This window comes from Streptomyces longhuiensis (assembly GCF_020616555.1).
Classification (GTDB): Bacteria; Actinomycetota; Actinomycetes; order Streptomycetales; family Streptomycetaceae; genus Streptomyces; species Streptomyces longhuiensis.
In genome coordinates this window covers 9,649,010-9,764,352 of the sequence record NZ_CP085173.1, presented here as the reverse complement: position 1 = coordinate 9,764,352, position 115,343 = coordinate 9,649,010, and the positions used below count along the sequence as shown (strand labels likewise).

91 protein-coding genes and 20 pseudogenes are annotated in these 115,343 nt (G+C 68.2%); 51 read left to right on the top strand and 60 right to left on the bottom strand.

The features are described 5' to 3' along the window. Window positions 1-87 precede the first annotated feature (87 nt). Window positions 88-270, top strand: a pseudogene (locus LGI35_RS44595) (ISL3 family transposase); the annotation flags it as partial. Between the two features lie 841 nt (window positions 271-1,111). On the opposite strand, the gene tpx reads toward LGI35_RS44595, so the two are convergent. Further along, complete coding sequence (tpx, locus tag LGI35_RS44590) at window positions 1,112-1,612, bottom strand: thiol peroxidase (RefSeq protein ID WP_227300108.1); 501 nt, start codon at window positions 1,610-1,612, stop codon at window positions 1,112-1,114. A 288-nt stretch (window positions 1,613-1,900) separates the two neighbouring features. Between tpx and LGI35_RS44585 the strand changes: the two are divergent. Both LGI35_RS44585 and LGI35_RS44580 read left to right on the top strand, forming a co-directional pair. Further along, a pseudogene (locus tag LGI35_RS44585) lies at window positions 1,901-2,095 on the top strand (ATP-binding protein); the annotation flags it as partial. 623 nt (window positions 2,096-2,718) lie between these two features. Then, window positions 2,719-2,805 (top strand): annotated as a pseudogene (locus tag LGI35_RS44580) (IS21-like element helper ATPase IstB); the annotation flags it as partial. 50 nt (window positions 2,806-2,855) lie between these two features. On the opposite strand, the gene LGI35_RS44575 reads toward LGI35_RS44580, so the two are convergent. After that, a complete protein-coding gene (locus LGI35_RS44575; RefSeq protein WP_227300107.1) occupies window positions 2,856-3,278 on the bottom strand; it encodes a hypothetical protein in 423 nt (140 codons plus the stop codon). A gap of 486 nt (window positions 3,279-3,764) precedes the next feature. Between LGI35_RS44575 and LGI35_RS44570 the strand changes: the two genes are divergently transcribed. Beyond that, window positions 3,765-3,971 carry a hypothetical protein gene (locus LGI35_RS44570; protein ID WP_227300106.1) on the top strand — a complete coding sequence of 69 codons (207 nt, stop codon included), beginning with the start codon at window positions 3,765-3,767 and terminating at the stop codon, window positions 3,969-3,971. A gap of 2 nt (window positions 3,972-3,973) precedes the next feature. Here the strand turns inward: LGI35_RS44570 and LGI35_RS44565 are convergent, their stop codons facing one another. Further along, the gene (locus tag LGI35_RS44565) at window positions 3,974-4,135 is read right to left on the bottom strand and encodes a hypothetical protein (RefSeq protein WP_227300105.1); all 162 of its coding nucleotides are present in this window, start codon (window positions 4,133-4,135) and stop codon (window positions 3,974-3,976) included. Between the two features lie 79 nt (window positions 4,136-4,214). Here LGI35_RS44565 and LGI35_RS44560 point away from each other — a divergent pair, with 79 nt between their 5' ends. Then, window positions 4,215-4,766, top strand: coding sequence for a hypothetical protein (locus LGI35_RS44560; RefSeq protein WP_227300104.1), 552 nt, complete (start codon window positions 4,215-4,217; stop codon window positions 4,764-4,766). 180 nt (window positions 4,767-4,946) lie between these two features. Here LGI35_RS44560 and LGI35_RS44555 read toward each other — a convergent pair whose 3' ends face one another. The 3 genes from LGI35_RS44555 to LGI35_RS44545 all read right to left on the bottom strand — a co-directional run bounded on the left by LGI35_RS44555 (window position 4,947) and on the right by LGI35_RS44545 (window position 9,281). Further along, window positions 4,947-6,122, bottom strand: a complete 1,176-nt coding sequence (locus tag LGI35_RS44555; RefSeq protein WP_227300103.1) for a YihY/virulence factor BrkB family protein — start codon at window positions 6,120-6,122, stop codon at window positions 4,947-4,949. A 425-nt stretch (window positions 6,123-6,547) separates the two neighbouring features. Beyond that, complete coding sequence (locus tag LGI35_RS44550) at window positions 6,548-6,721, bottom strand: hypothetical protein (RefSeq protein WP_227300102.1); 174 nt, start codon at window positions 6,719-6,721, stop codon at window positions 6,548-6,550. A gap of 163 nt (window positions 6,722-6,884) precedes the next feature. After that, window positions 6,885-9,281, bottom strand: coding sequence for a ricin-type beta-trefoil lectin domain protein (locus LGI35_RS44545; protein WP_227300101.1), 2,397 nt, complete (start codon window positions 9,279-9,281; stop codon window positions 6,885-6,887). A 480-nt stretch (window positions 9,282-9,761) separates the two neighbouring features. Here LGI35_RS44545 and LGI35_RS46450 point away from each other — a divergent pair, with 480 nt between their 5' ends. The 5 genes from LGI35_RS46450 (at window position 9,762) to LGI35_RS44520 (ending at window position 12,786) form a co-directional block, all read left to right on the top strand. Then, complete coding sequence (locus LGI35_RS46450; protein ID WP_341483489.1) at window positions 9,762-10,046, top strand: hypothetical protein; 285 nt, start codon at window positions 9,762-9,764, stop codon at window positions 10,044-10,046. Window positions 10,047-10,350: 304 nt separating this feature from the next. After that, the gene (locus LGI35_RS44535; protein WP_227300100.1) at window positions 10,351-10,929 is read left to right on the top strand and encodes a carboxymuconolactone decarboxylase family protein; all 579 of its coding nucleotides are present in this window, start codon (window positions 10,351-10,353) and stop codon (window positions 10,927-10,929) included. After that, the gene (locus LGI35_RS44530; RefSeq protein ID WP_227300099.1) at window positions 10,926-11,798 is read left to right on the top strand and encodes an RNA polymerase sigma-70 factor; all 873 of its coding nucleotides are present in this window, start codon (window positions 10,926-10,928) and stop codon (window positions 11,796-11,798) included. Before LGI35_RS44535 ends, LGI35_RS44530 begins: the two co-directional genes overlap by 4 nt. Before the next feature lie 243 nt (window positions 11,799-12,041). Further along, window positions 12,042-12,284: a hypothetical protein gene (locus LGI35_RS44525; protein WP_227300098.1), complete on the top strand. Its 243-nt coding sequence runs from the start codon at window positions 12,042-12,044 to the stop codon at window positions 12,282-12,284. A gap of 16 nt (window positions 12,285-12,300) precedes the next feature. Beyond that, complete coding sequence (locus LGI35_RS44520) at window positions 12,301-12,786, top strand: hypothetical protein (RefSeq protein WP_227300097.1); 486 nt, start codon at window positions 12,301-12,303, stop codon at window positions 12,784-12,786. Window positions 12,787-12,977: 191 nt separating this feature from the next. Here the strand turns inward: LGI35_RS44520 and LGI35_RS44515 are convergent, their stop codons facing one another. From LGI35_RS44515 to LGI35_RS44495, 5 genes are all read right to left on the bottom strand, one after another. Continuing rightward, a complete protein-coding gene (locus LGI35_RS44515; RefSeq protein ID WP_227300096.1) occupies window positions 12,978-13,598 on the bottom strand; it encodes a HEAT repeat domain-containing protein in 621 nt (206 codons plus the stop codon). A gap of 44 nt (window positions 13,599-13,642) precedes the next feature. Further along, window positions 13,643-14,335, bottom strand: a complete 693-nt coding sequence (locus LGI35_RS44510) for a site-specific integrase (protein ID WP_227300095.1) — start codon at window positions 14,333-14,335, stop codon at window positions 13,643-13,645. Further along, on the bottom strand, window positions 14,322-14,819 hold the full coding sequence (locus tag LGI35_RS44505; protein ID WP_227300094.1) for a hypothetical protein: 498 nt from the start codon (window positions 14,817-14,819) through the stop codon (window positions 14,322-14,324). Before LGI35_RS44505 ends, LGI35_RS44510 begins: the two co-directional genes overlap by 14 nt. 3 nt (window positions 14,820-14,822) lie before the next feature. After that, window positions 14,823-15,767, bottom strand: coding sequence for a hypothetical protein (locus tag LGI35_RS44500; RefSeq protein WP_227300093.1), 945 nt, complete (start codon window positions 15,765-15,767; stop codon window positions 14,823-14,825). A gap of 594 nt (window positions 15,768-16,361) precedes the next feature. Beyond that, window positions 16,362-17,888, bottom strand: coding sequence for a flavin monoamine oxidase family protein (locus LGI35_RS44495; RefSeq protein WP_227300766.1), 1,527 nt, complete (start codon window positions 17,886-17,888; stop codon window positions 16,362-16,364). A gap of 668 nt (window positions 17,889-18,556) precedes the next feature. Here LGI35_RS44495 and LGI35_RS44490 point away from each other — a divergent pair. Further along, the gene (locus LGI35_RS44490; protein WP_227300092.1) at window positions 18,557-19,681 is read left to right on the top strand and encodes a mechanosensitive ion channel family protein; all 1,125 of its coding nucleotides are present in this window, start codon (window positions 18,557-18,559) and stop codon (window positions 19,679-19,681) included. A 352-nt stretch (window positions 19,682-20,033) separates the two neighbouring features. Here the strand turns inward: LGI35_RS44490 and LGI35_RS44485 are convergent, their stop codons facing one another. Both LGI35_RS44485 and LGI35_RS44480 read right to left on the bottom strand, forming a co-directional pair. Further along, window positions 20,034-20,801, bottom strand: a complete 768-nt coding sequence (locus LGI35_RS44485) for a D-Ala-D-Ala carboxypeptidase family metallohydrolase (RefSeq protein ID WP_227300091.1) — start codon at window positions 20,799-20,801, stop codon at window positions 20,034-20,036. A gap of 648 nt (window positions 20,802-21,449) precedes the next feature. Then, a complete protein-coding gene (locus LGI35_RS44480; protein WP_227300090.1) occupies window positions 21,450-21,674 on the bottom strand; it encodes a hypothetical protein in 225 nt (74 codons plus the stop codon). Between the two features lie 38 nt (window positions 21,675-21,712). Here LGI35_RS44480 and LGI35_RS44475 point away from each other — a divergent pair. Next, window positions 21,713-21,832 (top strand): annotated as a pseudogene (locus LGI35_RS44475) (aldehyde dehydrogenase family protein); the annotation flags it as partial. 39 nt (window positions 21,833-21,871) lie between these two features. On the opposite strand, the gene LGI35_RS44470 reads toward LGI35_RS44475, so the two are convergent. Both LGI35_RS44470 and LGI35_RS44465 read right to left on the bottom strand, forming a co-directional pair. Next, window positions 21,872-22,636: a DUF2076 domain-containing protein gene (locus LGI35_RS44470; protein ID WP_227300089.1), complete on the bottom strand. Its 765-nt coding sequence runs from the start codon at window positions 22,634-22,636 to the stop codon at window positions 21,872-21,874. 317 nt (window positions 22,637-22,953) lie between these two features. Then, a pseudogene (locus LGI35_RS44465) lies at window positions 22,954-23,698 on the bottom strand (ADP-ribosylglycohydrolase family protein); the annotation flags it as partial. Between the two features lie 172 nt (window positions 23,699-23,870). On the opposite strand from LGI35_RS44465, the gene LGI35_RS44460 reads away from it, so the two are divergent. From LGI35_RS44460 to LGI35_RS44445, 4 genes and pseudogenes are all read left to right on the top strand, one after another. Next, window positions 23,871-24,542, top strand: a complete 672-nt coding sequence (locus LGI35_RS44460) for a DUF4097 family beta strand repeat-containing protein (RefSeq protein WP_227300088.1) — start codon at window positions 23,871-23,873, stop codon at window positions 24,540-24,542. Window positions 24,543-24,574: 32 nt separating this feature from the next. Beyond that, entirely contained in the window at window positions 24,575-25,540 is a 966-nt protein-coding gene (locus tag LGI35_RS44455; protein WP_227300087.1) for an ATP-binding cassette domain-containing protein, read from the top strand. Continuing rightward, window positions 25,537-26,328 carry an ABC transporter permease gene (locus LGI35_RS44450; protein WP_227299898.1) on the top strand — a complete coding sequence of 264 codons (792 nt, stop codon included), beginning with the start codon at window positions 25,537-25,539 and terminating at the stop codon, window positions 26,326-26,328. The genes LGI35_RS44455 and LGI35_RS44450 overlap by 4 nt, the downstream gene beginning before the upstream one ends. 134 nt (window positions 26,329-26,462) lie before the next feature. Continuing rightward, window positions 26,463-26,588 (top strand): annotated as a pseudogene (locus LGI35_RS44445) (transposase); the annotation flags it as partial. Between the two features lie 508 nt (window positions 26,589-27,096). Here LGI35_RS44445 and LGI35_RS44440 read toward each other — a convergent pair. From LGI35_RS44440 to LGI35_RS44420, 5 genes are all read right to left on the bottom strand, one after another. Further along, entirely contained in the window at window positions 27,097-28,329 is a 1,233-nt protein-coding gene (locus tag LGI35_RS44440) for a glycosyltransferase (RefSeq protein ID WP_227300086.1), read from the bottom strand. Between the two features lie 336 nt (window positions 28,330-28,665). Then, on the bottom strand, window positions 28,666-29,055 hold the full coding sequence (locus LGI35_RS44435; protein WP_227300085.1) for a recombinase family protein: 390 nt from the start codon (window positions 29,053-29,055) through the stop codon (window positions 28,666-28,668). A gap of 33 nt (window positions 29,056-29,088) precedes the next feature. Further along, window positions 29,089-32,532 carry a WD40 repeat domain-containing protein gene (locus LGI35_RS44430; protein ID WP_227300084.1) on the bottom strand — a complete coding sequence of 1,148 codons (3,444 nt, stop codon included), beginning with the start codon at window positions 32,530-32,532 and terminating at the stop codon, window positions 29,089-29,091. An 86-nt stretch (window positions 32,533-32,618) separates the two neighbouring features. Continuing rightward, window positions 32,619-32,972, bottom strand: a complete 354-nt coding sequence (locus LGI35_RS44425) for a hypothetical protein (RefSeq protein WP_227300083.1) — start codon at window positions 32,970-32,972, stop codon at window positions 32,619-32,621. Window positions 32,973-33,241: 269 nt separating this feature from the next. After that, entirely contained in the window at window positions 33,242-34,207 is a 966-nt protein-coding gene (locus LGI35_RS44420; protein WP_227300082.1) for a LysR family transcriptional regulator, read from the bottom strand. Window positions 34,208-34,334: 127 nt separating this feature from the next. Here LGI35_RS44420 and LGI35_RS44415 point away from each other — a divergent pair, with 127 nt between their 5' ends. Together LGI35_RS44415 and LGI35_RS44410 are read left to right on the top strand one after the other, a co-directional pair. Continuing rightward, window positions 34,335-35,477: a PrpF domain-containing protein gene (locus tag LGI35_RS44415; RefSeq protein ID WP_227300081.1), complete on the top strand. Its 1,143-nt coding sequence runs from the start codon at window positions 34,335-34,337 to the stop codon at window positions 35,475-35,477. A 155-nt stretch (window positions 35,478-35,632) separates the two neighbouring features. Continuing rightward, window positions 35,633-36,889 (top strand): SLC13 family permease, encoded by a 1,257-nt coding sequence (locus tag LGI35_RS44410; protein ID WP_227300080.1) that lies wholly within the window; start codon window positions 35,633-35,635, stop codon window positions 36,887-36,889. Window positions 36,890-37,000: 111 nt separating this feature from the next. On the opposite strand, the pseudogene LGI35_RS44405 reads toward LGI35_RS44410, so the two are convergent. After that, window positions 37,001-37,264 (bottom strand): annotated as a pseudogene (locus tag LGI35_RS44405) (IS110 family transposase); the annotation flags it as partial. 636 nt (window positions 37,265-37,900) lie between these two features. Between LGI35_RS44405 and LGI35_RS44400 the strand changes: the two are divergent. Next, a complete protein-coding gene (locus LGI35_RS44400) occupies window positions 37,901-38,902 on the top strand; it encodes a GNAT family N-acetyltransferase (protein WP_227300079.1) in 1,002 nt (333 codons plus the stop codon). Window positions 38,903-38,953: 51 nt separating this feature from the next. Here LGI35_RS44400 and LGI35_RS44395 read toward each other — a convergent pair. The 3 genes and pseudogenes from LGI35_RS44395 to LGI35_RS44385 form a co-directional block, all read right to left on the bottom strand. Continuing rightward, a pseudogene (locus tag LGI35_RS44395) lies at window positions 38,954-39,169 on the bottom strand (M4 family metallopeptidase); the annotation flags it as partial. A gap of 168 nt (window positions 39,170-39,337) precedes the next feature. After that, window positions 39,338-39,835 carry an Rv1733c family protein gene (locus LGI35_RS44390; protein WP_227300078.1) on the bottom strand — a complete coding sequence of 166 codons (498 nt, stop codon included), beginning with the start codon at window positions 39,833-39,835 and terminating at the stop codon, window positions 39,338-39,340. A 243-nt stretch (window positions 39,836-40,078) separates the two neighbouring features. Next, window positions 40,079-40,342: pseudogene (locus tag LGI35_RS44385) on the bottom strand (sigma-70 family RNA polymerase sigma factor); the annotation flags it as partial. Between LGI35_RS44385 and LGI35_RS44380 the strand changes: the two are divergent. Further along, window positions 40,262-40,849 carry a type III effector protein gene (locus tag LGI35_RS44380; RefSeq protein WP_227300077.1) on the top strand — a complete coding sequence of 196 codons (588 nt, stop codon included), beginning with the start codon at window positions 40,262-40,264 and terminating at the stop codon, window positions 40,847-40,849. The pseudogene LGI35_RS44385 and the gene LGI35_RS44380 overlap by 81 nt on opposite strands. A 445-nt stretch (window positions 40,850-41,294) precedes the next feature. Here the strand turns inward: LGI35_RS44380 and LGI35_RS44375 are convergent, their stop codons facing one another. Continuing rightward, a complete protein-coding gene (locus LGI35_RS44375; protein ID WP_227291612.1) occupies window positions 41,295-41,630 on the bottom strand; it encodes a MerR family transcriptional regulator in 336 nt (111 codons plus the stop codon). 986 nt (window positions 41,631-42,616) lie between these two features. Here LGI35_RS44375 and LGI35_RS44370 point away from each other — a divergent pair. Continuing rightward, window positions 42,617-42,841 (top strand): hypothetical protein, encoded by a 225-nt coding sequence (locus tag LGI35_RS44370; RefSeq protein ID WP_227300076.1) that lies wholly within the window; start codon window positions 42,617-42,619, stop codon window positions 42,839-42,841. Between the two features lie 73 nt (window positions 42,842-42,914). Here the strand turns inward: LGI35_RS44370 and LGI35_RS44365 are convergent, their stop codons facing one another. Then, window positions 42,915-43,826, bottom strand: a complete 912-nt coding sequence (locus LGI35_RS44365) for a LysR family transcriptional regulator (protein WP_227300075.1) — start codon at window positions 43,824-43,826, stop codon at window positions 42,915-42,917. A 70-nt stretch (window positions 43,827-43,896) separates the two neighbouring features. On the opposite strand from LGI35_RS44365, the gene LGI35_RS44360 reads away from it, so the two are divergent. The 3 genes from LGI35_RS44360 (at window position 43,897) to LGI35_RS44350 (ending at window position 47,305) form a co-directional block, all read left to right on the top strand. Beyond that, complete coding sequence (locus LGI35_RS44360; RefSeq protein ID WP_227300074.1) at window positions 43,897-44,835, top strand: NAD-dependent epimerase/dehydratase family protein; 939 nt, start codon at window positions 43,897-43,899, stop codon at window positions 44,833-44,835. A gap of 14 nt (window positions 44,836-44,849) precedes the next feature. After that, a complete protein-coding gene (locus LGI35_RS44355; protein WP_227300073.1) occupies window positions 44,850-45,734 on the top strand; it encodes an aldo/keto reductase in 885 nt (294 codons plus the stop codon). A 602-nt stretch (window positions 45,735-46,336) separates the two neighbouring features. After that, complete coding sequence (locus tag LGI35_RS44350; protein ID WP_227300072.1) at window positions 46,337-47,305, top strand: SAM-dependent methyltransferase; 969 nt, start codon at window positions 46,337-46,339, stop codon at window positions 47,303-47,305. Window positions 47,306-47,603: 298 nt separating this feature from the next. Here the strand turns inward: LGI35_RS44350 and LGI35_RS44345 are convergent, their stop codons facing one another. After that, window positions 47,604-47,783 (bottom strand): hypothetical protein, encoded by a 180-nt coding sequence (locus tag LGI35_RS44345; protein WP_227300071.1) that lies wholly within the window; start codon window positions 47,781-47,783, stop codon window positions 47,604-47,606. Between the two features lie 1,438 nt (window positions 47,784-49,221). Between LGI35_RS44345 and LGI35_RS44340 the strand changes: the two genes are divergently transcribed. Further along, on the top strand, window positions 49,222-49,971 hold the full coding sequence (locus tag LGI35_RS44340; RefSeq protein WP_227300070.1) for an SDR family NAD(P)-dependent oxidoreductase: 750 nt from the start codon (window positions 49,222-49,224) through the stop codon (window positions 49,969-49,971). On the opposite strand, the gene LGI35_RS44335 is transcribed toward LGI35_RS44340, so the two are convergent. The 4 genes and pseudogenes from LGI35_RS44335 to LGI35_RS44320 form a co-directional block, all read right to left on the bottom strand. After that, a complete protein-coding gene (locus tag LGI35_RS44335) occupies window positions 49,893-50,237 on the bottom strand; it encodes a hypothetical protein (RefSeq protein ID WP_227300069.1) in 345 nt (114 codons plus the stop codon). The genes LGI35_RS44340 and LGI35_RS44335 overlap by 79 nt on opposite strands. A 195-nt stretch (window positions 50,238-50,432) precedes the next feature. Continuing rightward, on the bottom strand, window positions 50,433-51,233 hold the full coding sequence (locus LGI35_RS44330; RefSeq protein WP_341483488.1) for a ThuA domain-containing protein: 801 nt from the start codon (window positions 51,231-51,233) through the stop codon (window positions 50,433-50,435). Window positions 51,234-51,277: 44 nt separating this feature from the next. Continuing rightward, window positions 51,278-51,585 (bottom strand): annotated as a pseudogene (locus LGI35_RS44325) (sugar ABC transporter substrate-binding protein); the annotation flags it as partial. Between the two features lie 198 nt (window positions 51,586-51,783). After that, window positions 51,784-52,773, bottom strand: coding sequence for a sugar phosphate isomerase/epimerase family protein (locus LGI35_RS44320; RefSeq protein WP_227300068.1), 990 nt, complete (start codon window positions 52,771-52,773; stop codon window positions 51,784-51,786). Window positions 52,774-53,480: 707 nt separating this feature from the next. Here LGI35_RS44320 and LGI35_RS44315 point away from each other — a divergent pair. The 7 genes and pseudogenes from LGI35_RS44315 (at window position 53,481) to LGI35_RS44285 (ending at window position 60,788) form a co-directional block, all read left to right on the top strand. Continuing rightward, window positions 53,481-55,904: a PQQ-dependent sugar dehydrogenase gene (locus LGI35_RS44315; protein ID WP_227300765.1), complete on the top strand. Its 2,424-nt coding sequence runs from the start codon at window positions 53,481-53,483 to the stop codon at window positions 55,902-55,904. Window positions 55,905-56,294: 390 nt separating this feature from the next. Then, window positions 56,295-56,511 (top strand): annotated as a pseudogene (locus tag LGI35_RS44310) (IS5/IS1182 family transposase); the annotation flags it as partial. Between the two features lie 100 nt (window positions 56,512-56,611). Continuing rightward, the gene (locus LGI35_RS44305; RefSeq protein WP_227300067.1) at window positions 56,612-56,782 is read left to right on the top strand and encodes a hypothetical protein; all 171 of its coding nucleotides are present in this window, start codon (window positions 56,612-56,614) and stop codon (window positions 56,780-56,782) included. A gap of 393 nt (window positions 56,783-57,175) precedes the next feature. Further along, complete coding sequence (locus tag LGI35_RS44300) at window positions 57,176-57,349, top strand: hypothetical protein (RefSeq protein WP_227300066.1); 174 nt, start codon at window positions 57,176-57,178, stop codon at window positions 57,347-57,349. 355 nt (window positions 57,350-57,704) lie between these two features. Continuing rightward, a complete protein-coding gene (locus tag LGI35_RS44295; RefSeq protein ID WP_227300065.1) occupies window positions 57,705-58,109 on the top strand; it encodes a cofilin family protein in 405 nt (134 codons plus the stop codon). 94 nt (window positions 58,110-58,203) lie between these two features. After that, window positions 58,204-58,469, top strand: a pseudogene (locus LGI35_RS46760) (IS5/IS1182 family transposase); the annotation flags it as partial. A gap of 702 nt (window positions 58,470-59,171) precedes the next feature. Beyond that, the gene (locus tag LGI35_RS44285; protein ID WP_227300064.1) at window positions 59,172-60,788 is read left to right on the top strand and encodes a helix-turn-helix domain-containing protein; all 1,617 of its coding nucleotides are present in this window, start codon (window positions 59,172-59,174) and stop codon (window positions 60,786-60,788) included. Here the strand turns inward: LGI35_RS44285 and LGI35_RS44280 are convergent. From LGI35_RS44280 to LGI35_RS44250, 7 genes are all read right to left on the bottom strand, one after another. Then, window positions 60,770-62,353, bottom strand: a complete 1,584-nt coding sequence (locus tag LGI35_RS44280) for a serine hydrolase domain-containing protein (RefSeq protein WP_227300063.1) — start codon at window positions 62,351-62,353, stop codon at window positions 60,770-60,772. The two genes, LGI35_RS44285 and LGI35_RS44280, sit on opposite strands and share 19 nt — an antisense overlap. Then, complete coding sequence (locus LGI35_RS44275) at window positions 62,353-63,846, bottom strand: APC family permease (RefSeq protein WP_227300062.1); 1,494 nt, start codon at window positions 63,844-63,846, stop codon at window positions 62,353-62,355. Before LGI35_RS44275 ends, LGI35_RS44280 begins: the two co-directional genes overlap by 1 nt. Window positions 63,847-64,512: 666 nt before the next feature. Next, on the bottom strand, window positions 64,513-68,376 hold the full coding sequence (locus tag LGI35_RS44270) for a S8 family peptidase (RefSeq protein WP_227300061.1): 3,864 nt from the start codon (window positions 68,374-68,376) through the stop codon (window positions 64,513-64,515). 211 nt (window positions 68,377-68,587) lie between these two features. Continuing rightward, the gene (locus LGI35_RS44265; protein ID WP_227300060.1) at window positions 68,588-69,601 is read right to left on the bottom strand and encodes a helix-turn-helix transcriptional regulator; all 1,014 of its coding nucleotides are present in this window, start codon (window positions 69,599-69,601) and stop codon (window positions 68,588-68,590) included. A 220-nt stretch (window positions 69,602-69,821) separates the two neighbouring features. Next, the gene (locus LGI35_RS44260) at window positions 69,822-70,175 is read right to left on the bottom strand and encodes an ATP-binding protein (RefSeq protein WP_227300059.1); all 354 of its coding nucleotides are present in this window, start codon (window positions 70,173-70,175) and stop codon (window positions 69,822-69,824) included. Between the two features lie 713 nt (window positions 70,176-70,888). Then, window positions 70,889-71,197: a type II toxin-antitoxin system PemK/MazF family toxin gene (locus LGI35_RS44255; RefSeq protein WP_227300058.1), complete on the bottom strand. Its 309-nt coding sequence runs from the start codon at window positions 71,195-71,197 to the stop codon at window positions 70,889-70,891. Beyond that, window positions 71,194-71,391, bottom strand: a complete 198-nt coding sequence (locus tag LGI35_RS44250; RefSeq protein WP_227300057.1) for a YlcI/YnfO family protein — start codon at window positions 71,389-71,391, stop codon at window positions 71,194-71,196. Before LGI35_RS44250 ends, LGI35_RS44255 begins: the two co-directional genes overlap by 4 nt. Before the next feature lie 281 nt (window positions 71,392-71,672). Between LGI35_RS44250 and LGI35_RS44245 the strand changes: the two are divergent. Then, window positions 71,673-71,845: pseudogene (locus LGI35_RS44245) on the top strand (tyrosine-type recombinase/integrase); the annotation flags it as partial. A 63-nt stretch (window positions 71,846-71,908) separates the two neighbouring features. Here LGI35_RS44245 and LGI35_RS44240 read toward each other — a convergent pair. After that, complete coding sequence (locus tag LGI35_RS44240; RefSeq protein ID WP_227300056.1) at window positions 71,909-73,027, bottom strand: PP2C family protein-serine/threonine phosphatase; 1,119 nt, start codon at window positions 73,025-73,027, stop codon at window positions 71,909-71,911. A 301-nt stretch (window positions 73,028-73,328) separates the two neighbouring features. Between LGI35_RS44240 and LGI35_RS44235 the strand changes: the two genes are divergently transcribed. Both LGI35_RS44235 and LGI35_RS44230 read left to right on the top strand, forming a co-directional pair. Next, on the top strand, window positions 73,329-74,078 hold the full coding sequence (locus LGI35_RS44235) for a hypothetical protein (RefSeq protein ID WP_227300055.1): 750 nt from the start codon (window positions 73,329-73,331) through the stop codon (window positions 74,076-74,078). A 117-nt stretch (window positions 74,079-74,195) separates the two neighbouring features. Beyond that, window positions 74,196-74,993, top strand: coding sequence for an NsdA family TPR-like regulatory protein (locus LGI35_RS44230; protein WP_227300054.1), 798 nt, complete (start codon window positions 74,196-74,198; stop codon window positions 74,991-74,993). Here LGI35_RS44230 and LGI35_RS44225 read toward each other — a convergent pair. Continuing rightward, a complete protein-coding gene (locus tag LGI35_RS44225; protein ID WP_227300053.1) occupies window positions 74,896-77,445 on the bottom strand; it encodes an amino acid permease in 2,550 nt (849 codons plus the stop codon). The genes LGI35_RS44230 and LGI35_RS44225 overlap by 98 nt on opposite strands. Before the next feature lie 507 nt (window positions 77,446-77,952). After that, window positions 77,953-78,648, bottom strand: coding sequence for a lamin tail domain-containing protein (locus LGI35_RS44220; RefSeq protein WP_423835766.1), 696 nt, complete (start codon window positions 78,646-78,648; stop codon window positions 77,953-77,955). A 399-nt stretch (window positions 78,649-79,047) separates the two neighbouring features. Between LGI35_RS44220 and LGI35_RS44215 the strand changes: the two genes are divergently transcribed. Both LGI35_RS44215 and LGI35_RS44210 read left to right on the top strand, forming a co-directional pair. Next, window positions 79,048-79,317, top strand: coding sequence for a hypothetical protein (locus LGI35_RS44215; RefSeq protein ID WP_227300052.1), 270 nt, complete (start codon window positions 79,048-79,050; stop codon window positions 79,315-79,317). Then, window positions 79,314-79,448, top strand: coding sequence for a helix-turn-helix domain-containing protein (locus LGI35_RS44210; protein ID WP_227300051.1), 135 nt, complete (start codon window positions 79,314-79,316; stop codon window positions 79,446-79,448). Before LGI35_RS44215 ends, LGI35_RS44210 begins: the two co-directional genes overlap by 4 nt. A gap of 620 nt (window positions 79,449-80,068) precedes the next feature. Here LGI35_RS44210 and LGI35_RS44205 read toward each other — a convergent pair. Further along, window positions 80,069-80,836 (bottom strand): ZIP family metal transporter, encoded by a 768-nt coding sequence (locus tag LGI35_RS44205; protein ID WP_227300050.1) that lies wholly within the window; start codon window positions 80,834-80,836, stop codon window positions 80,069-80,071. A 193-nt stretch (window positions 80,837-81,029) separates the two neighbouring features. Next, entirely contained in the window at window positions 81,030-82,463 is a 1,434-nt protein-coding gene (locus LGI35_RS44200; protein ID WP_227300049.1) for a selenium-binding family protein, read from the bottom strand. A 1,034-nt stretch (window positions 82,464-83,497) separates the two neighbouring features. Here LGI35_RS44200 and LGI35_RS44195 point away from each other — a divergent pair. After that, entirely contained in the window at window positions 83,498-83,836 is a 339-nt protein-coding gene (locus tag LGI35_RS44195; RefSeq protein WP_227300048.1) for an STAS domain-containing protein, read from the top strand. Between the two features lie 1,038 nt (window positions 83,837-84,874). On the opposite strand, the gene LGI35_RS44190 is transcribed toward LGI35_RS44195, so the two are convergent. Both LGI35_RS44190 and LGI35_RS44185 read right to left on the bottom strand, forming a co-directional pair. Further along, window positions 84,875-86,389: an FMN-binding glutamate synthase family protein gene (locus LGI35_RS44190; protein WP_227300047.1), complete on the bottom strand. Its 1,515-nt coding sequence runs from the start codon at window positions 86,387-86,389 to the stop codon at window positions 84,875-84,877. Between the two features lie 154 nt (window positions 86,390-86,543). Beyond that, window positions 86,544-88,229: an acetolactate synthase large subunit gene (locus tag LGI35_RS44185; protein WP_227300046.1), complete on the bottom strand. Its 1,686-nt coding sequence runs from the start codon at window positions 88,227-88,229 to the stop codon at window positions 86,544-86,546. Window positions 88,230-88,253: 24 nt separating this feature from the next. On the opposite strand from LGI35_RS44185, the gene LGI35_RS44180 reads away from it, so the two are divergent. The 3 genes from LGI35_RS44180 (at window position 88,254) to LGI35_RS44170 (ending at window position 93,879) form a co-directional block, all read left to right on the top strand. Further along, on the top strand, window positions 88,254-88,496 hold the full coding sequence (locus tag LGI35_RS44180) for a transposase family protein (protein ID WP_227300045.1): 243 nt from the start codon (window positions 88,254-88,256) through the stop codon (window positions 88,494-88,496). 188 nt (window positions 88,497-88,684) lie between these two features. Then, on the top strand, window positions 88,685-93,370 hold the full coding sequence (locus tag LGI35_RS44175; RefSeq protein ID WP_227300044.1) for an RHS repeat-associated core domain-containing protein: 4,686 nt from the start codon (window positions 88,685-88,687) through the stop codon (window positions 93,368-93,370). Window positions 93,371-93,417: 47 nt separating this feature from the next. Then, window positions 93,418-93,879: a hypothetical protein gene (locus LGI35_RS44170; RefSeq protein ID WP_227300043.1), complete on the top strand. Its 462-nt coding sequence runs from the start codon at window positions 93,418-93,420 to the stop codon at window positions 93,877-93,879. 253 nt (window positions 93,880-94,132) lie between these two features. Here LGI35_RS44170 and LGI35_RS44165 read toward each other — a convergent pair whose 3' ends face one another. Next, window positions 94,133-94,390, bottom strand: coding sequence for a DUF7660 family protein (locus LGI35_RS44165; RefSeq protein ID WP_227300042.1), 258 nt, complete (start codon window positions 94,388-94,390; stop codon window positions 94,133-94,135). Window positions 94,391-94,596: 206 nt separating this feature from the next. Here LGI35_RS44165 and LGI35_RS44160 point away from each other — a divergent pair, with 206 nt between their 5' ends. Next, window positions 94,597-94,914: an immunity 53 family protein gene (locus tag LGI35_RS44160; RefSeq protein WP_227300041.1), complete on the top strand. Its 318-nt coding sequence runs from the start codon at window positions 94,597-94,599 to the stop codon at window positions 94,912-94,914. A 10-nt stretch (window positions 94,915-94,924) separates the two neighbouring features. Here LGI35_RS44160 and LGI35_RS44155 read toward each other — a convergent pair. Together LGI35_RS44155 and LGI35_RS44150 are read right to left on the bottom strand one after the other, a co-directional pair. Continuing rightward, window positions 94,925-95,468: pseudogene (locus tag LGI35_RS44155) on the bottom strand (COG3415 family protein); the annotation flags it as partial. Between the two features lie 195 nt (window positions 95,469-95,663). Further along, window positions 95,664-96,515 carry a hypothetical protein gene (locus tag LGI35_RS44150; protein ID WP_227300040.1) on the bottom strand — a complete coding sequence of 284 codons (852 nt, stop codon included), beginning with the start codon at window positions 96,513-96,515 and terminating at the stop codon, window positions 95,664-95,666. 281 nt (window positions 96,516-96,796) lie between these two features. Here LGI35_RS44150 and LGI35_RS44145 point away from each other — a divergent pair. Further along, window positions 96,797-97,273, top strand: a pseudogene (locus tag LGI35_RS44145) (ISAzo13-like element transposase-related protein); the annotation flags it as partial. On the opposite strand, the gene LGI35_RS44140 reads toward LGI35_RS44145, so the two are convergent. Beyond that, complete coding sequence (locus LGI35_RS44140) at window positions 97,273-97,779, bottom strand: hypothetical protein (protein ID WP_227300039.1); 507 nt, start codon at window positions 97,777-97,779, stop codon at window positions 97,273-97,275. The pseudogene LGI35_RS44145 and the gene LGI35_RS44140 overlap by 1 nt on opposite strands. Window positions 97,780-97,818: 39 nt before the next feature. Further along, a complete protein-coding gene (locus LGI35_RS44135; RefSeq protein ID WP_227300038.1) occupies window positions 97,819-98,274 on the bottom strand; it encodes a MarR family winged helix-turn-helix transcriptional regulator in 456 nt (151 codons plus the stop codon). Window positions 98,275-98,335: 61 nt separating this feature from the next. On the opposite strand from LGI35_RS44135, the gene LGI35_RS44130 reads away from it, so the two are divergent. Both LGI35_RS44130 and LGI35_RS44125 read left to right on the top strand, forming a co-directional pair. Then, window positions 98,336-99,169, top strand: coding sequence for an alpha/beta fold hydrolase (locus LGI35_RS44130; protein WP_227300037.1), 834 nt, complete (start codon window positions 98,336-98,338; stop codon window positions 99,167-99,169). A 406-nt stretch (window positions 99,170-99,575) separates the two neighbouring features. Further along, a pseudogene (locus tag LGI35_RS44125) lies at window positions 99,576-100,168 on the top strand (IS5 family transposase); the annotation flags it as partial. Window positions 100,169-100,199: 31 nt separating this feature from the next. On the opposite strand, the gene LGI35_RS44120 reads toward LGI35_RS44125, so the two are convergent. The 6 genes and pseudogenes from LGI35_RS44120 to LGI35_RS44095 all read right to left on the bottom strand — a co-directional run bounded on the left by LGI35_RS44120 (window position 100,200) and on the right by LGI35_RS44095 (window position 106,370). Next, window positions 100,200-100,523: a hypothetical protein gene (locus LGI35_RS44120; protein ID WP_227300036.1), complete on the bottom strand. Its 324-nt coding sequence runs from the start codon at window positions 100,521-100,523 to the stop codon at window positions 100,200-100,202. Window positions 100,524-100,697: 174 nt separating this feature from the next. Continuing rightward, the gene (locus tag LGI35_RS44115) at window positions 100,698-101,513 is read right to left on the bottom strand and encodes a sulfite exporter TauE/SafE family protein (protein WP_227300035.1); all 816 of its coding nucleotides are present in this window, start codon (window positions 101,511-101,513) and stop codon (window positions 100,698-100,700) included. A 1,371-nt stretch (window positions 101,514-102,884) separates the two neighbouring features. Then, window positions 102,885-103,421 (bottom strand): SMI1/KNR4 family protein, encoded by a 537-nt coding sequence (locus LGI35_RS44110; protein WP_341483512.1) that lies wholly within the window; start codon window positions 103,419-103,421, stop codon window positions 102,885-102,887. 135 nt (window positions 103,422-103,556) lie between these two features. After that, window positions 103,557-104,397: pseudogene (locus tag LGI35_RS44105) on the bottom strand (IS5 family transposase). Window positions 104,398-104,492: 95 nt separating this feature from the next. Further along, window positions 104,493-104,825, bottom strand: a complete 333-nt coding sequence (locus tag LGI35_RS44100; protein WP_227300034.1) for a hypothetical protein — start codon at window positions 104,823-104,825, stop codon at window positions 104,493-104,495. A 1,005-nt stretch (window positions 104,826-105,830) separates the two neighbouring features. Further along, complete coding sequence (locus LGI35_RS44095; protein ID WP_227300033.1) at window positions 105,831-106,370, bottom strand: YrhB domain-containing protein; 540 nt, start codon at window positions 106,368-106,370, stop codon at window positions 105,831-105,833. A gap of 431 nt (window positions 106,371-106,801) precedes the next feature. On the opposite strand from LGI35_RS44095, the pseudogene LGI35_RS44090 reads away from it, so the two are divergent. Beyond that, window positions 106,802-107,722 (top strand): annotated as a pseudogene (locus LGI35_RS44090) (IS5 family transposase). 3 nt (window positions 107,723-107,725) lie between these two features. On the opposite strand, the gene LGI35_RS44085 reads toward LGI35_RS44090, so the two are convergent. After that, window positions 107,726-108,376, bottom strand: a complete 651-nt coding sequence (locus tag LGI35_RS44085) for a hypothetical protein (RefSeq protein ID WP_227300032.1) — start codon at window positions 108,374-108,376, stop codon at window positions 107,726-107,728. Window positions 108,377-108,527: 151 nt separating this feature from the next. Between LGI35_RS44085 and LGI35_RS44080 the strand changes: the two are divergent. Further along, window positions 108,528-108,700: pseudogene (locus LGI35_RS44080) on the top strand (IS110 family transposase); the annotation flags it as partial. A 28-nt stretch (window positions 108,701-108,728) separates the two neighbouring features. Here LGI35_RS44080 and LGI35_RS44075 read toward each other — a convergent pair. Continuing rightward, window positions 108,729-109,574 (bottom strand): annotated as a pseudogene (locus LGI35_RS44075) (IS5 family transposase). 36 nt (window positions 109,575-109,610) lie between these two features. Next, the gene (locus LGI35_RS44070; protein WP_227300031.1) at window positions 109,611-110,345 is read right to left on the bottom strand and encodes a YwqG family protein; all 735 of its coding nucleotides are present in this window, start codon (window positions 110,343-110,345) and stop codon (window positions 109,611-109,613) included. 299 nt (window positions 110,346-110,644) lie between these two features. Here LGI35_RS44070 and LGI35_RS44065 point away from each other — a divergent pair, with 299 nt between their 5' ends. The 4 genes from LGI35_RS44065 (at window position 110,645) to LGI35_RS44050 (ending at window position 113,780) form a co-directional block, all read left to right on the top strand. Further along, a complete protein-coding gene (locus LGI35_RS44065) occupies window positions 110,645-110,872 on the top strand; it encodes a hypothetical protein (RefSeq protein ID WP_227300030.1) in 228 nt (75 codons plus the stop codon). 457 nt (window positions 110,873-111,329) lie between these two features. Then, window positions 111,330-112,667, top strand: coding sequence for an FG-GAP and VCBS repeat-containing protein (locus LGI35_RS44060; protein WP_227300029.1), 1,338 nt, complete (start codon window positions 111,330-111,332; stop codon window positions 112,665-112,667). Window positions 112,668-113,152: 485 nt separating this feature from the next. Then, complete coding sequence (locus LGI35_RS44055; RefSeq protein WP_227300028.1) at window positions 113,153-113,392, top strand: hypothetical protein; 240 nt, start codon at window positions 113,153-113,155, stop codon at window positions 113,390-113,392. 172 nt (window positions 113,393-113,564) lie between these two features. Next, complete coding sequence (locus tag LGI35_RS44050) at window positions 113,565-113,780, top strand: hypothetical protein (RefSeq protein WP_227300027.1); 216 nt, start codon at window positions 113,565-113,567, stop codon at window positions 113,778-113,780. Window positions 113,781-114,335: 555 nt separating this feature from the next. Here LGI35_RS44050 and LGI35_RS44045 read toward each other — a convergent pair. Beyond that, window positions 114,336-114,902 (bottom strand): hypothetical protein, encoded by a 567-nt coding sequence (locus tag LGI35_RS44045; RefSeq protein WP_227300026.1) that lies wholly within the window; start codon window positions 114,900-114,902, stop codon window positions 114,336-114,338. Window positions 114,903-115,343 lie beyond the last annotated feature (441 nt).

Here is a 115,343-nt window from a genome sequence, read left to right as displayed (position 1 = left end):
CCGACATGCCGTTGGCTCGGATGCGACTCAACCGACGACATCGACGGGTAAGGGCTGCTGCATTCCCTCAGGGGCGCACTACGTGGGCCTGGCCTGACCGGCTTCGCACTCCACCTGCTCCGAGACCTCGACGCCGTAACAGCGGGGCTCACTCTCGACTGGAGTTCCGGCAGCATCGAGGGCGCCGTCAACCGCATCAAGAGGATCAAGCGGCAGCTCTACGGCCGCGCCGGATTCGGACTACTCCGCAAGATGATCCTTCTCCAATAACTCTTCGCGACGAGCCCCAAGAGCTGCGCGAGACCCGGATAGCAGCAACCCCTGCTGCGGCTTGCCGACATATAGCCAGTGCATGCAGGTGCCCAGCCGTGGCAGGATGGCCTCATGTTGATCCGAAAGGGCGATGCCGCGTAGGCGTCCCAAGGCCGTCCGCGCAGAGCGGTGGCGGCCACGATGGCAGGATCCGGTTCTGAGGGTCCCCGGCGTCTCCGCGCGGACTCGTGCAGCGATCCGCCGGATCGAGGACCAGCAGACGTGGCCCAACGCGGTCGCCAAGGCGCTCTCGTGTATCGAGTGGGCCTTTAAGCAGCCCGGACGCTACCTGGACGCCTCCCCGTTTGATTCGCCCGGGGTCGGAGATGCCCGTGATGACCTGGAGTGGGCGATGCTGCACCTTCCGCCCGGAGCCAAACGGGACTTGGGCCGATTGATCACGCGTATCGATGAGGAATTCGAGCGCCGCACCTTGCCGGAGCCCAACTACAACGAGTGGGCGACGACGTGCTGGTGGTGGACCAGAATGCGTGAACGCTGACGATCCCCCAGGTCGCCTCCCCTCCCTGCAATAGATCGAACCCCTCCCCCTCCGTGACCGCCCCCAAGATCTGTGCCAGAGCCGAGAACGGGAGTCAGTTGTCGATGAGTTCGGGAGGCACCCAGATACCGGGCAGGTCGGTGTTCACAAGTTCGGGAGGCACCGGCCGCCGACCCGATGGGTGGGCCGCCCAGCGGCAGGGGCGGCATTCTGTGCCGGCCCCGGCCCCGAGCGCGAGGGATCGCCGCTGGGGGCCGAGTGGGTGGTGCGCCGACGCTCCAGTGAGTACGGGGTGGGTTACTTAAGGAGCGCCGCGGCGGCGTCGTAGTCGGGCTCCTCGGCGATGTCGCCCACCAGCTCGGAGTGGATGACCTTGTTCTTGTCGTCCAGGACTACGACCGCGCGGGCCGCCAGACCGGCCAGCGGGCCGTCGGTGATCTCCACGCCGTACGCCTTCAGGAATTCCCTGCCGCGCAGCGTGGACAGGGTGACGACGTCAGACAGACCCTCCGCCCCGCAGAAGCGGCCCTGCGCGAACGGCAGGTCGGCCGAGATGCACAGCACCGCGGTGTTGTCGAGCCCCGAGGCCACCTCGTTGAACTTGCGCACGGACGCGGCGCAGACGCCCGTGTCGACGCTGGGGAAGATGTTCAGGACCTTGCGGCCGGTGAAGGACGACAGCGAGACGTCCGACAGGTCCTTGGCCACCAGAGAGAACTCGGGCGCGACGTCCCCTTGCTTGGGGAAGGTACCGGCGAGGCTCACCGGGTTGCCCTGGAACTTGACGGTCGTGCTCATGAAAACGCTCCTGAGAAAAAGAGGCCGGGCAGACGGTTCAGCGCGCACCCGGGGGCATGATCGTCCGATCGCGCTCGGAGCAAGCTAACCAGACCCGCGACGGCGAATCCTCGAAGGCCGCCTCCGCAGGCGCGCGTGGTGGCGGCACAGTCGGCCAAAACAGTCGATGACCAGCCGATCGAGGAGTTGGCGGGCCGGACTCAGGCTGAAAGCCTGCAACTGACCGGTGAGGGAGGTCTGCTGCAGCAACTCACGAAACGGCTTCTGGAGCCGGCTCTCAAGCGCGAGGTGACCGAGCTGGTCGAGGCGGCCGACGAGAACCAGTTGAACAAGACGATCGCCCGCTACGGCCGTGTCGACCTTCTCTGCATCGACGAGCTCGGCTACATGGAGCTCGACCGCCACGGCGCCGAATTGCTCTTCCAGGTGTTGACCGAGCGCGAGGAGAAGAACAGCGTCGCCATCGCCTCAAACGAGTCGTTCGCTAAAGCGCACATGGTCGGCGAACACGTGCCAGGCAGCGCCAACACATCACGGGTTCATCTTGCGGAAGTCCTGATACTCGTCACAGACGATGCCCTGGTTGACCCAGCGTTGGGGGTCTGCGGCGAGGTCACGCTCGGCCAGGTGCAAGGCGTCCTCGGGGGTGGACAGTACCGCGATCTCCCGTCCCCACGTCTCCTCCTCGGGGTCCAGGGGCGGGAACTCGGTGATGTCGAGGAAGTTGTCAGTGCCAACGTCTTCGACGTCACTCACATAGATCGTCACGCAGGAAGGGCCGGGGCTGAGTGCGATCCAGCGAAGCCCTTGTTGACCGTCGCGTTCGACCCTGCCGAGGAACTGCTCGATCTGCCGTCCGCGCTGGAGGGCAGAAAGAGCGAATGGGGGGATGAGGTACCGCATGCAGGTTCCTCTACTGGTGCTGGTCGGGCAGGCGTCCTGGGTCAATGTGATCAGCAAGGTAGATGAGGGTGGCTTGCGGGTCCATGCCGAATGCGGCGGCGACGAGCTTGGGGTCCATGGTGTTCACCAGGTCGACGAGACGGGTGCTGCTGATCATCCGGGGCGGGAATCCGCAGTCGTCAAGGACGTGGGAAATATAGGCCCGCCTCTGCGCGGCCATCGTCGACCGCCTGACCTTCAACGGCACCATCATCGAGACCGGCACCGACGCCTACCGCCTGGCCACCACCCGGGCGCGGGCCGAAGCCCCCTGCCAAGGCCGGCTGACTTCCCGCAGGACTCAGAGCGCGATCGGTCGGTACTTCAGAGCCTCGTCGACAATCTGCTCCGCAGACACGCCCCGAACGTTGTCTGAGAGGTGGAAGACCAGGTCACTCACCCGGGGGTGCGGCACGTTCGCTTCCAGGAGCCACAGGTAGTAGTCGCTCTCCGAGTCGGCCAGCAAGAGTCTGCGAACGATCTCACCCAGCTTGTCCCGGGTGCTGTCCGCAACCACGGGGCGAGCCGGCCGGGCCGCCTCCCGCGCGAACTCCTCCAGGCTCCTGCTTCCTTCGTACTCAGCGAAGTCGAGGGCCTCGTAGTCATGACCGGTCATCGCGTTGAAGGCCGTGATTGCCTCATCCGCTGCCTGCCGGCGGGCTTCCAGCAGGTCAGCGATCCGCTCTACCTCGGCGCACAGCTCGTCCAGCCGCTGCCGATTCACGGGCGGGGGCAACAACTCCGGTCACAGGTCCACAGCCGCATTATGTCCGTCCGCGCCGACACTCTCTCGAGCCAAGCCCTCTGGGCGCTGCCAGTCCTCATCAACATGCCTGGGCGCCTCAATCAAGAACCGCTGCCAGGCCCCGTCGACATTCACTCTCCGTTCTCACCTACGAAGCCAGTCGGAATGTTCACGAGTCTCCGACAGCCCCCGCGTGCCGTAGAGCGCCTGGACGCAGCACGGTCAGCGAAGGACCTGAACTGCGTAGAGCGAAACTCGTGGCCAGAGCCACAGGTCCCGTTGGCGGCAGGGGCGTTGTTCTTGAACGGCGACAGCAGTGACCGGCCGGGGCCTCTCGCATGCCCGCAGAGCCACGGCGGTCGGCCCCCGTCAGTGTCTGTGCTGGGAACTGCCGGGACTACATCGGGTCGATGCCTGTCGGACCACCGCGCGCACGGCCGGCTCATCAAGGGGTTGCAGGCCGTTGTGGGTGAGCGTGGCGAGGCGGCGGGTGATCAGCGGAGCGATGTCGCCGCGGCGGGCGCAGACGGCGATCAGGGCGCGCTGGGACAGGCCGAAGTCGAGCGCGACCGCGGCGGCGTGGCCGGTGTCTCGCGCGCGAGACAGATCGGTGCTCGCCGTGACCGCGTCGTGGACCGCGGCAGGGCGCGGGCGACGTCGGGCAGCCTGTAGGCCTACGCGCGGGAGATGCCGAATTCCGCCCCGCAGTAGGAGGCCCAGTTGCTGTGGCCGAGAGGGAGCCACACCCGCGCGGCGTGCGCGTCGCAGTCCCTGGCGGCCAGCGTTGCCACGCAGCGCAGGCCGTCGTCCATCGCCTCCCGCTGCCCGGCCGTCACCTGCCGGGCAGCGCCTAAGGCATGCCCACAGCTAGGCTGATCGGGGGCAGTCCGCAGTGAGCAAAAACCGGGGGAAACCGTGAACCGACCTCTGCTGTTCCTCGACGTGGACGGGCCGCTCAACCCCTATGCAGCCCAGCCGGAGAGGCGTCCCGACGGCTACACCACACTCCGAGTCCCCCGGAACAACGCCCATCAGGACGACAGGGGCCTATCATCCAGACGACGCCCCCTGCGAGTCTGGCTCAACCCGGAGCACGGACGAATCTTGCTCCGACTCGGCTTCGAGCTGTGCTGGGCCACCACATGGATGGACGACGCCAACCGGTGGATCGCACCGGTCCTCGGCCTTCCGGAACTTCCCTTCGTGGACTTCGGCGACGTCCTGCTCCAAGAACGCCCTGATGGAGTCCACTGGAAGACCGGACCGCTAGTGGGCTACGCAGGCGGCCGTCCTTTCGCCTGGGTGGACGACGAGCAAAGCGAGCTGGATCAGACCTACGTGACCGCCCACCACCAAGGGCCCGGGCTCCTCCACCACGTCAACCCGCGGATCGGCCTCCGGGAGAACGACTTCCACACGCTCGCCGACTTCGCCCGGTCCCCGGACACCTCACGAACCACCGGCTGAATACCTCGCCAGCTCTGCAGGCCGCTCCGCACTCGGAGCCAAGATCTTTGCGGACAGCCCTTAGGACAGGGATCGGCGAGGGTGTTCAAGGGCAGCGGCGCTTCAGGCTGGCTCACAGGCTCAGAGTGACGGCCGGGCGAAGTCTCTGCCGGGAGAGGGCGCGCTGACGTGCGGTCGTCATCAGAGCTTGCGGGTGTCGCGCGGCTCGGCGTACGGCTCGTCACCCGGTGGGAGGCCGCCTTCGATGGCACGTCCGCGTTCGAGTTCGGCGTTGAACTCCAGCCCGAGCAAGATCGCGATGTTCGTGAGCCACAGCCAGATCAGCGCGACGATGGGGGTGGCGAACGTGCCGTAGGTCTTGTTGTAGCTGCTGAGGTTGGCGACGTAGAGAGCGAACAGCGCGCAGGCGATGAGCCAGATGACTACCGCCAGGGCTGCGCCGGGCAGCACTCGCCGGACTCGGCGTTTGACGTTGGGTGCGGCCCAGTACAGCAGCATGACGATCAGCACGACCAGGATGAGCATGACGGGCCATTTGGCGATGTTCCACACGGTCACCGCCGTGTCGCCGAGCCCCAGGACCGACCCCATCTTCTTGGCCAGGCTGCCGGTGAAGACGACGCCGACCGCGGTCAGGGCCAGGAGGACCACCACCGCCGCGGTGATGGCGAAGCGGACCGGCAGGGTCTTCCATACCGGCCGGCCCTCACCGATGTCATAGACGATATTGGAAGCGCGCATGAAGGCGGCGACGTAGCCGGAGGCCGACCACAGCGCCAGGACGACACCGAAGATCAGCGCGATCAGGGCTTTGCCCTGGCCGCCCTTGAGCTGCTCCAGCATGGTGGTGAGGATGTTGCGCACGGACCCGGGTGCAATGCTGGAGAGATTCTTGATCAGCGAGTCGATGGTCGAAGGGCTCAGCAGGCCCAGAATGGATACAAGAGCCAGCAGGGCAGGGAAGATCGCCAAGACTCCGTAGTAGGTCAGGGCAGCTGCCCAGTCCGTGAGATTGTCCTCTTTGAACTCGCGCATCGTGCGCTTCACGGCGCCTGTGGACGAACTACCTTCTACGGCACCTTTCCGGGATGCACGGCCGGCATCGCCGCCGTGGCCCTCCTCGTCGCCGTGCGCAGGGCTATCTGCGCCACCACCGTTACCGCCCTTGTGTGCCTGGGGGCCATCCGAGGAGGGCGTTGCCACATTGACTCCTTCGTCGAGCACCGACACCCACCACAGCCGGCGCGCCCTGCATCGCCTGCACTCCAGCGGCAGATGCCGGCCGTCGAGGCGGTCGACAGACCGCACCCCCATCACACCCGCGGAGCTGGATATCTGCGACTGGACGGCACCCACATGGGCCAGCCGACCAGCGCCGGAGCCCGACACCAAGGCTTGCCCAGGGCCACGCAGGCCCGCGCCGACCAGCCCGCGGCCGTCGCTCCGGCCTATCCGCCAGCAGATACGGAGCCGGCTAGCGCCGACCCGCTCCCGGAGTCCGGCACCCGACCGCCGACGCCGAGGCCTCCCGACGGGGCGCTGTTAGCCGGCCTCGAGGACGTGGACGACTGGGCGGACGCGGTCGGCGTTACTGAAGACCCGCACCTTCTTCTCGGAGGCGGCGCTGTGGGCGCTGGCGACGAAGACCATCGGCCGCCGTGGTTCGTATTGTGTGCCGGTTACATGGACTTGAGCCAGCGGTAGCAGTACTTGGGGTAGCGGTCGATGTCGACGGCGCCGGACTTCTGGTAGACGTCGTTGGTTCCGTAGTCCTCGAAGACTCACAGGAAGTAGCCGCCGATGCGATGGTTGAAGTTCAGCAGCCGGCGCCCGCCCTGGCCGGCGCCGTCGGACACAAACGGCACCCCTGCGCCCGGTTCGGCGGCGGCCCTCCCCGCGGGTACGAGCGCGGCGCCCACACCGGCCAGGCTGGCGGCGAGCACGCCCCCCGGCATCTCACACCATTGATGTTGTCGATCACTGGTCTGCTCCTTCGACGCGTGGTCCGGCGAAAGTGAGGTGAGGTGAGGTGTGGTGCGACGACTGCCGGACCGTACGTACGTACCGCCGTCGCACCACACCGATCCGGTCAGGCGCAGACGTACATCCCAAGCCCCGCTACGGCAGGGTCCAGCGCTGGTTCGCCGCCGTGCCGTCGCAGTCCTGGATCACCAGCTGCTGCGTCGCGTCGGATCCGGGCACCGCGAGGCACCGCCCGGAAGCCTGTCCTTGGAGCGTGCCGTCGGCCTGAGGCACCCACTGCTGGTTGCCGCCGCCGTTGCACGCCCACAGTTCGGCCGGGGAGCCGTTGTCGGTGCCCGCTCCGGTGACGTCCAGGCACCTGCCGGTCGAACTGCCCAGCCGCAGCTGGCCGTTGCCCCACCACCACTGCTGTCCGGCGCTGCCGTCGCAGGTGCCTGCCAGGGCCCGGGTGCCGTCGGCGTCGGATCCGTTCTCCGCCGCCAGGCAGGTGCCGGTCAGGCCCGAGGTGACAGGGCCGAGGTGCTGGCGCGACGGTGCGCCCGGGGTGAGGGCGAAGTTGTCGAACTGCTGAGTCTGATAGCCCGTCACCCCGAGCCCGGCCCGGCCGCTGCTGAACGAGTAGTCGGTGACGCTGCCGAGCTCCTTGCCGTCGACCGAGGCGGTCAGTTTGGTGTCCTGCAGGGTGAAGGCGACGGTGTGCCACTTGTTCAGGCCGAGTGTGCTCGTGCGCCCTCCGGCGAGCCGGGTGAACTTCCACGTGGTGTCGCTCTTGTCGATCGACCAGGTGCCGTCGTTGCTCACGCGGAGGTGGTAGGCATTCAGGCCGTTGTTGTTACGGCCCTGCTGGCCGACCCGGCCGAGGAGCTCCACTGTGCCCTTCTCGCTGAACAGGGCGTCCGCGGTGACGGTGTAGTTGGTCCAGGACCCCTCGCCCATGAAGGTGTACGGGGCGTTGTAGGGCTCGTCGGTCCATCGGATCGGGCTGGTCGGCGCCATCTGGCGCAGACAGGTGCCGGAGCGGTGGCCGGCGCACGCCGTGGTCTCGAAGGCCCCGTTCATGTCGGTGAAGTAGCGAGGGCTCTTCGAGGCGGCTCGCTTGTCGAAGGTGTCGGAGTAGGGCAGTTTCAGCGCGGCCTCGGCCGGGGACGTCGCGGTGCCCTTGCTCTGGCCTCTGGTCGTCGTGAGGGTGTAGAGGTGCCCGGGCTTCAGGGTCAGCGAGTACGAACCGTCCACGGGCGTGATGTCCGCGCCCCGGACGAAGTCGTCATCTGTGGCGGACGACTTCACGTCGGTGGACCAGACGTGGACCCTTGCAGTCGCAAGCCCGCCCCGCACAGTGAGGTTGACGGTCTGCTCAGCGGTGGCGTCCATCGTCTCGATGACGGTGGAGTAGTCGTCACCGTCACGCGACTTCAGCGACACGTAACTGCCGTTGGAGCGGTCTGCGCCGAGATAGCCGCTCGCCGAGTCGATGTAGCGCCAGCCGGGCCGGGTGAACTGCGCGGTGTGCGCGGTCACCCAGGTCGTCGCTCCGATGTGGTAGGCGCCGGACCAGGGCTGGTTGGCGATCGACATGCCGTCCGTGGAGAAGGAGAGGTTCGGGTAGAGCGAGGCGATCACCGGCCAGTTGACGAACGCCGTCATCCTGCCGTCGATGTAGTCGCGGTTGATCCCGCGGGCCACGGCCTCGGCTCCGCCGTCGGTGTCGAGCGACCCGTTCTCACTGGCCCACAGCGGCTTGTCCAGGGACTGGGCCACGTCGCTGGAAGGGCATGAGGTGAAGGCGCTCTGATAGCCGCAGGGGTAGTGCGATCCGATGACGTCGACGGCGTCCTTGAGCTCTCTATCCTTGGCCATCGCGTCGGCGATGTCCCAGCCGAAGCTCTCGTCCGCGACGACCTTGGTGCGGTAACCCTTCGCCACGAGCGTCGACTTGAGCTTCTTGAACCAGTCGGCGTCCGAGCCCCGCTCGTTCCAGCCGCCCACGTAGTCGATGGTCAGGCCGTGCTTCTTCGCGCAGCCGAACCAGGACATCAGATAGTCGATCGTGTCCTGCGACCAAAAGTCGCCGTTGCCGATCCACCCCGGTGCTCCCCAGGACAGGGCCTGGAACTTGATGTGGGGGTTGCGCGCCTTTGCCTGTTCGGCGAGCCACCACTCGTAGCCCGCGTCGCAGTCCACCTTGTCGCGGGTGTGCATGTGGCTGGGCTCGGCGCCGTCGGTGGAGTTGGTGTCGCCGCCCACTTCCAGCTTGAGGAACTGCAGGGACGCGCCGTAGCCGGGCTTGAAGAGGTAGTCGAGGATCCGGCTGCGCTGCGGCTCGGGATAGTCGATCAGCAACCGCGAGTTCCCGCCGCCTCCGCTGATCGCGCCGATGCCGTCGAAGGTGCGGCCGGGCTGTGTGCCGTCGACAGTGATGGCCGTGCTGGTGGCCGCATGGGCGCGCGGTGCGCCCCAGCCCGTCACGGCACCGAGGAGCAGTGCCACAAGCGCGGCGAACAGCGCCGATCTCCACTTACTTGTCCAGGTCATGTCGACTCCGAGGTGGATGGGGAGTGCGTGATCGATTTATCAGACACCGACTGAACTGTTCGGTTGTGTTGGATTGCCGGAGGCGCAGACCACGCGATCCGCACCCGCGTCGGGCCGCGAATCATCGGGGCTCGACCCTGCCGATTTCTATCCCTGCGACTCAGGTGACGCCATGGAGGAATGTCGAACGGCCTTGGACTTTCATCCACCACTCGCGCCAACTAGCCTTAAAGCATGGCCATTTGGGGAAAGCGCTTACCCAAAAGGAAAGCGACCAGGCCGGACGGCCGGACTACGAAACGGGGCCGATCTATCCGATCTTCCGTGCCGCCCACCCGCCGAGAAAGGTGCACCAAAACCCTTGACGGTCGACCAGTCGAACGACTCTCATGAGCGCCGCCGTTCGACCGTGTTGTGTTCTGAGTGACTATGTGAACCGCGACGACGCAACCATCCTTCCCGCCGCCTTCAGGAGCCGTCATGAAACTCCCTCCCGCCGCCACCTCCGTCCACGGCCCCGGGCGCCGCACCGTCCTGCGCGGACTGGGCGGGACGGCGGCCCTGGGCGCCGGCATCCCGCTGCTCGGCGCATTCAGCGGCAGCGCCTCGGGGTCGTCCGACCCGAACACGGTCACCCTCGGCTCCGGCCCTTCCTGGAGGTCCCCCGCTGGCAGACGGGCGGCCACCCCGCTTCGGCGTCCGGTCCGCCAGCAACGGCTCGATGCGTGCGACGGGCCGTCAGCCACCAGCACACCAGACCAATGATCAGATGATCCAAAGGGGGAAAAGGCCTGGTGCAGAGAACAGGAGGAGCCTGTGCAGCGGCCCGCCGATGAGCATGGCGTATGTCCGGTGCGGGAGCGGGCCCGGGTTGCGGTCGTCATGGTCGTGGCAGTAGACCCGAATGCGCCGGCGAGGAGGAATGACCTTACGGTCACTGTCGTGTGAGAGCGGCCGAGACTCGGCCTGTGCGTGCTGACGGTCCCTGCACAGTGGCGAGGGCTGTTGTCACATTCGCGGGCCCGGCGGTGTCTTCATGCCGAACAGGCAAACATCGAAGGAGAACACCATGGCGCTACGCGTTCCGAAGGCCGAGCTCCCCGCCGAGCTCCGCGAGAACCTGATGAAGCAGCTCGGCTCCGTGCCCGAGCCCAACGAGGTGCTGTGGAACAACCCCAAGCTCGCCGAGGCCAACCAGGAGTTCGCGGCCCAAGTGGGCACCTGGGATGCGGCTGACGCGAGCCTGAAGACGTTCGCGCACATGGCTGTCGCGGCACAGGTCGGCTGCAGCTGGTGCCTCGACATCAACTACTTCGCGGCACAGAACCAGAACCTGGACCTGGCCAAGGCGAGCCAGGTACCGCGCTGGCGGGAGTCGGAGGTGTTCACGCCGTTGGAGCGGGAGGTGTTGGAGTACGCCGAGGCCATGACGAACACACCGACGACCGTCACCGATGAGTTGTCGGCAGCCCTGCTCGGCCGCCTCGGCCCGGCGGCGCTGGTCGAGCTCACCGTGTTCATCGGCTTCGCCAACCTGGCAGCCAGGTGCAACACGGCCCACGGGATCACCTCACAGGGCTACTCCGATACCTGCGAGATCCCGCTGGCTGCGCGTCCTGAGACGTCCGACGTAGCGTCGGCCACATGACCAAGGACCCGTTCATCGCCCATCGCAGCCTGCTGTTCACGGTCGCCTACGAGATGCTCGGCTCCGCGGCCGACGCGGAGGACGTACTGCAGGAGTCCTGGCTGCGATGGGCCGGGATCGACCAGTCGCGAGTGACCGACGCGCGGGCGTACCTCGTCAGGACCGTCACACGGCAGGCACTCAACCGGCTGCGGACGCTGGCACGCAGCCGCGAGGACTATGTCGGCGAGTGGCTGCCGGAACCATTGCTGACCAGCCCTGACGTCGCCGAGGACGTAGAGCTCGCGGAGAGCGTCTCGATCGCGATGCTGACCGTCCTTGAAACACTCGGGCCGACGGAGCGAGCCGTGTTCGTGCTCCGCGAGGTCTTCGAGCTGCCATACGGCGAGATTGCCGAGGCCATCGGGAAGTCCGCGGCCGCGGTGCGGCAGATCGCGCGGCGATCACGCGAGCATGTGGCGGCCCGGCGGCCGCGAGTGCAAGTGAGCAGGTCGGAGCAGCAGGCCGTGGTGGACCGGTTCCTGCTCGCGTTGCGCACCGGGCAGCTGCAGGAGCTGGTGGACGTCATGGCGCCGGACGTCGTCTTGATCGCCGATGGTGGCGGGCTTGCGGCCGCCGCTCTGACTCCGATCCACGGGGTCGAGCTCGTGGCGAAGGTCCTCGCGCGCACGAACCGGGCGGAAGCGGTCGCGTTCGCGACGACGGCCGTGTGGCTCAACGGCGCACCTGCAGGCCGGATCGAGATCGACGGCGAGCTGGCCACGGCGGTAAGCCTCGTGGTGGAGAACGGGCAGGTCACCCGGATCTACTTGGTGAGAAACCCGCGGAAGCTGACGAGACTAGACGAACCGGCTGAACTCGCCAGGTAAATCGGCGGCTGCTCTGGCGTCGCGAGTGGTCCGGGCGAAACCACCCGGACCACTCACCACCGCGCCGGGTCACAGCCCAACGGCGGCCAGAGCCCAGAAATCCAGAACGGACACAGACCCCAAGAAGGCCCGAGTATCACCTGAGACGCGTGAGACGCCCCGAGCCAAGTCAGAGCGGACACACCAGTCCGGACGGACCGAACCATCTGAAGCGCTGGGGTCGATCCCGAGCAGATGCCCCGCTTGGAGGAGATCCACGCGAACCTGCTCGACCGGCTCCGGGAGGGGGAGGCCAAGGAACAGGGCCGGCTCGGCGAGGTCGCCGCGATCGAGGCCGGCCTCGCCGCCGCCGGGCAGAAGCTTGCGGCCATGTGCGACCTCGCTACCCGGCGCACCACCGTCCACCCGAGCATGCCCGATTTCCGCAGTTTCGGCGCGCGCATCGACTGCGAGCAGCGAAACGAGGATGCGATGGGGCAGTCCTGAGCACTACAACAAGGGGATGACCGTCTTCCTGTGTTCCAAGTGCGGCACCGCGATCACGCCTGAGCTGGCCGAGCTTGCCGCCATCCCTGACGTCTTCGACGACGAGCGTGACCGGGACAAGGAGACACGCCGGGCACCTTCCACCGTTCCGCGGGGCCGCTACGTAATCGATCCCGAGCCCTGGGGACCTCCCTACGTCATGCAGCACGATCAGGAGAACCCGAAGCCCGCTCAGTCCCGTGGACCTCTGGTCTGCCGGGAAGAAGGCTTCGTCATCTCGGCGGGCAGCCAGCAGACAGTGCTGGTGCACCCCGACGATGCCGCCGGCCTTCAGCCACTGCCCAACTGGGAGAACAGCAACGGGTGCTGCGGACCGACAGGCGACGAAGGACTCAACCGGGCCTGCCCCTGCGGCACTCCCGTCGCGACCCTCGCAGCCGACTGCTTCGGGCCCTGCGAACTGCACCTCGACCCCGTCCGGACCTACGCGCTCTCCCAGTAGGGCCGCGGGACGATGCGGGCCTGCCCGAAGCCGTTGGACAGCCCATCGCCGCAGATGACAGGCTTCGCCTCATTGAGCTACTCGACGTCCTGGCGGAACTCGCCTGGTCGGGACACCTTGGGCCGGTTGAGAACGGCGCGGCCTGAGACCAGGTCACCGCGGCGCTCGGCGAGCCCGGAGTGCGGGATCGCTTACAAGGGTCGGTGGGTGCCGTAGTTCCCGGCAAGGGAGTTCGTGGCGGCTTCGGCGACATCGGATCGGGGGCTGGAGATGCATGAGGTGAGGAAGTCGTGCGCTCGCTGCCCCGTCCAGCCGGCCGCGGCAACAGCGGGCCAGAAGTAGATCCCATCCTGTGGGGACCTAGCTTCGATGAAGTCGAGGACGTCGGTCACTGTTTCCTGATCCAGGGCAAGCCGGAGCATGGCCACGGCCTGCAACGCTCCGTCCACAAGAGTCTCGTTGCCGGTACTCATGCACCAGCGAATCGCCTCAGTGTGGGAGTGCTCCATGTAGCTCAGCCGGACAATGGCGTCGCCCCCGGCCGTGTGAACCGCATGGAGAGTGTCGCGCTGAAGGACGAGATCTCGCAGGTAGGGAAGGTCGGACGGGGAGCCGCACGTACCGAGCGCCATCGTCATCTGGTACTGGGTTTCCCAGGTCCGCGAATCCCTCACCTCATTCTTCAGGGCTTCGAGCAGGGCAGCACCGGCATCTGAGTCGCCCAGTTTCCGAAGTCGCTTCGCGGCCGAGCGGCGCTTGGCGGAACTCCGGTCTTGAAGCTGGCGGATCGCTTCAACGGCGTCGAGAGCCACGGCCTCTCCTACTGGATACGAACGTCACTGGACTCTATTCGGCTTCACTGACAGTTCCGCCGGGAGGGCGCACGGGGCGAGGCCAGAAGCAGCTGACGGGCCGAGTCGGCGTAACGCATCGCGGTCTTCTGATCGAGTCCGAACACCTCGGCAAGGCGGAAGGGATCGGGCCCGTGGGTCAGGGCCTCTTCGCGCTGCCGGTCAACCCGGAGCCGCTCCCGTGTCGCGTCCTGCCCGCGCATCGCGGCACTGATCCAGTGGTTGCTGGCGCGGCTGGTCTTGGCAGCGGTCTGGTTGTTGATCAGTAGGCGAAGGTGCGCGGTGTTCGGCCACCGGCGGCGCCGGTGCTCCAGCCAGTCCAGCAGCAGTTTCCGGGTGAGATCGTCAAGTGGTCGAACACGCCCGGCGATGGTCAGCCGACGGTTGCCGAGGTCGACGTCGTCGAGCATGCGGCTGGCGATCTGGGCGACCCGGGCGGCGTGGACCGCCACGAAGGCGAGGATGAGCCTCGTCGCCGGGGTGGCGGCCGTCGCGACTAAGCGATCGACCTGCTCGGGGACGAGCGGTTGCAGCACGGCGTACTCGTATTGCCCGACCTTGATCCGGCTGGTGGGGTTGCGGAAGATCAGCCCGTTCCGCTTGGCGCAGGTGAACAGCGAGCGCAGGGCTACGAGTTGGTCGTGGCGCTGGTGGCCATGCAGTGTCCTGATGTAGGTGAGGACATCATTGCGGGTCACTTCCCGCAGGTGGTCGTAGAGGTTCGACCATTCCAGTAGGGCCGGGCGGACTCGGTTGAGGTAGAGCCAGACCGTGCCTTCCCGTCTCGGGAGGCTGCGGGGGCCGCCGTCCGCGAAGGACGCGGATCCAGCACTCGGCCTCCCAGCGGATGCCGGGTGCGAGCCCCTCCCGCCTCTCTGCGAGCCAGCGTTCGAAGGAGGGTTCGCTGTCGTCCTCGAAGATCCCCATCTCGTCCATGACCGTGACGGTGCAGCCGACCGGCAGCTCCAGGGCCCGCAGCAGGGCGAAGATCTCCGTGTGCCGGATGACGTCGCCCTCGACGTAGCCGGTGAGGACGAGGGCCAAGGCGCGGTTGACGGCGAAGCGGATGTTGCGTCCCCAGCCGCGGGTCTCGGCGAGCCGGTGGGCGAGGTGCTCTGCCCAGGCCAGCCACGGGCTGGCCAGGTCGGCGTCGGCCAGGCCAAGGCCGGCTGAGCGCTGCATGGTTCAGCTTGACGATTCTCCACCCCAAGGATCGTCAAGCACCGTTTCGTGGATGGTTGTCGTGAGCATTTCGTCGATGCAGCTGCGCAGCCCGGAGCCATGGTGGTCGACCCAGGTCAGCCATGGCACCGGCTGGAGCAGGTCGTCGTATGGACGGGTGCCGGGGTCGGTGAGCAGGGCGCGGAGCTCGTCGGGGGCGGGGTCGGTGGCCAGACCCAGCCAGGCCAGGCCGGCGCCGATGCGGACCTCGGGCGGTCGTCCGGGATCCGACCACAGATCCTGGGCCCATTGGGGAGCGTGTCCGTATTGGTGTTCGCGGGCGAGTTGGGCGATCGCCAGGATCAGGCTCACCCGGGCTGCCGCATCGTCTTCCTTCGCCAGCCTGGATCGCAGAGCACTGGAGACGTGTGAAAGCTCGCCGGTCGCCGCCGCCAGGACGTAGGCGGTCACGGAGCGGACCTCGGGGTCGGGGTCGGGGTCGGACAGAAGCGGGAGCACAAGGTGCAGGTCGTCCGTGACGGCTTGGCGGGCGGCCTGGATCGTCCAGTCCACCGGGCACATCGTGCTGCCCTCGATCATCAACGGCTCCTCGGCGACCTGGAGCAGGCCTTCCCGTGATCCGTCCCCCATGTGCTGACACCGGCCGATCTCGGCGATCAAGCGAAGAGTCTGGGCACGGAGCCCAGGGCGCCCGGCCACCGCGATCCGGAGCAGAAACGGCACCGCCAGTGCCCCCACCGCGATCGTGCCGCCCTGATGATGAAGATCCGTCCAAAGCTGCTGCAAGGCCCCGTCTGCAGCTTCGGCGTCCCCGGACGCGAGCGTGGCGAGCAGACCGGGGATGTCCTCGCCCGGACCGTAGAAGTGCCGGAACCGCTGCCAAGGGACCTCGTCATACCTGAACCCGTCCTTGACCTCACGCGAGATCGCGCCCACGGCCGTCCGCACGTCGCAGGTGCTCCCGGTCCATCGTTGCGGCCAGCCGGCCCAAAAGTCATCATCCACGGCTTGGCCTTCCAGTCCACCGACAGCGCCCGAACCCCGGGAGTCTAACGACCGGTGATCAAGGGACGGCCCTTGTGCCGCACTCCCGTGGCACCACACCACAGCGACGCCATTTCTCGCGAGCATCCGCAGCCCTCAACATCGCCAACCGCCGCCCAACCCGCTGATCAAACGCTGCTACTTCACCTGAACGAAGCCAGACCACCAACCCGGTACCTGGGCAGCAACGGCACGGCCTCGGCAAGAGCAACAGCGACGGTGGGCGAGGAGATCCCACACGGAGACCTACGGGTTCGCCGACCCCTGAAGTCATTGAGTGCGAACCCGCAGGTGCGTCCCGCGTGTCAAGGGAAGCATGCGACAGGTTCGGAGCATCACAACGCGAGGCGTACCCCATGCCGCCGTCCTGGCCGTCAGTCCTCTCCCCTCCAGGGGACTTCCACCCTAAGGAATCGCCCCTTGCCGGGCCTAGTGAACAGGGCGCGAGCACTCCCGCCCGCGCCCTTTCCCAGCAGCCTCCTACGCAGCCGGCGGCACTCAGGCGGCCATCACGCGCGCGTGCAGCTTGCTCACGGCCCGCCGCGCGGACGTGAACGCGCCGTGCTGCCACGCGTCCGTGTAGCTGAGCCAGTCACCGGCGAAGTAGACGCGCCCACCGGGCTCGTTGAGCACCTTGTAGCGCGGGTCGTCGGGGCCGCCCGGGGTGTCGTGCCAGGCGGCTTCCAGGTGCGGGGTCTGGCGCCAGTGGTGCGAGAACGACGACGCCAGCTCCGTGCGGTACTTCTCGCCGTAGATCTTCACGCCCTGGGCGAGGGCTCGTGCCTCGCGCGCGGCGGGACCGAGCTTCGCGTACGCGTCGGCGTCACCGTCGTAGTTGTAATAGCCGATCATGACGCCACGCTCGTCGTGGAATCCGTGCGAGGGGTGCCAGATGTGGCTGAGGTCCATGTCGGTCTCGGTGATGCCGCCGTAGATCCGGTGATCCAGCTCCCACCAACGGGACTTGTACTCCAGACCGATCTTCCCCGCGGACTGCGGGGCGATGGCCTCCAGTGCGCCCTGCACGCCGGGGCCGAGGTTGTGCGGGATCCTGGCGAGGATGTTGGGCGGCAGCGCGCCAACGCAGAAGTCCGCCTCGACGGCCCTGGTACGCCCGCCCTGCCAGTAGGTGACGACGACCCCGTCGCCCTTGTCCGTGATCTTGCTGACGACGGCGCCCGTCTGTACGCGGCGCGCCCCTATCGCCTTGGTCAGCGCCTTCGGTATCTGATCCATGCCGCCGACCGGCTGGAACATCAGCATGGCCTGGTCGAAGCCGAATTCGAAGGAGAAGTAGCGCCCGACACCGCTGGCGAACACCTCAGACGCGGACGGCACGTCACCGCGCAGCACACCCGGGGTGCCGGTGGCGGCCGGCACGGTGGTGTACCCGCGCCGCTCCCCGCCTGCGTATGTCAGCTTGTCACCCAGGTCGCCGAAGTCCTTCAGGAACTCGACGAGCCGGTCCTGGTCGGCGACGGTCAGCTCCTTGTCCAGCGCCCCCTTGTCGGAGGCCTTGGCGAGCAGCTCGGACACATACCCGTACACATCGGCCTTGGCGGTGCGGTACCGCACCGGCTTCGTCATGCCGGCCGACTCGTTGAAGAGGTAGGCGTCGGCGTTCGTGTTGGTGAACACCTCGATGGGGACACCGAGTTCACGGCAGTAGTCGAGCGTCACCATCCACTGCGCAAGCCGGGCCGGGCCCGCGTTCATGTACTGGCCGTCGCTGAAGCGCGCACTCTGCGCGTTGCCGTACAGGTCGACGGTCGAATCCCCGCCCCGCACCGTGAAGTTGCGGCCACCGGTGCGGTCTCTGGCCTCAAGGACCGTACAGTCGTAGCCCGCCTTGCCCAGCTCGTACGCGGTGGCAAGCCCCGCGATGCCACCGCCCACGATCACCACCCTCGCCGCGGCCCGCCCGCTGAGCGTAAAATCCCCCGACCGCGGTGCACGATAGGGAAGTTCACGCCGCGCGGCCTGCGCCGTGGGAGCGAGCCCGAGGGCACCCATGGTCGCGAACATCGCGCCCGCGCCACCGGTGAGCCCCACATTACGAAGGAAACCCCGCCGACTGGTCCCCGTACCTACCGTCTGCCGCTGTGCTGCCATGTCCCCGGCTCCCCTCAGATCACGCGCGATCTTGACTGACCCAGGGATGGTGACAACGCCGTGTTACGACACAGCAGCAACTGTTGTATCGGCCACGTTTCCACTCCCCAAGAGGCACAGGGAACAGCACGAGCAACCACAACGAAAAAGCGAGGAGGAGGGCCGGGTCGCCCTGCCCTCTTCCCACGCCACCGGGCATGCGAGCCACGCATCCGGCAGTTCATCCAGCCGATCTCAAAGGCTCCATCATTCTGACGAGGCCTGCTGCTGTCCAGGGCGTTCAGTCGTCGAACCGGTCTCGTGGCGACCAACGTGCCAGCAGCCGCTGGGCCATCTCATGGTCATAAAAGGTGGCCATCTCGAGTGGCGTATTCGTACCGGGCGTAGTCAACTCGGGGTCCGCTCCGTAGGCGAGCAAGATCGCCGTCAGTGCCGAGTTCACCGGTTCTCTTGACTGCGCCGCGGAGTCCCCTTCGAGCTCAATGGCATGCCGGCCTGGACCGACGACGCCGCGCGGGCCCACGTACGGACGGCTTCCGGCCCCAGGTTTGGACCGCGGCGGGCCGGTAACGGTCGGGGGCATGGAGAACGTACTGCGCCCGGTGATCGTCGTCGGCGGCTCGGTCATGCTCACGCTGCTCGTCGGGTGGGCCGTGGACCGGCTGCTGCGACGCGCGGACGGCCGGCACCACGAGACCCCGCTGTGGGGGCTGCTCCGTCGCGGCCGTGTCCCCTTCCAACTCGTTCTGTGCACCGCCATGCTCAGAGGGTCCTACGCGCAGGCCAAGCTGCTGGAGGAGCACTCCATCGGCATCGGCCGGATCCTGACGCTGACCCTCATCGGCTCCACGGCCTGGCTGGTGGTGCGCATCGCCGCCGCCGTCGTGGATACCTCGTACAGCCGCTACGCGACCGCGCACCGCGACCCCGCCCGGGTCCGCCGGGTCCGCACCCAAGTGTCGCTGATCCAGCGGGTGGTGTCCGCGATCGTCGGTGTGGTCGCGGTCGCCGCGATGCTGCTCACCTTCCCGGCGATGCGGGCGGCCGGCGCCTCGCTGCTCGCCTCGGCCGGCGTCCTCGGCATCGTCGCCGGTGTCGCCGCACAGTCCACGCTGTCGAACCTCTTCGCCGGGCTGCAGATCGCCTTCGGCGACATGGTGCGCCTCGGCGACACGGTCGTGGTGGACGGCGAGTGGGGCACCGTCGACGAGATCACCCTGACCTTTCTGACGGTACGGACCTGGGACGAGCGGCGGATCACGATGCCCGTCTCGTACTTCACCTCGAAGCCGTTCGAGAACTGGTCGCGTGGCAGCGCCCAGATGACCGGCATCGTCTTCTTCCACGTCGACCACTCGGCGCCGGTGGAGGCCATGCGCGAGAAGCTGCGCGACATCCTGCGCGAGTGCCCGGCCTGGGACGGACGCGACTACGCGCTCGCCGTCACGGACTCCACTCCGAACACCATGCAGGTGCGCGCCCTGGTCACGGCCAAGGACGCGGACGACATATGGACAGTGCGGGTCACGGTCCGTGAGCGGATGATGCGCTGGCTGACCGAGGACCACCCCTACGCGCTCCCCCGCGTCAACACCGCCGGCGCGGCACCGCCTCCGGGCAAGACCCTGCGGGGCCCACGCCGCGACCAGGACGGCGCCGCGAACCACTCCTTCGAGCCTCCACGCACAGGCACGGGCCGCGGCTAGCCCCATGCCGAGGCCGCCACTGTCCCGCCACATCGCCGACTGCGCACCCCACGGCAGAGTCCAGCCGCCCGGCGAGGGGCCACGGCTGCTGCACACCCACCACGGCCAGAGCCCACCCGAGACCGCCGACGGCGCGCACGCCAGCAGCCGCAGCCTGCGCAGCGCATCTCGCGGCAGCCGGTGCAGCAGCGTGGCGAGGAACGCTACCCTGCCCCAACAACGTGCCGGGTCCGGCCCGATACGAGATGGAGCCGCACAGTTGGCGGGACGGGACCCCAGGCGGCGGGGAGGGTCGACTCGGCTTGACTGTCGACCCCAGCAAGATCATTTTTTGGTGGGGTCGGCAGTAAGGCTAAACGGTGCCGTTCTCCCACCACCACGCCCTGCCTAGGTCCGCCCGACTGTCGACGTGCTGGTGGTCCGCGGTGTACGTCTCCAGGCCCGAGAAACCGCATGTCTCCGCTCTTTGGTAGACGGTCTTGTTGGACACCCCAGAGACGGCGAGGTCGGCTGCCGTGCCGTAGAGATGCATGCTGTCGCTGGCGCCGCCGACGTCGGCGTTGTGCGCGATGCTGCGGAAACCGGAATTGACCGTGATCGGAACGTTGCCGAGCTTCTTGCGCAGCGCCTCCAGCTTGTACATCGCACGGCGGACGTTCTCCTTGACGTCGGCCGCGCTCAGTTTGCCGCCCGCGAAGGTGCCGCTGATCCGGTCGGTGAACTCGCTGAAGTCGAAGTGCGTTGTCGAACTGTCCGACTGCTCAAGCGCGTTGAGCTGCGCCTGGGTCGTGGGGCCGGCGCTGCCGTCGACGGCGAGTCCGTAGGCGGCCTGGAAGCGGCGCACCGCCGCTGCGGTGCCGGAGCCGAAGTCGCCGTCCACGGCCACACGGCTCTGGCTCGCGCTGTCCGCGGCCCACCCGGCAACTCTGATCTGCAGCTCGGTCACGTCGGCGCCGGTGGCCCCCTGGCTGAGGGTTCGCGACCAGGAGTAGGCCTGCGCGGCACCCGTCACCAGAACAGGGCCCAGTACGACGCCGATGCCGGCGGCCAGCGTCCCGCGCAGTGCCGTACGGCGGTCGAACGGGCGCGGAGCGGAAGAAGAGGGGAACGCGGAAGCCATCGTCGTCCTTTCACGGACCTGTCGCAGCAGTGTTGATGTCACACGCCAGTGTCATGGACATGGAAATCAAAGGGAAGAGTGCAGAATCCGTCCCCGACCCCTCGGGTTCCCAGCACCCACCGGAGCGATGAGTGCGGGCATCGGACCGTCCAGGACAGCTGGGTCTGTCCTGGACCGGTTGGTCTTCGCCGATATCGCGATCAAGGAGCGGGTATTCCCAGGTCGTTGGCTTAGGCCCCCGCGTTCCACGCGCGACGCCCTCGGGCCCCGAGCCGTACGACTGGACGTGCACCTGCGGCGCGGCCCAGTCCTTCCCCACCGAGCAGGGCGTGTTCCCCACCGCCTCGCGCCACACCCACCCCACCCGCTTCGACCAGCTGCGGCATTGGGCCGCCCGCCGGTTCCCCACCCGCACCACCCGCTGAGAAGCCATCCGCTTTCCGAACGTGATCTTTTGAATCTGGCTGGTGGCGCGTGAACTTCCGTCTCTGGCGAGATGGTTCGGGTGGTTCGTCTGCTCGTGTCGTTCCCGGAGGTGGTTAGACCCTAGGTGCTCGGATTGCTGGGGGCCCGGGATAAGAACGTCCGGGAGGAGGTGGCCCGGCTGCGGGAGGAGGCCGAGCGGGTGCAGGCCGCGCTCGGGTCGACTCAGGCGGAGTTGTCGCGGTTGGCCGATGCCCGGGCGACGGTTGCGGAGGTGCTGTCTCGGGACGGCTCCGCGGGGGCCCTGCGCCCGGTGCGGTGGCCGGTTCCCTGGTGCCCGAGCGGATTGAGGGCATGGGGGTGCAGGTCCTCGCGGCGGAGTACCAGCAGATTCTGTCTGTGCTCGCCGAGCCGGCGGCCGCGCAGAAGGCGGCCCCGGAGTGGAACCATGCTCTACTCTCCGAGCCTGCGTGACGCGCAGGCCGGCGGTAGGCCGGAACGTGGAGGCTCCGTTCGGCGGGTTCAAGCAGAGCGGGGTGGGCCGGGACGTGGGCTCGTACGCGCTGCATGCCTACAGCGAGCTCCAGTCGATCGTCTGGCAGGGGTGACCGGCGCCGCAACTGCCTCTCTTCTTCCTCCTCCTACTACTACTGCGGCTGGCCGAACTGAGGCGGTTGCTGCTGCCCGTACTGCGGGGGCTGTTGCTGGTGGTGCGGTGCGCCGTACGGGGGCTGCTGGGGCTGGGCCTGGCCGCCGTACCCGGGTTCCTGCTGCCCGTATCCGGGTGCCTGCTGCCCGTACTGCTGCGGCGGCTGGCCGTACTGCGCAGGCTGCGGCTGCCCGTACTGCTGCTGAGAGCCCGGCGGGAGGTAGAAGACCTGGCCGGGGGACGGTTCGTGGCGCACGAACCCCGCTGTCTGGAGATACGCGCCGGCCCTTTTGTGGCGCAGGAAGTTGGCCCAGACGCCGACGCCGACCAGGACGACCATGCCGCACAAGTAGCCGAGGGCGAGCCCCATGGAGTCGTCCAGGAAGCTGAGCGAGCGCAGGAGCGCGATGAAGAGGACCACCCCCACGACCGGCAGCCGCTTCAGCAGCGCGGACTTTCCGGTCAGGTCGAACAGAACCCGCTTCTTGTTGAGTTCCAGCATCTGCGGCGGGATCCCGGGCACCTGCGGCGCGTACGGCCAGTATTGCGCGGCGCGTGCTTGCGCCTGGGTGCTGGGGTCGGGCATGAAGCGCAGCTTGATGGAGAAGACCTCCTGCCGGACTCCGGCGTACTGGTAGCCGAACAGCTCGGCGGTGGACACCAGCGTCGCGAGCCGCTTCATCATCGACATCTTGGTCGTGAACTCGAACGGCATGCCCCGGTGCATGTGGTCGAACAACTGGACCGTCTGGCGATCTGCCATGCGTCTTCCGTCCCCGTCGTGGCGCGCCCGGCACTGCCGCACGCCGCCGCTGTGGCAAACATTCAGGAGGGGCAGCCTAGCCAGCCATGCCGTCCAGGCCACCCCCTCCCCTCCTGGAAGGCCGCACTCCAGGCCTTCGACATCACCTTCGACGGCCGACTCACCGCCGACCGCGGCTAATCCAATCCGACCGAGTTCCACCGATCGCTACACAGACCCTCCAGATGGTGGACGCAGGAGAGCTGCCTGGGTATTGCTGGCCGGGTGCCCGTCCTGGCCCGTGCAGGTGCCCGCGAGGGGCAGCACCCGGTTCGGCTTCCGAGGCAGTACGCAAGGTGGAGCAGATCTGCCAGACCCAGCACCCGTCCGTCGAATCCTGGGAGGGGCACATGGAGCGGCTGGGGCCAGTGGGCGGGGATTGCATCCAGCCCATAGCGCGCCCCCGCAAGGCCTCCGGTCACTGCGGCGACGGTGTCCGTGTCGCCGCCGAGGTCGACCGCCGCGCGAATCGCGTCTTCGAAGCTGTTGGTGGTGCGCAGGGCCCAGACGGCGGAGCCCAGGCAGGGCCAGCCAGACGGCACCGTTGAACTCGGTTGCCTGATGAAGACGCCAGTCGGGAGCGAGGACTGTGGCATAGCGGCCCCGGTGGTCGGGATAGACAAAAGCCAGGATGTCCCGGAGCGCGGTGAGGAGGTCGACCTCCTCGAACATGTCACGGATGAGTTCGTGGAAGATCGCCGTGCCTTCCCAGGTCGTGCGGTCCCCGTGGGTGAGCGCAGCGATGCGGCGGGCCGCGTTCATGGTGGCTTCTTGGCCAGCGGCGGCGAAGTAGACCGCCGAGGTCGAGGCCCGCATCAAGGAGCCGTTTCCCGCTGCTCGTTGGTTGACCTGGAAATGGATCGCAGCAGCGAGGTCCCAGGGCATGCCGTTGGTCAGGACGTCTTCGGTCTGCAAGCCGATGTCCTTCGCAACCATGCGCCAGTTGCCGGCATACCTGTCTCGCGCCCGGTGTCCGACGTCCGCAACTGAGGGCCCCCGGCCGACTATAGCGTTCACTCCCATTTCATTGCAACGATAGACAGTGGGATCTGTTGCGTTAGAGCCCAGGCCATTGCAATGAAATCCCTGCAACTACCTGCAGTTATAGGGTTCTTGCATAGGAAGGCTGTTGCTCGATCCTTGAATGCAACGTAGCGTTTCGCCCATCAGAAACAAGGGATTCAAGGAGCACACCATGCAGAAGTTCGACACCCCCTCCCCCGTCACCGCCGTCCTGGACATCCCCGCCGGACGCATCCAGTTCATCGCCGCCGACCGCACCGACACATGCGTCGAGATCCTGCCCGCCGACAAGTCCAAGAGCCGCGACATCAAGGCCGCCGAACACGTCACGGTCGCCTACGCCGACGGCGTCCTGCGCATCGAGGCAGCCGCCGCGAAGAACCGGATCCTCGGCAACTCCGGATCCGTCGAAGTGACCGTCCAACTGCCCGCCGGCTCCCACGTCGAGGCGAAGACCGCCGCTGGCGAACTGCGGGGTGTGGGTCGCCTCGGCAACGTCACCTTCGAAGGCGCGCAGGCCGTGGTCAAGCTCGACGAGACCGAGAGCGCCCGCCTCACTCTCCAGGCCGGCGACATCCTCGTCGGCCGCCTGACCGGCCCCGCGCAGATCAGCACCCAGAAGGGCGACCTGAACATCGCCGAGGCCACGAGCGGGACGGTCGAACTGCGCACCGAGTCCGGTGACATCACCATCGGCGCCGCCAACGGCGCCTCCGCCACCCTCGACGCCGGCACCACCTACGGCCGCATCCACAACACCCTGAAGAACACCGACGGCGCCACCGCCGGCCTGAACATCCAGGCCACCACCGCCCACGGCGACATCACCGCCCGCAGCCTCTGACCCCACCCACAGGTCTCGAAGGAGCGCCTTTCATGAGTACTTTGGCCATCGCGGCGAACGGGCTGCGCAAGTCCTACGGCGACAAGACCGTCCTCGACGGCATCGACCTGGCCGTCCCCGAGGGAACCATCTTCGCCCTGCTCGGCCCGAACGGCGCCGGCAAGACCACCGCAGTCAAGATCCTGTCCACCCTCCTCTCCCCCGGCCCTGGCACCGGCGAGATCCACGTAGGCGGGCACAACCTCGCCTCCCAGCCGCAGGCCGTGCGGGCTGCGATCGGTGTCACCGGGCAGTTCTCCGCCGTCGACGGCCTGATCACCGGCGAGGAGAACATGCTCCTCATGGCCGACCTGCACCACCTGCCCAAGCGTGAAGGGCGGCGCGTCGCAGCCGAGTTGCTGGAGCGGTTCGACCTCACCGACGCCGCGAAGAAGCCCGCCTCCACCTACTCCGGCGGCATGAAACGCCGCCTCGACATCGCCATGACGCTGGTCGGCAACCCGCGGATCATCTTCCTCGACGAGCCGACCACCGGCCTCGACCCCCGCGCCCGGCACAACATGTGGGGCATCATCCGCGAACTGGTCTGCGACGGTGTCACCGTCTTCCTCACCACCCAGTACCTCGACGAGGCCGACGAACTCGCCGACCGCATCGCCGTCCTCAACAACGGCACGATCGCCGCCGAGGGCAGCGCCGCCGAACTCAAGAGGCTCATCCCCGGCGGACACATCCGACTCCGGTTCACCGACCCCGACGCCTACCAGTCCGCCGCCCTCGCACTGCACGAGGCCCACCGCGACGACGAGGCCCTCGCGCTGCAGATCCCCAGCGACGGCAGCCAGCGCGAACTGCGCTCCCTCCTCGACCACCTGGACTCCGCCGGCATCGAGGCCGACGAGCTGACCGTCCACACGCCCGACCTCGACGACGTGTTCTTCGCCCTCACCACCACCGTGCCGGCCCAGCCCAACCAGCCCAAGGAGAACGTCCGATGAGCTCTCTGTCCCTCGCCGTGCGCGACTCGTCCACCATGCTGCGCCGCAACCTGCTGCACGCCCGGCGCTACCCCTCGCTCACCCTCAACCTGCTGCTCACCCCGATCATGCTGCTCCTGCTCTTCGTCTACATCTTCGGCGACGTGATGAGCGCGGGCATCGGCGGCACCGGCGCCGACCGCTCCGTCTACATCGCCTACATCGTCCCCGGCCTGCTCCTGATGACGATCGGCTCCACCACCATCGGAACCGCCGTCTCCGTCTCCAACGACATGACCGAAGGGATCATCGCCCGCTTCCGCACCATGGCCATCCACCGCGGCTCCGTCCTCATCGGGCACGTCATCGGAAGCGTGCTGCAATGCATCGCGAGCGTGGTGCTGGTGAGTGCTGTCGCCGTGGCGATCGGGTTCCGCTCCACGGACGCCACCGCCCTTGAATGGATCGCCGCGTTCGGGCTACTCGTGCTGTTCGCGACGGCGCTCACCTGGATCGCGGTCGGTATGGGACTGATCAGCCCGAACGCCGAGGCTGCCAGCAACAACGCCATGCCCCTGATCCTGCTGCCCCTGCTGTCCAGCGCCTTCATCCCCACCGACACCATGCCCGGCTGGTTCCAGCCCATCGCCGAGTACCAGCCCTTCACCCCCGCCATCGAGACCCTCCGCGGTCTCCTCCTCGGCACCGAGATCGGCAACAACGGGTGGCTCACCATCGCCTGGAGCCTCGGCCTGACCATCCTCGGCTACTACTGGTCCAAGGCGAAGTTCAACGACGACCCGAAGTAGCACGTATGACCACGCGGACCCCACCCGCAAATCCCGCACCCGCACCACCCCGTGACGGCAACACAGCCCCTACCGCACCACCCCGTGGCGGCGCACCCCGACACCATGTCGGAGTACGCCGCCACACCCGTACGCGCAATGATCAGCGGGCGAAGGGTGACTGCCTATCTGCGGGGACTGATGCTGGTGGCGGCTCAAGTCGATCCAACCAATGGCAGAGCGACTGCCGGACGGCAACGAGCAGAACCTGCAGCAGGCGGCGCCCCGAACAGAAAGACCGCTGCCGCCGACCCACCCCGCGTGCGGGCCAAGAGAAGTACCTGCTCAGTACCCCGACGTAGAACCCGGAAGATCACGCAGACTTCACGACCCTGATTCGGGACCGCATTAGGGTCGAAATCCGATATGACTCTCTCTATGACGGTGAGGAGTTCCAGGCGGTCCTGACTCCAAGCAGTTAACGAACCCATGGCTGCAGCGCATGCCTACAGCCGCGGCGCGTAGGGGCTGCGTTGAACCGCAGGTATCAGCGTTTGTGGTCGCCGGGGCGTATCGGCTCCAGGTTCCTCCGGTATCTGTGACGCCGGACGACTGCGAGCTCGTCCTCGCGAGCTACCTGGGCACGCACGTGCGCTATGTGAGCCCCGAGGAGTTCACCAACGAGCTCATCAACTCCATCCGGGACGGCAAGTGCCAGGTCACCGAACTCACGCATCAAGAACGGCTGGCTCTCCCGGGACACGCGTTCCTGAAGCCTTTTGCCGGACCTCATCGTGGCACGGTGGCGGGCGATTGCGGGCTGACTGCGTCGAGGAGCAGTTTCGCGGCGACCGTGGCTCCGTCGGTGCGCATCGTGTCGGCCACGGCCCTGGCTCGGGTTCGGGTCTGGGGGTCCAGGGCGGTGGCGAGTGCGGCGGTCAGGGAGTCGAGGGTCGGTGTCGGGCCCTGGTGTGCCACGCCGATGCCCAGTTCGGCCACGCGGGCGGCCCATGACGGCTGGTCACCGATCTGGGGCACCACAACCTGGGACGTGCCGGATCGGGAGGCTGTCGTCGTGGTGCCCGCGCCGCCGTGGTGCACGACGGCGGCCACCCGAGGGAACAGTGCCTGCTGGTTGACCTCGCCGACCACGAAGCAGTCGTCGGCGTCGTCGATCGGGGCCAGTTCGGCCCAGCCGCGGGCGAGGATGATCCGGCGGCCCTGGGCGCGGCCGGCCTCGATGGCCACCCTGGCGGTCTCGTTGGGGGAGGACGTGGCCATACTGCCGAAGCCCACGTACACCGGCGGCTTGCCGGCGTCCAGGAACGCCTCAAGCTCTCGCGGTAGCGGACGGTCATCGGGCAGGGCCCATGCCCCGGTCTGCACGACGTCGACATCCGTCCTGTCCAGCGGCGCCGGACACAGACTCGCGTCCGCGGCCAGCCACGGCCGGGCGGTGTAGACGTAGTCGAGGAAGTCATCTACCGGCGGCAGACCGACCCCCGCCCGATGGCCGTTGAGCGCATCGGCGAACATCGCGGTCGCCTTCTGGCCCTGCTCCCAGTGAGCCTTGTCGGCCGCGTCCGGCCCGGACTGCCCGCTCGCCTCCGGGGGGATCTTCCGTGGCGGCAGTCCGCGCACGTGGTAGCACGCGTAGACGTAGGGGATGCCGAGTCGGTCGGCCGCTCCCCGTACGCCAGCGGCCGCCATCATGCCGTTCGCCAGCAGCACGTCACACCCCTGGCCCGCCGCTGGGAGCGTGTCGAAGCCCGCGGTGACCAGCTCGGAAGCGAGCCGGACCGCGTCTTCCGCCGTCGGCGGCTTCGCGCCCGCGGTCACCGAGCGCACGGTCGGGCCGATCGGCGCCAGCGGCACCCCGGCACGATCCAGCAGCGTCGCGAACTCCTCGTCCGGAGGCGCGCACACCAGCGCCTCCGCGCCGAGCCCCTGCAACGCCACCGCGAGCGCAACCAACGGCTCGACGTCCCCGCGCGATCCCCACGTCGTCAACAGCACACGCACTTTGAATCTCTCATTTCCGCAGGTCATGGCTTCAGGTCGGTCATTCTGCGGCACATCCGAGGCCTTGCCGCAAGCCCACCGGCCCGCTATAAGTTGAAGCTGTCAAGAAGCGGGGCCACTTCGCCTTCACCAATGTCTCCTTTACTCCAGACGTCCCCGCATCCCGGTGAAGCACCCGGGTGAGGCCGGGACGCGCCTGGCTGGTGACCGCGAGCGGTCGACGGGTCGCGATGAGGCCGACCAGCTGTCTCCTCCGCCCTGCTGGGCATACCCGCCTGGCTGGCGCGCTCAGGAGAAAGCAACCACGGGGTGAGCGCCCGAGATGGCGGGTGGAGGTCAACATGGTGCGGGCAGACTCTCGCGAGCTTTCGCTACAAGCCAGTCCCGCCCTGCTGCCAGCTCCGGCACGTACTTGTACAGCGTGGTGCGGGAGACGGCCAACAGCTTGACGATCGAGGTGATCGTGTTCTCCGGATCGGTCAGCAGACCGCGGGCGTGACGGACCTGTTCCTCCGTCATGGCGGGTGGCCGGCCGATCCGTTCGCCCCGAGCCCGCGCGGCCGCCAGGCCCTCGTGAGTGCCCTGCACGATCAGCTCGCGGATGAACTCCGCGAGCGCAGCGAACACGTGGAAGGCCAGGCGGCCGCCGGGCGTGGTGGTGTCGAGGGACTCGTGCAGCGACTGGAAGCCGATCCCGCGCGCTCGGTCCGCGACCCTTGACCCCACTCCTTATCAGTGGCAGGCGACGCAGGCCGGGCGTCAGTCCCTGTCAGGCAGCAGGAAAGAGCGGCGCTCCTCGGTGCTGAGTTCCCGGAAGACCCGCTGGCGGGCGCGGCGCAGAAGGCCGTCGATGTCGTGGTCGGCCATCGTCCAGACGCGTACGGTGCGGTCGCGGGAGGCGGTCGCCAGCCGCGAGCCGTCCGGGTGCCAGGCGAGGCCGCTCACCCGGTCTGCGTGGATGCCGAGTACCGCGGTCTGGGTGGCGCTGTCCGGGTCCCACAGCCGGACCGTGCGGTCCTGGGACACGGATGCGATGCAGGTGCCGTCGGGCGACCAGGCAACGTCCTGAACCCGCTCCTCGTGGCCGGCCATGACGGCGAGTTCGGTGCCTTCGAAGGGGTCCCACAGGCGGATCGTGCGGTCGCGGGATCCGGTGACGAGGCGGCGGCCGTCTGGTGACCAGTGGACCTTCCAGACGTAGTCCAGGTGACCGCGCAGGGTGGTGACGGCAGTGCCGTCGGTGGTGTCCCAGACGATGGCGGTGCGGTCCGTGCTGGACGTGGCGAGATAGCGGCTCTCCGGTGACCAGGCCGTACCGCCGATCCAGTCCTCGTGGCCCCGCAGGATGTGGACGGTCGCGCCGGTGGCGGCGTCCCAGACGCGGGCTGAGCCGTCGCGGGATGCGGTGGCGATGCGGGTGCCGTCAGGGGACCAGGAGACGTGGGACAGTGCCTCGGTGTGTCCGGCCAGGTGGATGTCATCATTGCTGCCGTCCTCCCGCCGCACGACGGCCGCTCCGTCGCGCAGCGCGATGACCAGACGGGTGCCGTCGGGGGACCAGGCCGCATCGCACACTTCGCCGCCGTGCCACCCGCCGGTCGTACGGCCGGAGGCGAAGTCCCGGATACTCAGGGAGCCGTCCTGGTAGACGGAGGCGATGGACGTCCCGTCGGGCGACCAGGCGACGCGCAGTACCGCGCCCTCGCGGCCGCTGAAGACGGTGGTGGTTTCGGTGACGTGCCACACGGCCGCGGTCCGATCGCGGGAAGCGGTTGCCAGCCGCTTCCCGTCGGGAGACCAGGCGATGCCGTAGATGGTATCGGCGTGCCCGGTGAGCCGGACCTCGCCTTCGGTCCCATCGAGGCTCCAGATCCAGGCCGTACGGTCCGCGTCACCACCAGCCAGGCGCATGCCGTCCGGTGACCAGGCAAGGGAGTTGATGACCTCCGGGCTCTGCAGCGTCCTCTGCACCTGCCAGCTGCCGGTGTCCCAGATCCGTATGGTCCGGTCACCGGAGGCCGAAGCGAGCCGGCGGCTGTCCGGCGACCAGCGGATCGACTCGATGTTGTGGTGGTGGTCGGTGAGCACGGTGGCGACGGCTGCGGTGGCCGCGGCCCAGACCCGTATCGTGCCGTCTTCTCCGCCACTGGCCACGTGTTTCCCGTCAGGTGACCACGTCACGCTCCAGACCATGCGCTGGTGCCCGCACAGCACTGCGGATTCGGCGTAGGTGTCGGTGTCCCAGATCCGCACGGCGCAGTCGCTGCCGACCGACGCGAGGCGGCTGCCGTCAGGCGACCAGGCGACACCGCCGACCCCCTCCTCCCGGCCGCCGGTCGCCTCCCGGTGGCGCAAGACGGCCAGTTCGGCCCAGGTGTCGCAGGACCAGACGCGAATGGTGGTGTCTCTGCAGCCGGCCGCAAGCCTGCGTCCGTCGGGGGACCAAGCCACCCCCTGTACCCAGGCGCCGTCCCCCGCGAGCACCACCGGTCGGTCGTCGCGGTCCGTACGCCACACCCGTACGGTGCCGTCGTCGCTGGACACGGCCAGCCGCAGCCCGTCCGGCGACCAGGCCACCCCGGACGCGCCGCGTTCGAAGCCGCGCAGCACGGCTCGCAGCCGTGAGGCGCCCAGGGCCGTGTGCAGCGCCTGGACCGCGCCGGGTGTGGCCGCGCATTCGACTGCCGCAAGGGCGGCGAGCACGGCGATCTCCGGCTCCGTGTCGACGCTTTCGAGGGCCCGGACGGCCGCCGTGTCCGCGGCACGTTCCATCGTCGTCCGGTCCGCCCGTAGCGACCAGTCCACAAACTCCTCGACCAGTGGCGGCGCGCCGACCGTCCGCGAGGACTGCGCCAGCCACCGCCGGGCGAAAGACAGCCGCTCCCCGGTGAGGAGGTAGGCGTTCTGGCGCTCCGCGTGGTCCCAGTCCTGCGCCCAGCGTTCCAGCTCGGTTCGGCGGCGCAGGTCCTCGGTACGGGCGACGACCGCTTGGCGCAGCGGTGCCCACTGGCGGAACAGCGCCTCGTGGGCCACGTCCAGGACTCCCCCGTCGCCGGTAAGCAGGCGTCCGGCGACAAAGGCGTCGGCGACCTCCTGTTCGCGCCGGGTGAGGTCGGCACGGCGGACCCGGCGGCGGGTGGCTTCGTTGCGGTCGATGGTGACGAACCGCAGCAGGGTGGGGATCACGGGTGCGTCCGCCAGCTCGCCGGTGATCTGGTCGGCCCGCTCGGAAAGGGCCCCGGCGACGCCGCCGAGGGCGCGGTACGCCTCCTCGGTCACCGTCCCGCCGGACCCTGCGGCGCGCAGGTACAGCTCTTGGAGGGTGTAGGCGAGCAGCGGCAGCGCGTCGCCTCCTCCGCATTCATCGACCATGCGGGCCACGACGCCAGGTGCGAAGGTCAGTCCGGCCTGCTCGGCGGGTTTTTCGATGACCTCGTGCAGCGCGTCCCGGGCGAGTGCGCCGACGACGGCCGGGTTACGCACCAGCTCGGCGGAACCGGACTCCAGGAAGTCGGTGAGGAAGTCCGAGCGCAGGGTGGCCACCAGCCACAGTCGCGAGTCACGCCGCAACGCGTCGCGTACGGCGGTGAAGAACGCGTCCCGCTCCTCGCGACCAGACAGGGTGAGTAGCTCCTCCAGCTGGTCGATCACCAGCAACGCCGGCCGTTTGTCGGGCAGTTGGGCCAGCCGCCGTTGCAAGGTGCCGACGGGGTCCTCACCGGGCGAGAACGGTACCGCGACCGCCCAGCGCCCCCGCCGCCGGGCCAGCGCCGGCAGCAGCCCGGCCCGCACCAACGACGACTTTCCGCTCCCCGACGGCCCGACCACGGTCACAAACCGCTGTGCCCGCCCTGGCACCGCAGGGTGCAGCCGCCCGACCAGCTCGGTGATCTCCCGGTCCCGCCCGAAGAAGACGGCCGCGTCGTCTTGCGTAAAGGCTTCAAGCCCCGGGTACGGCGGCTGGGCCTTGTTCCACGCCCGGCGCACCGGCGCCGGCCGATCGAGGAGGTGCAGCGTGATCTGACCCCCGACCAGCAGTACCAGCGCGACGCCGATCAGCGGCACCGACCACTCCCGCAGCAGCCGCAGCGCCAGCGGCACCTCGTCCGACTGGCCGGTCGCGTAGTTCGTCGCGATACCCAATAGTGTCCCGACCAGCATGAGCAGGACATCGACCACGAGCTTGATGGGGCGTCGATCCATAGATCGACAACTTAGCTGTCAGGAAGGCCGAGATGGGCAGATGCTCATAACAACCCGGGCCGCTGCACGGTCACTTCGCCGAAGAATCACAGCTCGGCAGGCTCCGGGATCTTCACCGCCGGCGAGTGTCGTCGGCCAGCAGCGGGGGGTACAGGCCGATGTGCAGCTGTTGCCCGTCGCCCCGGAGCCCACACTTTGGAATCGACCACGACACCGGTTGTCGACCAGCGCCCCGTGCCCGGGCTGAGTCGCAGTCCGTGCCGGTCGAGGATGGTCATCAGCTTGCGCCTGCGCTTCAGTTCCACCCGCAGTGCGCAGACGTACGCGGTGAACTCACCCACGGTGTCCAGCGCCCGGTGGCAGTCGCGGGCGCCCCGCAGCAGCAGGGCCATGCGCTCATAGACACGGTCCCCGGTCGGCTCCTTCACCTGTTCGACCAACCGCAGGTACACCGCAAGCGCGTCGGCCGGCCGCGTCGTGCGCGAGAGGTCGGCGAGCTGCTGCCACTGCCGTTCGCCGGCGTCACTGGGCGCCTCCCGCCAGGCGGCGGACTTTGTCGGGTCGGGCGCTCCCGCGGAGGTCTCCCAGTGCCAAGGCGTGACAAGGCACCATCATCATCCCCTCGGGGCATCTCATTGGACGCCGAGATGCCCCCGAGGGTCTTTTGCATACGCGCCGTTCGAATCCCGGCCAGGGCACTGGCGGCGTATCACCGTGTTCGCACCGCACCCAGTTGAGAGCGGTCGAGGCCCGGGTCTGTGAAGCCCCGCGCGACGGTGTGCAGCACACGGGCCATCGCCTGGGCCGCGGGCGTGCTGGCGCGCTGGACAGTCCTGGCCAGAAGGATGCGGCGGACCGGGGCGATATCGCTGGCCGACTGCTCGCTGGACAGGGAGAGAAGGCGTACATCGCTTCTCCGGTTGGTCAGAGCCAGCCGAGGGGCGAGGGCCAGACCGAGGCCGGCGGCGACCATGGCCTGGGCCTCCTGGTAATCATGCGAGGCGTAGGCGATACGCGGTTCGAAGCCCGCCTGGCGACAGGACCGGCGCAACACGTCCGCGACGGGATGGTTCTCCGCGCGGATGATCCACTCCTGGTCCGCCAGGTCGGACAGCCTTACGTGATCGGAGCTGACCAGCGGGGAACTGGTGGGCACGACCAGCACCGTCGGGTCCTCGAGGAGCGGCGTGAGGATCAACTGGTCGTCGTCGACACGGTTCCAGTCGTAGTCCCACAGCAGCGAAAGCTCCACCTCGCCCGTGTGCAGCATCTCCCGTAGCTGGGCGAGGACTCCGGCGCGTACGACCGTGCGCACCTGCGGGTGTGCCCGGCGGAAGCGGGTCAGGGCCAGCGGAAGCAGCGAGGCACTGGCCGTCGGGAAGGAGCCGAGGGTCACCACCCCGCGGTCCAGGTGCCCAAAGGCCTCCAGGTCGGCTTCCGCAGCCTGGAGTTCACGGCGGATGGCGCGGCCTCGTTCGGCCAGCGCGGCGCCCGCGGCGGTGGTGCGCGCGCCCCGGGGCAGCCGCTCGATCAGCGGCTGTCCGGCCTCGCGCTCGAGCAGGGACATCTGTTGGGAGGCTGCCGAGGTCGTCATGGACAGCGCCTCGGCGGCGGCAGTCAGCGAGCCGCGCTCGGCGACCTCGGCGAGCAGCAGCAGTCGGCGAACATTGAGCATGCAGTGAGTTTAGTTCAGCTAAACCCTACTCAAGGAAGGAGACATTGTGCTCAATCCAACGGCTCTGCGAGAGTCGGCGCGACGCAGCGGCCCCGCACCCGTTGTGCTGAGAGAAGGACGCTCTGACATGCACGTTCCCGCAACCCTGGTACGAGGTGGGACCAGCAAATGCTGGCTCTTCCCCCAGGTGCACATGCCTACCGACCGCGACCGGATCGAGCGCATTCTGGTCGACGCGTACGGCGCGGCAGACCCCGTTCAGCTCGACGGGATCGGCGGCGCCACCCCCACCACGTCCAAGGCGGCCGTGGTGGGGGCCAGTGCCCGCGAGGGCGTCGACATCGACTACCTCTTCGCCCAGGTCGGCATCGGCACCGGCACGGTCGAGTGGGGCAGCAACTGCGGCAACTGCGCGACGGCCATCGCCCTTTATGCCGTGGCCGAGGGCTTGGTGCCGCTCAAGGGCGACCGCACTCCGGTGGTCATGCGCAACATCAACACGGGCGTCGTGCTGGAGGCAGAGGTGGACACGCCGGGTGGCCGGGTCCAGGAGTTCGGTGACCGCACGGTTCCGGGCACGCTGGCCGGCGGCGTACCGGTGGGACTCGCCTTCCGCGACCCGGCGGGGGCGACGACGGGCCACTTGCTGCCCACTGGCCTGCCTGCCCAGGAACTACCGATCGGTGAACTTGCGGGCGGTGTCAGGATCCCGAAATCCGGGGCACCGCTCATCGTGAGCATGCTGGACGCCGGTGCGCCGGTCGTCCTGGTGGACGCTGTGCGAGCCGGCCGGACCGGGGCCGAGACGCTGGACCAGATGCGTGCCGAGGCGTCCTGGCTGCGCGCGACGCGGCACGCCGCCGCTGTCCGCATGGGGTTGGTACAGCCCGAAGCCGAGCCGGGCGACGCCGTTCCCAAGACGGGCCTCATCGGCCCTCCCGTCGCCTACACGACGACCCTGGGCGAGCATGTGGCCGCGCACGAGTACGACGTGTCGGTACGAATGCTGTCCATGAACTCCCCCCACCCGGCCATCGGCCTCACCTCCGCGGTCGCCGTGGCCGCGGCCAACCTTGTCGAGGGCACCGTGGTGGCCAACGCCTCCACCGCACCCGGCGGCCGCGTCCTGCGCATTGGCACCCCGGCGGGTGTCCTGGCCGTCGAGTCCTCGGGAGCCGGGCCCGAGCGGGTCACCGTCGCCCGGGCCGCACGCATCCTGTGCCAGGCCCGCATCCTCGTACGTGACCTGGCCCTCCCGGCAGCCGCCTGACCCCTGCCGCCCCCGGTGAGCCGCATACAGCGGACCCCCGCAGTGTCCCTTCGGGACTGTTCTTCACCGTGTTTGTCGTGCTTCCCTCTCTGGCACGCCTCGGCCGATGCGGCCCCCTGTCCAACTCTCCCTCCCGCAGGACAAAGAGGACAATGATGTCTCCTGAGCTGATCTCCGTCGGCGCGCTGCTCGTCATGTTCGTTGTCGGCACGGTCCTGCCGATCAACATCGGCATCCTGGCCTTCGTTGCGTGCTTCGCGGTCGGTACGACCGCGCTGAACATGACCGAGGACCAGATATTCGAGGGCTTCCCCGTGGAGCTCTTCCTCACCATCGTCGGCGTCACCTATCTGTTCGCCGTGGCCCGCCGCAACGGTACGGTCGATCTGCTGGTCGCCGCCGGAGTCCGCCTGGTGAGGGGGCGGACCGCCCTGATCCCCTGGGTGCTCTTCCTCCTGGCCGGGGTGCTGACCTCGCTGGGCACCTTCACCCCCGCTGCCGTGGCGATCCTGGTGCCCCTCGGGATGAACTTCGCCTTCCGCTACAACATCAACCCGCTCATGACCGGGATGATGGTGATCAGCGGCGCTCATGCCGGGGCGTTCTCTCCCATGGCCGTCTCGGGTGCGCTGGTGCTCGGCATGGTCGACGACACCGATCTGTCCGTCGCGCCGGCGACCCTCTTCTTCGCCAGCTTCGCCGTCAATCTCCTGCTGTCCCTGCTCACCTTCGCCGCCCTGCGGCGCCGCACGATGGCGGCGGACTCCTCCGCGCAGCCCGAACAGGAGGCAACGGACGGTGACGCCGGCACGGAGCGAGCCACCTGGCACCAGTGGGCCACGCTGGCCGCCCTCGCCGCACTGGTGGTGTGTGCCCTCGGATTCCAGATGCAGATCGGCGTTCTCGCCCTGGCCGCCGGTGCGCTGCTGGCCCTCCTGGACATGAAGCGCCAGGAGAAGGCGGTGGACGGCATCAGCTGGCACACCCTTCTGCTGGTCGGCGGCATGATGACCTACATCGCGATGCTGGAGCACGCCGGGATCATCGAGAAGATCTCCGAGCACGCGGCCGGTTTCGGCACCCCGCTCGTCGTGGCTCTCCTCCTCTGTTTCACGGTCGCCGTCACCTCCGCTTTCGCCTCCTCGACCGCGATCCTCACTGCGATCATCCCGATCGCCGTTCCGCTGTTGCTGTCCAGCCACCTCAGCTCGACCGGTCTGATAGCCGCTCTGGCCGTCTCCACCACGATCGTCGACGTCTCACCGTTCTCCACCAACGGGGCGCTGGTCCTGAGCAACGCGCGAGGCGTGGAGCGCCGCGGCTTCTACCGCCAGGTCCTCGGCTACACCTGCGGCATCGTCGCCGCGGGCCCCGTGGTGGCCTGGGGCGCTCTCGTCCTGCCCTGGTCCTGAGGGGGCGCACCCTCGCCCCGACGAATGATCACTCTGAACCAGAGCGTGGTCGATGCGAAGGGCACTCTGTCGAAAGGTGGCTCGGAGGGCGGACGATGCTGCGATTCCTGCAGTGAGTTCGCTCTCACCTGGCAGGCGGCGCTGGTCCACGATGACCAGGACGGTGTCGAACTTTTCGCGGAGCTTGTCGAAGACTTGCCGCAACTTCGGTTCGGTGTTGGGAAGTTGCTTGTCGAAGACCTTCTTGCCGGCAGGGGTGAGTCCATTGCCGTGGTGGGCGCTCTTGCCGACGTCCGGGCCGAGGAAGACGCCTATCTCGTCGCTGTCGTTCAAGCCGTCCTCCCGAACGGGTTGGTGCGGTGCTGGCCGGGGCATTGGCGTCGTGCGCGCATCCACGTTATGCAGACCTGCCGCCCACCAGGTGCCGGGCAGTGCGCTCGGCGGGGCGGTAGTCGGACCTCTGACTTGTTGAATCGAGTCCAGGCGCACGGTCTGCAGCCGTAGCGTCCAGGGTGCCGACCGGTACGGGCTCGCGTGGCCTCATGCCGCCCCAACTGGGGCTGGTTCATGATGAGTTTGCCGCCGCCGGTCGGCACCCGCGCGGTGTGGCTCGACAGAGGCGTGACCAATGGACGCTGAGATCGAGCGTCAGCGTGCGGGGGAGTTCTGTCTGCGGGTAGGCCAGGCCGCCCTGGGCGTGGGCGTTGACCCGGCAGCGGTGTACGGCGAGTTTGCCCGGCTGCAGTCGTCGAGCGCGGCGGACATGCGGCCCGAAGAGAGCCGTATCGACCTTGCGGCCAAGCTGCGCGCCTGCACCTCGAAGAGGGCAGCACTCAGTGCTGTACCGCGAACGGATCAAGACGGAGGCACACGAGTTCGCGCACCCGAAGCACGGCTACCCGCTCCAGGTGCACGAGATCGACCTCACGGAATACGAAGGCTGATCCCCACGCGGACAACTTCCCTACGCAGAAGGTAACTTGGCCTCACGTCCAGCAACGGGGGTCAGGCATGTCCACGGCGGGAACCGCCACCATCGAGATCGTCCGGGCCGGCGAGGCCCACCTCCAGAGCATCGTCGAACTCGCCGCGGACCGGCGGCTCGACGTCACCGATCCGCAGCGGGCCGGACGCGACGGATTCCTGGTGTCGAACTACACCCTGGCCGACTACCGGGCGCGGCTCACCACGGCCGAGCACTTCTGGGTGGCCGTCAAGGGCACCGAGGTGCTCGGCTACCTGATGGCGTACAGCGATGAGCAGATCGAGCCCGACGAATGGCTGAACCACCGAATCAAGTCGACGCTCGGCGCGTTCCTCGTCATCAAACAGATCTGCGTCTCGCGCCGGGCCGCCCGCAGCGGGGTGGCGTCCCGGCTGTACCACCATGTGCTGGAGCAGTGGTCGACCAGTCCGGTGATCGCGGCCGTCGTCAGCGAGCCGTACAACGAGGCGTCCACCCTTTTTCACCGCAAGCTCGGCTTCGAGGAGCTGACCCGGCTCACGCCGCCCGACGGCAAGCAGCGGATGGTCTGGGTGTGGCGCAAGCCGCGCGAGGCGATGCTGCAGGCCCAGTACGCGGTGGCCATCGACCTCTACAAGCACGAGGACACCACCAACTGGCACAAGCTGAACAACTTCTTCTACATCACCGCGGGCCTGGCGGCGGCGCTCGGCTTCACCCTCGGCAACGAGGGCGAGCCGACCCGGTCCATGGAGGAGATCTCGCAGAGCCTCGCGATGGTCATCTGCGTCATCGGGCTCGGCTCCGCGCTCGCTTTCTCGCAGATGCTGCGTTACGGCCGCCGCTACCTCGGCGCCCGTAAGCGCGCCGCGATGGAGCTGGAGGAGTACATGGCCTGGCACGGCGGGCAGCGGATAGTGGGCCGCGAGACCCAGGCCGACGGCAATGCCTGGCTGAAGCAGTCGCCGACCGGACTCATCATGATGCTGCTTCCGGTCCTTGTCGCCCTGTGCTGGGCGGCGATGATCGGCATACTGATCGTGAACTAAGAAGTGGGGCGGCACCCCAGGTGCCGCCCCACAACTACGGTGCTTCAGACGTCACTTGACGTTGACCGCGGCCCACGCCCGGTCGACCGCCTTGCACTCCGCCGAGTCGGCGCCGTACAGGCCGGACGTCGCACTCAGCGCGCCCTTGCGGGCGCCGGCGTAGTCCGTGTTCGTCGTGAAGTACGACGTCACGGCCTTGAACCAGATCTTCTCGGCCTTGTCGCGGCCGATGCCCGCGGCCGGCTGGCCGTCCGCGGTCGGGGAGTCGATGCCGGGCAAACCCCCGGATCAGGTCGAACCCGTACACCCCTTCCCTGGACGCAACCCCCCATGCATCCGCGGTACGCCGATATCGCTGGTCAGGACCTTTGCGCTCCGGCGGCGTCAGCCGGCTTCGCAAAGGAATTAGACACTGACGAATACGCGCGGAATCCTTCAGGATCCGGCGTTCCGTCCCCGCGGTGTGTCCAGCTGTTCCCATTCCCTGGACCACTGTTCCATGCGGCGTCGGTTCAGTTGGCGATGCACGCCGCAGGCCCCCACCGCCACCGCGGCGACCACGCCTGCGGCAGCCAGGCCGGCCAGCGCCTCCTGCAGGGCCGCGTCCGCACCCGTAATCAGTTTCCGGGCCAGTGCTCCGCGCGCGTTGATCCAGACGGTTGTCCGTGTGCCGGCCTTTGCGCCGGCTCGCACCTGGGCGATGCCGGTGTGCGTGCCGTCCGGCGCCTTCCAGCGCGCCGGCGCCGGTACCTGACCGCCCAAGGAACGCACAGGCGCGTCCCGCACCAGTACGGCGGAGATTGCGTGCTGCCCCGTCCGGTGGTGGTCGAGCCTGTACTCCATGGATTTCTCTGCCAGCATCCACGCCAGCACTGCGCCCGCGAGGGCGAAGGCCCAGGCCGCCAGAGTCAGGCAGCCCTCCAGTCGGATCACGCTCGCAGAGCTTGCCAGGTCATTGACGGGGCCTCGACAGGCGCGGCGTCCTGCACGGGGCGTCGGCATGGCTGCTCAGCGCGTGCTCACGATGTGAAGTTGAGGTGCCTCCGCCCCCGTACAGATGAGAAGCGGAGGCCGATGGTCCCTCCCGCCCACCGGCGGGAGGGACCTGACCGCTCATGCGTCGGGTGCCCGGCAACGCCGGCCGCAAAACGACAGGGCTGCAGGGGCGCCAAAGCTCTAGGCTGCGCGCGTCTTCTCGAACCGCCCCCAGTCGCAAGTGGCGTCGCGTACGCGCCTGCAGCTCTCGCGGATGATGCGCGAGACATGCACCTGGGAGATGCCGAATTTCTCCGCAATCCGGCTCTGCGTCATGTCTTCGAAGAACCGCATGTAGAGAATGGCGCGCTCGCGATCCGAGAGATGCCCAAGGCCGGCCTTGGCTGCTTCGCGGTCGGTGACGACGTCGTAGGCGCCCTCGGTTACGCCGAGCCCGTCGATGAGGAAGGCGTCCTCGCAGGGCAGCAGGCCTGGGACGTCAGCGCCGTGCTGAGCGTGGCAGCCGATGCGGCGGGCGAAGAACTCACCCGGCGCATCCTGCTCCAACTGCCCCCGAGAGGGGCTCGGTGGCCTGCAACGGGCCAGGCCGCGGAGCGGCGCTACCTGCGCGTACGGCCCGGAGCTCCCGGCGCCACCGGTGAACAACGCGTACAGGCCACCCGCAGCCGCCGCGCAGCCCGCCGCTCCGTCTCGGCCTGGGCCCGGACCAACGCCGCCCATCTGCGCCAGCTTGCCGGGCAGATCACCGCCCTCGACGACCTTCCGATCCGGGCCCAGCAGCCGCTGGCCCGCCTCACCGAGGCCCTCGCCGTCAACGACGCCGCCAATCTCATCGGCCCGCTCTCCGACACCCACGTCCATCTGCTGGCCGGCCACCCCGACCTCGCCGCGCGCATCGACTTCATCACCCGCAACACCGTCCGCCTGCACAACGGCAGCACCCACGGCTGACAGCACGTCGTGGGCGGTGTCTGTGGCAACAGCACTGTTGCCGCGGCGAAGTTCAGGCGGGGGCTGCAGGAGGCCCGAGACGGTTTACCCGGCCTCTAGCCAGAGCAACGGGCCAGGCCGCACCTGTCGACAAATGCAGAAGCCCCGCACCCCCGCGCCGAGCCCCATACGCTCGGGATAGGACAAGTGCAGGGCTTCTGCCGAACCCAACCCAGACGGCCCAACTACCGGGCCTGTCGGCAGGTTACGCGATCCGCTCGAGGATGCTTCGACTACGGGTGCGCGCCCACGCTGAAGCGCGGGCGATAGGGAACTCCCGAACCACGACAGCTGACTTGAACGCTACTGCCCTCACACGCTGCCACCATCAGAAACGGGCCCACACGCCGCGTCCCCCGGCAGGTGCGTGCGGGATCTGCCAGCGCGCGGATGGCCCAATGTCGCCTCAGCCCGCGGGCGGTGAACCCGACTCGGCGGCGCGACGGTATTCGGCGTTGATGCGCTGGGCCTCTTCGAGCTGGTCCTCGAGGACGATGATGCGGCAGGCCGCCTCGATGGGAGTGCCCTGGTCGACGAGTTCCCGGGCGCGGGCGGCGATGCGCAGCTGGTAGCGGGAGTAGCGGCGGTGGCCGCCCTCGGAGCGCAGCGGGGTGATGAGGCGGGCTTCGCCGATGGCGCGGAGGAAGCCCTGGGTGGTGCCGAGCATTTCGGCGGCCCTGCCCATCGTGTAGGCGGGGTAGTCCTCGTCCTCGAGACGGTCGAACGAGTCATCTGCTGTCATTTGCACCTCTCCGTGGAACACGCTTGAGGGGCCCTGGTGCCATATGGCACCAGGGCCCCGAAGGAACATCTACACCATCTGCCGGCCTTGGAACTGCGCCGGCCTTCTGTGTCCGCCGCCCCGACCTGGGAGTTGTCGGGGGTGCGGGGATCGCGGTTGCTTGACCGGAGACCACCTCACTATCGATGTCCTGCGGTACCCGGGCTCAACACTCCGCCCGGGCGATCCTGATGGCGCTCGTTCCTCCGTTCTTCCCTCGGTGATCAACCACTTACAAAACGGGGGGACTTCATACTGCTGGCACTGCTCTACTGCGTACTGCTGGTGATGCAAACTGCTCTGTGACCTGTGACAGCGCCACATTTTCGGCAGCCAGCCCCGTCGCCCATCGTGCATCTGCTCTGGCTTAGAACCCCACTGCCGAACCTCCCGGTGCGCGCGCCCGCAGCCGACGCCTTCACCGAGGTACTGCTCACCGATTCACTGCTGGGTACCGCGAACTGCACTCACGGGAACCGCCCCTGCTGACCGCGGCCCCGCCGGCGGCCCCTGATCACTGCGGGCCACCCGGTCCGGTCGTCAGCCCCGTCGCCGTCCTGCACTGCCCTGGCTTCGGAACTCCACCACCGCACCGTCCTGCGAACTGCAACTTCCGTACCGCTACCCGGCAGTTCGTGTCTGCCTGACCTTGCTGACTTCTGGCTACGAGAGAAACCATAACTACGCCGCCACCCAATGTCTACTCTCGCCAACATAGATTTTCGCGTGTTCGACAGTGAGGTAATCGGCCTCGAACAGCCACGGCGTATTCCGAGGCCGTCCATGCGGGCCACGCCGACTTCGCGGTTCTCCAGCACTCCGGGCCCGATGGCGGGGAAACATGAGCGCATGATCTACGCACCCAAGGGGGCGTCCGCCCTGGGCCCTCATCCCTCCGTGGAGCAGGCAGCTGTGGCGCCCGCTCCCATCAGGGACGGGAGCGGGCGGTGACGCTGTGGCGGCAAGTCCTGGCCGCGCTCAACGACGACACCCTCGACGACGCCGAGCGCGAGGCCATCCTGGCCCGCGGCGCCGCTCAGCTCGCCGTCCGTCGGGCCCTCGAGGGACGGGCCACCCCCAGGGAGGTGATGGTCGTGGCCTTCGAAGAGTTCTCTCTGCTGCTGGACGCCGACCAGGCACGCGCCGTTCTGCGGGACTCCACACTGGGGTAACCCGGGGTTCATGAGCGACGACCTATAAAACGCCGGTCCGGACGGCGTTCGGCCGGGGTTACCCGTGGCGGGATCAACGCCCCTTGTGCTGCTGCATCGCCTGCTCGCGAAGGGCGTGGATGAGCGTCGTGACGTGGGGCCGGTCGCTACGGTTGATTGCGGCGACGCCGATGTACCGGATCGGCCCCGGCGACTTGATCGGGACGGTGCACTGGCCGGGGACCTCCGGGGTGAGCGCGATGGAGGGGATCAGGGAGATTCCCACGCCGGCGGCGACGAGCGAGCGGGCGAAGAAGTAGTCGGTGGTGGTCCCGCGCACGTCCGGATCGAAGCCGGCGCGCTCGGCGTAGCGGCGCAGGTATGCCTCGGTCTTCAGGCAGCCGAGCACCCAGGGTTCGGCTGCCAGCTCGGCGAGGTCGAGCGCGTGGCGGCTGGCGAGTCGGTGCCCTTGCGGCAGGACGACGTGCAGGGGGTCTTCCAGGAGCGGCGTCCACTCCACGCTGGAGCTGGGGCCCGGCCCGACGGGGAGCGGGCCGTCGAAGTGGTAGGCGAGAGCGAGGTCCACGGCGCCCTGGCGAACGAGCGGCAGGGTGTCCTCGGGTTCGCCCTCCCTGATGTGGAGCACGGTGCGGGGATGGGCGGCCATGAGCCGGGTGAGAGCAGCGGGCATCAGGAGCCTGCCGCCGCTGGTGAAGGTGGCGACGGTGAGTTGCGTACGGCCGGTGCTGAGTTGGGCGACCTGCTGTTGTGCGTGTTCGAGCTCCGCGGCGACGGATTCGGCGGCGCCGACCATGATCTGTCCGGCCTGTGTGAGGGTGACGCCGCGGGTGCTGCGGGCGACGACCTCGGCACCGAGGCTGCGCTCCAGGGCGGCCACCTGCTGGGAGACAGCCGAGGGGGTGAGGCGGAGAGCCGTGGCCGCTTGGTTGAAGCTGCCGTGCTCCGCCACTGCCCGCAGGATGCGGAGCCGCTGCACATCGATCAACAGTTTTCCTTAATACGTATCCAGCAAGTCGGGACTTCTGCTGATGACGGTAGGTCTCCAGGATGGGGGCATGCAAAGGATCTGCGTCATCGGCGGAAGCCGGTACTTCGGAAAGCTCCTGGTGAAGCGCCTGCAGGCCGCGGGCCACCAGGTCACTGTGATCAACCGCGGCTCGACCCCGCCGCCCGCCGGGGTCGAGCACCTCGTTGTCGACCGAAACGACGAGGCCGCCCTGACGGCCGCGCTCGGCTCCCGCACCTTCGATGTCGTGGTGGACCAGGTCTGCTACACCCCGGTGCAGGCTGCTGTCGCCGCCCGCGCCTTTGCCGGCCGCACCCGGCGCTATGTCATGACCTCCACGATCGAGGTCTACGACCCAGCGACCGCCGCGCTGGCGGCTGTGCCCCCAGGTACGCCGGTGCCGGAGGAGATCGTGGACCCGGCCACCTGGCTGGTGGCCATGGACCTTCCCTGGCACGACGAGGCGTACCTGGAGGCGCACTACGCCGAGGGCAAGCGCCAGGCGGAGGCCGTCTTCACCCTCGCCGGCAGCTTCGAGTTCGCAAGTGTGCGCAGCGCCCATGTGCTCGGCGGCGGCGCGCAGGAGTTCACCGGGCGACTGGCGCACTACGCCGGGCGCATCGCCACGGGCGAGGAGATCACTGTGCACGCGAAGGCGCTGCCCACGGTCTTCATCCACTACGAGGAGCTGGGGGACCTGCTGCTGTGGGCGACCACAGCCGACTTCACCGGTCCGGTCAACGCCTGCTCCGACGGCCCGCTCGACGTGCACGGCCTCGCCGCGATCATCGCCGCGCAGACCGGCCGGGAGCCCGTCTACCGGATTGTCCCGGCGGGCGAGGAGGCTTCGGCGTTCTCCTTCGACCGCCACTACGCCATGAACAACGCCCGTGCGAAGGAGCTGGGTTATTCCTTCTCCCGCACCACCGACTGGCTGCCCGGCGCCGTCGCCGAAGCCCTCACCATCGAGCCCTCACCCACCGCCTGAGGAAGAGAGCCACCATGCAGTACCGCACCATCGCCCGCACCACCGTCAGCGCCATCGGCCTGGGCGCCATGCCGCTGTCCATCGAGCACCGCCCGGACGAAACGCGGGCCATCGCCACCGTCCACGCCGCCCTCGACGCCGGCGTCACACTCATCGACACCGCCGACAGCTACCACTGGCACCCCGGCGAGGTCGGCCACAACGAGCTACTGATCGCCCGGGCCCTGTCCCGCTACGGCGGCGACACCTCTGGCGTCCTGGTGGCCACCAAAGGCGGCCGCGGCCGCCCCGGCGACGGCACATGGACAGTCACCGCCACCCCCGCCCACCTGAAGCAAGCTGCCGAGGCCTCCGCCAAGCGCCTGGGCGTCGACGCGATCGGCCTGTACCAGCTGCACAAGCCGGACCCGGCCGTGCCCTGGGCGGAGTCCGTCGGCGCGATGCGCGAGCTGCTCGACGCCGGCACGATCCGCGCCGCGGGAATCTCCAACGTCACCACCGCCCAGATCCGCCAGGCGCATCAGATCCTCGGCGAGGGACTCGTCTCCGTGCAAAACCAGTACTCGCCCGCCTTCCGCGACAGCGAGCCCGAGCTGCGGCTGAGCACCCAGCTGGGTCTGGCCTTTCTGCCCTGGAGCCCCCTTGGCGGCATCTCCCGCAGCTCCCTCGGCGGCCCCTGCGGCCCCGCCTCCGTCGCCACTGCCTTCCACCACATCGCAGCCGAGCGCGGCGTCAGCCCGCAGCAGATCGCCCTGTCCTGGCTGCTCGCCCGTTCCCCGGTAGTGATCCCGGTACCGGGAGCCAGCCGCCCGCTCTCCATCACCGACTCGGCCACGGCCGCGGATCTCACGCTGAGCACGCTGGAGCTGGCGCAGCTCGAGGACGCTCTACCGGGCTGAGGCAGGTCACGGGTCGCTTGCCGACCTTTGAGATACCCCATCACCGGATGCCCTGCCACCGCGGCCTCCCACCGTCCACAGTCGTACGCGCCTGTACGCAACCTGCCCCGGCGGTAGCAGCAGTCGAGTCGGTCATCCCTCCATAACGGGCCGAAGAGCCCGAAGCGCTCCCGCTCATCCTTCTTCCCCGTACTCCGTGCGTCAGCGGACGGCGGAGCATGAGCCAACACGCAGGACTGCTATGAAGCAGACGGTGCTGACCTGCGAGGACAGCATCACCCAGCATGAACCAGCACCCCCGATCGGGCATTCGGTCCCGCTCGGGCTGCTTGGGCGGCTGGTAGAAGGTCAGGGCGCTTTCCCCCCTGGTCCTGGGCATCAGGTCGAAGTCCAGTCGGCCGGCCAGGGTCGCCACGTTGCTCAAAGTGGGCGAAGGAGCGAAGCGCCGAACCTCGCTCATGGTCAGGTTCGCCGCCGATCGAGCGGGCTGCAGACCCTGGCCCGGTGTGTAGCCGAAGGTTCTGCCGTCGAACCCAGTTACCTGGAGCGATGGTCTGCGCTGGCCGACTGACCTTCGTCGCCGAAATGGACTGGTGGGCACTGTGGGACACGAATCGAAGACGAGATCCGCCTACAAGGGCACATCGTCGAAGGCGATCCTTCATCAATACGATTTCCTGGGTGACTTCTACCGGCTGATCCTGGGACCCGAGCTCGTCTTTTCCTACGGCATGTGGGAGGAAGGCGACACACTCGACTCGGCTCAGATCAGGAAGCTCGATTACCACGCCGAGGCGGCACACGCCGTGGGCGCGGACCGGGTGCTCGACATCGGCTGCGGATACGGCAGCCTCCTGCACCGCCTGGTGCAAGCCCACCACGTCAAGCACGCGGTAGGGATCACCATGAGCCCCGGCCAGGCCGCGTGGGCCCGTGACCAGCACTGGCCAGGCTGCGAGGTCCGGGCCGAGAACTGGTTCGACCACGAACCGGACGGTCCTTATGACGCCATCATCGCGATCGAGGTGATCGAGCACTGCGCAGGGAACACCATGTGGCGCACACAGCGCGTCGCCCGGTACCGGGAGTTCTTCCAGCACTGCCACTCCTGGCTGCGGCCGGCCGGGCGCGTGTCCGTCCAGGCAAACGCCTGGAATGAGCGCGGGTGGCTCGCTTCCCTGGTCCTGCCTCCCCAGCAATTGATCCGGCATCGAAGTGGCGGCCCCCATGAACGCCTCGGCCTCAAGGACATCCTCGGCGGCATCAAGAACCTGCGCGAGGGCCTTCACGCGTCGCGAAAGGTGTACCCCGAGTGCTTTCTTCCGGCCCGGGACGAATTGATCGAAGCCAGCCGTGGCTTGTTCACCATCGTGGAGGCGCGCACCGACGCTGACGACGGCGTGGCCACGGTGCGCAGCTGGTTGGAAAAGGCAGAGGCTAATCGCGTACGCGGAGCGGAAATCATCGGCGAAGGCGCGGTGTCCGACATCCTCAGGGAGCAGAAGACCGCGCTCAGGTTCCTGCGCGAGGGCCGCTTCACCGTCGTTCGCATGGTCTTCGAGAAGGTGTGAGGACGGTCTCGTCCAGCCGGGGACAAGGACATGGTCGCCACCACGGCGCCGCTGACGTCTGCGAAGCCTGCCTGCACATGACCGGGGCGCTGACGCACCCGCCCACACAAGAGCCGGACTGCCTACGCCTCGCGGGGTAGGACAAAATCCGCCAACTATCTGTGACTGAGCGCTGTAGTTGGCCCCGAAGGACAACTACAGCGCTCGGTTGTGATGACGAGGCCCCGTATCCGGGCTGTGAACGGGTCTAAAGGCGATATGCACTGATGGGCGGGACAGCAGGTATGGCGGCCTGCGCTCACCTGCCGAAGCGGCTCTTCTTGGGGGGCTCGGCAGGGATCAGCTCCTGGAAAGGGACGAGCTCGGCCGCCCGGATAGTCAAGTGCTCGACAATCGTCGACGGCCCCTTGTCGCCCTTGGACCAGTACGACTTGGTCAGCTCGACGAACCAGCTTGTCGGTGAAGTCTGGAACACCATTCGACCGACCGGGGTCCCGCTCAGATGCATGGCGGGGGTGCTGGAGCGGGCGACCTCCTCAGCACGGGCAACGGCCGCTCCCCTCACAGGTACTCCCTGCATCATGCGGGCACCAGCCCGGCTGTCCCCGATGAGCAGCCGGGTGGTGCGGTGTGCGTGTGCGGCCGGCCGCACACGCACACCCTGCTCACCCCACCGGCACGCCCAGGCCCAACGCGGCACGTGTTACCGATTGCCCACACCACCGTGACACTCGCCTGCAACATCCACCTATGTCACTTATGTATGGAATTGGCGGGCCGACAGCATCGGAAACCCTTGCCGTGACCGCCTGGCGCGTTGCATCCGCCGAGCCCGGCGGCTCGGCGAGCGGGCAGACGTCACCCGAAAGTGAGTGACAGCGCCGCCGCACCGGGCACGGCGGGCAACAGACGTGAAGAGACCCCGCACCACAGATCTCGGTACGGGGTCTTCACAGAGCGCCGGGCAGGCCTTGCACCTGCATCTCCCCGCAGGAAGCGGGACGTCTTTCCTTGGACCACCAACGCATAGCGTGCCAGCATGAATTCCGCCGGCCAGCTCAAGATCAACACTAGCAGATACGGCGCGCCGGCCCGTTGGCCACCTGCGTCAGCGCGAACCGATAGCAGACATGGGTGCGCTCGAACTCAGTCCTCAGCGGCTGTTGTTCGCCGATGTTGGCGTGCAGGAAGGCAGCCAGCGGTTTCAGGCCCTGCCGACGACTTCCTGTGGCCCGTCGAAGGGAAGGGCCACATCGACAGGGCCGCTCGGTGCGCCATCGCCCAGTGGGCCGCATGGGCAACCTGCAAGGCGTTGTCGACGCCCCGCCGCAGTACCCCACTCCCCATGTGGATCCCCGCATCCCGGCTCCCCCACGACAACGAGTACCTGCTGGGCCCTTAGCTTCGACGCCCTGCGAAGGGCGCGTACCGGCGGCAGCACACATCCCCTTGCCGCCTGGCCCGTCATCAGCTACCGGTCCGCGCCCGCCAGTGGATCCCGTCGATCAACCGCCGCCGGCACACCGACGGCCTGCCTGCGCCCACTTCTCGGCACGCGACCGTGGTCAGTGAAGATCATTCATCTTGAAGTTGCTGGTCACGGGGCTGGTGTGACTGTTCTGCCGGGTACTCGCGCTGATCGCGGCGGGCGTCTGTGCTGTAGATCGTCTGACGCTTCGGGCCGGGCGGTTTTGCGGGTTTTGCTGTGCGCGCCGTGCGGCGCTTCCTACGATCCGTCCCGGATCGGTGACCTGGGGCGAAGGGGCGGATGTTGGGCATGTTGGAGCGGATCGCGGCTCTGTCATCCGGGTAAGGAGCCCGCGGCACCTGCCCGTTGACGCCGACGACCCGCGGCCGTACCGTGCAGCGGGCAGAGATGTGACCGTCGTTCATAAACGAGGACATGGGGTGGGGTCGTGGGGCAGCGCAGGGTCGTGGTGTCGGGTGGCGGTACGGGGATCGGGCGGGCGGTGGCCGAGGTCTTTGCGGCGGACGGCGACCACGTCGTCCTCATCGGGCGGCGCGAGGGGCCCCTGGAGAAGGCCGCCGCAGAGCTCGACGCCGCGCACGGTGCGGGAACGGCCTCCTGGGTCGCCGCCGATCTGAGCGATCCCAGCCAGGCCCGCACAGCCGTGGAGTTCTGCACCGCGGGCGGCGCGCAGGTCGACGTGGTCGTCGCCAACGCCGGCGGCAACGTCGCACCGGCCCACGACGGCACCCTCGAAGGCATCGCGGACAGCTTCCGCCGCAACTTCGAGGCCAACGTGCTCACCGCCGTGCTGCTCACCGAAGGGCTGCTGCCGCACCTCACCCGGCCCGGCGGCCGGATCATCCAGATGTCGTCCATCGCCGCGCTGCGCGGCCCCGGTTCGTACGGCGGCTCCAAGGCCACCGTCAACACCTACACCGTCGACCTGGCGCAGAAGCTCGGCTCGCAGGGCATCACCGTGAACGCGGTCGCTCCAGGCTTCGTCGCCGACACCGAGTTCTTCGGCGACCGGGCCACGCCCGAGTTCGTCGCCGCCCGGACCAAGCAGTCGCTGACCGGCCAGGCGGGCCGGCCCTCGGACATCGCCGCCGCGGTGCACTACGTGGCGTCACCTGAAGCGGCGTACATGACGGCGCAGATCGTGCATGTGAACGGAGGGGCAGCGCTGGGGCGTTGACGTTCCGTTACCGGTTCGCAGCCGCCCTGCCGCGCGTACGGGGCGGTCAACGCGGCCAGCATGAGCAGGGCGGCACCCCACACCGCGGGTGCGGTGAAGCCGCGCTCCCCCGCTTCGGTCGCCTCGAACGTCAGGACGCCCATTGCGATCACGGCGGTGATCTGCCCGGTGACGTCGAAGGGCACGGGCCGGTGCGGGGAGTATGCGGTGCGCGCCAGCAGCAGGAGTGCGGCTGCTCCGACGGGCAGGTTGATGAAGAAGATCATGCGTCAGCTGATGAGGCTGGCCGCGCCTGCCCCGCGGGCGGCGGCGCCCGGCCTCACCGGTGCGGTCAGTCGGCGCACGGTCGTTGACTATGGCACGGTGCGTCCTTTCGCTGTGCTGTGCTGGCGGACTGGCGGGAATCCGCGTTCCCGGCGCGCCCCCGGCACGGTGGGCGCGCCGGGAAGCGGTAGTGCCGGTCAGTCGGTGCTTTCGGGGTCGCAGTTGAACTTCGCCGCACCGGCCGTCATCTTGATGCCGCCGAGAATGTGCGACAGGAACAGCGGGTCGGTGTAGCTCTCCTTCGTGTGGCCCATGCCGGTGTAGAAGGACCGGCCGCCGTCGTAGGGGTGGCACCACGCGATGGGGTGGTCGGCGCCCATCGAGCCGCCGGAGTAGCCGACCGGGTTGTACGTCCTCTCGTCCAACGTGGCCAGGACGCGCACGGCGGAGCGGGGGTTGGAGCGGTAGTTGTACCACTCGTCGGTGCGGGTCCAGCGGTTCGGCAGGTCCTTGGTGGCGGGAGTGCCCCGGCCCGCGACGTTCACGGTCGCCTGCTGGATCGACGGGTGGTCCAGGAAGTACGCGCCGACCAGGCCGCCGTACCAGGACCAGGTGTACCCGGAGTCGGCGGCGGCGTGGATGCCGACGAAGCCGCCGCCGTTCTCGATGTAGTGCTGGAAGGCGTCCTTCTCGGACTGCTGGTCCAGCGGGTCGCCGGTGGTGGAGATGAAGACGACCGACTGGTACTTCGCCAGGTTTGCGTCGTTGAATTGGGTGGCGTCCTCGGTGGCGTCCACCGTGAAGCCGTTCTCCTGGCCGAGCTTCTCGACGGCCGCGATGCCGTCGGGGATGGAGTCGTGCCGGTAGCCGGTGGTCTTGGAGAACACCAGCACTTTGAACGCCGGTGAAGCGGCGTGTGCGGTGGTGGCGCTGGTGGCCGCGAGCGGCAGGGCCAGAGCGGCCGCCGACAGCAGCGCAACGATACCTCTACGGGACATCATCAACCTTTCGTGACCTGATTTCCGGGGACGGGGGCGCTGGATCAGCTGAAGGTGCCGGGCAGGTACTGGTCGACGTTCTCCTTGGTCACGGTCGCGTAGAACAGGGTTACCGAGGACGGCAGGTCCTGCCCGACGAGGTCGCCCATGCCCTTGTTCTGGGCGACGAGCCGAGCGAGTTCGACCGCTGAGGTGGACGACGGTGGCCTTGAGTACGGAGTTGTCGGCCTTGATCTCCTGCATGGCGTGCTGGTGAGCCCGCGCCACCGAGCATGAAGAACTCGCTTCGGCCCGCCTGCTTGATGGCCGCCTCGACGCCGATGCCCTGGTCGTCGTCGTGGTTCCACACGGCCAACTGGGCGCGTGACAGCGGCCCGTGGTCTCGCAGCACAGTGAGCAGCTCGTACCGGATGCTCACATTCGCTCACCTCCTGATGGCAGGCACTGCTCGCCCGCCCACGACGTCGGTGGCGGCAGTGGCGTGAGAAACGTCCACCCCGTTCCGCCGGCACGAGCCGGGGAGCGGGAAAACGAAGGTGGTGACGAGGGGTCAGGAAAGCAGGTCGGCGAGCGCGGTGTAACTACGCTGCGCGGCCCCCAGCGAGCCGGGCGGGTCGGGCTGGGTGCCGGGGGCGGTGTCCTGCTCCCAGATGCCGTGGTGGTTGCCGAACGGACCGATCGCGTGGATGAACCGCTGGTAGCGCATGTCACCGGCGCCGAACTCGGTCATGTCGTAGCCGTCATCGGCGTTGGGGTCGGACTTGCCGTCCTTCATGTGGAACAGCGTGTACCGGTAGGGGTGCCCCCGCACATAGGCCGCGGGGTCAAAGCCGGGGTAGCGGAACTGGCCGACGAAGGCCCAGTAGACGTCCATCTCGAGGTAGACGTGGGCGGGCTCGGTGTTGTGCAGGAAGACGTCGTACAGACGCACCTGCGGCTGGTCCTGGGCGAAGGCCCACTCGGACCAGTGGTTGTGCTGGTACAGCTTGAGTCCACGCGCCGACGCGGCCTGACCCCAACCGTTGAACTCCTCCGCGGCCGCCTGGTACCCGGCGACCGTCGGGGTGTCCGAGGGGGCGTTCGGGGTCCCGATGTTCGGCATGCCCAGGATCTCGGCGTTGTCGAGCTCCTGCTGCAGATTGCTGCGGAAGGCTCCGATGCCGATGTGGCTGCCGATGGCTCGCAGGCCGTTGTCGTCGAGCAGCGTGCGGATCTCCTGGAGGGTGATCTGCCGGCCGAGGATGGAGGTGTTCTGGGTGTAGCCGGCGAACTCGACCTCCTTGTAGCCCATCCGTGACAGTTCCTCGAAGACGACACGGAAACCGAGGTCGGAGACCTTGTCGCGGACGCTGTAGAGCTGGATGCCGATGGCGTCCTTCGGAATGCTCAAGCTGGCGCCATGGGCCGCGGTGTCCGGGGCGAGCGTCTGCGCGGACGCGGGGAGCGCGCCTGCGACGGACGCCGCACCGATGGCCACGGTGCCGGCGGCTGCCGCACGCAGGAAGCCTCTGCGGTCGAAGTCGGGTGTGAACTGACCCATCATCACTCCTTCGTTGTGGAGCACAGAGCCGCGGTGAGAGCGCGGCGTGGGCCGAACAGGGGGACGTACTCGCCCGGTCGTCGTGCGGGGGGTTCGTCGGCCGGAACGCCTGGTGGGTGGGCAGTTGGCAGAACTGGCTGCGAGGTGACCGGAACCACCCTCGCGAACGAGGCAGCCACCCTGTTGCCGCCACGCGGCTCCCCCGCGGACCGCGCGACGGCAACAGGGTGGCCCGGCGGACCTCGGAGGACGATGTGCGCCTGAGACCGTCGATAGTTCACCACGAACCACCGGTACTTTTCACTAGACCGAGCAAAAGTTATGGCCACTTCAGGTCATGAAAAGCAGCTACCGGGCAGTACATCCTTGACAGTCCATCGTCATGGAGCCCACGCTCATGACGCTTCATCAGGGGGCCACAAACCCCTCCGAGCCCTCGCCTCAGTCCCACTCCGGACCCGTGCGGCCACACATGCCGCTTCGTCCGACGTCCGACCACGTCCGACGTCAGTTGCCGGCGGCGTGCACACCAGGACCGTCTGTCCTCTCCACCGGCGAACCGGCACACGCCGGCCCGGGCATCCGAGCCCGGCCCGGCACCCCGTGCGACGCGACCGCTCGCGCGATGTCCACCGCAGCGCCCCAAGAGAGGTAGGCAGTAAGTGCGTACACCAGTAAGTCGACTACTCACCGCCACGTTGAGCGCAGTGCTCGGCGTGGGGGTCGCGGTGGCCGGATCGTCGTCCGCGCAGGCGCGGACCCAGGCACCGCAAAGAGCGGCTGCGACCGCCGCTGCGTCGTCCGACTTCCAGCAGGTCACCCTCGCCAAGGGACCGGACCAGGTGGGCGAGCCCATGGGACTGGCGGTGCTGCCCGACGGCAGCGCGCTGCACAGCTCCCGCGACGGCACGCTCTACCGAACGACCCTCGACGGACTCACCGACGTGGCGGCGAAGCTGGCGGTCTACACCCATGACGAGGACGGGTTGCAGACCATCGCGATCGACCCGCACTTCGCCCAGAACCATCAGGTCTATGTGTATTACGCGCCGCGGCTCGACACCCCCATGACCGACGCCCCGGAGAGCGGAACGGCCGCCGACTTCGCGCCCTACAAGGGCTACAACCAGCTGTCCCGGTTCACCTTCACCGGCGGCAAGCTGGACCTGTCGAGCGAGCAGAAGATCATGCGTGTCAACACCGACCGAGGGCAGTGCTGCCACGTCGCGGGCGACATGCACTTCGACGGTGACGGCAACCTGCTGCTGAGCACCGGCGACGACTCCAACCCGTTCGCCTCCGACGGCTACGCCCCCATCGACCGGCGGCCGGAACGCAACCCTGTCTTCGACAACGAGCGTTCCACGGCCAACACCAACGACCTGCGGGGCAAGCTTTTGCGGATCAAGGTGCACAACGACGGCACCTACACGACCCCGAACGGCAACCTGTTCCCCAAGGGCACCCCCAAGACCCGTCCAGAGGTCTACGCGATGGGCTTCCGCAACCCCTTCCGGTTCAACGTCGACAAGAAGACCGGCGTCGTCTACCTGGCCGACTACGGTCCGGACGCAGGTAGTGCGGACCCAAAACGCGGGCCGGAGAACACCATCGAGTACAACCGGATCACCAAGGCCGGCAACTTCGGATGGCCGTACTGCATCGGCAACAACACGCCGTACATCCAGTACGACTTCGCCACCGGGACATCCGGGAAGCCGTTCGACTGCGCCCACCCGGTGAACGACGCTCCCCTGAACACCGGCCTGAAGGACCTGCCGCCGGCCCAGCCGGCCTGGATCTGGAACCACTACGCGGGCAACCCGCTCTTCCCCCAGCTCGGCGGGCAGGGCGCACCGATGGCCGGACCCGTGTACAACTACGACTCGGCGCTGAACTCCCAGGTCAAGTTCCCCAAGAGCTATGACGGGAAGTTCTTCGCCTACGAGTTCGGCGCCCACTGGATCAAGCCGATCACGTCCGACAGCAGCGGAAAGATCCAGTCGATCGACACCTTGACCGACGGCAACGACTGGGCCCACCTGGTCGAGCCCATCGACACCGAGTTCGGGCCGGACGGATCGCTGTACGTGCTCGACTACGGCAGCGCGTGGTTCGGCGGCTCCCTGGACGCCGGGCTCTACAAAATCGAATACGCGCCGGGCAACAAGGCACCGACCGCGGCGATCGAGACGGACACCTCATCGGGCAAGAACCCATTGACGGTCAAGTTCGACGGCACGAGCTCGACCGACCCCGAGAACGACGCTCTCACCTATGCGTGGGATTTCGACAACGACGGCAAGACCGACTCCACGGATGCCACCCCGTCGTTTACCTACACCACAAACGGCCAGTACCACGCCAAGCTCACGGTCAGCGACCCGAGCGGCAGAACCGGTGTCGCCGCCACCCTGGTCACGGTGGGCAACTCCGCGCCGGTACTGTCCTTCTCCCAACCGCCCAACGGGCTGACGTTCAAGGACGGGGACCAGGTCGCGTGGAAGATCGACGCGAGCGACCCGGACGGCACCCCGGTGGACTGCTCCAAGGTCCAGGTCAACTACTCGCTCGGTCATGACATGCACTCCCACAACCTCTCGCAGGCGACAGGGTGCAGCGGTACGTTCACCATGACGACGGCGGGCCACACCGATGCCGACGACTTCTACGCCATCCTCTCCGCGAGCTACACCGACTCCTCCCCGACCGACGGGGTACCGGACCTCACCGGCACGACACAGATCGTCCTGCAGCCCAAGGGCCGGCAGGCGGAGTTCTACCGCACGCAGTCCGGCGTGCAGACGAGCTCCGACGCCAACGCCCAGGGCAACGAGGCGGTCGAGTCGATCAACAATGGTGACTGGATCGAGTTCGACCCGTACGACCTCCAGGGTGTGAACAAGATCGACTTCCGGGCCGCGTCGAGCAGTACCGGCGGCACCATCGAGGTCCACACCGACGCGCCCGACGGCCCGCTGGCCGGCACGGCGACGGTCGGCGACACCTCCGGCGCCTACACGACGATCAGCACACCGGTGACCGACCCGGGCGGAACACACAAGCTGTACTTCGCCTTCAAGGGCGGAAGCGGCGATCTGTTCAACCTGGACTCCTTCACAATGAACTGACACGGCAACACCCCACCCCCGCCCCGCCGGGCCGTCATTCACCGACAGCCCGGCGGGACCTTGCCTGTCGCCTGAGGTCCGCCGCACCCGGGCCCGCTGGCACGCCACCCCCGACAGACTCCACGGCCAGCGCACCCCCATCGCCTCCGACCGTCGCCGACCTGCCGCCCATACCAGCCACATGCAAGGCAACCTCATGGTTCGCCACAACACTTGAAGAGTGTTTTGTCCCGGCAAAGTTGTTCGGCGGCGCTTCGGGGTGCGAGCCCGGCGAAAGACGCATGAGGCAGGCATGGCGCAGCGCCGCACACGACCGAGGCGAAGAAGCTCGCGCTCTTGGGGGTGTCGAAGTCCGCTGCTGATCGCGTCATCTTCCCTCCCGGCCTCACGCGCTTCTCGACGAACCACCAGGGGGTCATCGACACCGACATCGACCCCCGCCTGGTCGCATCGGCCGGCCGTCCGCTGCCGGGCGAGCAACCGCAATGCCTGCCGGGCCTGGATGATCGAGTTCGGTGCGAAACAGATGGCCGGCCACACGACGATCGCGGACAGCGGCTATCCCGGCACCGGGCTGATCACGCCGGACCGCCGGCGCAAGGGCGAGGAGCCGGCCACCAGCAGTCGCGGTGGCTGTTCACGGGCCGGCGGGCGGACCTGGTGAGTCCCTGGTCGAGCGAGGCGCCGGCGCCAAGTGACTCGGGGCAGTGGCCGGCTGGGTCCGCGACGACGACGCCGACCTGTGCACGACGCTGGTGGAGCCCATCGCTGATGCCGCCGGCACGGGTGGTGCCGGCAGGGTGCGGATGGCCCGCGACGAGGACTCCCAGAGCGCCTTTCAGAAGCGTGGTTCCCCGACCGGCCGCAGTGCCCGCTGACGAGCGGCCGCGCGCTGCGGTCCCGGGCCGCCAAGACCGCCCCGCACCCGAACCCACCCCGCCACACTCCCCACCCCCAAGCCGTTGACCAGCCGCAATGAAGAATCCCGGCTGGCGCACTCACACTCCAGCCACGGAACGTGATCTTCATGACGCAGGCACGACGAGGAGCGATGAACAGACGCCTGCATCCCGGCGCAGGTGAGCGGGATCACCTCGTTTGCCCCTGAGCGCCGGGCGAGGCCCCCATTCGGCCCACAGTGATTGCCGCAGGGCGCAGTTGGAGGTGAGCTGTCAGTGCGCCCGGTGACATTCCCGGGCGCCAAGAAGGCGGGCGCCCTGCCAAAGAGCAGGGCCGGCCCCCGCCAACCCACACGAGATTTGGAGAACCCCATGCCTTACCGCAAGGGACAGCACGTGGAGTACCGCGACCACCAGGACGAGCTGCAGCGGGGCGAGATCCGCAGCGCCGAGGGCAGCGGGGCGCAGACGCGCTACGCCGTCCAGAACGAGGCGACCATGCGCGAAGACAAGGTCAACGAGCACCAGATCGAGCGCGAGCTGTAATACGCCTGCGCCGACAGAGTCCGCCGTTGCACTGAACCACCGTGCAGCGGCGGACTGCTGGATGCTCTGCGCCAGCGGATGCAACAGCGGCCGCCGGCACAGGCATAACAGGTCGCAAGGCCCCAACTTGGCCGGCTTTCCCGCCGCTTCGGTGACATCGTCGCGACGATATGGCGCCATCCGCGGCCCATCCGCGTTCTCCTGCCCGGACGCTGGGCATGAGCCACGCCCCAGGTCTCATGCCGGGCCGCCGCACGGGCTGCCGGCGAATCGAGTCGCTTTCGGTCCACGACCTCCCGGTCAAGGGGTCGTTGGGCTCTGCGAAACGCCCAGCCCGTGACCGGAAGGTGTCGTCGTGACCACTGCCATCTCAGTGGAAGACCGCTGTATCGACGCATTCAACAACCTCAGGAGAAGCCGGCACATCACCACCGTGCTGTACCGGCTCAACGACAGCCTGGACACCCTCACTCTGGACTTCGAAGGGAATCTGACCCACGACGAACTCCTCAAAGTCCTGCCGTCCGATCCCCGAGTCGTGGCCTATGGGCTGCACTTCGCCGACCGGGACGGCAGCCGCAAAGAGGCGATCGTGCTGATCTCCTGGTCCCCCCAGGGCACCAGTTCCGAGCAGCAGACAGCACAGGCCGCCGGCTACAGCGCTCTCAAAAACCAGCTCGACGGCGTCGACCTTACGATCGAAGCCACGAGCCGGTCGGATCTGGACTACAACCACCTCGTCCGCATCGCCCGGACCTGACGCACAGCCCGTGATACCTCGTTGCCCACCGGGCTGGATCAGGCAGTGAGGCAGGTCCAAAGTCCCGCGCCCGCCGCGCCACCGAGAAAAGCTGTCCTGGGCGAAAGCCGCTGTCGGCAGCACCACGGTGATCGCTGACGGCGGTTACCGCGGAACCGCCTGGTCGTTGCGCACCGCCACGAAGGGGGCCATGGCGAACTCCCCGCCCGGAAAGGCGAGTACAACCGCTCACACCGCAAGGTTCCTCGCCCGCGTCGAGCTCGAGCGCACCTTCGCCCGGATGAACGAGCGGGAAGATCCTTTGTGACTGCCGCCTCAAAGGGCGACGGCGCCCACCACGCCCTGCCCGGCATCGCCCGGCCTGCACCATCTCCTACTCGGCGCAGCGCCAACGCACGTACGGGTAACCGGTGTGCGGGCAGGGCCCTATGGCTCTCTTTGAGTGCCCGCCGTGCAGCCCACGCCCCGCGCCCCGGCCGGGGTGCGCTGTGCATCCGTCAGATCGCCACGTCTGTTCGTCTTCGACAGCGAGCAGAAGGTCACTCGGTACAACCCTGCCGGGCGGGGCGTGCGGAAGCTGTGGGCGCCACGGCCGTCACCCCGCTCGTGACCGGCGCCACTACCTGGGGCGCCCTGTTCCCGATGTTTTCGGAGAACGAGCCCGGCCTGGACGCGCACGCACGCCGCCCGCTCACCGCTCCCGGCCAGTGCATCGACTGGGTTCTGCAAGGCGTCGCCGATGCCGGGCGGTGCAGGGGAAGGCCTTGGAGGCAAAGGCGGCGCGGGAGTTCGGCCAACGGGCGGCCAGGCCGTCGGCGTACCGGCGGGCGCGGGCGCGGACCGACGCCACGTCGAGGATCAGCGCGGGAGTGCCGTAGGACTCGGCGAGTTCGGCCGCCGGTACGCCGCCGATCGCCAGTCCGCCCGCGCTCCTTGTGCCACTGATCCGTCCCGCTCTCCTGCCATGCTCCCGCTACGGTCACTCCGGATCATCGTTGACGTCGTCAATACGGGTCTCCCAGACTTGATGTCCACAACAGTCCTTTTAGTCGGGGGTGCACCATGCGGGAGTCCGGCGTTCGGGGGCACCTGCCCGTCCGTCAGCTCGTGGACAACATCGGCCCGGCGCTGCTGCGCCTGGTCCAGGAGGGGACCGGCAGCGGCGGGCCGCTGACCGATATCGCCATCCATGCCCCGGGTGCGCCGGCACAGCTCGGACCCGGGTGCGTGGTGCTGGGGGTCGGCGTGACCACGGAGGCCGAGCTGCGCGAGCTGACCGCGGCCATGCGGCAGGCCGGCGCGGAGGTGCTGGCGGTGAAGGCCCCGGTGCCGCCGTCGGCCCACGACGAGCTGACGATCATCGAGGTCAACCGAGACGCGTCCTGGATGCACGTGGCGACGACCGTCCGTGAGCAGCTGCTCGAGTACGCGAGGACGCGCGTGCGCTCGGCCGGCAGCGGCGCAGAGCTGTTCGCCCTGGCGAACGCGGTCTATGAGAGCGTCGGGGCCCCGGTCACCATCGAGGACCGCTTCTCCGCGCTGGTCGCCTGGTCGGAGGGGCAGGACCGGACCGACTCCGAGCGGATCGAGACCATCCTGGGGCGGGCCGTGCACCAGCGGACGCTCGCCGAACAGCGCGAGCGTCAGGAGTTCGAGCGGCTCCATGCCAGCACCGAACCGGTGTACATGGAGGCGACCGGGGCGGATCAGCTGGCCAGGCTGGCGATCGCGGTCCGGGCCGGTTCGGACGTCGTCGGCTACATCTGGGCCGCCGTCACCGGGCCGCTCCACGAGGCGGCCACAGCCCGGCTGCGTGAATTCGCGCCCGTGGTCGCGCTGCAGCTGGTCGGCCTGCGCACGGAGACCAGTTACGCCCGCCGCCAGCGCGGCGAGCTGGCCGCCGCGGTACTCGGCGGGGCGGCCGACCCGGTGGAGGCGAGCCGGCTGCAGCTGGGCTCCGGCCCGGTCTGCGTTCTGGCCGCGGCCCCGCGGCTGGCCGGGAGCACGGGCTCCGACGCGCTGGACGCCGCCGGGCTGCGCCGGTTCGCGGACACGCTGGAGTACTTCCTGGCGGCCGTGCACCCCCGTTCAGCGCTGGTGGCGGGCACCGGAGCGGTGTACGTACTGGCTGCCTGGCCTCCGGAACACGCTACGGCGCTGGAGTCGGCCGTGGCCCTGGCGCGCGATTTCCTCGCGCGGACCCCGCTGGCCGGTGACTACGTGGTCGCCGTCGGCGGCCCGGCCGAATCGATGGGCCGGATCGCCGACGTACGGGCCCAGGCGGACGCCGCGCTGCGGGCGCTGCGGCACCCGGCCGTCCGCGGACCGGCCGTGCGCACCGTGGAGGACATGGCGCTGGCGGTGCTGCTGCTGCACCTCGCCGACGCGACCGAGGCGCTCGGCCTGCCGGACGCCGGCGGCGCGCTGCACCGGCTGCGCCAGGAAGAGGGCCAGGACGGTCCGCTGGCGGCGACCCTGGCCGCCTATCTCGCCGCCGCGGGAGCCACCGACACCGCGGCGGAGGCCCTGCACATCCACCCCAACACCATGCGCTACCGGCTGCGCCGTATCCGCGAGGTCTGCGGGCTGGACTTCGCCGATGCCGACGCGATGCTGCTCGCGCACCTCCAGCTCCGGGTGCGCGAGCTGCGCACGGCCGCCTACCGAGGCTCTGACTGATCCCGGAACGAGCGCGTGTAGCGGCACCCGTCCAGGTCCACCCAGAGCACCGCGCCGTCCAGGGCGGGGCCGGGCGTCAGGCGCTCCGGCAGCCGGGGGTCGGCTCCGATGCGGAACGTCCCGTCGTCGAGCGGGACGAGTTCCGGTTCGTCGCGGGGCGCCTCCACGCCGGTCGCGGCGATCATGTGGAGTCGTCCCGCCCGCTGCACGATGCTGAAGCTGGGATACCAGGGGGTGTAGCTCCGGTAGTGACCTGCGAGTGCATGCGAGGGGGCGGTCGGCGCGGAGAGGCTGGGGCCCAGTGACTCGGGTCCGTAGAGCCAGCGTCCGTCCAGACAGTGGTGGTAGGCGGACCATCCTGGGTGATCGCACACCAGCCGCCCGTCCCCCGCGTCGTACAGCCTGCCGCTCACCTCGTCCGAGGTGAGCGAGAGACGGTCGTCGCCCGTGGCCTCGACGCGGATCTGACGCGGCGTCGTTCCGTGGATCCCGACGTAGCGCTGGGCGTCGGGGATCCGCTCCGGGTCGAACAGTGCCGGGTCCGCCGGGGCTCCCTGGACGACGTCGAGCACATGGCGGGCGAAGCGGTCGATGATCTGGCACTCGCCGGGTGCGTTGGTCAGCACGGCGACACCGTGCCCGCCGTCGGTGTCGGCGGCGAGGTACGAGCGGTATCCGACCATCCCGCCGGCGTGCGTCAGCCAGGTGTGGCCGTCGATGATTTCCACGTCCACGCCGAGCGCGTAGCCGGAACTGACCTCGCCGGCAGGCACCGTGATGATCTGTCGGAACCGCTCGGGACCTATGATCCTGGTGCCGTCCAGGGTGCCCCGGCCCAGCAGCATGCGGGCGAACTGGCCCAGGTCGCAGGCGGTTGCCAGCACGCTCCCGTCGGCCGCCGAGTACTCGAAGAAGCCGGCCGGCGCGAGCGGGGCCGACGGCAGCGGTGGGCGGTCGTCGCGCAGGAACCGGTACCCGGTGGCGAGTTCGGCGATGTCCTCGTGAGTGATCCGCGCCGCCGAGTCGCGCATGCCCAGGGGCCGCAGCAGCCGTCCGGCCATGGCGTCCGCCAGCGATTGCCCCGTCACCTGCTCGACGATCAAGCCCAGCAGGTTGTAGCCCTCGTTGGAGTAGTGGAACAGCTCGCCTGGTTCGGCCCAGGTCCGCGCATCGCGTAGCGCGTAGCCGCGTGCGGCGGCATCGGGCAGCGCGTCGGCCCCGGCCACCAGGCCGGAGGTGTGCTGCAGGAGGTGCCGGACGGTGATCGCGCGGGAGCCGCCGTTCGGGGCGAACCAGGGCAGGTGGTCGGCGACCGCCGCGTCGAGGTCCACCTTCCCCTCGTCCGCCAGTATGCCGAGCAGGAAGGCGGTGAAGGTCTTGCTGATGGAACCGATCTCGAACCGCGTGCGACGGGAGACCGGCGCCATAGACTCCGCGTTCGCGAATCCTGCGGTGACGAACGCGGACTCGCCGGTCCCATCGACGACGCTGATCGCGATTCCCGGCACCGGCCACCAGGTCCGCAACTGCTCCGCAAGCCCAAAGAGCACCCGTTGCACCTCCATCAGACGCCCGCCTTCCGCGAACCGAACCCCGCGAACCGGTCCGGACCCAGCTCGACTTGGGAGGAGTCGATATCCGCGTCCGGCCGGTCGCCTTTGACGAACCGACGGCACAGCGGGTACAGCAGCACAGCCAGCAGCGCCAACGCGAGACTCGTGCCGAACGTCGCGGCCTCGTCGACCGCCGTACTCCACGCCAGGTACACGATCATCGCTGTGGGCAGCACGACGACCAGGACCGCGCCGGGCCAGCCGCCGGGGACCCGAACCGGCCGGAGCATCTGCGGATATCTCCAGCGCAGGACCAGGAAGGCCACGAATTCCAGCAGGATCGAGGCCAGGGTGAGCAGCACCGTGGCCCTCAGGATCGAGCTGAAGTCGACGGCGGAGAGCACGACGACGACTGTGGTGCTCGCCAGCAGCGCACCCACCGGCGTGTTGAACCGTCTGCTGTCCCGGGCCATCCAGCGCGGCAGGTACGCGTCCGCGGCGAGCGCCCGCGGGACCCGGGTGCTCGTCAGCAGGATCGCCATGAACAGCCCCACCAGGGAGAGCGCCGATCCCAGGGAGATCAGCACCTTCAGCCAGATTCCGCCCAGGGCGTCGCCGGCCACGATGAAGTCGCCCTGGGCCCAGTCGGCGGGCGAGCCCCGGTGCAGCCCGCTGCCGATGGCGGCGATGGTGGGCAGCAGGTAGGCGGTGATGATCAGCGGAACCGAGATGGCCAGGGCCCGGGTGTAGGTCCGGTGCGCGTCGGCGACCTCGCCCAGCACGGTGCTGGGGCCGTCGAAGCCGAGGTACAGCCACACGATCACGCTGAGCGCGCCGGCCACCGACGAGTGGGCGCTCTGCCCCGGCACCATGAAGGGCGAGAGCACGTTGATCCCGTTGCCGACCGCATGCCAGATGCCCAGGACCGTCAGCACCGCGAACGGTGCGAGGATCAGCAGCATCATCCCGACCGAGTACTCGCTCACCGCCTTGGAGCCGCGGTAGTTCAGGTACGCCATCGGGACGATGAGGGCGACGGTGACGATCCAGTGCAGGTCCACGACGAAACCGCCGTGGAACAGGTCCACGATCACCAGCCCCTTCCCGCGGGCGATGTCCGGGACCCAGGTGGCCAGGTAGTCGACCAGCAGGATCGGGTAGAGGGCGAGGTTCAGCACCGACCCGATCGAGTTCCAGGCCCCGAACACGAATGCCGCACCTCTGCCGAGCGCGATCTTCGTCCAGTAGTAGTAGCCGCCGTCGACCGGTATCGCGGCACTCAACTCCGCTGCCACCAGCGCGTTCGGTACGCCGAAGACCACCGGCACCAGGACGATCATCAGCACGGTCATGCCCGGACCGGCGCTGGAGAGTGACGCTTCGAGCCCGAAGGGGCCTCCGGACACTGTGAAGAAGAAGATTCCGACCAGGGGCAGCACGCCGAGCGTGCGTCTGCCCGCCCCGGGCGCCTGCCGTGTGTTTTCCGGCGGGATCAGTTCGGTCATCCTGGGCTCCACTCTCCGTCAGCGCTTGGTCGGCACAACGTACGGGGGCGTCACCGGGGCCGTCCTGTCGTGCGCGTCAAAGCCGCGGCCCGTCAGTTGTCGCTGCCACCAACGCCGGGCTGACCTAACCGGAACACGAAGAAGCTCCGGGCGACGAGGTCACCCGGAGCTTGTGACATGACTGAGGTTTGGGGCCGGGTCAGGCCGCCCGCAACGGCCGCGCTCCTCACGGCCCCACTCAGCGAGACGGAGTGCTCCCGTGGGTGACCGCCGCTACCGCCTCACCCTCACGACGACGCGGACCGTACTCCCAAATCGCCTCGCGTGACCTGGCCGCCAGGCGCGGAAAGCGCATGAAGGGGGCGCCCTCAACGAGCGCATTCAGCTCCTCGCCGACCGGGCTGGCATCCCCTACATCGCGAACAGGTCACCGCACACAGCCTGCGGGCGGGCCCAACCACCGACATAATCCAGGGCGTTGTTCCCCTCGCGGAGCGCGGAGCCGGACTTCTGGCCCCCTGTATCTCTTCGACGACCAGCCGGCCGGGTTGCGTGTCCAAGACGCCGTCCGGTGCGCGAAAGTCTCGCCGTGATGCCGCAAAGCGGCCCACCGCCGGATGTCACCACCCGGCGGGGGCCGCTGTGTCGTACGCGGTGCTCAGCGCCTCACTTGAGGGCGTACGCCCGGGTGATGGTCTGGGTCGTGCGGCTGCCGCCCGCGTCCCAGGCCTCGGTCTTGAGGGTCACGTATCCGTTGGTGTCCGCGAGCTTCGGGTGCCGCAGCAGGGCCTGGAAGGAGTTGCTGTCCTTCCGGAGCACCTTCGCCTCCTTCCAGGTGGCGCCGTCGTCGTACGAGACGGAGACCTTGGCGCCGGCCATGGCGGTGGAGCCGCTCCAGCCCTTGGGGCGACCCGCGTCCACGGTGAAGGTGTACGGCAGTCCGGCCCGTGCCTGGTTGAGCACGTTCAGCGGCAGGTCGTAGTCGAGCAGGATCACGGGCATGGACTCACAGACCTTGGGCGTGGGGATGAACGCCGTGTCGCAGTCCTTGATGGCCATGGTGGTCGGTGCCGCCTGGCTGAAGTTCCACTCGGTGCGTATCTGGCGGCCCAGGGTGACGCCCGGGACGTCGGTGGTCAGCTTCTGGTCGAGGACGTACCGGTAGTCCGCCTTCTCCTGCGCCAGCTGGCCGAAGCCGGTGATCGGCTTCCCGTTGAGGTAGTAACTCCAGGTGCCGGTCAGGCCCGACAGGGTGTGGGTGGGATCGTTGTCGGCACCGTCGCTGCCGGGCAATTTCTGCCAGACGTCGGCGCGGCAGAACACACACGGCCCGAACTCGTACTGGGACAAGCGCATCGGCGCATCGAACCAGCTCCGGGTGTAAGCCTTGCCCGGGGTGAGGTAGGTGGCGCGCTGACCGTTCATCCGCCACGTCGAGTCGTTGAAGTTGGCCGACACGCTCGGCTGGTACGTCACCCCGGTGCCCGCGAGGAAGTAGTCGTCGCGGGTGGTCCCCTGGTAGAGGGGCTGGCCGACGGAGCCGGCGGTCACCTGCAGCGGGCCCCAGATGTTCATGTTCTCGGCGCCCAGGCGCCGGGCGCCGTCGGAGTGGAACGTATTGGTGACCTTGGCGAAATCCTTGACGTCGACGGTCTTGGCCAGGTCGGCGGGGATCCGGTCGTCGGTGAAGTGCGGGTTGTAGGTGTAGCCCGATTCCAGGACGCCCTTCAGGGCGATCCGGACCTTGTGCTTGGCCAGCAAGCCCTTGAGGGTTGCGGCGTTGTCGTACGTGGCGTGGGCGAGCGGGATGGTCTGACCGGCGGGGACGCCGCTTCCGCTCGGCCCGGGGTCGGCAGGGGCCACGATCATTGCGACCGCTCCGGCAGCCGCGGCCCTGGTGGCCTGGTCGTCGGCCTTGGTGACGTCGGCCACGGAGACCAGAACGGTCTTGCCCTTGACGTCGGCAGCGGCGAAGTCCTGCTCGGTGCCGGCGCCGAGGTCGATCAGCTCGGTGTGCTTGGTGCCCTCGAAGCGCTTCGCGTTCACCGCGGACTTCAGCGGGATGGTCACGTGCCCGGGGGCCGTCACCTCCAGCTGGACCAGCGGTTCGCGCCGGGCCAGGGAGGTCTCCAGGCGCAGCGTGCCGGTGGTGGCGCCGGCACTGGGGATGGCGCCTTGCCTGGTGTCGGCGAGGTTGAGCAGGTTGCTGATGCCGGCGAAGTTCGAGTAGCCGCCTGCGGTGCCGGGGTCGCGGACGATGAACGTAGTGACTTGGCCGTTCTCCAGTGGCCGCTTCTCGCCCTTGATGTTCACGCTGAGGTCGGTGGCGGTGGTGCCGTCGACGGTGAAGGTCTGGTCCCGGTCGCTCACCTCGATGTTGGGCACGCTGAACAGGTCGGCCGCGTAGGAGACCGCACCCCCGGCCGGGTCTGCCGAGTAGAGCGAGCCCTCGATGGAGTACTTGCCGAGCGGCACCGACAGGGTGGCGCTGCCGCTGGCGTACATGGTCTGGCTCTGCCAGACGTGGTTGTCCAGCCCGTGCAGGGTGAACCTGATCGCACTGGGGGTCTTCCCGAAGCGGTCCGTGACCTTCAGCGTGACGTCGTGCTGCTCGACGGAGGTGACGAAGCCGAGTGCGGCGTGCACCGACTCGCCGCTCGCGGAGGTGGCGGTGACGGATCCGCCGTACTGGCCGGTCTTCAGGCCGTTGTTGTCGAGCGTGACGGTGACCTCGGCGGTGCCGCCGGCAGGGACGGTGACCCGGCCGTCGGACAGGCCCGCTCCCGACAGCGACAGGGTGCCCGCCGGGACCGCGGTGCCGCTCGCGTCCTTGGCGTCGGCCGTCACGGTCACCACGGTGTCGGTCGCGGCGTTGTTGTGCAGCGTCAGGGTGCGGCTGCGCGTGGGGTAGGTGCCCTTCTGCCACGGTATGACGCGGAAGTCGGCGGTGCCGGACAGCTCCAGCGACGGGTCGAGGGCGGCGGGGATGTCGACCCGGCCGTAGCCCTGCTGGTAGACGGTCTGGTCGGCGGCGGACTTGGCGTGCGCGGTCAGCGCGTCCTTGATGCGCTGACCGGTCCAGTCGGGGTGGCGCTGCTTGAGGATCGCGGCGGAGCCGGCCACATGCGGGGTGGCCATCGAGGTGCCGCTGGCCGAGGTGTAGTTGGCGTCCACGGGGGTGCCCATGGTGGTGCCGGCCGCGCGGGCGGCGACGATGTCCACGCCCGGGGCGGTGATCTCCGGCTTGATCGCCATGTCGCCGAGGCGCGGGCCGCGGCTGGAGAAGTCGGCGAGTGCGTCGGACTTGTCGACGGCGCCGACGGTGAGGGCCGCGTCGGCGGCGCCGGGGGTGCCGATGGTCGCCTCGCCCTTCCTGCCGTCGTTGCCTGCCGCGATGACGAAGAGGGTGTGCGAGGAGGCGCTGAGCGAGTTGACCGCGTTGGTCAGGGCGTCCTCGCCGGGGGTGTCGGTGCCGCCGAGGCTCATGCTGACGACGTCGGCGCCCTGCTCGACCGCCCAGTCCATGCCGGCCAGGATGCCGGAGTCCAGGCCCTGCCCGCTGTTGGCGAGCACCTTGCCGATGAGCAGGTCGGCGCCGGGGGCGACGCCCTTGTACTTGCCGTCGGAGTTGGCGCCACTGCCCGCGATGGTGGATGCGACGTGGGTGCCGTGGCCGTGACCGTCCTGGACCGTCTGGCCGTTGACGAAACTCTGGCTCTGGACGATCTTGGATTTGATGTCGGCGTTGTTCAGGTCGGCACCGGTGTCCAGCACGGCGACCTTCACGCCCTTGCCGTCGTACCCCTTGGCCCATGCCTGCGGAGCGCCGATCTGCGGCACGCTCTTGTCCAGTGCGGCCTTTACCTTGCCGTCGTACCACAGCTTGGAGACCCCGGCAGTGCCGGGGACCGTGGCGGCCTGGGCGCCTCTGCTGCGCGCCTTGACGGGCTTGACGGCCTGCCAGAAGCCCTTCGCGCGGTGCTTGTCGACATGCACCGCGGACAGCCCCAGCCGGGGCATGACCCGCTCGTTGTCGCTGCCCGGAAGGTCCTGGGTCTTCTGCGTCAGGGCAGCGGCGGTCGGTTTCCCCTGGAAGTCGACGATGGCGGGGACCTCGTCGGTCTTCGCGTCGCCGTACCCGTCCCGGACCATCCGGCTGACGTTGAACAGTTCACGGTCCACCGTGCCCGAGGCGACCGCGGCCGTGGTGTCGTCCGGGTAGACGTACAGGTCGCCGTTTTGTCCGCTGACGGTTTCGAACGTCTTGGACGTCCCGGCCCCGGATATGACGGAGACCGCCTGCCTGCCGTCGGGCTCGGTGGTCAGCGAGACCGTGTCGCCGGTGATCAGAGTCACCGCCGCCGCCGTCGCCGCCTGCTTGTGCAGCGTCGGGCGGCTGCTCAGGTCGAGAGGCGCCGGGGGTGTGGCGGCTGTCGCGGTTCCGAGCTGGCTCGTCAGTGACAGGGCGACTGTCACCGCGATCCCGCTGACGAGGGCGGTGCGCCCCCGTCTGAGGCGGGCCTTGTGCATCGGTTGTCCTTTCACGCGCAACTGGGGGGCGCTGCGGGGCAATTGATACCGAGGGGGACCGACCGAACGTCCGGCCGACTCCGCGCGCCGCTCGGAACCTAGCTCTCCGGCCGGTGCATCTTCCAGAGGTGGTGTGGCGGATACGCGCCACATGGCGCGCGCCCGCCACGTGGGTCCACGATGTGGGCGGCGCCGGGCCGCCGATGCGGCCCTATGTGTCCTGGCCGATGCCCGGCGGCTGCAGCCCGTCCAGGTCCCCGGCCGTGACCCAGCCGCGTTCGCAGGCGTGCCACCCGAGTTGCATCCGGCTCGAAGCGCCCGTCAGATCCATCAGGCCGCGTACCCGGCGGTTGACGGTCCGCTTGCCGATCCCCATGAGGCGGGCGATCGCGTCGTCGGTGAGACCGGACAGGAGCAGGAGCAGCAGATGGGTGTCCGAGCCGGAGAGTTCGCCGCGGTGCGTCTCGCCGGTTGACGGATCCAGGGGGAGCGCGGTGACCCACACCAGCTCGAACAGTGCGACGAGAGCGTCGAGCAGGGGGCCTTGGTGGATCTGCACGACGGCGCCCGGTGGCCGCCCGTCGTCCGTCCGCACCGCGAGCATGGCCGTGGACCGGTCTACGATGATCAACTTGACCGGGAGTCTGGCCAGCACGCGGGCCTGTTCACCTGCGTCCATGTACCGGCGGATCTCCAGCTGCACCGCATACCCCTCGATCGCGGCCCGGTCGTACACCGTCCGGAAGCGCACCCCCGCTGCCAGTTGCTCCAGCTCCGCGACGTTGAACTCCTCGATCAGCAGATAGGGCGGGGCGTCGAAGCGCAGTACTTCCCGGCGGGCGCGGAGCTGGAGCTGCTCGTACCGCTGCGCCAACGCCTCGGCGGGCACGATTTCGGCGATCTCCTCCAGGGCTGCCGGCCGGAGCGCCTCGCGGTACTCCTTGGTGAGTCGCTGCAGAACGCCTTTGGCGGACTGCAGTTCGTTCATGCGCGCCAGCAACAGCGTCTCCCCGGCGATATCCGGCGGGGCGGGAATCAGCTGCGCGGGCAGGTCGTCGGTGAGGGTGACCAGCCCCTTCACGGCCAGTGCCGCGACCGCCTGTTCGAGCTGGGCCCCGGTCAGGCCGGCCCGCTGCTCCAGCCGGCCCACCGGGCAGCGCCCGGACCCCACCAGCAGTTGGTACACCCGCGACTCGGCCGTGCTCAGACCCAGCGCCTCAAGCATGAATGTCCTCTCCTCACGAGCTCCCCGTTCCCACCCCGCGCACGCGGACCGCCCCCGGACCTCGATCAGTCCGGGGGCGGTCAGTCGGCGTCACTGCAGGCGCGAGCGGCGGCTCAGGGCCCGGACTCGGCCGCGCCCAACCGGTTTGCACACTCTCGGTCGTTGCCGCGCGGAGCGCGTCGAGCTCTGGGACCGACCTGGAACCTCGGCCAGCATCTATCTAACCGCTGAAATGATTCACGCTAAAGTTTCTGCTTGGCAAGAGGTTTGGCTCCAGCCGATCAGCCACCAGGTCGGGCTCGCCGCGACGTACCTGGATCGGGCCGCCACGTGCGTAGCGGATGGCGTTGGTGACCAGTTCGCTGACGATGAGCTGGTGAACGCCCACGTCGTCCAGCCCCCAGTCGCCGAGCTGCTTCCCGACGGCGGAGCGGATGGTGGCCACGGCCGCCGGGTCCGGGGCCAGTGCCCATTTGGCGAACCGATTTTGGGCGAGCAGGCGCGTGCGGACCAGGGCCTGACCGCAACGCCGGTGATCGCCTTCGTCGCGCAATCGGTGAACCACGTGATCCACGGCCTGCGAGCCTTGCCGTCGACGTCGACCAGCACCGGGGCCTGCATGTGGTCGGTCTCCCACACTTTGTTGCGCCAACCCCGCGGCCGGGCCAGGAACACATCGTGCTTACGCGCCGCCCGCTCCCTTCCCGCAAGCCCCGCCCGCTCCCCCGGCGTCAGGTCCCGCTGGATCGCCCGGTGCAGCGTCGGAATCGACGGAGGCGGCTCTCCCCCTCTGACCGCGCGAGCGTTCAGCTCACGATGGACCGCCACAACGTTGCCCTTCCACAAGGCCAGCAGGCGGCGCACCTCCGGGGTGACGGTGAAGCGGTCCCTGCTCCGGGCCCGTGCGCCGGGCTCCACGGCCGCGGACTCGTCTCGCTCGGCGGCGGCCAGCCACCGCCACGCCGTACGCTCGCCCACCTCCAACGACTGCGCACCAGACGTACATGACGTGTCGTCAATTGCCCCTGCTGCCGCACTCCCAGGCGTCGAGGTCGACCAACTGCGAGACGAGTACCGTCACGCAGTCGATCAGCTGGTCGAGGCGAAGGCGTCCGGCGGCCGACTCGCCGCGCCGCCCGAGCCCGGGCCGGCGGTGGACTTGATGGCCGCACTGGAAGAGTCGGTACGAGCCGCACGCATCAGAGCGACTGAGTGACTGAGGGGCTGGCAGGGACGGCTCAGCGGTACCACCCGGAGTGCGGTTGATCCGTTGCCCGCAGCTGTCGGTCAGAGATCGAGGACGGCGCGTAGGGCCTGGTCGACGCGGGCCATGGTGGCGGGGTCGACGGTACCGCGGTGGGTCGCTTCGGCGAATCGGACGGCGCGCAACTGCTGGAGATTCACGGCGACTGCGGTGCAGGAGATCGGGGTGTCGATGACGACGGACATCGCGGTGTCGGGGTAGCGGCCGGCGGGGTGCAGCACGATCGCGAGGACGGCCCCATACGCCTCATCGAGGCCCGAGAGGGAGACGACCAGGACGTGGCGGTCGTCGGGCAGGGTCCAGACGTCCCCGCGCTTGATCTCTGATGTCACAGGGTGTCGCCCTCGCCCGCCAGATCCTGGCCGAGGCCGAGGGCTGCGAGCTGGTGCCCGGCGTCGAGGGTCGCGGCGCGGCGGGCAGCACGCACGATGTAGGCGTTGGTGCTCAATCCGGCCGCCTTCGCCGCCTGCCTGATCGCAGGAGCCAGTTCGTCGGGCACGCGCAGTGTCATCGGGGTAATCGACATGGCACCAGACTAGACACCACAAAGTGGTGTCGTCAGGTGATATCAGCAACACGCCAGACTCGGTGGAACTCGCGCTCGTGCCTGCGCACGCCCTGGTTCCGTCCTTTGGGTCCGGAGGACGATGGATGTATGGGGAGTGACCGCGACCAGGACCAGAGCCAGGACCACGCTGCTGAACCGGCGCGGCCGGCGCTCAGCGTGGAGCCGGCCCGGACGGTGACGGCCGGGCTGCGTGAGGCTGGACGATGTCCGGCGCTTCGTTGCGGTGCTCGCCACCCGGGTTCACCACCCCGAACGGCCAGCCACTCGCCCCCGCCAACCTCACCCGCCGCTTCTGCCGCCTCCTCCACAGCGCAGGGCTCCGGACGATCCACTTCCACGACCTCGGACACTCGACCGCCACATGGAGCAAGGCGTCGATCTCGTCGTCATCAAGGAACTCCTCGGCCACGCGTTCGCCTGTCCTGTGACAGGCGCCGTGCCATTGAGGTTTGAGTGGTACAGGTGGGCCGGGTGATCAGGTTGCCCGGGGCGTGGCGGTGCGTTTTATGGCGATCATGGCGGCGTCGTCGTTGAGGTGTCCGCCGACGTGGTGCAGCAGGTCGCGACGGAAGCGGCCGAGGAAGGCGTCGGGGTCGTTGTCGGTCCATCCTGTGATGCGCTCGGCGAGTGGATAGAAGGTGCCGGTGGAGTCGCGGGCCTCGGTGACGCCGTCGGTGTACAGCAGCAGCAGGTCTCCCGGTTCGTACTGGAAGCTGTCGACGTGGTAGCGCGGATGCGCGAGTTCGCCCAGGCCCAGCGGAGGTGCGGGTTGAAGGCTGTCCATCGTCGTCGGTCGGCCGTGGCGCAGGACGATGGGCGGGGGGTGACCGCAGGCGACCATCTGAACTGGGCCATCCCGGTCGGGGATGTCCAGGATGGTGGCGGTGATGAATGTTTCTCCGTCGCGGCCTGTCTCGCCCGGCTCCATCAGGTCCCAGCACACGCTCCGGTCGAGGTAGGTCACCAGCTCGCCCAGGCTCGCCTGGCGGTGGGCAGCGATGCGGAACGCTCCGAGCAGCAGGGCGGCGTCATTGACCGCGGTCATCCCTTTGCCTTGCACGTCGCCGACGATCAGCCGGGTTCCGGAGGTGGTGCGCGCGGCCGCGTACAGATCCCCGCCGATCTGGGCCTCGGCCTCTGCCGCAAGGTAGAGGGAGGCGACGCGCAGCGGTCCGATCTCCTTGGGCAGTGGCGGCAGGACCACACGCTGGGCGGTCTCGGACACGTACCGCACTTGCGTCAGCACTTTTGCGCGGCGCTCCCGCACTACACAGAAGATCACCAGGGCCGTGCCGACCAGCACCAGGGCGATGATCTGTGCTTGGTCGTTGGACGAGAGCAACTGCTCAGGATCACGCAGTAGCCCGATGGCCGTCTGTGCGATCGCTGCCAGTGCGGCGACCAGGCCCACCGACCAGGGTCCCCCGAACAACGGTGTGATCGCTGGGGCCGCGACGAGCAGCGGACCCAGATAAAGGTTGGGCGGAGCAACAAGGTCGATCACGGACACCGCAACAATCCACGCGATCGGGATGGCGAGCAACGCCCGCCCCGCTCGCACCGGCCGTCGAAGTCCTCCGAGGCGCTGCGGCATGACTCTTGTCTACACCGCCCTTCCTCGGCTCGCACAGGCGGAGACGGGCGATGGGCACAGAGCACTGTTCACCCCACTGACTGACCTCCGCGGTCGGCAAGCGGTCACGGCATCGAACGTTTGAACCATTCCGGGCTGTGACAGCCCGGCTGCGCTCGCGTCGAGCGCTCACCGGATGAAGATGGTGCACCTCTTCCGGGGGATTCACGGCAAACCCTGATCTTGTTTCGCGGCTTCCGTCGTTGATCAAGGAGCAGGGTCCGTACAGCGCGGGCCCACTCACATGAAGGAGTACGGCCCCGTGAAATTCTTACCGCGTTCGGCTGCCGCCGTGCTGGCCGTCTGCGCCACCCTGAGCCTGGCGTCACAGTCGGCCAGCGCCGCGGACCCTGCCCCCGTGGACAAGTCCATCCCCAAGACAAACCTGCCGACCGCACAGGCGTTCCTCGACGGGAATCCGGCCGACCTCGCGAAGGCCGTTGCCTACTGCGAAAGCGGGCCGACAGCCTGCTCCTTCACCGTCGACATCAACAGCACGTTCCGGTACTACGACCGGGCACGCGTGGTCGGAGACACGTTCGTCAACTGCACCCGGAACACACTGGAGCGCACGCGGCACCTCAGCTACAACGAAGACGCCTTCGACAACGTCAGCAACACACAGGCCGACCTGTTCCCTCACCCGGTCCTTGCCCGACGCGACAACACCGGCCCCATGGCCCACCAGTTCGAGACGGCACTGACTTACACCGACGGCCGATGGAGCTGGGTCAGCTCCGACCAACGGGAAATCGTCGAGCGAATCGACCCAGGCGAGGTGTCCTGGGTCGAGCTCCAGCCCGCCCGGAAGCGGGTCTACGGCTCCTTCACCGCCACAGGCGAGGACGCGCCCGCATGGCGAATCGACGCCATCGTGGACAGCCCCACCCGCCTCATGCCGGACCGTCTCTTGCAGCGCACCGGGCCCATGACCGTAGCGGAGAAGGAGCGGTGCGCCGCCTCTCGCCCCGCGACGACCACCCCAGCCGGAAGCGACGCCCCCACCCGGTAGCGAACCGATGCGTCGGCGGCCGGTGTTCCGCTCACGGATCACCGGCCGCCGGATCGGGGTGGGGCGGCGCTCAGCTGGCTCGTCGAGGTGGGACTCGGCGGGCGTGACCCTGTGTACGTGCATGCCGTCAAGCAGCTCATCGAGATTGACGCCGAGCGGGGCGGACACAGCGCGCTCGAACGCGCCGCGCTCGCCGGCGTCAAGGAGGCGCTCCGTCTGCAGCGCAACTCCACCACGCAGCCCGTGCGGCAGCGCCTGTTCGGTATCGCCGCCGACTACACCGCCACCGCCGCCTGGTCATTGATCGACGCCCGAAACCTGGATACGGCCAACGCCCATCTCGAGCGCGCCCTGACCTATGCCGGGATGGCCCGGGACGCGGACATGACGATGCAGGTGTGGAACCTGCGTGCCATGCTCGCCCGCCAGCGCGAGGAGTATGGCAAGGTCGTCGCCACGGCCCAGGCAACCCCGGCCACCGCCATCACCCGTCGTTCGCCGCTGCACAACTCTCTTGCCCACACCCGTCTCGCGATCGGCCTGGCCCACAGCCACGAACCCAAAGCCGCACTTCGCTCCCTCGGCCGGGCCGAAGACGCGCTCTCCCAGGTTCGCGGCGACCAGGTGCCGCCGGTGTGGATCGCCTTCTACGGGGCGGCCGAGCTGTACTCCATCACGGCAATCGTCCGTGACCACGTCGGCGACCCTGCGCAGGCTGAGACCGCCTCCCACCGAGCGCTGTCCGCGCTCCCGGAGTCGTACCGCCGCAACCGCGCGAATGCCACCGCGCGCCTGGCCCTGGCCCAACCCCTGGGTGCTACTGGCGGTCCGGCTGCGGTAGGTCCTGCTCGGTCCAGATGGTCTTGCCGGTGGACGTGTAGCGCGTGCCCCAGTGGTGGGTCATCTGGGCGATGATGAACAGGCCCCGGCCTCCCTCGTCGTCGCTCGCGGCGTGCCGCAGATTGGGCGCGGTGTGGCCGGTGTCGGACACCTCGCAGGTCAGGGTCCGGTCGCGAATCAGGCGCACCTGGATCGGGCCGCCACGTGCGTAGCGGATGGCGTTGGTGACCAGTTCGCTGACGATGAGCTCCGTGGTGAACGCCACGTCGTCCAGCCCCCAGTCGCCGAGCTGCTTCCCGACGGCGGAGCGGATGGTGGCCACGGCCGCCGGGTCCGGGGCCAGTGCCCATTGGGCGAACCGATTTTGGGCGAGCAGGCGCGTGCGGACCAGGAGCATCGTCGCGTCCACGTCCACCGCCCCGGGCAGCATGGTGGACACCGCCCGGTCGCACAGCTCTTCCAGGGATCTTCGGTCGTCGCAGAGGACCTGTGAGAGCTTCGCGAGCCCGGCTTCGCGGTCGTCGGCCGCCTGGAGGAAGCCGTTTGTGAAGAGGGCGACAACAGTGCCCGGCGCGAGTTCCAGTTCCGTGCTCTGGTAGGGCAGGCCGCCGATTCCCAGCGGCGGTCCAGGCGGCAGTTGCGGATAGTCGACGACGCCCGTGTGCGGTTCGACGAGCGCCAGCACCGGCTCCCCGGCTCGCGCCATGCTGCACTCCCCCGAGACGGGGTCGTACACCGCGTACAGGCAGCTCACGCCCAGAGCCGCGTCGGCGTGCGCTTTCAGGTGGCCCGGGCCGCGGCCGGTTTCGTCCTCGTGCGTGGTCTGCTCGACCAGGTCGGCCAGACGGGACAGCAGCTCGTCCGGGCTCAGGTCCAGCCGGGCCAGGACGCGCACCCCCGTGCGCAGGCGTCCCACGGTGGCCGCGGCGCGTATGCCGTGACCGAGCACATCCCCGACGACCAGGCCGACCCGGGTACCGGAGAGAGGGATGACGTCGTACCAGTCGCCGCCCACCCCGGACCCGCTGTCGGCGGGCAGGTAGCGGCTCGCCGAGTCGACGGCGGCGTGCGGCGGCAGGCGGCGTGGAAGCAGACTCCTCTGGAGCTTGAGGGCCACGCTGTGGCCACGGGTGACCACCGGCATCAGCAGGAAACCGATCAGCAGGGCGCCCAGGCCCAGGACGGTGACCCCGCCCGTCCTGCCGATCAGCGGCAGGTCGACGGCGGTCGTGCCGTACCGGGGATCCGCGTAGACGACGAAGGTGGCATAGAGGAACAGCAAGAGCATGAACAGCGCGCCGAGCCCCGGTAGCACACCCTTGAAGACCAGATCCTTGACGCTGCGGGTGAGGATCTTGCGGTGGTACCAGACGCAGGCGAAGCCGGTCAGTCCGTACTGGAACGCGATCGCGAGACCGACCGAGTCGATCGAGTCGGCCAGGACGTTCTCGCTGAGCGAGGCCAGCAGGACGAACAGGGCGATCGAGGCCGCTCCCATGCCGATGGTCCCCCAGGTGGGGGTGAGAAACCTGCGGTGGACCCGGGCGAACCGAGAAGGCACGGCCTTGTGGACCGCCATGGAGAAGACAGTCCTGGCCAGGGGCAGGATGGTGGTCTGGGCGGAGGCCAACGCGGAGGTCAGCACCATCAGGATCAGCAGTCTCGACAGGAACAGCCCCGTGCCCTGGCTCCCGAACACGGCCTCACCCAGCCCGGAGAACACATCGTCCGCGTTGTCCGCGTTGCCGAGTCCGATGCCCGAGGTGCCGACCCCCGCGAACGCCTGCGCCGACGTGGACACCAGTCCGTACATGACCAGGAGCAGCACGGTGGACAAGACCGCGGCACGGCCCGGGATGCGCGTGCTGTCGACGGTTTCCTCGTTGACCGAGAACGCGGTGTCCCAGCCCCAGTAGATGAAGACCCCCGCGAGGATGCCCGAGGTCATGGCCGTCACCGAGGGCACCGCGAAGGGGTTGAACCAGGACACCGACACATGGATCGCCGTCGGCGGAGGGCTGGTGTACACCCTGACCAGCGCGGCGACGGCGAGCAGGATCAGCATCGTCACTTCCAGGCACAGCAGCCAGCGCTGTACAGCCGCCGAGAACGAGATGCCGACGTAGCAGATCACTGTCAGCACAGCGATCCAGACGACGCCTGCCGCGGTGGTCCACAGCCGGTTTTCCGCCAGTGCGTCCAGGCCCATCAACCGGAAGCCGTAGGCAGCGGCGATCTGCGCGAGGCTGGCCATGACGATGATGTTGGCGACGATGAGACCCCAGCCGCCCATCCAGCCGGTGCGCGGTCCGAAGGCGCGGGTGGCCCAGGTGAAGGTCGTCCCGCAGTCGGCGTTGCTCGCGTTGAGCTCCCGGAAGGCGTACGCGACCAGCAGCATCGGGACGAAAGCCAGCATGGTGACGATCGGAGCCTGCAATCCGACTCCGGCCACGATGATGCCCAGCGTGGCGGCGAGGCTGTACGCCGGGCCGGTGGAGGCCAGGCCCATGACAACCGAGGAGAACATGCCCAGAGCATCGTTCTTGAGCCCCTTGTGGCCGGGCCCTGTGCCCGGAGCGGGGCGACCAGCCGACACGGCACCGCCGAAGAGCCTCACACTTGATTCCAACGCAGGGCCGCTCCCCTTCGCAACAGCGCAGGGACGGCCGCAGTGGCTGCCACCGTGCACGACGGGGCGATGCGGCCATCGTGTGCCGCTCGCAGAGAAAGCCGCCGATGGCTCTGAGCTGCACCGGCGTCGCACCTCTGCTCTCGCAGCGTCACAGACGAATGACGGCCAGAGCGATGTCGTCGCGGGGCCTCGCTGGTGACTGGCAGCCGGGGCCGGCCATGCGTCCGCCAACTCCTCGAGGGGAGAGCGGGCGGTTCGACCTGGGGCGGGCGCCGGCGCTGCGGCAGTCCCGGTACACGCCCGTCCTATACGTCGGCGGCGCGCAGTGGCCGAATGAGCCACTGCACGCCGCCAAGCAGCACTCAGCCGACGACCGGCCGTTCAGTCACCCGCGAGCCGGGGTCAGTGGTGGCCACCGCCCTGACCACTCTGATGTTGGCCACCCTGCCCGCTGCCTTGGCTACCACTCTGGCCCTGACCACCCTGGTGCTGGCCGCCCTGGCCGCCGCTGCGGTGCTGTCCGTCGCGGTCACGGTGGTGACGGCCACCGAGGTCACCCCAACGCGAACCGTCACGGTCACCGAAGTGACGGCCACCGAAGGCATCCCAGCGCCAACCGTCACGGTCACGGAAGTGACGGCCGCCCCAGGAGACCTCGTCCACGAATCGGCCGTCGTCGTTGCGCAGCGTGGCGGTGTCGGAGCGGTTGTCCCACACGTAGTTGCGGCGGTCCTGGTAGACGTCACGGTAGGTGTCGCGGCCGATGCCCGTGTGGACACGGACAGTGGCGCCGCCGCCCAGGCGGTAGTGGCGGAACGCGTAGGTGTGGCCGTCCTCGTCCGACAGCCTCCAGCCGTCCAGGTTCACACTGCGACGTGAGGTGTTGGTGACGTCGATCCACTCCCGGTTCAGGGAGTAGTTGGAACGGTCGTCGAAGCCCGGCGAGTCGTACTGCACACCACTGATCACCACACCCGACCGGTACGGAGCGGCGTGGTGAGGGCCGGACTGTGCGGAGGCCGGCAGGGCAGCCGCACCCACGGCGGCGCCCGCCGCGACTGCGGCAGCGGCGATACGACGGATAGAACGAGAAGACACGAAGGCTCCCCTTGAGGTACGAGCCCGCCCCCGACCAGCGTGGAGTGGCCCGGGGCGGGCGGTGTGCGGATCCCGGCTGATGCCGAGAACCCAGAGATTGACCGCCCGCCCAGCCCAAGACGAGTTGCACCGTTTCGTGTTTCCATATCGGGACATTTCCGTAACGGTCGCCTGTAGTACTCACCCAACCCGACAGGCCCCAACGCCCCGTTCGCGGGCGAGTACACCCAGCCTCAGGACATCACGGCGCAAGCGGTTTCCAGCCCCCCGGGCACCCCGCCCCACCACCCGTCCGCGCGACACCAGAGCCCCCTTCGGCACGTAACAGGCAAATACGAATATGGGGGCACCGTCGAAAGCGGCGATCTCGCCTCCTGCGAATCCCTCGACCCGCGAACGGTGGATCTCGTCGTCGAGATCGTCTCCCGGTGGAACTCCTCGAACGACTACCAGGACATGGTCGCCGGCTGTCCCCTCATGGGCATCCCCCAAGACACCGTGGACTCCCGCGACGACGGCACTGCCATGCATTACTCGGGCATCTCGACTCACATGGGGCGCACCGTGGATGAGAACCAACACCACTACCGGTACGGCGACCTGATCACCATCGAGGGATGGAAGATCGACACCGGCGCCCTGCCCCGCTACACCAAGGACGGGCAGTGAACACCACCGAACTCATCTACGGCTGGCGCAAGGCGCACGGCCTGACACAGGCCCAGCTCGCCCCCCTTGCCGGAACCGGACAGGCCGCGATCTCCCGTATCGAGCAGGGCACCGAGTGCCGTCTGCGGTAGTTCTGGACCACAAGGCGACCGCGCTCAAATGCCGCCTGTACGACACGTTCACCGAAAGTGACCCCCTGTCAGACAACGGCGCACCAAAGACGCCAATGGACGCTACGGGAATCACCGACAACGGCGCATTTGACCGCCCGCTGAGGGGGTGCGGCCCCGCGCGCGGTTGGCGTGGAGCGCGGGGCCGTAGGTACGTCGGGGCAGACGTCCTGAGGAGACGCTAGGACCGCGCAGCACGGATCGCATGTCGACTGGGCCAATCGTGGACCCCGGAAATGGCCTGGCCCGGTTGGACGGAGGAAGGTACAACCGCCGTGTCCTGGTGCTTCTTTGTGTACTTCGGCACGGGTACGGGCAGTGTGCGGGCTGCAGCTGTCCCGGGCGGGAGCCGCCAGGGTTCGACCGCACCTGAGATCGGCGTGGTCTGACGTCGTGGGCAGGCGGTCAGCGCGCAGGTGCCTGCAGTCAGTATGGACGTTGGGAAGGACAGGTCTGGTCTGCGAGCACATGTGTTCTGCCTCCATGCCGGTCTGCGCACCTCGCGGGCCGGAGGCAGAGAGCCGCACAGCCGTGCCCGCTGGTTCCCGCTACCTTCATCATCCTCGTGTGACAGGTCGCATTCAGCGGTTGACTGTCCCGACAAGGACGAAGAGCGCGGTGAGGACAGCCGCGAGAGTCATCGCCAAAGCAGCCGGGACCCCGAGAACTCGCCGGTCCGCGGGCCGCTGCTGATGGGCGAGTGTGAGCGCCACCCACGCCGCCTGCGCGAGTACGCCGCCGACGAAGGCGTGCAGCAGCGGCATGATGCCGTCCGGAAGGGGCAAAGCGCTCGCCACGAAGGCCCCTGCGACCAGGCTCAAGCAGGCCAGCCCGATCCACGGAGCCACGCGCCGCCTCGGTTGCACCCCCAGCAGAGCGGCCATTGCCAGGCCCTCGCTGGCCGCGTGCGCGAGGAGCGCCGCCACCACGGCGACCGAGGCGGTCAGCGCAAGGGTCGACCCCTCGAGGAAGCGGTGCAGAGCAAGTCCTGATGCCGCGCCCACGCCGCCCGCACGACCTGGCTTGCACGGGCAGCCGATACGGACCACCGCACCCATCACCCCGCACGAGGCGAGCGCGGTGACCGGCACCACCCACAGCGGCACGCCGGCCTCATGGGCCTCGTCCCACGCGTCGGGCAGAAGATCGAGAACCGCAATGATCAGCAATATCCCTGACGCGGCGGCCAGCAGAAGCGCCGACCGGCCGGATCCGCGCCGTGCCAGCCAGGCGCCCACCACAGTGGCCACAGCCACCAGCACCACAGCCGCCAGCCTTTCGGTGGAGGGCAACTGCCACCCGGTTGCGTCGATAGTGCGCCCGCCTGCTGCGTAGAGCACGGAGGACATCTCCCCTCCCTCCGAGGGTGGCGGCTTACGTGCGCGGGGCCCGGGCTAACCGGATCCGTCGGATGTGCTCGGATGCGACCCGCCGCTGCGCCGGTATGTGCCGCCAAATCCTCGGCGCACTCCGCACATGGCGGCCCACGAGCCGAGTCGGTTGCAACACGAGCTTCAGCAGGCTCTCGCGGAGCACAAGCGGTCAGCTGCGGTAGCAGTACGAATCCGAGGAGGCGTCGCCGCCTTGCAGGCGCGTCTGGTGCACGTGCAGGCCCAGGAAGTCCGGGCCGTGCGGGTAGAAGCGGCTGTCGGCGGAGAGCCCGCCGTGCGAGGTGTCGGCGTTGAGCTTGACCATCCACGGGTCGATGCCTGCGGGATAGAACTGCGCGTCCCAGGTGCTGTACAAGGAGTTCGTCAGATACACGCGCCGCCCATCGCGGCTGAGCTCGACCATCTGCGCTCCGCCGGTCAGTGGAGTGTCCGGCTCGGCGGGATGCGGCTGTCGGCTGACGATGCCGCCAAGACGCACGGCCGCGGTCTGCTTCGGATGGAACGGGTCGCTCACGTCGTATTGGTGCAGATCGCCGGTTCCCCATGTGGATACGTACAGCCATCGGTCGTCCACCGACAGGTCGATGTCGGTGATCAGTGGGGGAACGGCGCCGAACGGCTGCAGTGCGGGCGGCAGGTCCTGCGTTTGCGCGGGCTCGGCAGGGATGGTGATCACCTTGCGGACCCCGAAGTCCTCGCCCTCCCGGTTCCACAGCCACACCGACGCCGACAGGTCCTCGACGTTGACCACGGCGTGTGCGAACCCCCACGTTGCCTCAGGGTCGTGCGCGGGACGCAGCTCCAGCACCATCTGGTTCTCGTCCCCCAGATCGACGCGCTGCAGGTGCCGGCCGGAGTCCAGCTCCCAGAAGTGCAGCGAGTGGCCGTACTGGCGATCCAGCAGCAGTTCGGGGACGAGGCCGTCCTCGTACATCGAGGGGGTGCCCCACTCGCTGGTCACGGCGATGTTCTGGCGCAGATGCCACCAGAGGTCGTAGGCGAGCCGCTGCGGTCCGCGGTCACTCTCCCAGGCGCGCAGCACTTCGAAGCTTTCGTGGTCCAGCAGCGCGACGCCACCAGGCCCGTCCGCACCGTCCGCGCCGCCCAGGCAGGACAGGAACACCCCTTCGGGACCGCAGTGGAGTGTGTGCGGACGTGAGTATTCGGCCTTGGCGGCCAACTCCTCGGACTCAACCACCTTGACCAGGCGCGGGCGGGCGGGATCGGGGCCGGTGTCAAAGATGTGCAGACGGGAGGAGCGCAGTCCCGGGATGATGAGATAGCGCCGCGCAGCGTGATGATGACCGGCATGGGCCAGCGCGCTCGAGCAGGCGTTCCAGCCGAAGTGGTGCAGTTCGTTGCCCAGGCCGGGCAGTTCGGCGTGGGAGATCACGCGGCCGTACTCGGGGGATTCGGGGTCGGCGCCGACGGTGAACAACGCGTCCGCGCGCTGCGCGGTCGGGTCGAAACCGACGACGTAAGCGAACTTCTCCGGGGGCGCGGCGACGGCATCCGCCGGAGTGCGGTACAAGGTGGGGTCACTACTGTGGTCGTCGCGGTCGTGAGCGTGCTCAGTCGCCCTCATGGCTGTTCCTTACTCCCGAACGGGAGCCTGGATCCGGGGGACTTCCGACAGGCGGCCGGACTCAACCGTTCGAGATCGATGTGCCGATGCGAGACAGATATGCCATGAAATGAGCGTTTCATAGTCCCGGAGCCCTGCCAAGCCGACAGCGCGGGGCGCGGACCGCCTCAGCGCGCGGCTCTCTCTTCCGGCACGCCCGAGAGCGACGGCGCCGAGCGGACACGGGTGTTCCGGCCGCCTTGCCAGTTGACCGCGCCCGACGCCTCTCGCCGATCCGGCCTGATCGACGAGACGGGGCCTGGCGGGCCCGGCAGTGACAAGTCAGTAGATCCGGTGATCGCGTGCCGCCGCTTGCGGGGCGCGTCAAGATCCGTCCGCAGTATCCGTCGATCACCGGCGGATCGCCGCGTGCACCGCCGCCCAGTTCCAGGCGGATCAGACCGCGCAGAGCACCGCCGCCACGATGCCCCAGCCCTGCAACTACCTGCGTGTATGCCTCCTCAGGCGCCGTCGCACTGCCCCCGACTCCCCGCGCCCGCGAATCGCCGGGCGGTTCCACTTCCGCGAGCACGATGGCCGTGCAAGTGCTTCATGTGACTTCATGATCACATTCCTGCTCCACCGCAGAGTCCACCGTCCGGGGCGCTCAGCCACCCGGACAGGCCGCCGAGGCTGACGGTCGGATGACCGGCTCTACGACTGGTGTCCGAGGCGGGGAATCCGGGGCCCGTCTTGCAGGTTCCCGATCCCGGGAACCTGCCGGAAGACGCCGGCGTACGAAAGTTCACCCGAGAACCTTGACGCCCCAGCCCGGGAAGTCCACGCGACGCGGCCACGGTTTCGCAGGTCAGCGAATTGCGCCGGTAGCCCGGTAGCGCACCCTCGGTTGGCATGCCGCGCTTTCACGGAGGGGGGCCTTGGACACCGGCGCGCTCATGAGTGAGGCCATGGCCAGCCGTTCGTGCATATGCGGAACGAGCGTGCGGTAGGCACGACCCGCAACCTCTCCCCAGGGCATCGCCGTTAGGCGGACCATGCACCCCGAATTTGCCATCAGCCACCGTGACGAGAAGGGCTGGACCGTCGTCGAGGTCCACGGCGAGGTCGACGTCTCCACCGTGCCCCGGATCAGGGAGTACGTCAGCGCCTGTATCGAAGCGGGCCGGCATCACCTCATCGTGGACCTGGTGGGCGTGCAGTTCATGGACTCGACGGGCCTGGGGCTCTTCGTCCACATCGGCAAGCGGATCCGTGCACACGCCGGTGACCTGAGGCTGGTGATCACGAACCCGAATGTCCTGCAGATCTTCCAGATCACCAACCTGCACCGGGCCTTGCAGATCTATGACTCGGCAAAAGCCGCGATGGAGTGACATGAGAGGCGACGACAGAGGCCCGGCGCCCCGCCCACAACTGCGTGGCGCCTACTGGCTGAGCAGCTCCGAGAGTGACTGCCCATGGTGCCGGCAGCTCCAACTGCCAAGCACCGAGCGCCCCCACAGGGACGGCGAAAACTCACCACCGGGAAGGCCCCGCCTCGCTGAGAGCATACGGACTGTCATGGTGACGCTCGCGACCATCACCACAGTCATCGCCACGGTGGTAACCGTATGGCGGACCTGACTGCGTCCCCAAGGCCGCTGGCCTTGCCCCGAAGCAAACGGGCCACCTACGACGGCGAATCGGCCCAGACAGAGGCCGGAGAAGGCATACCAGCTCTCGTGCCGTCCGTGGGTGAGAAGGGCCGGCGAACGGCACAAGGGAACGCTCCAGGAGCACGTCGAACAACGCCTCAGCCATGACGGATGGGCTGCGCCGCGCCGGTGGCGTCTCGGCTCCCAGTCGCTGGACACCGAATCGAGTTCCCTCGTGTGCAAGAACGGCAGCAGTGCGACGGCAGCCCCGATACGGTCCAGGTGGCGGATCAGGCCGACGACCAGACCGGGTTCGATCCGGTGGGTCTTGCGGATTGCCGGCAGTCCGGCCGCCGTCACCGTGCCCTCGCCCGCGAGTTCGGCGAGCTGCCCGGCTTCGGCCTGTTCCAGGCGGCGGGCGCGCAGCGTGGCGTCGGTGATACGGGGGCCCGCACAACGGGCATCGCCACAGCCGAACTGCGGGCGGCATGCTCCAGGCAGTGTGGCCTTCCCCGTCCATGTCCCACGGCGTGGTCATGCGCTGGTCCCCCGCTGCCCTGACCGCGAAGCTTCGGCGGCATGGTGCGTGGCCAGAACGGCTGGCTTGCCGCTTTCACTTGCGTCAACTGACCGCACCACCGCACCGGTGCGGTGGTGCGCGCACCGAGTCCATCCGGTGCGCACCGCGATGCGCACCACCGTCCACTCGGTGCGCTCCACTCGGTGGGCGTGCTGCGCAGGGCATGACGGTTGAAGACAGGTGGCCGAGTAGCCAGCTCAGGTGATGAGCAGTTCGGCGATCTCATGGGCGAGCTCCGGCCCGAGCGAGCCCCAGCCATCCTTGTAGCCGTACACACTCCCCAGGGTGCGGGCGTCGTAGTCGCCGTTCAGGATGTCTATGTCGGTGGGGGTGATGAGCGACGGGTGGGGGACACCGACGGCGCCCGAGACCTTCAGCAACTCCCTGCGCAGGGTGCGCAGGTACATCGCGGCCCGGATGCCCTTCGAGGGCGCGTCGATGCCGCGCGCCAGCCACGGGTTCTGGGTGGCGATGCCGGTGGGGCACTTGTCGGTGTGGCACTTCTGGGCCTGGATGCAGCCGATGGACAGCATCGCCTCACGGCCCACGTTGATCATGTCGACGCCGAGGGCGAACGCGACGACGGCGTTCTCGGGCAGGCCGAGCTTGCCGGAGCCGATGAAGGTGATGTCGTCGGTCAGGCCCCTCTCGGCGAACACGCCGTAGACGCGGGAGAAGCCCACGCGGAACGGCAGGGACACCGAGTCGGCGAAGATCAGGGGAGCCGCCCCAGTGCCGCCCTCGCCACCGTCGACGGTCACGAAGTCGACCCCTCGCTCACCCCGCTCCATCAGCGTGGCGAGTTCCTCCCAGAAGTCCATCTCCCCGATGGCGCTCTTGATCCCGACCGGCAATCCGGTCTCCGTGGCCAACAGTTCCACGAAGTCGAGCATCGAGTCCACGTCGTGGAACGCGGTGTGCCGCGACGGCGAAGCGCAGTCCTTGCCCGCAGGAATGCCGCGGATCGCGGCAATCTCGTCGGTCACCTTCGCGCCCGGCAGCATGCCGCCGAGCCCCGGCTTCGCGCCCTGCGAGAGCTTGATCTCGATCGCCTTGACGGGCGCGCCCGCGACCAGTGACTTGAGCTTGTCGAGATTGAACGTCCCGTCCTCGTTGCGGCAGCCGAAGTACGACGTACCGATCTGGAGGACAAGGTCCCCGCCGTTGAGGTGGTAGGGCGACAGGCCGCCCTCGCCGGTGTTCTGCATCGTCCCGGCCAGCGCCGCGCCCTTGTTCAGCGCCGTGACGGCCGCGCCGGACAGCGAGCCGAAGCTCATCGCCGAGATGTTGATGACGCTCGCCGGGCGGAACGCCTTCGCGCGGCCGCGCGGTCCGCCGAGCACCTTGGCCGAGGGCAACGCCGCTTGTGGGTCGCTCAGATCGGGCAGCGCACCGGCGAACGTACGCTGCTTCACGTATGCATGACCCTGCACGTGCTCGATGTCGTTGTCGGTGCCGAACCCGAAGTAGTTGTTCTCCCCCTTCGCCGACGCGTAGATCCAGCTGCGCTGGTCACGGCTGAAGGGACGCTCCTCGTCGTTGGACGTCACGATGTACTGCCGTAGCTCGGGGCCGATCGTCTCCAGCACATACCTGGCGTGTCCCACCAGGGGGAAGTTCCTCAGCAGCGCGTGCTTCTTCTGCACGAGGTCGCGGGCGGCCACCAGCGCCAACCCCGTGGCGGCTGCCGCACCTATGCTCCGAGCACGCATCACAATCGTTCCTCTCCTCGACTGGCCGAACCTCACGGTGACCATCTACCCCGCGCCGCGGAAATGCCACGCGATGCCGGAGACCCGAGGGCACCGCCCCTGCGGGAGGGCCGCCGCGCGGCCCGTACGGGGGTCGGGCCGCGCCGCGGGCGGGTCAGAGCGTCGAGTCGAGGTGCCCGAGGTGCTTGATGAGGTTCATGTTCTCGGCGTAGTCCACCGGGCAGTTGATGATCGATACGCCCGGGTCCGCCAGTGCCTCACGGAGCGTCGGCAGCAGGTCCCCAGCGGACTCGATGTGGTAGCCCTTCGCGCCGAAGCTGCGGGCGTACTGGACGATGTCCGGGTTGCCGAAGTCGGTGTTGGAGTTTTCCCCGACCTCCAGGTCCATCTTCCACTTGATGAGCCCGTAGCCGTTGTCCTCCCAGATCAGCACGGTCAGCGGAATGTTCTCGCGGACCGCCGTCTCGATCTCCTGGGAGTGCATGAGGAACGAGCCGTCGCCGACCGCCGCCAGCACCTTCGTCTGCGGCCTGGCGAGCTGAACCGCGAGCGCGCCGGGCAGCGAGAAGCCCATGGTGGACAAGCCGTTGGAGATGAGGCAGGTGTTCGGCGCGTACGTCGGGTAGAGCCGGGCCATCCACATCTTCAGCGCGCCGGTGTCGACCAGCACGATGTCGTCGCGACCGAGCGCGGCGCGGGTGTCGGCGATGACGCGCTGCGGGGCGAGCGGGTAGCGCTCGTCCGCGGCGCCCTGCTCGAGTTCCTTGGCCAGCAGGGCGCGGGTAGCCAAGGTGTCCTCGTCGTCGATGGTCCAGCGCAGGCCGTCGAGTTCGGTGGCGAGGGCGTCGAGGGAGGCCGAGATGTCGCCGATGATGCCGACGTCGACCGAGTAGCTGTCATCCACCTCCGCCGGGACGCGGTGGATGTGGACGATCTTCTTGTTACCGTCCGGGTTTATCCGGGACGGGTCGAACTCCTGCAGCTCGTAGCCGACGGCGATGACGACGTCGGCCTCCTCGAACCCGAAGTTGGTGTAGTCGCGCCGCATGAAGCCGAACGTGCCGGTCGCGCACGGGTGGTCGTCGGGCAGGACGCCCTTGCCGTGGAAGGTGGTCGCGGTCGACACGTCGAGTGCGGTGGCGAACGCCGTCAGCGACTCCGCGGCGCCGCCGCGCGCCGCGCCGTGTCCGGCGAGGATCACCGGCCGGCGGGCCTCCCGCAGCAGCTCCACCGCTCGCTTGATCTGCTTCGGGGACGGTGCCTCGGGCTGCACGACGTTCCTGCGCAGCGGGCGCAGGTCCGAGCCTTCCGTCGCCGCGTCGACGTCCTCGGGCACGGCGAGATAGACGGCGCCGGGCCGCTCGGACTCCGCGGTCTTGAATGCGCGCCGCACCATCTCGGGGATGGCCTGGGTGGCCGGGACCTCCGCCGACCACTTCGTGACCGGGGCGAACATGCTCACCAGGTCCACGAACTGGTGGGACTCCTTGTAGTTGCGCTCCTTGCCGACCTGCGCGGTGATCGCGACGACGGGCGTGCTGTTCGTCATAGCGTCGGCAACGCCCAGCATCAGGTTGATCGCGCCGGGCCCCAGCGTCGCGGACATCACACCCGCCGAGCCGGTGAGCCGGCCGTGCATCTCCGCCATGAAAGACGCGGCCTGCTCGTGCCGGGTGAGGACGTAGCGGATCTTCTCCGAGCGGGCGAGGGCGTTGGTGAAACGGATGTTCTCCTCGCCGGGTACGCCGAACACCACCTCGACGCCCTCGTTCTCCAGGCAGCGAACCAGGAGTTCGGCCGCTCCGTCGGGGGTCTGCTTCCGGTGCTCGGCGTCGCTCACGCTGATCGTGTCCCCTCCTGAGTTTTGGCCGCGCCGATGGGCGGGCCGGTCAGCCGTCTACCCCGGCCGGCCGGCCGCACTCACAAGCTCACCCCGGACCAGAAGGAAGCCAACCGCGCCCTTGCGATCGGACGGGCACCGGTCAAGCACGGCTTCGCCCATCTCAAGAACTGGCGGATCCTCATCAAGCTCCGCACCGACCCCGCCCGCGCCACCCGCCTCCTGCGCGCTCTGCTCGTCCTGACGAACATCGAAATCAACCGCTGACAGATGATCTTCTTCGCGGACTCCCGTCCATGACCGGAGTGAGCATGTGGAGAATCGGTCACACCAGCCCTTTGAACTGCGACTTCAAGTTGGCGGAGGCTCAGTGCCGTCCACTAGGGTTCTTGATCGCATGCGCAGCAACTGTGCGCCTGCGATCAAGGGCGTGGGGCACGGGGAGAGGTACGGGGATGGGTTACACGATTCCGGGCTGGCTGGACGAGATCCTGGACTTCATCGGGATCAATTTCCCGAACGTCGACGAGGACGACTACCGCGAAATGGCAGACGCCATGCGGGAGTTCGCGGAGAAGTTCGAGGGACACGGCGGCGACGCGCACAAGGCGTTCTCCCGGATCCTGTCCTCCTCCGAGGGCTGGGCCGTCGACTCCATGGAGAAGCACTGGAACCAGATCAAGGCCAGTCACCTGGAGAAGCTCCCTGAGCTGGCCCGGCTGTTCGCGGACGCCTGTGACGTCCTCGCCGAGATCATCGAGTGGATGAAGCACAAGGCCGAGGCCGAACTCGCCATCATGGCAGGCTCGGTGGGCCTGTCCATCGGGCTCGCCTGGGTGACGGGCGGTCTGTCGGCGATTCTCGGTGCGGCCGAGATCCAGGCGATGCGTCAGGTGGTCAAGCGGATCGTCGACGAAGCGGTCGACCGGATCGTCGACGAGGTGATCTCGAAGCTCACCGAGCCGGTCAATGCGAAGCTGGAGGCGATGGTCGAGGACATGGTCCTGGACCTGGCGGACGGCGCGTTCCACATGCCCCCGGCCAACGGTGGCGCCGGTGGCGGGCACGGCGGCAAGGGCGGAATGCATCTTGACTCGGCCGGCGATGCCGGCACTGGCCCGGACAAGGTCACCCGTATCAATCACGTCGAGTTCGAGGACGGCGCGGGCAAGGTGTCCCGGCACGGCAGCGACATGCACACGGCTGCCTCCGACCCACTGGGCCGGGTCAAGGGCGCGTTCGGCCGCAGCAAGGGCCGCGACCCCTTCACGAAGGCCTTCGACAGCGTGCTGCACGGCGCGATCAAGGGCTCCGAGAAGGCCCTGAAGAAGATCAGCACACACATCACCGAGACCGTTCCGGAGCGAGTCAAGGGCGCGTCCCGGACCCACAAGGGCAAGGACCACGACGTCCGCGACAAGGTCAATGCCATCACAGGAGGCAAGAAGGACGGCGACGGCAAGGGCGGTGTACGCACCCGGATCAACGACTCCGTCAAGCGCCTGCCCGACTCCACGAAGGACGCCTGGGACAGGGCCCGCGACAAGGCCATCGCCCTCGGGCAGCGCCGCTGCAAAACCGACCCGGTGGACGTCGCCAGCGGTGAGATGGTGCTGAACCAGACGGACCTGACGCTGCCGGGCGTCCTGCCCCTGGTGCTGGAGCGCACCCACATATCCGGCTACCACTACGGCCACGCCTTCGGACCGAGCTGGGCCTCGATGCTGGACGAGCGGCTTGAACTGTCCGGCAGCGGCGCGGTCTGGGCCCGGCCCGACGGCTCGCTCCTCGCGTACCCCCGGCTGCCGCGCGAGGACGGCGAGGAGGTGCTGCCGCTGGAGGGCGAGCGGATCCCCCTCACGTACGCCGGACAGTCGGCCCTCGGCGACATCACCTACGTCACGGCCGACGTCCGCTCGGGCCTCACCAGGCGCTTCGTCGGCAACCCGTACTCCTCGGGCAGCCTGTACTGGCTGAGCGACGTCGAGGACCGCAACGGCAACGGCGTCCAGTTCCTGCGCGACGCGCAGGGCCTGCCCTCGACGGTGCTGCACGAGGGCGGCTACCGGGTACGTGTCACCCGTGACCCGGAGCTCGGCCGGGTCACAGCCCTCGACGTCGAGACGCCCGAGGGCCAGGTCCGCGTCACCTCGTTCGGCTACGACGAGCACCACCGGCTGGCCGGGGTGTCGGGCGCGCGCGACGTGCCCCTGCGGTTCACGTACGACGACGAGAACCGTGTGACGTCCTGGACCGACCGGAACGGCCACACCTACGGCTATGTGTACGACGCCGCGGGCCGCGTCGTGGAGACGGTAGGTCCCGACGGCGCGCTGTCCTCGCACTTCGAGTACGACACCGCGGCCCGCGAGACCCGTTTCACGGACTCGGCCGGCGCGGTGACCGTCACCCGCCTCAACGCCCTCGGCCAGACGGTCAGCGAGACCGACCCGCTCGGCAGCACGGTGCACTTCGAGTGGGACCGGTACGACAACCTGCTGGCCCGCACGGACGAGCTGGGGCACACGTCCCGCTTCACGTACGACGAGTCCGGCAACCTGCGCACGATCGCGTACCCGGACGGACGCCACGCTTCGACCACGTACAACACCCTGCACCTGCCGGAGACGATCACCGGGCCGGACGGCTCGGTGTGGCGGCAGCGCTTCGACGATCGCGGGAACCGCACCGCGATGATCGCGCCCGACGGCACCTCGACGACGTTCACGTACGACGCGTCGGGCGCGCTCGCCACCGCGAGGTTCCCGAACGGCGCGACGGAGACCCGCACCAACGACCAGACGGGCCTGGTCCTCTCGGTCTCCGACGGGCACGGCGCTACCTACGCCGTGCGGCGCGACCCCTTCGGACGACCGCTGGAGAGCATCGACCCGGCAGGCTCCGTCACCCGCATGGAGTGGACCGCCGACGGCTGGCTCACCCGGCGCACCGCGGCCGACGGGACGAGCGAGCGGTGGACGTACGACGAGGAGGGCAACTGCCTCACCCACACCGGTCCCACCGGTGGCGTGACCCGCTTCGAGTACACGTGGTTCGACCTCCTGGCCGCCCGCACAGGCCGGGACGGGGCGCGGTACAAGTTCGCCTACGACACCGAGCTCCGGCTCACCGGGGTGACCGACCCGCAGGGCAGGACGTGGAGTTACCGGTACGGGCCCTCGGGTCTGACCGAGTCCCAGACCGACTTCGACGGCCGCACGACGACGTACGAGTACGACGCGGCGCGCCGCCTCGTCGCCCGGACGACCCCGCTCGGGCAGCGCGTCGCCTTCACGTTCGACGCGGTGGGCAACGTGCTGGAGAAGGACGCCGCCGGTGTGCTCACCCGCTACACCTACGACGCTGCCGACCAGCTGATCGGCGCCGTGTCGCCGACCTCGTCGCTGTCCCTGGAGCGCGACGTCATGGGCCGGCTGTTCACCGAGACGGTCGACGGGCACAGCATGCGCTTCGGCTACGACGCGCACGGCGAACTGGTCTCGCGCACCACCCCCACCGGTGCCGTCACGTCGTACCGCTACGACACCGCGGGCAACCGGACCCGGGTGGATCTCGCCGGTCACCCGCTGGACTTCACCCACGACGTCTTGGGCCGCGAGACCGCCCGCACGCTGGGCCCCGCCCACGCGCCGGTCACGCTCGCCTCCCGGTGGGACGCGCTCGGCCGGCTGGCGGCCCGGTCGCTGACCACGGCCCGCGGCCCCCTGCGCGACCGCTCCTACAGCTACCGGGCCGACGGATTCCTGACGCGGGTCGCGGAGCGGCACGATGGCACGGATCAGCTGTTCGAGCTCGACCTGGCGGGGCGTCCGGTCGGCGTCACCGCGGGCGACTGGGCGGAGCGCTACGCCTACGACGACGCCGGAAACCAGACCGCCGCCCACTGGCCCGACGCCGCCCGGTCCACCGGGAGCCGCGGTGAGCGCGCCTACGAGGGCACCCGGCTGCTGGCTGCGGACGGGCTGCGCTACGAGTACGACGGCGCCGGACGCGTCGTCCTGCGCCAGAAGCGACGGCTGTCGCGCAAGCCCGACACCTGGCGTTACGCCTGGGATGCGGAGGACCGTCTCGTCTCGTGCACGACGCCCGACGGCACCGAGTGGCGCTACACCTACGACGCCGTGGGCCGCCGCACGGCCAAGCACCGCATGGCGGCGGACGGAAGCGGCGCGGTGGCCACGGTCCGCTTCGCCTGGGAGGGCACCCAGCTGGCCGAGGAGACCGACTCGACCACCGGAGTGACCCTGACCTGGGAGTACGAGGGCCTGCAGCCGATGTCGCAGCTGGAGCGGCGGATTCCCGCCGACGCCGCACAGCACGAGGTGGACAGCCGGTTCTTCGCCATCGTCACCGATGTCATCGGCACCCCGACGGAACTCGTCGGCGAGCAGGGCGACATCGCCTGGTACAAGCGGTCCACGGTCTGGGGCATCACCACGCGCAACCGCGACGCCCAGGCACACACACCGTTGCGCTTCCCCGGCCAGTACGCGGACCCGGAGACGGGCCTGCACTACAACCTGAACCGGCACTACGACCCCGAGACGGCCCGCTACGTGTCGGCCGACCCGCTCGGCCTGGTGCCCGCGCCCAACCCGGCCGCGTACGTCGTCAATCCCTTTACGTTCATGGACCCCGAGGGCCTGGTCGCGAAGGGCTGCACGCAGGAGAGCGGCTGGTACGGCGGCCTGCTGCCGGCCAACACGAAGAATGACGGGTCGAAGTACCCGCAGCCGATGGAGGTCAACCACATCCCGGCCAAGTCGGCGTACAAGGACGTCATCGAGCCCGGTTTCTACATAGCGAACAAGCCGCACAAGAAGCAGAAGGTCAACAACGGCCCGGCCATCCGCATGCAGCGCGACCACCACGAGCAGCTGTACAGCACCGGGTACTCACTGCAGTCGCAGGCATGGCAGCAGTACCAGCGTGAGCTGATCAACTCGGGGCGGATCACCGAGGCCATGCGCATGGACATCGACGACATCAAGCGGCGCTTCCCCGGCACCTACGATCAGCACATCAAGGACATGGTCGCCAGCCTGGATGACAACAAGCCCCTCCAGGACATGCTCAAGACGCGAGGATGGAAAATCGACAAGGCCGCCCTTCTCGCATGAGGTCCGCGGCACGTCACTAGCGCATCGAGAAAGGCGAAGGACGGAACATGGAACTGGAACTGCTGCCACTGGTCGGTGTCGGGCCGCTGCGGCTGGGCATGTCGGCGCAGGAGGCGCGCGACGCGGTCCAGGCGTGGGGGCTGCTGCGGGTCGCCTCCAGTGATCCGGAGCCGGGGCAGATCCTGCTCAAGCACGACGCGTCCGGCCTGAACGTGATGCTCGGCTTCACCAAGGGCGCGCTGAGCGGCGTGGAGCTGTTCCGGTTCCTCGACGAGGACGCCGACGTGCGAGTGCTCCTCGAGGGTCTCGACGTCTTCCGCACCCCGAGTGTGGACCTCTTCGAGCTGTTCGCGGAGCGGGGCCACGAGATCACCGAGAACGACCTCGGTTTCGACGAGTTGCCGGAGCTGCGGGTCGTCCTCGCCAACCAGAGCAGCTACGAGTACCCGGTGGACGAGGACGGGGACCCTCTCTACTACGACTACGTGCGCCTCGCCAACGAGATCTGACATACGGTGAACCCACGGCAGAGCTCCACTCGGCGCAGACCCCTCGTGACGGAGTCGAACCTGGGACGATCTTGAAAACCGTCGAGGCGCGAGTCACCGTGGGTTCAAATCCCACACCCACCACGCACGTTGACCGCCCCTGACCAGCAAGATCGGTCGGGGGCTCTCCTCGTTCCTCCTCGCCGTCAGCGACCGTTGTCCCCCACGGTTCCCTGCTCGATCGGGCACGGAAGGGGTACGGCGCCCATCAGGGCTATTCGTAGATCCGAGCGGCGGTCAGGGCACGGGCGAAGAACGTCCAATCGCCATCGGGCGGCAGGTCACGCCCGAAGTTTCGGTACCACCCCGGAGACGCCGCAACCCAGGCTTCCAGGGCTTCCAAGAACCTTTCCAGCGTTGCGTTCTCCCACTGCCGGCCGTTGGCTGCATGGTCTGCGCGAAGACACGCCAGGAAGGCGCTGAAGGCCTCACGATCGCCAATCAGATCGTCGGGCGTCAGAGGGCTCGTCATGACCATGATCCTATGAGGTGGCCTCGGCAACTTGGGTGAGTGGTAGCGATCACGTCCGACCCTGACCCACCACTCACCCCAGCTCCCATCCCGTCCGCCGTCGCCTCACACACCGGGGAGCGGGCGTGATTCATGGCGTCTAGTGCTCCGACCGGGAAAGTTCACCGGTCCGTCTGTCCACGTGTGGTTCGCCTAGCATCACGCCCATGTCCGTACCTGAGCACGCACTTGAGTGGTTGCAGAACTGGTATTCCTCGCAATGCGACGGCGACTGGGAACACGAATGGGGTGTGGCGATCGAGACGATCGACAACCCGGGTTGGCTCGTAAAGATCGATCTTGAGGAGACACAGCTGGCGGACCGGGAGTACCCCCACCAGCGGATCACTCGGGGTGAGCACGACTGGGTGATGGCTTGGACTTCCGAGCACAAGTTTCATGTCGCTTGTGGGCCAGGCAATCTGGCCGAGGCACTTGCGACCTTCCGGACCTGGGCGTCCGAAGACGTCGCGGAAGTGCCCTGACCAGATGTCCTCATGCCGCGAGCGCGGGTCTTCCGCCCCGGCGGACGCCCCTCTCGCCGCGGATTCGGGCGCGCTCACGCCGTTGGGCGGCAAGGACGTCGGGGTCGCGGGCGTGGTGGTTGCGCCAGCGCAGATAGGCGTGCAGGGCCCGGGGCTGTGCGGTGTGGTTGCGATAATGGGAGTTGGAGATCGCGAACTGCCGCAATGGCCCGAAGTGGGCCTCGATCGGGGTTGGCCCATCGGGGTACCCCCGGCCAGGCTCCAACTCGTGCCGCTGGTGGGCCAGATGCCGAGCGGACCGAACTCGTCGAGCGCGAAAACTCGGTCCGGGAACCGCTCCACGACGTGCTCAATGCGGTCGAGCTTGGCGTCGCGTTCGGGGTCGGGGGACTCCTTCCAGGTCTTGGTTCGCTGGAAGGTAATACCGCGGCAGGCGAGCAGGCTCCGTAACGCCTCGCGACCGATCCGGACCACGCGGCCGTGGACTTCCGCAGATAGGCGGCGAGTTTACGGATGGACCAGCGAGTGCAGTCGGCGGGCCTTGGCGTAGCAGACGTTGCACAGGGGGCTGACGGGCCGGCCGTAAGCGGCGGGCCCGTAGTTCTGGGTCGTGTTCGCATCGGGCGCCGACACAGGGCCCGGCGAAGGAACCGGTAGGCAAGGAGTAACTCCCTCCCGCCCTCCGACGCCCGCAGCCGCGCCCACATCACCGTGAGCCGCAACTCCGCCGCCACCATGCCTGCATCGGCTCAAGATGGCGTCACGAGCATACGAACGAGTCCCGGCTCCCCATCGAGTGTTGCCAGGGCCTTTCCGAGGATTGCGCCGACCGCACGGCCGCGGTCGGACACTCGCATTGCGCACCCTTCGCTGGGTGAGGTCGTGAGGAGGTCGCCAGCAGCGATTGGCCCGTACTGAGGGTCTGCCTTGACGTAGACCTGCCCCGCGAGTGCCAGCGTCACGTGATGCGCGGAATCGGGGTTGCTCTCCATGACGGTTCCCGGGGTGAGGCCACCGGCACCCGACACAACTCCCGTTGCGCGCGAGTCGTACTGTGCGTCGCACGGGGCCATCAGGCCGTCGTCTCCGATGACGAGAACGGTTCCTGGCTCGAATTCGCCTCCTGCCGCAAACGTCTCGGCGTAGTCCCCTCCTGAGGGAGTGAACCTCACGGCTCTCACTTCTCCGAAGAAATTCCCACTTTGCCCTTCGATTTGATTGCCCTCCAGTGGACCTGTGATTTTCACTTTGCCTTCGAACTTGCCAGCCAGTGTCGGTCCTTTACCGTAGACGCCGATGCCGTTTTCACTATGCCCTGCGACTCCGCAGGTGCCACCCTTGCCTTGCCCACGCACGGCGTCTACGCCGATGCCTCCTGCGGACTCCCCGTAGACTCCAAGCCAGGAGCTGCTCTTTCCGACTACGCCAGTCCCTTCTGCTTCCCCGTAGACCGCGAAGCCATCTTTGCTGAAAGCGGAAACTACCGTGCCGTTGGCCTTTGCCACTAGAGCAACTTCGCCGTCCGCGACGTTTATCGTTACAGGCTCGTTGAAGTCATTCACTTTGGCCTCCACGGCGAGACTTGACGATGACTGCGCCATGGGGAACTGCCTGCCTAGCTCTTCCGGGGCAGACGCGCCCCACACTTCGAACGTACGACTGTGCACAGGCAGCGGCAACAGGTACCCGATTCAGTCAAATCTGCAACAGATGACGGAGATACGGCCGCACAGGCTAAGGGCTTGCAGATCATCAAAGTGTTGCTTCCCGTCTCATGACTCGTTGGTGTGGTATGCGTATCCCGGACGAGACCTGCACCCAACTTGCGGTGAAGTTCGCGGTGTTGTTCCCACATCTGGACGAGCGGTAGCGACGGCTGCTGATGGCCGCAGCGGCTCGTGTCCTGGGGCACGGTGGGGTTCGGGCCGTCGCGCGGGCGGCCTCGGTGAGTGAGACCACGATCCCCAAGGGCGTGTTCGAGTTGGAGGCCGGCGAGGAGCCTCTGGGGCGAGTGCGGCGTCCAGGCGGAGGCCGCAAGAGGGCCGCAGATCTCGATCCGGGGCTGCGGCCGGCACTGCTGCCGCTGGTCGAGCCGGACGAGCGCGGTGATCCGATGTCGCCGCTGCGGTGGACGGTGAAGTCGACCCGCACGCCGGCGCGGGAGCTGGCCCGGACCGGGCACAAAGTCAGTGCGGACACCGTCGCCGACCCGCTGCGGGAGGAAGGCTTCAGTCTGCAGGCCAACGCCAACACCATCGAGGGAAGCCAACATCCGTACAGGGATGCCCAGTTCCGCTATCTCAGCGAGCAGGCCCCCGATCACCGGGACGCCGGCCAGCCGGTGATCAGCGTGGACACCTAGGCGCTGTTGCGGGCGGCGGCCTGGACACGCATCACATCGATCGCTTCGTTCTCCCGGCCGTGCCGGGTCAGGAGCTGCGCGAGGTCGAAGGCCAAGTTGGGGTCGTGGGCCACGAGTCCGTCGGGCAGCCGGTATGCCGCGATGGCCCCCCTCCACGTCGCCACGGTTCTCCAGCAACCTCGCGAGCCGTTGTACGGCGTCCCATGATTCGTCAGTCGCCGCGGCTGCCCGACGTTCGGCGAGCCGGCCGTGCCGGGCCAGTAGCGCGGCCAGTTGTTCATGGCTGTTGAGCAGCGTGGTGCGCCGGCGCGCAGCAGGGCAATCGCCTCGGCAATTCGGCCTTGGCGCTCGCGGATCGTGGCGAGGAGCCCGATCGCCGTGTCGCGATCGAGGCCTCGGCAGCACCACGGAACATCGGAACATTGGTGCTCGGACCGGACTGCGGGCAGCGCGGCGCCTTCCTCGTCGCGGTCGGCGACGGCCGCGACATCGACAAGCGCCACGGCGGGGATGGCTCGTCGGGCTTCCGCGCCGAGGCCGTGTCAGGCAGAACGCGACCGTCCGGCGGACTCGAGTGCCGCGGTCAGAAAGCGACGTACCGTCTCCAACTCGTCGGCCTCGAAGCCTTCGGCGGCCACTACCAACTCGCGGATCATGGGCCCGAAGAAGGTCCACCCGAGTTCCGTGGCCTTATCCTCCACCTTCAGCAGCACGCGTCGCCGGTCAGCCGTGTCCCTGCTGCGCCGGACCAGTCCGAGCCGCTCCAGCCTATCCACCAGGGCGGTGGTCCCGGCGGAGTTCAAGCGCAGCTGCTCGCCAAGCCACCCGGGCGTGGCGCGGATCCCGTCCCGTGTCGCGTCCAGCAGGTGAATCAGCGCTCGCACATCGGTGGGATGCAACCCATGGCGGGAGGCGAACTCCGCGCCGAGCAGGTCGAACTCCACGGTGACCGCACGCAGCAGGTGAACCAACCGCATCACTGGATTCTGATCGTCCATGCACACTCCCTCGGGTCCTGAGTAATATCTCGCTGAACGAGATTATCGCTCAACGAGAGGAATGCCGGTGTCCCGTCCCGCTTTCGACCTCGCCTACGACAACCTTCTCGCCCGCTGGCCCCAGTCCACCGAGGAGCGAGACGTCGCCACCCCCTACGGCCGCACCCGGGTCCACGTGTACGGACCGGCAGACGGCATGCCACTGGTCCTGCTGCCCGGCGGCTCCGCCACCGGCCTGGTCTGGTTCGCCAACGCACCGGCTCTCGGTGAGCGATACCGGGTCCATGCGGTAGACCTGTTGGGCGATGCCGGCCGAACTGAGCGCAGCGGCACACCGTTGAAGAGTGCCGACGATCTGATGGCCTGGCTGGACGCGCTGCTGGGCGGGCTCGAACTCGCCCACACGTACCTGTGCGGCCATTCGTACGGCGCCTGGCTCGCCGCCAGGTACGCCCTGCACGCACCGCAACGGGTCGACCGCCTCGCCCTCATCGACCCGACCCAGGTCTTCGCCGGGTTCCGCCTCGGCTACCTGCTGCGCGCCCTACCCACCCTGATCCGCCCGAGCCAGGCCCGCGCCCACACGTTCTTGGCCTGGGAGACGGCAGGCAGCCACCCGGACGAGACCTGGCAGCGCCTCTATGCGCTGGCCACGACCGTTCCCGGCCGCAAGTTCGTCGGTGGCGGCCGTCCCCGGACCGCCGACCTCAACATGCCGGTCCTAGTCCTTTTGGCAGAGCGCAGCCGCGCCCACCACGCCGCCACCGTCGCCGACCGAGCCCGCCGAACGCTCAAGCTGGGCAAGGTCGCGCTGCTCCCCACCACCACACACCACTCCCTGCCACTCACCGCGCCGAAACAGCTGAACGACCAACTCCTGGACTTCCTGGGGTGACACGCCCACCGCTGCGCCTGTCACCTCCTCAGAGCGGCGCTCGCGCATCTGTCTGGCAGTTCCCCCGGATTGGGGTGGGCGGAGCCCGGGCCGGGCCAGCCGCCGGGGTGCCTTCTTTGTGCGTTCGACGTCGAGGGCGATGAGCATGTGGGAATTGCAGTGGCGGATTTGCGGAGGATCTGCACACCGCAACTCATGTACGTGAGGTCAATGCGCCCGTCGCCCCAGGTCGAATGGCGTGAGGGCGACCTTGTGAGTGTGGTGAATCGGCGCTCATGGAGTGGACCGTCGTGGGGCAGCAGATGCTCTTCCTGCACTCCCCCGCCGGAAGGGAACTGGACGATCGGGAATGGTCGGTGGCCCAGATGTCTGCCCGTCAGGCATGGTGGCAGCCGGCCTCGGAGCGGATACCGAAGACGAGGTCGGCTGGACCGTCTCGGTAGACTCCTCCGTCTGCCGGGCTCACCAGCATTCGGCCGGAGCCAGGAAAAGGGGGCGCCGGGCCGGGCCGAGCCCGAGGACCACGCGCTGGGGCGCTCCCGCGGCGGCTTGAGCACGAAGGTCCACCTGGCCAGCGACAGCCGGGCACGACCTCTGGCTATCCACATCACTGCAGGCCAGGCCGGTGACGCGCCAGCCTTCGAGGCGGTCATGGCCAGAATCCGGATCCCGCGATGCGGACTCGGCAGGCCAAGAACCCGCGCTGCGATCGTCCTTGCAGATCGGGCCTACTCCTCGCGCGCGATCCGCGGGCACCTCCGTCGTCGCGGCTTTCGAGCCGTCATCCCGCAGCCCGCCGACCAGATCGGCCACCGCCTGCGGCGAGGCCGCGCCGGAGGCCGCCCGCCGGGCTTCGACGCTGAGACATGCAAGGAGCGAAATACTGTCGAGCGGTGCATCAACCGACTCAAGCAGTGGCGCGGCCTCGTAATGCGGACAGACAAGCTCGCCATCGCGTATAAGGCCGCGTTGCACCTCGCTGCCATCCTGATCTGGTAGCGCAGGTGACAGGAAGGCGCCGTGAGCCGACCTACTGGAGGTCCGTACTCGGTTGGCGACGCCAGTCCCAGCGGGGATGACGGTCCACCAGTGTGAGGAACTCACTCGTCGGCAAGATCTCGAAATGGTTGGTGTCGACGAGACCGTCGACACCACGGAGGACGTCGTGGAGGAAGGTTCGTGCCGCGTCCATGGACTGGCACGACACGTAGACCGCGTACGGTTCGCCGATCGAGGTCGTCACTTGCTCAAGCTCGTCTAGCTCGTAGTCCGTCAGAATGCCGCCCGAGAGGTCGAGGCAGTACGAGTACCCGTGCCAGTGCAGCCTTTCGTCACCGGTCACAGGATCTGACACGAGCCCAAAGGCACGGATTCGCTCTTCAAGCGACGGGCGTTGCTCCGCGGGGACAAGGATGATCACTGATGGCCAGGACACCGTTACCTCCACGGCGACAGTAGGCGAGCGCTCCCTTCGTTTCTCCATACTTTCCGTTTCAGCTGGGCGGCTTCTTCATCAAGGAGACAGGCTCTAGTCGTGGCGGGCGAGCTTGATCGCGGAGATCAGCAGGATGCCGGTCAGCGCGGGGATGAGAACCATCTCGGAGAACACCCCGACCAGCAGGCCGCCCAGCAGGGCACCTGCGATCGAACCTCCGGCCATGACCACGGTGAAGGGGAGATTGGCGCGCAGCACCGCGAAGCTTCCGTCGCGGCTGTAGCGGGCGAAGGCCACCAGCATGGTCGGCAACGACACGAGCAGGGACAGGCTCCCGGCCGTCTTGATGTCGACCGCGAACAGCAACACGATCGTTGGGATCAGCAGCTCGCCCCCGGCCACGCCCATGATTGCGGCGACTACTCCGATGCCGAAGCCTGCCAGGACCCCGCTGGGCACCTGGACCCACAGCGGCAACAAGAGGGCTCCCAGGGCCGTGGTGTGGGTGACCATCAAGGCTGCGGCCATGAACATCATCAATGCGGCCAGCACCTTGTACAGGGTGGAGCTGCGCATCCGGACTGCCCACGTGGCCCCGGCCCATGCGCCCAGCAGGCTTCCCGCGAGCAGGTTGGCGGCGATGGTCCAGTGCGAGGCCAGCTCGGATGCCGAGACTGCTGCCAGGCGGGCAGGGAGCGCGGCCAGGACCACGACCAGGCTCATGGCCTTGTTCAGGATCACCGCTGACAGGGCGGCGCACCCGAACAGGCTGATCAGGAGCGGCAGCCGGAACTCCGCGCCGCCCAAACCGATCATCCCGCCGAGGATCCCGACAGCGCCGCCCGCTACGAACGCCAAGGGCATCGAGCGTGATGAACGTGCAAGAGCAAGATCCTGGTCTATGGCCATGGCGGGCATCCTCCCTAGCAGAGGGCCGTGATCGCTACGGCACAGGCCAGCCTTCAGGCGAAGGTCCGGAAGACCTGTTCACCGTTCGTCGGCTCCTCTGAAGCATCCCGCCGGCCTCCCCAACCGCAACCCGGGATTTGAATCAGCGGTCTCATCCTTAACAGGTCGATGATGGGTGTCTGATCACCTTCGCCAACCGCCGGTACGGCCCCGGTAGTCGGTCGTCGGGGATCGACGCTGACCGCCGCTGTTTGTGGCTGTTGGTGTCAGCCGGTGATGTCAGACATCAGTGGTCGGTTTGACGTTCCCCCGACCAGGAGAAGCGCTCCCGCGTGAGTTTCCGCCCGCGAACCCAAGCAGGTAGGCAAGCACCATGAGCCCAAAGATCGCTACCTCCTGAGCGAACCGATGCCCGTCGAGAAGCGGCCACACAGTGACCCTGCCGGAAATAAAGATCATCATCGTGATCCAGAGGCCATACAGCCTGCGCCCACCCGGTTTCTCAGTCATCGCTGCCCCCTCAAGAACCGGCACTGTAGCGCGAGGCCGGTAGTCGTCCACCCGTCTCCGCTCCTCAACCCACCACTCTCCCCAGCTCCCATCCCGTCCGCCGTCGACCCACACACCCTGGAGCGGGCGTGGTTCAGGGCGTCAAGGTGGAGCGCGCCACTGTACGAACGACCTTGACGCCCTGGGCCGCGGCTGCTCGGCATTGCCTGGGTCGATGGTTGACGGGATGGGAGCCCCGCACGCGCGCCACGATGGACCCGCAGTCGCGTACGGCGCCCCCTCCATCCCAGAGTCAGAGCGCCCCCGCCGGAGGCATTGTCTTGTCCCTAGGCCGGTTCGACGGGTGATCGCCGATTGGCCTCGGCCCTATCCATGTGTGGGCGGGCGTCGGCGCAGCCGGGGCGGAGCGGGCCGAAGGCAGGAGCGGCAGCCCCAGCGGAGCCGGGAAGCCCGCCCGGCGAAGGCAGCCGGGTGCTTGATGAAGTAGAGAAAGTTCCACCGCACCACCGGTTCGCAGACCGCCGTCAGACATCTCGCAGGCCTCGCAGTCGATCTAGGGCTGCCGGTGCCGCCCGCCTCCCGAACCTGGTGGGCGCGGACGGTTTCAGACCGCCGACATCTGCCTTGTCAGTTCTGCCTGGTGAGGTCGTCGACGGCGCGATTCGGCGGCCTGGACGTCCCCGCCGGTCACCTCGGGATGCTGCTGTCCGCTGTCGTTGATGTCACCTGTGGATGTCAGGAGCGGTTCCGCGCGTACCTGACACCTGGGGTGAGGCCGCCGCCATGAGCGCACGACGAACAGCGCGCCGGCCATGGACCTGTTCTAGGGCCTGTCTCTTTGAGTGCAGATGTCGCTGTCCGTCAGTCGAACATGTCCGCGTAGGGGTCTGGTTCGCCAGTCATCGGATCCAGGCCCGCGTGGAACCGGCGTTCCTGCTCCTCGTGGTGGACGAAGGTGCCCACTCGTCCCCACAACGAGAGGTCGCTGAGGGGACACTCGTCGAATTCAGCAGACATGAGTCGCCGGAGGAACTCGGCCATACCGCAGTCGATCAACGCCCAGCGAGGATCGTCATGCCTCCTCCAGACGATCACAGGCCATTGGTCCGGGTTCGGGCCAGCCATTAGCCAGCCCAGTTCGTTCGCGTTGCATCCACTGCCCCAGGGCAGGACGCGGTCAGCCCCCAGTTCAACCCCCGGTGCCCCGCCCTCCGTGGCCCACAGCTCGCGGAATCCCACAGCGTGACCGGCGATCGATGCGCCCCAGCCGTTCCCGGTGGGCAGGGGCGGGAGGACGATCAGGTCGTCGATGCAGCCACCACCGTAGATAGCCATGAAGTCGCGATAGTCGGTGGGAAGCGAAGCGCCCAAGTGGGCTTCAGCGGCGGCCCAATCCACCTGCTCGTCCGCACCCCAATCGCTGGGCAGAATCTGCTGCAAAGCCTCTACGTCGGTTCGCCCCGCCACCTGTCCTCCTGCTGTCTCGCGCTGGTGCACGATATCCGGGCGTACCAGAAATTGGTCCAGCGGTTGTCAGCACCGTGCCCAGATGAGGATGGAGGCAAGGTGGAGTGCGGCCTGGTAGGCAATGGCGAGTTTGTCGGTACGCATGGCGAGCCCGCGCCACTGCTTGAGCCGGTTGATGCATCGCTCGACCGCGTTGCGCTGCTTGTACGCCTCGGTGTTGAAGGCCGGCGGGCGGCCGCCAGCGCGGCCTCGCCGCAGCCGGTGGCCAACCTGGTCGGAGGGCTGAGGGATGACGGCGCGGATCCCACGCTGGCGGAGATGATTCCGGATCGCGCGGGATGAATACGCGCGGTCAGCCAGGACAGCATTGGGCCGAGTCCGTGGCCTTCCCGGCCCGCCTCGCGGGACACGGATGCCTGCCATGATGGCCCCGAAGGCCGGTGCGTCGCCCGCTTGCCCGGGGGTGATGACGAGGGCCAGCGGCCGTGCACGGCTATCGCTGACAAGGTGCACCTTCGTGCTCAGGCCACCGCGAGAGCGTCCGAGCCCGTGGTCGTCGGGTTCTGCTCGGCCCGGAACCCCCTTTTCCTGGCTCCAGCGGCGTGCTGGAGTCCACCGACACGGTCCAGCCAATGTCATCACCGCCATCGGCCGCCGCCAGGATCGCGGTGAGGATCCGTTCCCAAGTTCCGTCTACGGCCCATCTGATCAACCGTTTATGAGCAGTCTGGAACGAGCCGAGCTCGTCCGGCAGGTCCCGCCAGGGCGAGCACGTGCGGTACTTCCACGCGATGGCCTCCAGGGTGCGGCGATGGTCGGCCCATCACCTCCCGCGGACCGGATCGGCCGGCATCAGCGGCTCGATCCGGTCCCACATCACATCAGTGATCACTAGCCGGAGAGACACATGCGATCAACTGACCGGCCGATCAAAGAGACACGCTCTAGTCCACTCGCCTCGATGGCGCTCCGGAGCGAGGCCTCACTCTGCGGTGATCGCCGCTAGCCGTCGGCGCGCTTCCGGGTGGCGATCACGGTGGCGGCCGTGCCCGACGTTCCGTAGAGCGTGTACAGCAGGCCCTGGCCCAGGAGGTCGCCGCGCTTCACCTCCTGGGCGTACTTGAGCTGGTCGTACGTGGCCGTGCCGGTCGAATCGCCGCCGCGGACGCTGTAGTCGAGCGCGCAGGTGTCGCCCTGACGCATGGGGCCGGGGTGGTCCTCGCCGTCCTCGCCCAGCTGGAGCCCCGGGCAGTCCGGGACACCGTGGGCCGCCCCGGCCCTCAGCAGGGTGATCACCCCCCACGCCAGCGGGACCAGGAAAAATGCGATGAACACTCCGCGTAACCTCATTGCGGCACCTTAGTGCCGCGACGGGATGGGTTGATGGCCACGGCACAGGTATTGCCGTCAAGCCTCCGCGCCCTTAGGAGAGTTGAAACCCCGAGGGGCACCTACTGTCAGTGCGGTGCGTCAGATTGGTTCAGCGGTCGCAGGGCCTTCCCGGAAACGGAGACGGCCCCCTGGGCCGCGTCGGCTCGGCTCTGCCTGGGTCGATGGCAGATGGGATGGGAGCTCCCGCACACGCCACCAATCGGCCGGCACTCGCGAACCGCGCCCCCGCCATCCTGGAGCCTGAGCGTCGCCGCCGGAACTCGGCGGTGATCACAGGGGGCGGTCGTTCGGGATCGGAGGGTAGGGCGTGCTGGCCCTGGCCTCGCGTCACGCGGGAGTACCGCTTCAGGAGCGAGGTGGGGCGATCGCACGCGTGACCTCCCTGCCTTGAGCGGGGTCGACGGCAAGTGCCTCTGCGTACCCCGGCTCCCCGTGAGTCCCCGCCCGTTCTGGCGCGGTTGTGGCACGGGGACGTTGGCGGCCTGCCTCGCCCGGGGGTCTACCGTCCCCGTGCCCTGACCCACCTGGCGACAACTATGGCGAGACCTGCGATGGCAACGACCGTGACGGCTGCGGGGATCATGGCTCCCGGGCCCATTGTTCCAAACATTTTCGCCTCCTTAGCTGCCTGTGGCAGTAGCCCGCGATGCACGATCGTGTTTCGCGTGGAGATGAACATGGCAGAACAGTCCTGCTCGAGGAACCCGAAACGGAAAGTCTTGAGCACCATCTGAGCTTGGCTTTCGCCTCGTCCGCGATGACTACGGAATTGGAGCGGTGGCTTCGTCCTCATCAGGTCGATCGCGGGGGTCCGTCGACATCGACCAACGGCCGCTGCGCCTTGGGCGATCGTCCACTGCGGTTCGGCGCCGACCGCTGCTATTCGCGCTTGTTGGTGTCAGCCGCCGCACGTGGTCTTGACAAGGGTGCCCCGCCTTTGCCGAACCGCTACCAAGCCGGGCCCGCCAGCGTCGTGATGGGCAATGGAGGACACTTCTCCGGCTTCCGAGTGAGGCTGACCAGTTCCTCCGGAGGTTCGTTTCCGTCCCAGACGGCCATCACATAGGCCTTCGCCTGCTGTGGTCCCAACAGGGGGGCCTGCTTCCGTAGGTGGCGTATCGCGGCCATCGTCCCGTCGGAGTGCACGAGTGCCCGGACAGCCGTGATCAGCGGATCGGGCGGTCGCACCCCCCTGACCTGCTGGAGATAGAGCTCCTCCCAGCCCTCGCCAACGTATGTGGTGACAGGAATATGGTGGATGCTCCCATCCTGGCGGTCCACCAGATAGGGCCCGCTGCCCACCAACATCTTCTCGCTATCGCGGCTGCGGATGTACTCAACCGACTGCCAGGTGACCAGCCACCCGAGCGCGTGCTCCTTCACGTCGAGGACAGCGAGCTCGGGCAGCCGTGCCATCCATGGCGACTCCTGCCGCTCTCTCGTAAGCAGGGCCTCGACCAGTTCCACGGCGCGTTCCTTGGTGACCACGCCCTTCATCTTTCACCACGGCGCAACCGGTTTTCGATCCCCAACCGGACCAGTCGCACATGCCTGGACCGAGTCAAGATTGGCGCCGATTCCGCAGCGGCCTTTGCGGTGGTGGGTGGGCGTCGAGATGACTCCGAACCCCCTTCGGCACGGCGATGCCTATTGAAAGACTGGTAGCGCCTGGCGCTCTCTGGCCACCACGAACCCGCGAAACATCGGCACGCGCGACTCGTTGTTCCTCGTGACGCGAGCCCGCCGCACGGTGACCTCCCCTTCGCCTCCGCGAGCCATGAGCTCTGGGCGAGACCGAGGGCCGCACGCTGGGCTCGTGCCGCGAGCGGCTTGTGAGATGGCGAACCGGTGAGTCCTGGCATTAGGCACTGTCCTGGCGATCAAGTGACTGGTGACTTTGTTGGATCGTTGTCCCGCTTGTGAGGCAGGGAGATCTGACGGACAACCAGTGGGAGCGGTTGCAGCCACTGCTGCCGGTGAGCACCGGGAGGTGCGGACGGTGGCGAGATCATCGGCAAGTCATCAACGGAATTCTGTACCGGGTGCGCACCGGTGTGCAGTGGCGTGATCTGCCGGAGCGGTTCGGACCATGGAAAACGGTGTACGAGCAGCACCGGTTGTGGTCGGCGGACGGCACATGGGAGTGGGTGCTCCAGCAGGTGCAGACGGCAGCCGGCCAGATCGACTGGCAGGTGTCGGTGGACTCGACGGCAATCCGGGCTCACCAGTCGGCGGCCGGTGCCCGTCACGCTCCCCCTCCCGCACTCGGAGGCCCACCAAAGGGGGCATCGGGTGCAGAACACCAGCACGAACGTCTGTGGCGAGGCCTGCTGGTAGGTGTGGTGCAGAAGACGAGGGACTCGGCCGCTCCCGCGGTGGCTTTACCTCAAAGATCCACCTGAGCGCGGACGGTCACTGTCGGCCGTTGTCGTTGGTAGTCACGGCCGGGCAGCAAGCGGACACTACCCAGTTCATTCCGGTGTTGGAGAAGATCCGGGTGCCCCGGCCGGGACCGGGGCGGCCGCGCAAAAAGGCCGGACAGCTTCGCGGCGGACAAGGCCTACAGCAACCGTCCCTGCCGCGACTACCTGCGAAGGCGCGGCATCGCGCACACCATCCCGGAGAAGTCAGACTCCCGGGCCGCCCCCTCACGTCGCGGTAGAGGCGGCGGCCGATCGCCAGGCTTTCACCTGGCGCGATACAAGAAGCGCAACACGGTGGAACGCGCGATCAACAAGCTCAAGCAGTCCCGGGCAGTGGCAACCAGGTACGACAAGCGCAGTTACGTCTTCCTCGGCACTGTCACAGCTGCCACACTCGTCATCTGGCTCAGGTCGTGATTGCTAGTAACCGGTTGTACGGAGCCAGCGCAGCATAGTGACGACCTCTTCGCCGAAGTCCTCGCACAGCACGCGCAACTCGCGTCCGGTGGCGGAGTCGAGGAGCCGTCCATCGGGGAGGGACAGGAGGGCGTTGTGACAGGCTGACTCGATGACGGAGCTCCGGGCGGCGAGATAGCCCTGGCCGCTGACCTGGTCCGCCAGGTCGACAAGGTACTGCCGGTGGGATTGCTCCCATGGGTGCGAGCGGAACGAGCCCTCGACGAGACCGTCGAGATAGTTCGCCAGGCTGGACGCGGTTTCGAGTACTCGCTCGACCTCGACTGTGCGGGGGCTGTCGAGCAATGCGCCGAAAGTCAACAGGCTGTCGATGATCTCCAACTGGACCAGCTCAATCGTGTCCGGGTCCACTTCGGAAGCGAACAGCTGGGCTGTGCACAGCTCGGCGACGACTTGCCGGTACGCCTGATCCGACTCTGGACTGGGAGCCTCTGCCATCAAGCGAAAAAGCGACTCCAGCATGGATGGGTCGATACCCCACGCTTTGTCCAGTCCAAACGTCAGCAAGGGCGCACGCCACGGCCACAGGGCTACTGCAGCGATCTGACGCTGCTGGTCGAACGTCAGGCTCGCCAACCGCTCGTTCTGTCGCACGCCCTTGTCAGCCCCTTCGCCCGCTTTCCCGCTTCGCCCTCGGACAGTGTAGGAGCCTGACAGGCTGCGTGATCGCCAGGACAGGTCCAAGAGCGTCGCGCGGCCCGCATGTACTCGCCACCAGCCCGAACGACGGGCGAAGGGAGCCCACATGTGCGTGTTCTGCGGAATCGACTGGGCCGAACAACATCACGACGCCGCCCTGGTGGACACGAACGGAACGCTGATCGCCAAGGCACGCGCATCACCGATGATGCTGCCGGCTACCAGCAGCTGCTTGATCTGCTCGCCGAACATGGCGACACAGATTCCGATCCGATACCCCATAGCCATCTAGGCGGCTTCGTTTGGATCATCTGGCAGACCAGATGAAGATCCCCGCGACGTGCAGTCCGGCCAGGTAGATGGCCGCTGTCTTCTCATAGCGGGTGGCGATCCCGCGCCACTGTCTCAAGCGGTTGATGCAGCGTTCGACTGTGTTGCGCTGCTTGTACGCCTCGCGGTCGAAGGCAGGTGGTCTGCCACCCCGGCTGCCGCGTCGCAGACGGTGGCCGGCGTTGATCGGCCGGCACGGGGATGACCGCTCGGATGCCGCGCCGCCTGAGGTGTTCACGGATGGCCCGTGAGGAATACGCCTTGTCGGCGAGGACTGCTTCTGGCCGAGTCCGGGGCCGTCCCCGCCTTCGGGGAACGCGGAGGCGTGCCATCACCTCAGCGAAGGCGGGCGCGTCACCGGCCTGTCCGGCTGTGAGGTAGAAGGCCAAGGGCCGGCAGTTGCCGTCGGCCGCAAGGTGGATCTTCGTGGTCAGGCCGCCGCGGGATCGGCCCATGGCGTGGTCGTCAGGCTCGCCGGCCGGGGCCCCTTTTTGCGGGCTCCAGCCGCGTGCTGACGGGCTCGCACGATCGTGGAGTCCACCGAGACGACCCAGTTCAGCTCCTCGTCGGCGTCCGCTTGGTCCAGAAGAGCGGTGAACACCCGCTCCCAGGTGCCGTCGGCGGACCACATCCGCAGCCGGTTGTAGACGCCTCGCCAGTTGCCGTACTTCTCCGGCAGCTGCACCCACTGTGCCCCGGTCTGGAACTTCCAGCTGATGGCGTCGATCACCTCTCGGTGATCCCGCCACCGGCCGCCCCGCTTCGGTGTCCGGTCCGGAAGCAACGGCTCGATTCGCGCCCACTGCGCGTCAGTCAACGACACGCATCAACCAACGATCAGATGATCAGAAGGAAGTGCTTAGTTGGAGTCACAGATGAACCGGCCTTCAAGGTGATCGGGGCTGAGGAAGAGGAAGCCGCTTCCATAGCCGAAGTTGAGGAAGAACGGGTCCTCCCTCGCCTCACCTCGGTCCGCGAACTGGCAGAGGAACAGCCAGGGGGGCTCGATACCGAAGGCATGATCGTTGGGATAGATGGCCGCACCGCCCATGAAGTCCTTGGGCGGTTCCTCCTCGGGGAATTCGACCTCTGGTCCCTCACCTCGTAGGTAACGGGAGCGGGCCGCGGCCTGGTTTGCTGCCTCCTCGAGTTCCGGTGGCATCGGAGTCAGGTCCGTCAGCCATTCAACGGGAACCTCCGTCTCGTCCGGACCCCACCGCCACAGGGTTCGCCCCCGAGTGCCGGGAGCCCCGATCGAAGCGAAGGACGGTATGCGTCCACCCGGCTGGACCAGAACGACGGCCTCGCCGTCCTCCGGAGTGTCGCCGCCCATGACCATGCCCTCCTCGTGGAGAAACAGGTAGGCGAGGCGCACCTCGTCGCCCGGCACCCGGAACTGGCCGATGAATACAAGGGGCACGCCCAAGTGCGGATGCACCGGCCAGGCAGGGCCATCCAGCCAGACCGGCTGCCCACCAAACTTCGACACCGGTTCCGTAACCGGCTCACGCGCCGCTCGGAACGACATCCGCAGCCGCGGCAAGAAGGCTGCATCGTAGGGGCCTGCGGCGTGGCCCGTTGGCTCGGGGATCATGTCTCCGACGCTACGGCACCTCATCGACGGGACTCAGCTTGGGCGGTCTCCCTTGATCATGCCTAACATGCAAGATCCGAAAGAGACGGCCTAGCCCCCCGGCCTCCTTGTCGCGGTCCTGCGCACGGGCATACGGCAGGTGTTCGCTTTCACCGACCTGACCCAGTCGAAGCGGCTCAAGGCGCTCACGAAGGCTCCTGACCGTTGTTCAGATGACAGGCCTCACCTCGGGATCGAGCCTCTAGGGTCACGGGCTGACCAGAACATTCATATGGCTTCTCGCGTGCACCGGGTTCGGTGTGACCCTTTGGCTGCTGACCAGCGCACCCGACATCAGCTCGGGCTACCCCCTCTCCAAGTGCCACTCCGTCCTCGGCACCGAATGGACCTCCAATTACGGGTCGATGGAGAAGGGAGCGGAGACGACGTGCGCCTCGCTCCAGACACGACGCCTGGGGTGGGCTGTGTTGGTGTCGGTGCCGACGGTGGTGCTGACGACCGCGGGAATGCGAAAGCGGGGCGCCTGAGCCTGTTTGGGTTCCTGTCGACTCTGCCCAACGGCTTCACCGATACCAATAATCGGCATCGTCACCTCCGGCGCCCCAAGGTAGGCAGGCCGCCGGCAACTGCATCCTTACTGGCCGAGGGGGGCCGTTTGTCCTGCCGCCGCCGCGAAGCTGTGCGCCGAGGCGTTGAAGCTGTCTGGAGCTGCGCCGTCCCTCACGACCTCGACCAGATCCCCTGATCACAAGCCACCGGCAGCAGCTGGCCCATGCCCGCCCCTCCTCCCCCATCCGCCCAGGCCGCGCGCGAAGCCGCCGCCCATCAGCTGCGCGACCTGCATAAGAAGGCAGTTCCTGGGCCAGGTCGCCGCCGTAGGTACCCGTGGGCCGGAACGGGGCGGCAGGGCCGCTGTGCATCGCGCCCGTAACAAAATGATCCGCTTCCTTGTGCGGGCCGTGTCCACGCCCGTGAAGTGGGCTGATGCACTTTCCGACAGCAGGCGGTCCGTTCTTCCGTCACCTGCGCATGTGGCACGCCGTGCCGGTCTCCCTCGCGGTGGTGGCGGTGGCGTCCCTCGTCCTCCTCCCGTCCGACGGCGCGCGCTCGGTGCCCAACAGCCCCTGCCGACCGGCCGATTCGGCGCGCGGGGACACGCCCGCGACCCCCGACCTCGACGGGGACGGCTTCGTCGATCTGGTGCACGAGATCTCCGACACGGAGAACTTCGACGTGATCGTCGTGCCCGGCTCCGCGCACGGTCCGGACCACGACCGCACGACCGTCCTCACCCGCGACGACCTCGGTGTGCCGGACGACATCCAGACGGCCGACGACCCGTGGCAGCCCACGGTTACCGACCTGGATGAGGACGGCCACGCCGACCTCATCGTCAGCGGCGCCGCCCAGGTCCTGTGGGGAGGCCCCAAGGGCCCCCAGGCCGGCGGACCGAACGGGCGCGTCCCGCTGCCGGGCAGCGGATACAGCACCGCACCGATCGCCGGCGACTTCGACGGGGACGGCCACACCGACCTCGCGGTCTTCCGGTTCTCGAACGAGGATCAGGAACTGGTCGTCCTCAAGGGACCGTTCAAGCGCTCCGGCGCTCCCGCACAGACCGTGGAGATCCCCAGCCCGGTCCACGAGGGCGCGTCACCCGTGCTGGTCGCCGGGGATGCGAACGATGACCGCGCCACCGATCTCGCGCTCTACGACTCCCCGTGGGATCCGCCCCTGCTGTTCACGGGCGGCGCCCGTACCGCCGGTGGCTTGAGCAAGGAGCCCGAGCGGCTGCCGGAGGGCGAGAATGTCGTCTTCGGTGACTTCGACGGCGACGGGCGGCAGGACGTCGCCATCGGCCGGAGCTTCGTCGACAGCTACGACGAGGTCGACACACCCCATCGGCGCGGCCAGATCAGCGTCCGCTACGGGAAGGCGCCGGAGAATTGGGTCGCCATGGATGGTGGTGACTTCAAGGAGGGCTTCGGCACCAGGCTCGCCGCTGGAGACTTCAACGGCGATGGCTGCGACGACCTGGCCGTGCAGCTCACCAAGAAGAAGGAGGCGGGGGACGCGCGGATCGAGGTGCTGCGGGGCGACTCCGAGCACGGGCTCGGGTCCAAGCCCTGGCGCGCCACCAAGCGCTCCGTGCCGGGTGACGACGGCCCCGTCGACGGCACGGCCTTCGCCGTCCACGACTGGGACGGCGACGGCCGCACAGAGCTGGCCCTTCTCGGCGGGGACACATGGTGGATCACCGACGGCACGGACCGCGACAAGGCATCCTTCCCGGTCACACCCAGCAAGGACCAAGGTCCGTAGGCACATGCTCGTTGTCCTGGGCCCCGTAACGAGTGGTCGCGGGCGCCCCGTAGGCCGCGCCCCGGCCCATCAGCGATTCTCACCAGGGCCGACTGTGTCGAACACGCGAGGAAGCCGTCCCACAACAGCTCGGCAACCACGGCAGCCGCACGGCCGGCCTCCACCGCATCCGCTTCCACGACCTCAGGCACTCGCCTGCGCCGCCGCCTCAGCCGCCTCCGCCTTGCCCCCAGCGGACGGACAGCAGCCAGCCGTCCCCTACCACGGACCGCATTCCCCGGGGGCCTGCCCCCAACGACCTTCTGAGCTGGCGGCACTCGCTCATCAGCGGACCTGCCTCAGCATCTCGGACAGTGCGCGGCGGATAGGGCACTCTCGCCAGTTGGCCGCGCGGCGCCGCATTCCATTCGGACGACGGCACAATGCCCCGCGGCACCGTCCTCGACTAACGCCCCGGCGAATCGGCTCCCCTCACACGCCGACCCGTGGCTCCCACCCTGACCGGCATCGGCCTCAAGGCGTACGACGGAGCGCGGCCCGCCGTCCTGGAGCAGGCGGACCACGTGCTGCTCGCCCGGCTCGGGGCTGATGCTGCCGACGAAGACAGCCCACTGCAAAACCTGCTGGCGATGATCGACCTTGCCAGGCGATTCGCGGTCGACGGCAACCTCGAGGTGGCAGCAACGGCCCTCGGATACTGCGAGACGTTCGCCTCGCAGCTGTAATCGCTGCCGGTTGCACCAGCCCGCTGCCCAGCCACTGTCAGTTGCACCACCCCGTTACCCCTGGTGCTGCACGCGCTCGTGGCCATCTCGCGCAGACGTTTTGGACAGTACGGATCTCGTCTGGCAAGGTCGCCTGTCCGATCCCCGATGACACCGAAAGGCGGTGCGGAACATGACCGAGGTGAGCACGCGCAGCGTCCGGGACGCCGCTGTCGCCACGCACCTGCGCAGGACGACCACCCTCGACGTGCCCGAGGAGTTCGAGACGTGGTCCGTGGCGGACCTGGCGGACTGGCTCCACGACACGGAGGACGACCCTCAGGTGTCCGACGAGGACTTCTACCAGGCCCGCAAGGCCGTACAGATGCTGGGGGTCGAGGACGTCTGACCCCGGTGGACATGTCCGCGTGGTCTCGCGTGGACATGCAGCATTCACATGCTCCAGTCGGCACCCGGATCCTGCTCGTGCAGCAAGGCCGGCCTAACCTGTGCGATGAGCGGTTCGTCATGGGATACGCGTCGGCACCAGTTGCTGACCGGCTGGCACAGGAACGGCAGAAGCCCACACGCCTCGTGCTTGTACTCGGTCACTGACTCAACGCGGGACCTTGATGGAGAAACTGGCGGGCCGTCCTTGCCGGGCTGTGACCTCGGATGCCCTCTCCTTCATGTCATCGCGACTGGTGTCGCAGATCAAGGACAGGGCGTGGTTCAAGAACTCAACTCCCTCCAGAACGTCAGGGATGCGGAGAACGTCGTCGTGGCTGCCCACGTTTCCGCTGCACTTGACGGCCAGTCCGATCCACTTGACGGCCAGGAGCCGGACGTCGTTGGCGAGGACGTGCTGCGGCCGGGCGGGCGGGTCCTCGTCGCGGGATACCGCCCGCCGCGGGGACCCGCCATGCGGCCTTCAGTGATGTCTTCGGGAGGTCGCCATCCCGGGCTATCCGCGGGGGGTGATGCCCCCGGAACCGACGCTGATATCGCTCGCGCCGGATCCGACGTTGTTGCCACCGGTGCCGGCAGTGATGGTGTTGCCTGCACCCGCGCCGCCGGTGATGCTCACATGACTGGGGCCGACCGGGTTGGATTGTGCGGGGACCCTGTGTACGGAGACTTGTGTCGAACCGGTCCGTACCGACATCTGCCGCGGCATGGCCGGCGTGGTGACGCGCAGCGGTGTCTTCGGCAGGATGACGTGGACGCGGTTGTTGTCGACGTTGAACCGGTGGGCTCGGCGGAACTCGATGTGCTTGACGTGCTTGACGAAGTGGTGCCGGAAGAAGAAGTCGTCGTGCCGGCGAACGTCACACCGCACGATCTTGCGGATGACGATGACTCGGCCATGATCCTTCTTCACGACGATGACGACCGTCCGGTGGCCGAAGCGGCAGAATTGGTGATCCCGCTCGACCACCACGATCACCCGGTGCTCCTTGGGGGCCTGGGTGGCGGCGGCCGGACCGGCCAGGGCAACACCGGCGGTGCCGGCAATGGCGCTCGCCACCACGACGGCGGCACCACGACGAAGGATGGGGGCGCTCATGATTGCGGCCCTCCTATTTCAATATCGCTGTAGAGGGTGAGCCGAAATAGCCGCGCGTCCACCTCAGCCGTCTCGCTACCGAGAGGATTTTTGTCCCACCGCGGCCTTGTGCGGATTGTTCGGCTACTCACCCCACCACGCACAGGACTTGGACTTGGACTTGGACCGAAGCCCGTCATGGGTGTGTCTATGGATATACGCCGCTGCCACGAAATAAGTTCATGATTCATCTGAAGGAGAAATGAAGTCGGCCCGGCTCCATGGCCGATCATGAACCGTTTGCCAGCCCGTCGCGTATACCTCACGTGAAGCCGGCTCGTCGGCCCGGGCGGACGACCAGCGGCTCCAGCCCAACAATTCCCGTCGGCGTTCACGTCCCCATCGGGAGTCCCACCCGCAGGCACC

Coding starts and splice junctions, on each gene's coding strand:
- tpx (WP_227300108.1), bottom strand. CDS start 1,612: ATGAGCACGACCGTCAAGTTCCAGGGCAACCCGGTGAGCCTCGCCGGT.
- LGI35_RS44550 (WP_227300102.1), bottom strand. CDS start 6,721: ATGCCGGGGGGCGTGCTCGCCGCCAGCCTGGCCGGTGTGGGCGCCGCG.
- LGI35_RS44545 (WP_227300101.1), bottom strand. CDS start 9,281: ATGACCTGGACAAGTAAGTGGAGATCGGCGCTGTTCGCCGCGCTTGTG.
- LGI35_RS46450 (WP_341483489.1), top strand. CDS start 9,762: ATGAAACTCCCTCCCGCCGCCACCTCCGTCCACGGCCCCGGGCGCCGC.
- LGI35_RS44535 (WP_227300100.1), top strand. CDS start 10,351: ATGGCGCTACGCGTTCCGAAGGCCGAGCTCCCCGCCGAGCTCCGCGAG.
- LGI35_RS44530 (WP_227300099.1), top strand. CDS start 10,926: ATGACCAAGGACCCGTTCATCGCCCATCGCAGCCTGCTGTTCACGGTC.
- LGI35_RS44520 (WP_227300097.1), top strand. CDS start 12,301: ATGACCGTCTTCCTGTGTTCCAAGTGCGGCACCGCGATCACGCCTGAG.
- LGI35_RS44505 (WP_227300094.1), bottom strand. CDS start 14,819: ATGCAGCGCTCAGCCGGCCTTGGCCTGGCCGACGCCGACCTGGCCAGC.
- LGI35_RS44495 (WP_227300766.1), bottom strand. CDS start 17,888: ATGTTCGCGACCATGGGTGCCCTCGGGCTCGCTCCCACGGCGCAGGCC.
- LGI35_RS44490 (WP_227300092.1), top strand. CDS start 18,557: ATGGAGAACGTACTGCGCCCGGTGATCGTCGTCGGCGGCTCGGTCATG.
- LGI35_RS44485 (WP_227300091.1), bottom strand. CDS start 20,801: ATGGCTTCCGCGTTCCCCTCTTCTTCCGCTCCGCGCCCGTTCGACCGC.
- LGI35_RS44480 (WP_227300090.1), bottom strand. CDS start 21,674: ATGGTTCCACTCCGGGGCCGCCTTCTGCGCGGCCGCCGGCTCGGCGAG.
- LGI35_RS44470 (WP_227300089.1), bottom strand. CDS start 22,636: ATGGCAGATCGCCAGACGGTCCAGTTGTTCGACCACATGCACCGGGGC.
- LGI35_RS44460 (WP_227300088.1), top strand. CDS start 23,871: ATGCAGAAGTTCGACACCCCCTCCCCCGTCACCGCCGTCCTGGACATC.
- LGI35_RS44455 (WP_227300087.1), top strand. CDS start 24,575: ATGAGTACTTTGGCCATCGCGGCGAACGGGCTGCGCAAGTCCTACGGC.
- LGI35_RS44450 (WP_227299898.1), top strand. CDS start 25,537: ATGAGCTCTCTGTCCCTCGCCGTGCGCGACTCGTCCACCATGCTGCGC.
- LGI35_RS44430 (WP_227300084.1), bottom strand. CDS start 32,532: ATGGATCGACGCCCCATCAAGCTCGTGGTCGATGTCCTGCTCATGCTG.
- LGI35_RS44420 (WP_227300082.1), bottom strand. CDS start 34,207: ATGCTCAATGTTCGCCGACTGCTGCTGCTCGCCGAGGTCGCCGAGCGC.
- LGI35_RS44415 (WP_227300081.1), top strand. CDS start 34,335: ATGCACGTTCCCGCAACCCTGGTACGAGGTGGGACCAGCAAATGCTGG.
- LGI35_RS44410 (WP_227300080.1), top strand. CDS start 35,633: ATGTCTCCTGAGCTGATCTCCGTCGGCGCGCTGCTCGTCATGTTCGTT.
- LGI35_RS44400 (WP_227300079.1), top strand. CDS start 37,901: ATGTCCACGGCGGGAACCGCCACCATCGAGATCGTCCGGGCCGGCGAG.
- LGI35_RS44380 (WP_227300077.1), top strand. CDS start 40,262: ATGCCCAAGGCCGGCCTTGGCTGCTTCGCGGTCGGTGACGACGTCGTA.
- LGI35_RS44375 (WP_227291612.1), bottom strand. CDS start 41,630: ATGACAGCAGATGACTCGTTCGACCGTCTCGAGGACGAGGACTACCCC.
- LGI35_RS44360 (WP_227300074.1), top strand. CDS start 43,897: ATGCAAAGGATCTGCGTCATCGGCGGAAGCCGGTACTTCGGAAAGCTC.
- LGI35_RS44355 (WP_227300073.1), top strand. CDS start 44,850: ATGCAGTACCGCACCATCGCCCGCACCACCGTCAGCGCCATCGGCCTG.
- LGI35_RS44345 (WP_227300071.1), bottom strand. CDS start 47,783: ATGGTGTTCCAGACTTCACCGACAAGCTGGTTCGTCGAGCTGACCAAG.
- LGI35_RS44335 (WP_227300069.1), bottom strand. CDS start 50,237: ATGATCTTCTTCATCAACCTGCCCGTCGGAGCAGCCGCACTCCTGCTG.
- LGI35_RS44330 (WP_341483488.1), bottom strand. CDS start 51,233: ATGTCCCGTAGAGGTATCGTTGCGCTGCTGTCGGCGGCCGCTCTGGCC.
- LGI35_RS44320 (WP_227300068.1), bottom strand. CDS start 52,773: ATGGGTCAGTTCACACCCGACTTCGACCGCAGAGGCTTCCTGCGTGCG.
- LGI35_RS44300 (WP_227300066.1), top strand. CDS start 57,176: ATGCCTTACCGCAAGGGACAGCACGTGGAGTACCGCGACCACCAGGAC.
- LGI35_RS44285 (WP_227300064.1), top strand. CDS start 59,172: ATGCGGGAGTCCGGCGTTCGGGGGCACCTGCCCGTCCGTCAGCTCGTG.
- LGI35_RS44280 (WP_227300063.1), bottom strand. CDS start 62,353: ATGGAGGTGCAACGGGTGCTCTTTGGGCTTGCGGAGCAGTTGCGGACC.
- LGI35_RS44275 (WP_227300062.1), bottom strand. CDS start 63,846: ATGACCGAACTGATCCCGCCGGAAAACACACGGCAGGCGCCCGGGGCG.
- LGI35_RS44270 (WP_227300061.1), bottom strand. CDS start 68,376: ATGCACAAGGCCCGCCTCAGACGGGGGCGCACCGCCCTCGTCAGCGGG.
- LGI35_RS44265 (WP_227300060.1), bottom strand. CDS start 69,601: ATGCTTGAGGCGCTGGGTCTGAGCACGGCCGAGTCGCGGGTGTACCAA.
- LGI35_RS44250 (WP_227300057.1), bottom strand. CDS start 71,391: ATGTCGATTACCCCGATGACACTGCGCGTGCCCGACGAACTGGCTCCT.
- LGI35_RS44240 (WP_227300056.1), bottom strand. CDS start 73,027: ATGCCGCAGCGCCTCGGAGGACTTCGACGGCCGGTGCGAGCGGGGCGG.
- LGI35_RS44225 (WP_227300053.1), bottom strand. CDS start 77,445: ATGTTCTCCTCGGTTGTCATGGGCCTGGCCTCCACCGGCCCGGCGTAC.
- LGI35_RS44205 (WP_227300050.1), bottom strand. CDS start 80,836: ATGTCCTCCGTGCTCTACGCAGCAGGCGGGCGCACTATCGACGCAACC.
- LGI35_RS44200 (WP_227300049.1), bottom strand. CDS start 82,463: ATGAGGGCGACTGAGCACGCTCACGACCGCGACGACCACAGTAGTGAC.
- LGI35_RS44195 (WP_227300048.1), top strand. CDS start 83,498: ATGCACCCCGAATTTGCCATCAGCCACCGTGACGAGAAGGGCTGGACC.
- LGI35_RS44190 (WP_227300047.1), bottom strand. CDS start 86,389: ATGCGTGCTCGGAGCATAGGTGCGGCAGCCGCCACGGGGTTGGCGCTG.
- LGI35_RS44175 (WP_227300044.1), top strand. CDS start 88,685: ATGGGTTACACGATTCCGGGCTGGCTGGACGAGATCCTGGACTTCATC.
- LGI35_RS44170 (WP_227300043.1), top strand. CDS start 93,418: ATGGAACTGGAACTGCTGCCACTGGTCGGTGTCGGGCCGCTGCGGCTG.
- LGI35_RS44165 (WP_227300042.1), bottom strand. CDS start 94,390: ATGACGAGCCCTCTGACGCCCGACGATCTGATTGGCGATCGTGAGGCC.
- LGI35_RS44160 (WP_227300041.1), top strand. CDS start 94,597: ATGTCCGTACCTGAGCACGCACTTGAGTGGTTGCAGAACTGGTATTCC.
- LGI35_RS44150 (WP_227300040.1), bottom strand. CDS start 96,515: ATGGCGCAGTCATCGTCAAGTCTCGCCGTGGAGGCCAAAGTGAATGAC.
- LGI35_RS44135 (WP_227300038.1), bottom strand. CDS start 98,274: ATGGACGATCAGAATCCAGTGATGCGGTTGGTTCACCTGCTGCGTGCG.
- LGI35_RS44130 (WP_227300037.1), top strand. CDS start 98,336: ATGCCGGTGTCCCGTCCCGCTTTCGACCTCGCCTACGACAACCTTCTC.
- LGI35_RS44115 (WP_227300035.1), bottom strand. CDS start 101,513: ATGGCCATAGACCAGGATCTTGCTCTTGCACGTTCATCACGCTCGATG.
- LGI35_RS44070 (WP_227300031.1), bottom strand. CDS start 110,345: ATGATCCCCGAGCCAACGGGCCACGCCGCAGGCCCCTACGATGCAGCC.
- LGI35_RS44060 (WP_227300029.1), top strand. CDS start 111,330: ATGCACTTTCCGACAGCAGGCGGTCCGTTCTTCCGTCACCTGCGCATG.
- LGI35_RS44050 (WP_227300027.1), top strand. CDS start 113,565: ATGACCGAGGTGAGCACGCGCAGCGTCCGGGACGCCGCTGTCGCCACG.